Source organism: Stenotrophomonas maltophilia (assembly GCF_004920835.1).
In the GTDB taxonomy this organism is placed as follows: Bacteria; Pseudomonadota; Gammaproteobacteria; order Xanthomonadales; family Xanthomonadaceae; genus Stenotrophomonas; species Stenotrophomonas maltophilia_AQ.
In genome coordinates, this window is record NZ_QFHO01000002.1 from 226,626 (window position 1) to 330,664 (window position 104,039).

At 66.2% G+C, this 104,039-nt stretch carries 80 protein-coding genes (1 of these 80 only partly in view); 46 read left to right on the top strand and 34 right to left on the bottom strand.

The features are described from left to right. The 8 genes from DI041_RS02520 to cueR all read left to right on the top strand — a co-directional run. On the top strand, positions 1–314 hold the 3' portion of the coding sequence (locus tag DI041_RS02520) for a calcineurin-like phosphoesterase C-terminal domain-containing protein (protein ID WP_136639907.1). The gene continues 1,276 nt to the left of window position 1, outside the view; only the last 314 of its 1,590 coding nucleotides appear in the window; its start codon lies beyond the left edge, outside the window; it ends in the stop codon at positions 312–314. Between the two features lie 36 nt (positions 315–350). Continuing rightward, on the top strand, positions 351–635 hold the full coding sequence (locus DI041_RS02525) for a hypothetical protein (protein ID WP_005409434.1): 285 nt from the start codon (positions 351–353) through the stop codon (positions 633–635). Between the two features lie 84 nt (positions 636–719). Beyond that, positions 720–1,742, top strand: a complete 1,023-nt coding sequence (locus DI041_RS02530) for a glucokinase (RefSeq protein ID WP_136639908.1) — start codon at positions 720–722, stop codon at positions 1,740–1,742. Between the two features lie 51 nt (positions 1,743–1,793). Then, positions 1,794–2,792 carry a glycosylasparaginase gene (locus DI041_RS02535; RefSeq protein ID WP_136639909.1) on the top strand — a complete coding sequence of 333 codons (999 nt, stop codon included), beginning with the start codon at positions 1,794–1,796 and terminating at the stop codon, positions 2,790–2,792. Beyond that, positions 2,789–3,526, top strand: coding sequence for a copper homeostasis protein CutC (locus DI041_RS02540; RefSeq protein ID WP_136639910.1), 738 nt, complete (start codon positions 2,789–2,791; stop codon positions 3,524–3,526). Before DI041_RS02535 ends, DI041_RS02540 begins: the two co-directional genes overlap by 4 nt. Positions 3,527–3,921: 395 nt before the next feature. Then, positions 3,922–6,879, top strand: a complete 2,958-nt coding sequence (locus tag DI041_RS02545) for a TonB-dependent receptor plug domain-containing protein (protein ID WP_046985967.1) — start codon at positions 3,922–3,924, stop codon at positions 6,877–6,879. A gap of 173 nt (positions 6,880–7,052) precedes the next feature. Beyond that, positions 7,053–9,554: a heavy metal translocating P-type ATPase gene (locus tag DI041_RS02550; RefSeq protein WP_136639911.1), complete on the top strand. Its 2,502-nt coding sequence runs from the start codon at positions 7,053–7,055 to the stop codon at positions 9,552–9,554. Between the two features lie 11 nt (positions 9,555–9,565). Continuing rightward, positions 9,566–10,021, top strand: coding sequence for a Cu(I)-responsive transcriptional regulator (gene cueR / locus DI041_RS02555; RefSeq protein WP_046985969.1), 456 nt, complete (start codon positions 9,566–9,568; stop codon positions 10,019–10,021). 80 nt (positions 10,022–10,101) lie between these two features. On the opposite strand, the gene DI041_RS02560 is transcribed toward cueR, so the two are convergent. Together DI041_RS02560 and DI041_RS02565 are read right to left on the bottom strand one after the other, a co-directional pair. Next, positions 10,102–10,296 carry a heavy-metal-associated domain-containing protein gene (locus tag DI041_RS02560; protein ID WP_012510895.1) on the bottom strand — a complete coding sequence of 65 codons (195 nt, stop codon included), beginning with the start codon at positions 10,294–10,296 and terminating at the stop codon, positions 10,102–10,104. Between the two features lie 199 nt (positions 10,297–10,495). Further along, entirely contained in the window at positions 10,496–13,573 is a 3,078-nt protein-coding gene (locus DI041_RS02565) for a TonB-dependent receptor (protein WP_136639912.1), read from the bottom strand. 1,035 nt (positions 13,574–14,608) lie between these two features. Here DI041_RS02565 and DI041_RS02580 point away from each other — a divergent pair. The 6 genes from DI041_RS02580 (at position 14,609) to DI041_RS02605 (ending at position 24,515) form a co-directional block, all read left to right on the top strand. Further along, on the top strand, positions 14,609–17,074 hold the full coding sequence (locus DI041_RS02580) for a GH92 family glycosyl hydrolase (RefSeq protein ID WP_136640007.1): 2,466 nt from the start codon (positions 14,609–14,611) through the stop codon (positions 17,072–17,074). Between the two features lie 96 nt (positions 17,075–17,170). Next, positions 17,171–18,220, top strand: coding sequence for a LacI family DNA-binding transcriptional regulator (locus DI041_RS02585; protein ID WP_014037023.1), 1,050 nt, complete (start codon positions 17,171–17,173; stop codon positions 18,218–18,220). A gap of 60 nt (positions 18,221–18,280) precedes the next feature. Further along, entirely contained in the window at positions 18,281–19,594 is a 1,314-nt protein-coding gene (gene fucP, locus DI041_RS02590; RefSeq protein ID WP_100468323.1) for an L-fucose:H+ symporter permease, read from the top strand. Between the two features lie 7 nt (positions 19,595–19,601). Beyond that, positions 19,602–20,597 carry a carbohydrate kinase family protein gene (locus tag DI041_RS02595; protein ID WP_136640006.1) on the top strand — a complete coding sequence of 332 codons (996 nt, stop codon included), beginning with the start codon at positions 19,602–19,604 and terminating at the stop codon, positions 20,595–20,597. Then, a complete protein-coding gene (locus tag DI041_RS02600) occupies positions 20,594–21,820 on the top strand; it encodes an AGE family epimerase/isomerase (protein WP_136640005.1) in 1,227 nt (408 codons plus the stop codon). The genes DI041_RS02595 and DI041_RS02600 overlap by 4 nt, the downstream gene beginning before the upstream one ends. 76 nt (positions 21,821–21,896) lie before the next feature. Beyond that, positions 21,897–24,515 carry a beta-mannosidase gene (locus tag DI041_RS02605; protein WP_136640004.1) on the top strand — a complete coding sequence of 873 codons (2,619 nt, stop codon included), beginning with the start codon at positions 21,897–21,899 and terminating at the stop codon, positions 24,513–24,515. 123 nt (positions 24,516–24,638) lie between these two features. On the opposite strand, the gene mtnC is transcribed toward DI041_RS02605, so the two are convergent. The 5 genes from mtnC to DI041_RS02630 form a co-directional block, all read right to left on the bottom strand. After that, positions 24,639–25,334 carry an acireductone synthase gene (gene mtnC / locus DI041_RS02610; RefSeq protein WP_136640003.1) on the bottom strand — a complete coding sequence of 232 codons (696 nt, stop codon included), beginning with the start codon at positions 25,332–25,334 and terminating at the stop codon, positions 24,639–24,641. A gap of 3 nt (positions 25,335–25,337) precedes the next feature. Continuing rightward, complete coding sequence (locus tag DI041_RS02615) at positions 25,338–25,895, bottom strand: 1,2-dihydroxy-3-keto-5-methylthiopentene dioxygenase (protein WP_049467060.1); 558 nt, start codon at positions 25,893–25,895, stop codon at positions 25,338–25,340. A 92-nt stretch (positions 25,896–25,987) separates the two neighbouring features. Further along, on the bottom strand, positions 25,988–26,629 hold the full coding sequence (locus DI041_RS02620; RefSeq protein WP_136640002.1) for a methylthioribulose 1-phosphate dehydratase: 642 nt from the start codon (positions 26,627–26,629) through the stop codon (positions 25,988–25,990). Between the two features lie 545 nt (positions 26,630–27,174). Next, on the bottom strand, positions 27,175–28,602 hold the full coding sequence (locus DI041_RS02625; protein ID WP_032128776.1) for an amino acid permease: 1,428 nt from the start codon (positions 28,600–28,602) through the stop codon (positions 27,175–27,177). Between the two features lie 82 nt (positions 28,603–28,684). Then, on the bottom strand, positions 28,685–30,160 hold the full coding sequence (locus DI041_RS02630) for an amino acid permease (RefSeq protein WP_006363814.1): 1,476 nt from the start codon (positions 30,158–30,160) through the stop codon (positions 28,685–28,687). A gap of 133 nt (positions 30,161–30,293) precedes the next feature. Between DI041_RS02630 and DI041_RS02635 the strand changes: the two genes are divergently transcribed. Further along, a complete protein-coding gene (locus tag DI041_RS02635; RefSeq protein WP_136639674.1) occupies positions 30,294–30,908 on the top strand; it encodes an NUDIX hydrolase in 615 nt (204 codons plus the stop codon). Between the two features lie 94 nt (positions 30,909–31,002). On the opposite strand, the gene serA is transcribed toward DI041_RS02635, so the two are convergent. Beyond that, complete coding sequence (gene serA, locus DI041_RS02640) at positions 31,003–32,244, bottom strand: phosphoglycerate dehydrogenase (protein WP_046983718.1); 1,242 nt, start codon at positions 32,242–32,244, stop codon at positions 31,003–31,005. Between the two features lie 169 nt (positions 32,245–32,413). Between serA and DI041_RS02645 the strand changes: the two genes are divergently transcribed. The 3 genes from DI041_RS02645 to DI041_RS02655 all read left to right on the top strand — a co-directional run bounded on the left by DI041_RS02645 (position 32,414) and on the right by DI041_RS02655 (position 36,001). Then, entirely contained in the window at positions 32,414–33,802 is a 1,389-nt protein-coding gene (locus tag DI041_RS02645) for an FAD-binding oxidoreductase (RefSeq protein WP_136639673.1), read from the top strand. A 62-nt stretch (positions 33,803–33,864) separates the two neighbouring features. Beyond that, a complete protein-coding gene (locus DI041_RS02650) occupies positions 33,865–34,164 on the top strand; it encodes a DUF2388 domain-containing protein (RefSeq protein WP_046983720.1) in 300 nt (99 codons plus the stop codon). A gap of 10 nt (positions 34,165–34,174) precedes the next feature. Next, a complete protein-coding gene (locus DI041_RS02655) occupies positions 34,175–36,001 on the top strand; it encodes a DUF7844 domain-containing protein (RefSeq protein ID WP_136639672.1) in 1,827 nt (608 codons plus the stop codon). Here DI041_RS02655 and DI041_RS02660 read toward each other — a convergent pair. Further along, positions 35,979–37,055, bottom strand: coding sequence for an ATP-binding protein (locus DI041_RS02660; protein ID WP_046983722.1), 1,077 nt, complete (start codon positions 37,053–37,055; stop codon positions 35,979–35,981). The two genes, DI041_RS02655 and DI041_RS02660, sit on opposite strands and share 23 nt — an antisense overlap. After that, positions 37,055–37,771 carry a response regulator gene (locus DI041_RS02665; RefSeq protein ID WP_136639671.1) on the bottom strand — a complete coding sequence of 239 codons (717 nt, stop codon included), beginning with the start codon at positions 37,769–37,771 and terminating at the stop codon, positions 37,055–37,057. The genes DI041_RS02660 and DI041_RS02665 overlap by 1 nt, the downstream gene beginning before the upstream one ends. A gap of 130 nt (positions 37,772–37,901) precedes the next feature. On the opposite strand from DI041_RS02665, the gene DI041_RS02670 reads away from it, so the two are divergent. The 4 genes from DI041_RS02670 (at position 37,902) to DI041_RS02685 (ending at position 43,391) form a co-directional block, all read left to right on the top strand. After that, complete coding sequence (locus DI041_RS02670; RefSeq protein WP_136639670.1) at positions 37,902–39,050, top strand: efflux RND transporter periplasmic adaptor subunit; 1,149 nt, start codon at positions 37,902–37,904, stop codon at positions 39,048–39,050. A 36-nt stretch (positions 39,051–39,086) separates the two neighbouring features. Beyond that, the gene (locus DI041_RS02675; protein ID WP_136639669.1) at positions 39,087–42,236 is read left to right on the top strand and encodes a multidrug efflux RND transporter permease subunit; all 3,150 of its coding nucleotides are present in this window, start codon (positions 39,087–39,089) and stop codon (positions 42,234–42,236) included. After that, positions 42,217–42,609: a nuclear transport factor 2 family protein gene (locus DI041_RS02680; protein WP_046985646.1), complete on the top strand. Its 393-nt coding sequence runs from the start codon at positions 42,217–42,219 to the stop codon at positions 42,607–42,609. Before DI041_RS02675 ends, DI041_RS02680 begins: the two co-directional genes overlap by 20 nt. An 83-nt stretch (positions 42,610–42,692) precedes the next feature. Beyond that, positions 42,693–43,391: a COG3650 family protein gene (locus tag DI041_RS02685; RefSeq protein WP_136639668.1), complete on the top strand. Its 699-nt coding sequence runs from the start codon at positions 42,693–42,695 to the stop codon at positions 43,389–43,391. Between the two features lie 36 nt (positions 43,392–43,427). Here the strand turns inward: DI041_RS02685 and DI041_RS02690 are convergent, their stop codons facing one another. From DI041_RS02690 to DI041_RS02715, 6 genes are all read right to left on the bottom strand, one after another. Beyond that, positions 43,428–44,000: a hypothetical protein gene (locus tag DI041_RS02690; protein WP_136639667.1), complete on the bottom strand. Its 573-nt coding sequence runs from the start codon at positions 43,998–44,000 to the stop codon at positions 43,428–43,430. After that, the gene (yeiP, locus tag DI041_RS02695) at positions 43,990–44,556 is read right to left on the bottom strand and encodes an elongation factor P-like protein YeiP (RefSeq protein WP_005409468.1); all 567 of its coding nucleotides are present in this window, start codon (positions 44,554–44,556) and stop codon (positions 43,990–43,992) included. Before yeiP ends, DI041_RS02690 begins: the two co-directional genes overlap by 11 nt. Positions 44,557–44,605: 49 nt before the next feature. Next, the gene (locus DI041_RS02700) at positions 44,606–45,376 is read right to left on the bottom strand and encodes an SDR family oxidoreductase (protein WP_136639666.1); all 771 of its coding nucleotides are present in this window, start codon (positions 45,374–45,376) and stop codon (positions 44,606–44,608) included. Positions 45,377–45,476: 100 nt separating this feature from the next. Next, positions 45,477–46,373: a hydroxymethylglutaryl-CoA lyase gene (locus DI041_RS02705; RefSeq protein ID WP_136639665.1), complete on the bottom strand. Its 897-nt coding sequence runs from the start codon at positions 46,371–46,373 to the stop codon at positions 45,477–45,479. Then, entirely contained in the window at positions 46,370–46,771 is a 402-nt protein-coding gene (locus tag DI041_RS02710) for a VOC family protein (protein WP_046985651.1), read from the bottom strand. The genes DI041_RS02705 and DI041_RS02710 overlap by 4 nt, the downstream gene beginning before the upstream one ends. Positions 46,772–46,773: 2 nt before the next feature. Continuing rightward, on the bottom strand, positions 46,774–47,562 hold the full coding sequence (locus DI041_RS02715) for an enoyl-CoA hydratase/isomerase family protein (protein ID WP_046985652.1): 789 nt from the start codon (positions 47,560–47,562) through the stop codon (positions 46,774–46,776). Positions 47,563–47,681: 119 nt separating this feature from the next. Here DI041_RS02715 and DI041_RS02720 point away from each other — a divergent pair, with 119 nt between their 5' ends. The 3 genes from DI041_RS02720 to DI041_RS02730 are packed head-to-tail and all read left to right on the top strand — an operon-like array spanning position 47,682 to position 50,052. Further along, positions 47,682–47,936: a FeoA family protein gene (locus DI041_RS02720; protein WP_046985653.1), complete on the top strand. Its 255-nt coding sequence runs from the start codon at positions 47,682–47,684 to the stop codon at positions 47,934–47,936. Continuing rightward, a complete protein-coding gene (gene feoB, locus DI041_RS02725; protein WP_136639664.1) occupies positions 47,933–49,798 on the top strand; it encodes a ferrous iron transporter B in 1,866 nt (621 codons plus the stop codon). Before DI041_RS02720 ends, feoB begins: the two co-directional genes overlap by 4 nt. After that, on the top strand, positions 49,798–50,052 hold the full coding sequence (locus tag DI041_RS02730) for a DUF6587 family protein (protein ID WP_136639663.1): 255 nt from the start codon (positions 49,798–49,800) through the stop codon (positions 50,050–50,052). The genes feoB and DI041_RS02730 overlap by 1 nt, the downstream gene beginning before the upstream one ends. A 128-nt stretch (positions 50,053–50,180) precedes the next feature. Here DI041_RS02730 and DI041_RS02735 read toward each other — a convergent pair whose 3' ends face one another. From DI041_RS02735 to DI041_RS02750, 4 genes are all read right to left on the bottom strand, one after another. Then, positions 50,181–50,642 (bottom strand): DUF4304 domain-containing protein, encoded by a 462-nt coding sequence (locus tag DI041_RS02735; protein WP_046985656.1) that lies wholly within the window; start codon positions 50,640–50,642, stop codon positions 50,181–50,183. A gap of 181 nt (positions 50,643–50,823) precedes the next feature. Further along, complete coding sequence (locus DI041_RS02740; RefSeq protein ID WP_136639662.1) at positions 50,824–51,405, bottom strand: NAD(P)H-dependent oxidoreductase; 582 nt, start codon at positions 51,403–51,405, stop codon at positions 50,824–50,826. A 55-nt stretch (positions 51,406–51,460) separates the two neighbouring features. Continuing rightward, complete coding sequence (locus tag DI041_RS02745) at positions 51,461–51,856, bottom strand: MerR family transcriptional regulator (protein WP_046985657.1); 396 nt, start codon at positions 51,854–51,856, stop codon at positions 51,461–51,463. Positions 51,857–51,860: 4 nt separating this feature from the next. Beyond that, positions 51,861–52,622 (bottom strand): 3-oxoacyl-ACP reductase, encoded by a 762-nt coding sequence (locus DI041_RS02750; RefSeq protein ID WP_429000995.1) that lies wholly within the window; start codon positions 52,620–52,622, stop codon positions 51,861–51,863. A 90-nt stretch (positions 52,623–52,712) separates the two neighbouring features. On the opposite strand from DI041_RS02750, the gene dapB reads away from it, so the two are divergent. The 5 genes from dapB to DI041_RS02775 all read left to right on the top strand — a co-directional run bounded on the left by dapB (position 52,713) and on the right by DI041_RS02775 (position 59,685). Beyond that, positions 52,713–53,432, top strand: a complete 720-nt coding sequence (dapB, locus tag DI041_RS02755) for a 4-hydroxy-tetrahydrodipicolinate reductase (RefSeq protein ID WP_136639661.1) — start codon at positions 52,713–52,715, stop codon at positions 53,430–53,432. Positions 53,433–53,767: 335 nt separating this feature from the next. Continuing rightward, on the top strand, positions 53,768–54,895 hold the full coding sequence (gene carA, locus DI041_RS02760; RefSeq protein ID WP_046985659.1) for a glutamine-hydrolyzing carbamoyl-phosphate synthase small subunit: 1,128 nt from the start codon (positions 53,768–53,770) through the stop codon (positions 54,893–54,895). Between the two features lie 149 nt (positions 54,896–55,044). Next, positions 55,045–58,287 carry a carbamoyl-phosphate synthase large subunit gene (carB, locus tag DI041_RS02765; RefSeq protein WP_046985660.1) on the top strand — a complete coding sequence of 1,081 codons (3,243 nt, stop codon included), beginning with the start codon at positions 55,045–55,047 and terminating at the stop codon, positions 58,285–58,287. A gap of 8 nt (positions 58,288–58,295) precedes the next feature. After that, on the top strand, positions 58,296–58,760 hold the full coding sequence (greA, locus tag DI041_RS02770; RefSeq protein WP_174238326.1) for a transcription elongation factor GreA: 465 nt from the start codon (positions 58,296–58,298) through the stop codon (positions 58,758–58,760). A gap of 4 nt (positions 58,761–58,764) precedes the next feature. Then, complete coding sequence (locus DI041_RS02775) at positions 58,765–59,685, top strand: phosphoglycerate mutase (protein WP_136639660.1); 921 nt, start codon at positions 58,765–58,767, stop codon at positions 59,683–59,685. A 228-nt stretch (positions 59,686–59,913) separates the two neighbouring features. Here DI041_RS02775 and DI041_RS02785 read toward each other — a convergent pair whose 3' ends face one another. Continuing rightward, on the bottom strand, positions 59,914–60,957 hold the full coding sequence (locus DI041_RS02785; RefSeq protein ID WP_136639658.1) for a DUF1176 domain-containing protein: 1,044 nt from the start codon (positions 60,955–60,957) through the stop codon (positions 59,914–59,916). A 122-nt stretch (positions 60,958–61,079) separates the two neighbouring features. Here DI041_RS02785 and recJ point away from each other — a divergent pair, with 122 nt between their 5' ends. Then, positions 61,080–62,837, top strand: a complete 1,758-nt coding sequence (gene recJ, locus DI041_RS02790; protein ID WP_136639657.1) for a single-stranded-DNA-specific exonuclease RecJ — start codon at positions 61,080–61,082, stop codon at positions 62,835–62,837. 85 nt (positions 62,838–62,922) lie between these two features. On the opposite strand, the gene DI041_RS02795 is transcribed toward recJ, so the two are convergent. Then, on the bottom strand, positions 62,923–63,972 hold the full coding sequence (locus DI041_RS02795; RefSeq protein WP_136639656.1) for a DUF1176 domain-containing protein: 1,050 nt from the start codon (positions 63,970–63,972) through the stop codon (positions 62,923–62,925). Between the two features lie 131 nt (positions 63,973–64,103). Between DI041_RS02795 and DI041_RS02800 the strand changes: the two genes are divergently transcribed. Then, positions 64,104–67,013, top strand: coding sequence for a DUF2135 domain-containing protein (locus tag DI041_RS02800; RefSeq protein ID WP_136639654.1), 2,910 nt, complete (start codon positions 64,104–64,106; stop codon positions 67,011–67,013). 100 nt (positions 67,014–67,113) lie between these two features. Here DI041_RS02800 and DI041_RS02805 read toward each other — a convergent pair whose 3' ends face one another. Further along, positions 67,114–67,359: a hypothetical protein gene (locus tag DI041_RS02805; RefSeq protein WP_248298502.1), complete on the bottom strand. Its 246-nt coding sequence runs from the start codon at positions 67,357–67,359 to the stop codon at positions 67,114–67,116. A gap of 1,338 nt (positions 67,360–68,697) precedes the next feature. Between DI041_RS02805 and prfB the strand changes: the two genes are divergently transcribed. The 7 genes from prfB (at position 68,698) to DI041_RS02845 (ending at position 80,206) form a co-directional block, all read left to right on the top strand. Continuing rightward, a protein-coding gene (gene prfB, locus DI041_RS02810) for a peptide chain release factor 2 (protein ID WP_097048047.1) occupies positions 68,698–69,823 on the top strand; the annotation gives its coding sequence in 2 pieces (ribosomal slippage) (positions 68,698–68,772 and positions 68,774–69,823; 1,125 coding nt in all). Between the two features lie 45 nt (positions 69,824–69,868). Beyond that, a complete protein-coding gene (locus tag DI041_RS02815) occupies positions 69,869–70,651 on the top strand; it encodes a helix-turn-helix transcriptional regulator (protein ID WP_046985666.1) in 783 nt (260 codons plus the stop codon). A gap of 678 nt (positions 70,652–71,329) precedes the next feature. Then, complete coding sequence (locus DI041_RS02825) at positions 71,330–72,721, top strand: NAD-dependent succinate-semialdehyde dehydrogenase (RefSeq protein ID WP_136639731.1); 1,392 nt, start codon at positions 71,330–71,332, stop codon at positions 72,719–72,721. 63 nt (positions 72,722–72,784) lie between these two features. After that, positions 72,785–74,425: an acetolactate synthase large subunit gene (locus DI041_RS02830; RefSeq protein WP_136639730.1), complete on the top strand. Its 1,641-nt coding sequence runs from the start codon at positions 72,785–72,787 to the stop codon at positions 74,423–74,425. A gap of 199 nt (positions 74,426–74,624) precedes the next feature. After that, entirely contained in the window at positions 74,625–76,136 is a 1,512-nt protein-coding gene (gene lysS / locus DI041_RS02835; RefSeq protein ID WP_136639729.1) for a lysine--tRNA ligase, read from the top strand. A gap of 205 nt (positions 76,137–76,341) precedes the next feature. Then, positions 76,342–77,481, top strand: a complete 1,140-nt coding sequence (locus DI041_RS02840; RefSeq protein WP_006364528.1) for a cyclic di-GMP phosphodiesterase response regulator RpfG — start codon at positions 76,342–76,344, stop codon at positions 77,479–77,481. Position 77,482: 1 nt separating this feature from the next. After that, entirely contained in the window at positions 77,483–80,206 is a 2,724-nt protein-coding gene (locus tag DI041_RS02845) for a response regulator (protein WP_136639728.1), read from the top strand. Positions 80,207–80,218: 12 nt separating this feature from the next. Here DI041_RS02845 and DI041_RS02850 read toward each other — a convergent pair whose 3' ends face one another. From DI041_RS02850 to betI, 5 genes are all read right to left on the bottom strand, one after another. Further along, on the bottom strand, positions 80,219–81,088 hold the full coding sequence (locus DI041_RS02850) for a diffusible signal factor synthase RpfF (RefSeq protein ID WP_106467930.1): 870 nt from the start codon (positions 81,086–81,088) through the stop codon (positions 80,219–80,221). A gap of 201 nt (positions 81,089–81,289) precedes the next feature. Further along, positions 81,290–82,966, bottom strand: coding sequence for a long-chain fatty acid--CoA ligase (locus DI041_RS02855; protein WP_136639727.1), 1,677 nt, complete (start codon positions 82,964–82,966; stop codon positions 81,290–81,292). 190 nt (positions 82,967–83,156) lie between these two features. Beyond that, a complete protein-coding gene (gene betA, locus DI041_RS02860; RefSeq protein WP_136639726.1) occupies positions 83,157–84,839 on the bottom strand; it encodes a choline dehydrogenase in 1,683 nt (560 codons plus the stop codon). 99 nt (positions 84,840–84,938) lie between these two features. Next, positions 84,939–86,411: a betaine-aldehyde dehydrogenase gene (betB, locus tag DI041_RS02865; protein ID WP_136639725.1), complete on the bottom strand. Its 1,473-nt coding sequence runs from the start codon at positions 86,409–86,411 to the stop codon at positions 84,939–84,941. A gap of 38 nt (positions 86,412–86,449) precedes the next feature. After that, entirely contained in the window at positions 86,450–87,040 is a 591-nt protein-coding gene (gene betI, locus DI041_RS02870) for a transcriptional regulator BetI (RefSeq protein ID WP_136639724.1), read from the bottom strand. A 170-nt stretch (positions 87,041–87,210) separates the two neighbouring features. On the opposite strand from betI, the gene DI041_RS02875 reads away from it, so the two are divergent. Beyond that, positions 87,211–88,761 carry a BCCT family transporter gene (locus DI041_RS02875; protein ID WP_136639723.1) on the top strand — a complete coding sequence of 517 codons (1,551 nt, stop codon included), beginning with the start codon at positions 87,211–87,213 and terminating at the stop codon, positions 88,759–88,761. Between the two features lie 117 nt (positions 88,762–88,878). Here DI041_RS02875 and acnA read toward each other — a convergent pair whose 3' ends face one another. Further along, positions 88,879–91,632, bottom strand: a complete 2,754-nt coding sequence (gene acnA / locus DI041_RS02880; RefSeq protein WP_136639722.1) for an aconitate hydratase AcnA — start codon at positions 91,630–91,632, stop codon at positions 88,879–88,881. 302 nt (positions 91,633–91,934) lie between these two features. On the opposite strand from acnA, the gene DI041_RS02885 reads away from it, so the two are divergent. From DI041_RS02885 to DI041_RS02910, 6 genes are all read left to right on the top strand, one after another. Beyond that, positions 91,935–92,159, top strand: coding sequence for an AbrB/MazE/SpoVT family DNA-binding domain-containing protein (locus tag DI041_RS02885; RefSeq protein ID WP_005409505.1), 225 nt, complete (start codon positions 91,935–91,937; stop codon positions 92,157–92,159). 6 nt (positions 92,160–92,165) lie between these two features. Continuing rightward, positions 92,166–92,564 (top strand): type II toxin-antitoxin system VapC family toxin, encoded by a 399-nt coding sequence (locus tag DI041_RS02890; protein ID WP_008267153.1) that lies wholly within the window; start codon positions 92,166–92,168, stop codon positions 92,562–92,564. Positions 92,565–92,604: 40 nt separating this feature from the next. Then, on the top strand, positions 92,605–95,196 hold the full coding sequence (acnB, locus tag DI041_RS02895; protein ID WP_136639721.1) for a bifunctional aconitate hydratase 2/2-methylisocitrate dehydratase: 2,592 nt from the start codon (positions 92,605–92,607) through the stop codon (positions 95,194–95,196). 158 nt (positions 95,197–95,354) lie between these two features. Continuing rightward, the gene (locus DI041_RS02900) at positions 95,355–97,094 is read left to right on the top strand and encodes a WG repeat-containing protein (RefSeq protein WP_248298506.1); all 1,740 of its coding nucleotides are present in this window, start codon (positions 95,355–95,357) and stop codon (positions 97,092–97,094) included. 199 nt (positions 97,095–97,293) lie between these two features. Beyond that, on the top strand, positions 97,294–97,710 hold the full coding sequence (locus DI041_RS02905; protein ID WP_136639719.1) for an energy transducer TonB: 417 nt from the start codon (positions 97,294–97,296) through the stop codon (positions 97,708–97,710). 128 nt (positions 97,711–97,838) lie between these two features. Next, a complete protein-coding gene (locus DI041_RS02910; protein ID WP_136639718.1) occupies positions 97,839–98,216 on the top strand; it encodes an energy transducer TonB in 378 nt (125 codons plus the stop codon). On the opposite strand, the gene DI041_RS21535 is transcribed toward DI041_RS02910, so the two are convergent. The 5 genes from DI041_RS21535 to DI041_RS02935 form a co-directional block, all read right to left on the bottom strand. Then, entirely contained in the window at positions 98,141–98,452 is a 312-nt protein-coding gene (locus tag DI041_RS21535) for an alpha/beta fold hydrolase (RefSeq protein ID WP_345775777.1), read from the bottom strand. The genes DI041_RS02910 and DI041_RS21535 overlap by 76 nt on opposite strands. Positions 98,453–98,836: 384 nt before the next feature. Then, positions 98,837–99,910 (bottom strand): protein-glutamate methylesterase/protein-glutamine glutaminase, encoded by a 1,074-nt coding sequence (locus DI041_RS02920; protein WP_136639717.1) that lies wholly within the window; start codon positions 99,908–99,910, stop codon positions 98,837–98,839. Continuing rightward, complete coding sequence (gene cheD, locus DI041_RS02925) at positions 99,907–100,503, bottom strand: chemoreceptor glutamine deamidase CheD (protein ID WP_008264676.1); 597 nt, start codon at positions 100,501–100,503, stop codon at positions 99,907–99,909. The genes DI041_RS02920 and cheD overlap by 4 nt, the downstream gene beginning before the upstream one ends. Then, positions 100,500–101,369, bottom strand: a complete 870-nt coding sequence (locus tag DI041_RS02930) for a CheR family methyltransferase (protein WP_136639716.1) — start codon at positions 101,367–101,369, stop codon at positions 100,500–100,502. Before DI041_RS02930 ends, cheD begins: the two co-directional genes overlap by 4 nt. 37 nt (positions 101,370–101,406) lie before the next feature. Next, positions 101,407–103,674, bottom strand: a complete 2,268-nt coding sequence (locus DI041_RS02935; RefSeq protein WP_136639715.1) for a methyl-accepting chemotaxis protein — start codon at positions 103,672–103,674, stop codon at positions 101,407–101,409. Between the last annotated feature and the right edge of the window lie 365 nt (positions 103,675–104,039).

Genomic DNA, 104,039 nt, shown 5'->3' on the forward strand with positions numbered 1-104,039 from the left:
ACGCCAATGTCTACATGGGTGAGGATGCCAGCGTGGTCGAGTACCGCGTGGATGGCGGCGCCTGGCAGCCGATGAAGCAGGTCAGCCAGCCCGATCCGCGCCTGATGGTGGAGAACGTGGCCGACGATCTTGCAAACAACCTGCGTGGCTACGATCGCTCGCCGGAGGCCACCGCATCGCCGCACCTGTGGCGCGGCGCGTTGCCGACCGATCTGGCGGTGGGCAGCCACAAGGTTGAAGTGCGTTCGACCCAGCCCGATGGCGCGGTTTTCACCGCCACCACCAGCTACAGCCTGCAGACTGCCCAGCCCTGATCCAGGGCGCCGCTGCCCAACGCGAAAGGACCCCGCATGGATATCCGCTTCATGGCCGGCACCACGCCGGTGACGCTGAGCCGCCACTGGTTCACCGGTGCGATGCTGCTGCAGAGCGCTACCGAAAAGGTCTGGGTGCAGCATCCGCTGCACCCGGGCACCCACTTCTCGTTCTCGCTGGTACAGTCGTGGTTGCGCCACATCGCCGGCCACGAAGTGCTGGTCGAGCGCACCCGGCCATTGTTGTTTGCCGGCTTCCGCCCGCAGCGCCTGCGCGTGCTGGTGGACGGCGTGCAGGTGGCCGAACAGGAAGGCATGTAGGCCAACCTGAACCATCGGCGTGCTAGGCAAAGCCGCCCCGATGCCTGAGAATCGGGGCGATTCAATCGATCCAAGCAGGCCAGCGTGACCATCGCAGCAGCGTCTCCGGTTTCTACCGACTCCGCCCGCGGCGGCCTTCCGCGCAGTCTCGTTGTCGCCGATGTCGGCGGCACTTTCGCCCGTCTGGCCTTGGCTGCGACCCAACCCGGCCAGGCGCCGCTACTGGGCAGCCATCGCACCTATGCCTGCGCCGAGCACCCCAGCCTGGCTGCGATCCTGGCCGATTTCACCGCTGGTCTCGGCCAGCCGGTGCAGACCGCAGTGGTGGCCATCGCCGGTCTGCTCGATGGCGATGTGCTGATCAATGCCAACCTGCCGTGGACGGTCTCGCTGTCGACCACGCGCGAACAGTCTGGCCTGCGCGAACTGCAGCTCATCAATGATTTCGAAGCGGTGGCGCTGGCGATCCCGTACCTGCAGCCGGAAACCCTGGTGCCTCTGAACGGCGACGCCGATCCGGCGCAGGCCTTCCCGGCGCTGGTGCTGGGCGCGGGTACCGGCCTGGGCGCGGCACTGCGTTTTGCCGATGGCGAGCGCCCGGTGCTGGCCAGCGAGATCGGCCATGCCGCGCTCGGTGCCGGCAACACACTGGAGCTGCAGGTGCTGGGCAAGCTGCTGCAGCGCTGGCCGCACGTGGACAACGAACGCGTGCTGTCCGGCAGCGGCCTGATGAACCTGTATCCGTGCCTGTGCGAACTGCGCGGCGTCACCCCTGTGTGGACCAGTACCGAGGCGCTGATCGGTGCCGCGCGCAGCGGCGAGGATGCACTGGCGGTGGAAACGCTGCAGGTGTTCTGTGCCTGGCTGGGCAGCCTGGCGGGCGACGCGGCGATCGCCGTCGGCGCGCGCTCGGTGTACCTGGCCGGGGGCATTTCCGCGCATGTGCAGGATTTCCTGGCCGATGGCCGCTTCCGTCAGCGCTTCCTCAACAAGGGCGTGCTGACCGAGGTGCTGCGCCAGGTACCGGTTTGGCGGGTGGAGCACGGCCAGCTGGGTGTGCTCGGTGCAGCGGTCTGGCACGCCGCGCGGCAGCCCATGCACGACTGATCAGCAGGGCCGGCATCGGGCCGGCCGTGCATTGCAGACTGGGAGGGGAAGATGGTGGATCGCAGGCAGTTCCTGCAGGCCGGTGCACTGGCCGCAGGCATGGCGGCATTGCCGGGCGTGCAGGCGCGCACGCAGGGTGGGGCCCGGGTGGTCTCCACCTGGGACTTCGGCGTACCGGCCAACCAGGCCGCATGGAAGGTGCTGGCGCAGGGTGGCAGCGCGCTGGATGCGGTGGAAGCAGGCGCACGCTGGGCCGAGAGCGAGCTGTGCAACCCCACTGTTGGCCATTGCGGCAATCCGGATCGCGACGGCGTGCTGAGCCTGGACGCGAGCATCATGGACGGCGATGGTCGCTGTGGTGCGGTGGCAGCGCTGGTCGACATCCTGCATCCGGTGTCGGTCGCCCGCAAAGTGATGGAAAACAGCCCGCATGTGTTGCTGGTGGGCGAGGGCGCGCAGCAGTTCGCGATGCAGCAGGGCTTCGAACGCAAGCGCCTGCTGACGCCGCAGGCCGAAGCCGCCTGGCGCGAGTGGTTGAAAACCGAGAAGTACCAGCCGCAGATCAACGCCGAGCGCCGCGGCATTCCCGGCAGCAGCGACAACCACGACACCATCGGCATGCTGGCACTGGATGCCAAGGGCCACCTGGCCGGTGCGTGCACCACCAGCGGCATGGCCTGGAAACTGCACGGCCGCGTCGGCGACAGCCCGATCATCGGTGCCGGCCTGTACGTCGACAACGACGTGGGTGCGGCCACCGCCTCGGGCGTGGGTGAGGAGATGATCCGCAATGCCGCTTCGTTCCTGGTGGTCGAGCTGATGCGCCAGGGACGTTCTCCCGCGCAGGCCTGCCGCGAAGCGATCGACCGCGTGGTGCGCAAGCGCCCGGAAGCGAGCAAGACACTGCAGGTGTGCTTCCTGGCCATGAACAAGCAGGGTGAGGTGGGCGCTTACGCGCTGCATCGTGGTTTCGTCTATGCAGTGTGCGATGCGCAGCGCCAGGACGATCTGCGTGATTCGCCGTCGATCTACACGAGCACCCAGGCGTGAGCACGCGGCTGACCCTGGAGATCGCCAGCAATTCGCTGGCATCGGCGCTGGCCGCGCAGGCCGGCGGCGCCGACCGCATCGAGCTGTTCGACAACCTGGCCGAGGGCGGTACCACGCCGTCGTTCGCCAGTATCGCGATCGCCCGCGAACGCCTGTCGATTCCGTTCTTCGTGCTGGTGCGGCCACGCCCGGGCGACTTCCACTACGACGGGTTGGAAACCGAGCTGATGCTGCGTGACATCGCGCAGTGCCGCGCGCTGGGCTGCGATGGCGTGGTGATCGGTGCGCTGGATGCGCAGGGCGGCATCGACGTGCCGTTGTGCCGTGAACTGGTGCAGGCTGCCGGGCCGCTGCAGGTGACCTTCCACCGCGCCTTTGATGCTGCCCGGGACCTGCCCGCCGCGCTGGAGCAGGTGATCGGGTTGGGTTGCCAGCGCGTGCTGACCTCGGGCGGTCAGGTCAGTGCCGAGGCCGGTGCCGATGTGCTGGCAGGCCTCGTTACCCAGGCAGCGGGCCGCATCACGGTGATGGCCGGCGCCGGACTGGCCCCGGGCAACATCGCAGCCGTTGCACGGCAGACCGGTTGTACCGAACTGCACGCCTCGGCCAAGGGCCTGCGGCGCTCGGCCATGCAGTTCCAGAACCCGGCTTTGCGAGGGTTGGATCCGGACTGGAGCCAGACCGCCACTGCCACTGTGGCCGCGCTGCGGCAGGCGCTGGACGGCGCGCAGTAACCCGCTTCTTGTGTAGAGCCGAGCCTACGCTCGGCTGCTCTTCGCGACGAACAACAGCAGCCGAGCGCAGGCTCGGCTCTACAACGACCCGCTGCCGTACGCGGACAAATCCGTTCCGCGCACGATTGTCGCGATCGTGTCATTGACGTGTGCGCCGTTTTCTCAGCGATGTTTCGCAACCCTTTGATTGTCTTGGATACGTGCAGCCGATAACGGCATTGCGCCGCGTCTTGCTGCGTCGCCGCATGCCCGGCGTGGTTCAGCTGTGCTTTAGTTTGGATCGATCCACAGGGGAGGGCGCCGTATCGGTCTTGAACCGATCCAGGTGCCCGGATCAGCCGTAGAGCCGCGCCACCAACCGTCCGTGCGTCCACACTTTCGAAGAGCAACCACCCATGGCTCAGTCCGTTCGCAAGCGTCGTCACCTGCTGTCCCAGGCGTTGATCCTGGCCCTGTTGCCCCTGGCGGCCAGCGCGCAGGAGGCCGCCAGTTCGTCCACCAAGGATCTCGACGCGGTCACCGTCACCGGTTCGCGCATCAAGCGCGCCAGCGTTGAGGGCCCGGCACCGGTCAACGTGATCACCGCCGCACAGATCCAGAAGGAAGGCTTCGTCAGCGTGTACGACGCGCTGAAGACGCTCACTGAAGCCACCGGCACCGTTGAAGCCGCCTCGCAGTGGGGATCGCATACGCCCAATGCCAGCGGCCTGAACCTGCGCGGGATGGGCCCGAACCGCTCGCTGCTGCTGGTCAACGGTCGCCGCGTGGCCGACTACCCGTTGCCCTACGGTGGCGAAACCAACTTCTCCAACTACGGCAACATTCCCGCTGCTGCGGTGGAGCGCATTGAAGTGCTGACCGGTGGTGCCTCGGCCATCTACGGTTCGGATGCGATCGCCGGTGTGGTCAACGTCATCCTGAAGACCAACTACGACGGCGACGAAGTGCGCGTGCGCGGTGGTACCTCCACCGAAGGCGGCCGCGATACCTGGGACCTGTCCTGGGCCGGTGGCAGGACCGGCGACAACTGGAGCGTGACCTACGCACTGCAGTACACCAAGCGCGATCCGCTGTTCGGGCGTGACCGCCCGCAGATGGACGATGCCGACGATGCGCCGTATCCGTCCTGGAACATGGAACAGCGCAAGGTCGGCTTCCGTCCCACCGCAGGGCTGGCGCTGATCGATCCCACGACCGGCCAGCGCCTGGCGCCGCCCACCGGCACCTGCGAGAAATTCGACGGCGAGTACTACACCGCCGATCGATTGGTCTACAACTACGCCGCCAACACCATCACCAACACCGGCCGCCTGTGCGGCATGAGCGCCGACTACGCCAACTGGCTGCTCACCGGTGGTGCCGAGAACGTGTCCGGCAACCTGTATGCCACCTTCGATTTCAGCAACGACCTGCAGGCCTGGACCAACCTGGCGGTATACCGCTCCGAAGCGATATGGGGCACCAATCCGCCCAGCGTGTCGCTGATCGACGATGACAACGGCTACTACTGGGATGCCAACCGCAACCGCCCGATCCTCGGCGTGCGCCAGTTCACTCCGAACGAGGTGGGCGGCCTGGACACGCTGCGTAACACCAACCGCGAACTGTCCTGGGACTGGAGTGCGGGCCTGCGTGGTCGCCTGGCCGATCGCTTCGACTGGAGCGCCACGGTGGGCCGTTCCTACTACCGCGTTGAAGAGCGGCAGAACGTGGTCGACAAGCAGAAGTCGTACGACTATTTCCTCGGCCCGAAGCTGGGCACCACCGCCGACGGCGAGGCGATCTACGCACTGAACGAATCGCGCTGGTGGAACCCGCTGACGCCGGAGCAGTACTGGCAGATGGGCACGGTCGCGAAGAACCGTGCGTCCTCATGGGTCAACCAGGCTTCGGCGGATATCACCGGCGAACTGTTCCAGGGCTGGGCCGGCCCGATCTCGTTCGCGGCGGTGGCCGAAGTCGCGCAGCAGGGCTACCACCTCAGTCCGGACCCGCGCGCCGGCATCGACTTCGACCTGCAGAACGTCGATCGCGGTGGCGGCGAGCGCACCCGCTATTCGGCCGGCGTCGAGTTCAAGATTCCGCTGCTGGAAAGCGTGACCGCCACTGCGGCCGCGCGCTATGACCGCTATGGCAGCTACAAGGCTGACAACAGCGGTGAAGCGCTGGACATCGGCAGCCAGAAGGAGACCACCTGGAATGTCGGCCTGGAATGGCGCCCGGTGGAGTCGTTGCTGGTGCGTGGCTCCTATGCCACCAGCTTCCATGCGCCGGACATGCACTACCTGCTCGGCCAGCCGAGCAGCTCCGAGGTGCAGACCTATGACCGCCTGCGCTGCATCCAGAGTGGCGCGTACCTGGTCAACAACTGTGGCGTGGGCAATACCGATGTCTGGTACACGTTCGACGTGAACCGGCGTGGCACGCCGCTGCTGCGTTCGGAGACCGGTGATTCGTGGACGGTCGGTTTCGTCTGGGATGTGCTGCCGAATCTGTCGGTCAGTGCCGATTACTGGGCAATCAAGCTGGAAGACATGATCGTCGACGTGGGCGCCGACGAGGTGCTGGCCAGCGAGGCGGGCTGCCTGACCGGCAAGAACATGGACGGTACGCCGTGGGCCAATCCGGCCGGTGGTGAATACTGCGCCGGCATCCTGGCCCGGGTGAACCGTGACAGCAATGGTCGCCTGGTATCGATTGAACGTGGCCCGTTCAACCTGGCCAGCCGCGAAGTGCGGGGCATCGACCTGACCGCGCGCTATCGCCTGGAAACCGCGCAGTGGGGCAGCTTCCAGCTCGGCCTGAACTACACCAACCAGATCTCAACCAAGGAACAGCGTTACGCCAACGATCCGAACCCGGAGCGTCGTGACCGTGACCTGCGCAGCAAGCTGCGCGCGAGCCTGGCCTGGCAGCGTGGCAACTGGAATGCCAACGTCTATGCCGATCGCATCGGTTCGGTGCCGGGCGTTCGCTATCACTGGGGCACCGATCGCCTGAACAATCCTGGTGGTTGCCTGCCGTTCGCCGACGGTTACGTGCCCAGCGACAGCCCGTCGTTGAACTGCCTGGAGCCGGCGACGCGTCCGGATGGCTCGCCCAATCCGAACCCGAACGCCGGCCAGCAGACCACGCGCTACTACGGGCGGGTCGGCCCGTTCATCACCTGGAACTTCAACATGGGCTACCAGGTGACCGAACGCGCCAAGGTCAATGTCTACGTCAACAACGTGTTCAATTCGGCCAGCTGGAACCATAAGGATCCGTACAAGCTGGACTATGACTTCGCCCCGACCCGCCTGCTCGGCGCGGTTGGCCGCGAGTTCGCGCTGGAGTACGTGTTCACCTTCTGAGGTGGACAGCGGGGGCGTCGGGCCTTGATCCGCAAGGCGTCCCCGTCCGCTCGGTAGATCCACGCCATGCGTGGATGGACCCCTTCATGAACCCCGGGGTGGCTGGATTTGACCTTCCCACGATGGCAAGGTTTAGCCTGTCCGCATCCAGAAGGAACCCCGGGAATCCGATCATGACCACGCCCCGCGCCACTGCAGTCCCCGCCAGCTCGGCCACCATCAGCCTGCCCATCGAGGGCATGACCTGCGCCAGCTGCGTCGGCCGTGTCGAAGCGGCACTGTCCAAGGTTGAAGGCGTGGGCAGTGTCTCGGTGAACCTGGCCACCGAGCGGGCGGATATCCGCGCGTCCGGACCGGTCGATCGTGCCGCGCTGATCCAGGCGGTGGAGCGGGTGGGCTACGACGTGCCGGCCGCCACCGTCGAGCTGGCGGTGGAGGGCATGACATGTGCCTCCTGCGTCGGCCGCGTCGAGCGCGCGCTGCTGGCGGTACCGGGCGTCAACCAGGCCAGCGTCAACCTGGCCACTGAACGCGCCACGGTGCGCGGCGTGGCAGCCGCGGACGCGCTGGTGGCGGCCATCGACAAGGTCGGCTACGTCGCACGCCTGATCGAGGCCGGCGTGCAGTCCGATGATGAGGCCGCCGAAAAGAAGGATGCCGAGCGCGCCGAACTGAAGCGCGACCTGATCGTGGCGAGCGCGCTTGCGTTGCCGGTGTTCGTGCTGGAAATGGGCTCGCACCTGATTCCCGGCATGCACGAATGGGTGATGGCCACCATCGGCATGCAGACCAGCTGGTACCTGCAGTTCGTACTGACCCTGCTGGTGCTGGCCATTCCCGGCCGCCGCTTCTACCAGAAGGGTTTCCCGGCACTGCTGCGGCTGGCACCGGACATGAACTCGCTGGTGGCGGTGGGTACCGCCGCAGCGTTCGGTTACTCGGTGGTGGCGACCTTTGCACCGCGGTTGTTGCCGCCGGGCACGGTGAACGTCTACTACGAAGCAGCGGCGGTGATCGTCGCGCTGATCCTGCTCGGCCGCTTCCTTGAGGCGCGCGCGAAGGGCCGTACCTCCGAGGCGATCAAGCGCCTGGTCAACCTGCAGGCCAAGGTCGCACATGTGATCCGTGACGGCCGCACGATCGAGATTCCGGTCAACGAGGTTCTGAGCGGCGATGTGGTGGAAGTGCGCCCGGGCGAGCGCGTGCCGGTCGATGGCGAGGTGATCGAGGGCCGTAGCTACATCGACGAGTCGATGATCAGTGGCGAACCGATTCCGGTCGAGAAGCAGCCGGGCAGCAGCGTGGTGGGCGGCACGGTCAACCAGAAAGGTGCACTGACCGTGCGTGCCACGGCGGTGGGCGCGCAGACCATGCTGGCGCAGATCATCCGCATGGTCGAACAGGCACAGGGCTCGAAGCTGCCGATCCAGGCGGTGGTCGACAAGGTCACCCTGTGGTTCGTGCCGGCGGTGATGCTGGCCGCACTGGCGACCTTCGCGGTCTGGTTGATCTTCGGCCCATCGCCGGCGCTGAGCTTCGCGCTGGTCAATGCGGTGGCGGTATTGATCATTGCCTGCCCGTGTGCAATGGGCCTGGCCACGCCGACGTCGATCATGGTCGGTACCGGCCGCGGCGCCGAGATGGGCGTGCTGTTCCGCAAGGGTGAAGCACTGCAGTTGCTGAAGGACGCGCAGGTAGTGGCGGTGGACAAGACCGGTACGCTGACCGAAGGCCGGCCGCGCCTGACCGACCTGGAGATCGCCGACGGCTTTGATCGCGCCACAGTGCTGGCCGCGGTCGCCACCGTGGAATCACGTTCGGAGCATCCGATCGCCCGCGCCATTGTCGATGCAGCCACCGAGCAGGGCCTCGCGCTGCCATCGATGGTCGATTTCGATTCGGTCACCGGCATGGGCGTGCGCGCCAGCGTAGAGGGCGCACGGGTAGAGGTCGGCGCCGATCGCTTCATGCGCGATCTTGGCGTGGATATCACCGCGTTTGCGGCGCTGGCGGCCGAACTCGGCGCGCAGGGCAAGTCGCCGTTGTACGCGGCCATCGATGGACGCCTGGCAGCGATCATCGCAGTATCCGATCCGATCAAGCCGAGCACGCCGGCCGCGATCGCGGCGCTGCATCAGCTTGGCCTGAAGGTGGCGATGATCACCGGTGACAACACCGGTACCGCGCAGGCGATCGCGCGCCAGCTGGGTATCGATGAAGTGGTGGCCGAAGTGCTGCCGGAAGGCAAGGTCGAGGCGGTGCGCCGCTTGAAGGCCACTCATGGCCATGTTGCCTTTGTTGGTGACGGCATCAACGATGCGCCGGCGCTGGCCGAGGCCGATGTCGGCCTGGCCATCGGGACCGGCACCGATATCGCGGTGGAGTCGGCCGATGTGGTGCTGATGTCGGGCAACCTGCAGGGCGTGCCGAATGCCATCGCGCTTTCGAAGGCAACGCTGGGCAACATCCGACAGAACCTGTTCTGGGCCTTTGCCTACAACACCGCATTGATTCCGGTGGCGGCCGGCGTGCTGTACCCGGTCTGGGGTGTGCTGCTGTCGCCGGTGTTCGCCGCCGGTGCGATGGCCTTGTCCAGCGTGTTCGTGCTGGGCAATGCGCTGCGCCTGCGCCGCTTCCAGCCGCCGATGGCGGATGCCCCCGCTGCGAGCCACTGAAGGAGAACCGCATGAACATCGGTGAAGCCGCCAAGGCCTCCAGCGTATCGGCGAAGATGATCCGCTACTACGAACAGATCGGCCTGATTCCCGCGGCAGATCGCACCGAGTCCGGCTACCGGGCGTATTCGCAGGCGGACATCCACCGCCTGCGTTTCATTCGCCGCGCGCGCGATCTCGGCTTCCAGGTCGCCGAGATCACCGACCTTCTGGGCCTGTGGAACGACACCTCGCGGCACAGTGCCGACGTCAAGCATCTTGCCGAACAGCACATCGCCGACCTGGAACAGCGTATCGAAAGCATGCGGCAGATGGCCGACACGCTGAAGTCGTTGATCAGCTGCTGTGCGGGCGATGAGCGCCCGGAATGCCCGATCCTGCAGCGGCTGGGCGAGGACGAAGAGACCCTGACACCGCCGGAGGCCGCGAAGACCGGTGCAGTACGGCGCCGCACGCACAAGCACTGACCTGGCGTTGCATGCATGAAAAAACCCGCCCGGTGCAGCTGCACCGGGCGGGGTTTTCGTTGCAGCCGCAGGGTAGGGAATCAGGCCGTGCGCGGCGGGAAGCCTGCATCGGTCAGTGCCGCCACGATCTGTGATTCGCTGGCCGAGGTCTGCACCTGCACGCGACGGCTGGCCGGATCTGCCTGCACGCTGGCCTGCGGATCGACCAGCTCGATCGCCTTGGTCACGCTGCGTGCGCAGCCGCCGCAGGTCATGCCTTCAACGTGGAATTCCATCTGTAGCTCCTTCGGTGCTCTTGGGGTGGAGCCAGTGTGCACCTTCCAACATTGGCAGGGTCAAGCGCAGGGCTGAACCGAAGAAAAGCGCCAACAAAAACAGCAGCCACCTGTACCAGCGCGGCTGCCGTGGAGGACCGTCCCCGCCAGGGCGGGACGTGGGTTGCACCGGGGCGGGCCCGGGCAACCCGGTGTTGCCTTAGAACTTCCAGGTGGCGCCGAAGTACAGCTGGCGGCCTGCGTAGGTATTGGAGATCAGGCGTGCCTTGGTGTCGCTTCCCAGGTGCACGCGCTGTTCGGACTTGGTGGCATTGATCACCGAGGCGGTCAGGGTCCAGTCCGGGGTCAGGTTGTAGGCCACGTTCAGATCCAGCTGGTCATACGGCTCGGTGTAAACGGTGAGGCCGTTGTTGAGCCCGCCGACCACCTGGCCGCGACGGTTGAACGAGGCGCGCGCGAGGAACTTCTCGTTCTCGTAGAAGACCGTCACGTTGGCCTGGTTCTTGGCGCTGCCGACCAGCGGCGAGGAGCCGATTTCCTGCCCGTCCAACACAATGGAAGCCAGGTTGGTGTCGTTGTAGGTGTAGTTGGCCTGCACGCCGAAGCCGAAATCGAAGGTGTACTGGCCATACAGCTCGACGCCCTGCGAGACACCATCGCGGCCATTGGCCTGGGTTTCATAGCGCTGCACGTTCACCGCTTCACCGCCGATGACCATCGGCGTGTCGCGCACCACCGGCAGGGTGAAGTTGTCCACGTTCTTGCGGAACAGGCCGACGCCGGCGACCGCGCCCGGCTGGAAGTACCACTCCAGGCCCAGGTCGAACTGGGTGGCCTTGAACGGTTCCAGCTGCTTGTTGCTGCCCTTGCCGACCCAGCCTGCGGTCGATGCGCCACCGGCAACGCGGCGATCATTGACATACTCTTCGCTGTAATAGCTCAGTGCGCCCGGAGCTGCGATGTCGGTGTAGCCGGGGCGGGCGATCACCTTCGACGCGGCACCACGCAGCACCAGCGTGTCGGTGATGTCCCAGGCGATATTGAAGCTCGGCAGTACGTCGGTGTAGGTACGGTCCACGCCGATCAGGTCGTACGTCTTGCTCTGCGCGAGGTCGTGCGGCAGGCGCACGAAGCCGCTCTCGCAGCTGTAGGTCGGGTAGGCCGCAGCGGCCGGATCGGTGCACGCCATCGGTGCGCCGGATGCGTTGTCCAGGAAGTAGTCGTTGAACTTCTCGATCGAGTCGGAGGACTGCGCGAACTGCTTGGTGCGCACCACGCGCACGCCGACATTGCCGCGCAGGCGTTCGGTACGGAAGTTGGCCTGGAAGTAGCCCGAGTAGATCTTCTCGTTGACGTTGTAGACGAAGTCTTCCTCGGTACGGTTGTGCGAACCGCCGTAGGTCTTGTTCAAGTAGTCGATGTAGGCCGGGTAGTTGATGCCCGGGAACACGTTGGCATTGAAGCCGCCGGCAATGTTGCTGATCGGATTGGACAGGAAGAAGCCGGGCTGCGCGTCGCCGGCAGTCGGATCGCAGCCACTCTGGTAGCGGCTGTTGTCATAGTCGGCCGGGTCGCGGCCGGGGCACACCCAGTAGGTGTTGCCGGTATTGCGATGGACCTTGCCGTCACGGTATTTGGCACCGAACTGGATCGAGTCCAGCCAGCCCGACTCGAACAGCTTGGTCACGTCAGCCTGGAAGTAGTTCTGCTTGACCTCGGTGCGCTTCCACGACGAATCGGTCGAGCCGGTGTCGACTTCGGCGATGCCGTTCATCAGCTGCTGCTGCAGGTCGGGCGAGAAGGTGGCCGACGGCGTGCCGGTCAGGTCCCATGCGCTGTACAGGTTGCCCGACAGGTAATCGTTGCCGACCTTGCGCCGCGGCTTGGCCGACATGCGGAAGTTCATCGACGGACCACCTTCGGACCAGGTACGGCCGCCGGTGAACGAGGCCTTCCACAGCGGGCTGATATCCCAGTCGATGGTCAGGTCAGCGGTCTGCGACAGCGCCTTTTCCTTGCTGTAGCCACCGGTCAGCTGCGGCGTCGGAACCGTGCAGTCGTCCGGGCCCCAGCCGCCGGGCTTCAGGCCAGCGGCCTTGGCCTGGTCTTCGCTGCAGTAGTAGGTCTTTCCAGCCAGCTTTTCGAACTGGGCGCCGGTGACGGTGTTTCCGCTGGGATCGAAATCCAGGCCGTTGAGCAGGCGGCCGCCGGCCCAGTTTCCATCACCGTTGAAGCGGGCCATGCTCCATTCCGGGATCTTCAGCATGTTCTGGGTGTAATCACCCTGCAGCTCGAAGCGGAAGTAGTTGGCCGTCATCGTGACGTTGTCCACCGGCTTGAACTGGAAGGTCAGCTGGCCGCCCTTGCGCTCGCGCTTTTCTTCCTTCACGGCGAAGTTGACCGAGGTCGGCATGAAGAAGTCGCTGTAGTTGCCGCCGGTCTGGTTGTTGAAACCGGACTTGCCCCACCAGTAGTGGATGCCATCCTGCGCCTGCACGTTGCCATAGGCATCGCGCGCCTTGCCGGCGCCATACCACTGGTAGTCCTCGGTGCTGGCTTCCATGGTGCGGGTGGTGCGCTTCTGCTGCGTCACGCCGATCAGCACGCCGAAACGCTCGTCCTTGCTGTGCCACGAATACAGGGCTGAGGCCTGCGGGTCGATATCGTGGTGGGTATCGGAGGAGGTGCCCTCGAGCGTGACGAAGCCCGAGTTGGATTCCATGTCCAGCGGACGCCGCGTGTGCAGGATGACTGTGCCGCCGATGCCGCCTTCGTCGATGCGGGCTTCCGGCGACTTGAACAGTTCTGCACTGGACAGCATGTTCGACGGCAGCAGGGTGTAGTTGAACGAACGGGTGGCTTCGTCGTTGGTTTCCGACGTGGCCACGTAGTTGCCGTTCAACTGGGTCAGGGTCAGGTCCGGCGCAAGGCCGCGCACGCTGACGCTCTTGCCTTCGCCACCGCTGCGGGTGATGACTACGCCGGGCACGCGCTGCAACGCGTCGGCGACGTTCTTGTCGGGGAACTTGCCGACATCTTCTGCGGTGATCACTTCGACCACGGCGTTGGCGTCGCGCTTCTGTGACAGGCTCTTCTCGATGGCGTAGCGGTAGCCGGTGACCTGGACGCTGTCCAGGTTGGTGGCCTCCTGCGAGCCGGTGGAGGTGGCCTGCTGCGCGGCGGCGCCAGCCGGAATGACGGCGGCGGCCAAGGCCAGCGCGATGGCCAACGCCAGTGCGTCCTGACCATGCGTACGTGTTGAATGCTTCATTCCCATCTCTCCCTCTCTCCTGGATTGATCCGGTGACGTGGCACGGACAACTTGAATCGATCTAATTTGAAGTGACATTGTCGCTATTGCCATGCAGTGGCAGTAGCACCGTGCGCGTGGCCTGGTACGTCCTGTTGCTGCTCCCCCAACTCCCGGCCATCGCAGTGTCGTTCTTGGATCGATCTAAGCGATGGGCGGGCGATTTTTAGCATGGGTCGCCCGCGGGCGCATGCTGCTCCGCAATATGGTACTGGCGTGGCGAAGGGATGACGGTTTGCTGAAAACAGTGAAATCGTTTTCGTGCGCAGGGGAGGGTGGGTCGGCAGGGCTGCGCCTTGCACCTGCTGTGAGCCAGGGCAACAGCCAAAGCCAAAGCCAAAGCGGCTCTGGGTTGTCTGTGTGTTGGGCGGGGCGGTGTCGGATTGCGGGGACGCCGTAAACCCGTCCATGGGGGCTTGGCCGCGGCATCCATGCCGCGGACACCCCGCAATCCGACACGGCCCCGCCTTCGACCGTTTCACGGTGGCGGTTGGATTGATCCTGGAACGACATGGGGTCGTGGGGTCAGATCCGTTTTCCTTTGGAAAACGGATCTGACCCCGATTGATTTCGTTATCTGTCAGAGATTGATCGACGCATGGCGTGGATCTACCGCAGATCGCGGAGATCTGTCGAAGGCGGGGTGGGTCCGGTTGCGGGGGCGTCAGCCGCATGGATGCGGCGACCGAGCCTACATGGACGTACTTACGGCGCCCCCTGCAACCGGACCCACCCCGCCATCCCACGGACAGCCGGCTTTTGCTGTTGCTTCGGCTTCGGCAGGTGCAGGGCGCAGCCCTGCCGAACACCCTCTCTCATGCTGCGCCGCAGAATGCATTCGGCTGAACCTGCATGCTCTACTTGAATCGATCTAAATTCACGGTCTGGTGGGTCGGGCGTCATTCCAGGGGGAGCTCTCTGCAGGTCAGGGCAGGGCTCAGCGGAACGGTGTCGGACGGCCCCGGCCGTCTGCCTCCGCGTCATCGACTACAGGAACCCGACATGCGTCCAGTGCCGTCCGCTCCCGCCGTCCCATTGTCCACGCGCCCGCTGGTGCGCCTGGCCTGCCTGCTCGCACTGTCGGCGGCGCCGATGCTGCTGCAGGCGGCGCCGGCTGCGCTGGAGCGCGAGGTCAACACCTTCATCGGCAGCAAGGACGATGGCAACACGTTCCCGGGCGCATCGGCGCCGTTCGGCCTGATCCAGGTCAGCCCGATCGGCAGCCACTATTCGGGCTGGCGCTACGACGACGAGAAGATCCGCGGTTTCGGCCACTCCTTCATCTCCGGCGCCGGCTGCTGGGAGCAGGGCGGCCAGGTGTCGGTTCTGCCGGTCACGGGCTCGATCGGTCCGGGCGGCGATTTCGATACTGGCAATGCGAAGAAGTTTGACCATAAAGCCTACGCCGCGTCGTACACCCATGACGGCGAGATCGGCCAAGCGGGCTATTACAAGGTGCGGCTGACCAGCTACGGCGGCATTGATGCGGAGGCGACTGCACGTACGCGTGCTGCGGCCGAGCGCTACACCTTCAGCCAGCGCAGTGGCGATGGCCACGTGCTGGTCAACGTCGGCCAGGCCAACGAGCGCCATTCGGTGATCGGCAGCGTGGTCGACGTGGTCGGCGACCGCGTGGTCGAAGGCAAGCTGGTCACCAAGAGCTTCTGTGGCGGCCACCAGTACACCACCTGGTTCCGCATCGAGTTCGACCGTCCGTTCAAGGCGCATGGCACCTGGGGCGAGGGCGGTGGCCTGCCCGGCGCGCGCCACAGCATGGAAGGCGAGCAGAAGCCGAACGGTGCCTGGCTCAGCTTCGATCTCGGCAAGGGCCAGTCGGTGACGGCGGTCAGCGCGATCTCGCACGTGGATGCCGAAGGCGCGCGCACCAACCTGCGCGCGGAGGGCATGCAGGGTGGGGCGCTGCTCGGCTTCGACCGCATGCGCGCGCTGTCCCAGCAGTCCTGGCGCGAGCAGCTGGGCCGCGTGCGCGTGCAGGGCGGCACCGCCGACGATCGCACCGTGTTCTACAGCGCGGTCTACCACGCGCTGCTGCAGCCGATGACCGGCAACGATGCCGACGGCCGCTACCGCGGCTATGACGATGGCATCCATCGCGCCGATGGCTGGACGTACTACGAGTATTTCTCGCTGTGGGATACCTACCGCGCGCAGAACCAGTGGCTGGCGCTGACCCGCCCGGACGTGGCGCGGGACATCGGCCGCACCCTGCTGGCGATCGACGAGCAGGGTGGCTGGCTGCCGCGCTGGGGCTATGCCAACTTCGAGACCAACATCATGACCGGCGATCCGGTCACGCCGTTCATGGTCGATCTTTGGCGCTTCGGTGCGCTCAAGGGCCGTGAATCGCAGGCGTGGGATGCGCTGCGTCGCAATGCGTTCGGTACGCCGCCGCTGAACTCGCGCATGGCCGGTCGCTCCGGCAACCCGACCTACCTGGACAAGGGCTACGTGGTCTACGACCGCGCGTTCCCGTCCAAGGGCATGGACGTTGATCCGCACCACGGCGGCTCGGCCACGTTGGAATATGCGCTGGCCGACTGCGCGCTTTCGCAGATGGCCGATGGGCTTGGCCATGCGCAGGACGCGGCGACGTTGCGTGAGCGCGGCCGCAACTGGCGCAAGGTGTGGGATCCGCAGGTGCGTGACGCCGAGACCGGCTTCACCGGTTTCCCGCGCCCGCGTACCGAAGATGGCCAGTGGTATACGCCGGCCGATGGCCACTACAGCCCGCGCTCGCACCACGGTTTCCATGAAGGCACGGCATGGCAGTACCAGTGGCTGGCGCAGCAGGACGTGCCGGGCCTGGTCGAAGCGATGGACGGCCGCGAACAGGCCGGCCGCCGCCTCGATGCATTCTTCGCGATGGACGCGCTGCAGGCCGATCCGCTCAATGCCGCGCGCAAGGAGTGGGTGGTCGGGCCGTACAGCTATTACAACCAGTTCCGCTACAACCCGAACAACGAGCCCGACCTCCACTCGCCTTGGCTGTACACGCTGATCGGCCAGCCGTGGAAGACCGCCGCCGTGGTGCGCGCTGCCCAGCAGCTGTTCACCAATGCACCGAATGGCGTGACCGGCAACGATGACCTCGGCACGATGTCGGCCTGGTACCTGTTCAGTGCCATCGGCGTGTACCCGGCGGTGCCGGGCAGTGGCCAGTTCCTGCTGCACACGCCGCGCTTCAGCAAGGTGGAGGTGGACATGGGCAATGGCCGCACCCTGCGCATCGATGCGCCGGGCGCCGATGGCCGCCGCCTGCAGTACGTGCAGGGCGTGCAGGTCGATGGCCAGGCGCATGCACCGGTGTGGCTGGACTGGAACCGCCTGCAGCAGGGCCCGCGCCTGCAGTTCGCGCTCGATGCGAAGGCGCCGGAGCAGGGCTGGGGCACGGCGGTGAAGGACCTGCCGGTATCCTGGTGCGCGGCACCGGGCAGCCAGCTGCGCTGAGACGGACTGTGCCGTTCGCGGTCACCCAGCGAACGGCACGGCACGACAGGGCCCTGATCCATTAGGCTTGAGCATCCAGCGGAGTCCGGGAAGACGATGAACGACAACGGCAGCAGTCCCAGCAAGCGCGCCGGCAAGGCGGTGACGGTGACCGACATCGCGCGTGCCATCGGCGTGTCACGGGCAACCGTGTCGCTGGTGCTGCGCGGCAGCCCGCTGGTCAACGTTGATACCCGCGCCAAGGTCGAGGCCGAACTGCGCCGCCAGCGCTATGTCTACAACCGCGCCGCTGCCAACCTGCGCCGGCGGACCTCGTCGAGCATCGCGCTGGTGATCAACGATCTGTCCAACCCGTTCTTCGCCGAATTCGCTTCGGGCGTGGACGAGGCGCTGGGCGGGCGCGGCTACGTGACCCTGCTGGGCAGCACGGGTGAATCGCCGGAGCGCCAGCAGGCGGTGCTTTCGACACTGATGGAACACACCCCGGCCGGCCTGATCCTGTCGCCGGCCGAAGGCAGTGACACCGCGCTGCTGCGCCAGGCGCTGGGTGCCAATGCCAACGTGCTGCTGTTCAACCGCGAACTGGAGGGGGCCGACTGGGACTTCCTGACCCTGGACAACCAGCACGGCGCCTACCTGGCCACGCGCCACTTGATCGAGCGCGGCCATCGCCAGATCGCCTTCTTCGGTGGCCACGCGGCATCCAGTTCGTGCCATCAGCGCCGCGCCGGTTTCCAGCAGGCGCTGGCCGAGGCTGGGCTGTCGTTGCCGCCGGGTTGGATGATCGAGTCGGCGCCGAACCGCCTGGAAGCTGCGGCGCGCACCGATGAGCTGTTTGCCGACGGCCATCGGCCGAGTGCAGCGGTCTGCTACAACGACACCGTCGCGCTGGGCTTGATGCTGGGCTTGAATTCGCGTGGCATCCGTCCGGGCGGTGACTTTGCCGTTACCGGTTTCGATGATATTTCCGAAGCGTCGGTGGCGGTGCCGCCGTTGACCACGCTCACCGCTGACCCGCGCGAGCGGGGCCGGCAGGCTGCCGCGCTGCTGCTGCAACGACTGGACGAACCGGACGCGCCGCCACGGCGCACGGTCGCGCCGGTGCAGCTGCGCATCCGCGAAAGCAGTGCCGCACGACCGAACTGATTCCTTCCATACACCCCTTCCACGCAACAACGACCTTCCGCGCATCGAGGCGCGTACCGCATGCCGATCTCCGCAACGCCCCGTCCATCGGGTTCTTCGGGCAACGCACCCGCCGTCACCAACGGCAAGGCGCTGGCCGTGGTCACCACGATCTTCTTCATGTGGGGCTTCCTGACCTGCCTCAATGACATCCTGATCCCGCACCTGAAGGCGGTGTTCGAGCTGAACTATGCCAAGGCGATGCTGGTGCAGTTCACCTTCTTCGGCACCTATTTCCTGATGTCGCTGCCGGCAGGTCGCCTGGTGGCGGCGCTGGGCTACAAGAAGGGCATCGTGGCCGGCCTGGTGATTGCTGGTATCGGCGCGCTGGGCTTCTGGCCAGCGGCCGAGCTGCGCGTGTACGGCGCCTTCCTGGGCGCGCTGTTCGTGCTGGCCACCGGCATTACCGTGCTGCAGGTCGCTGCCAATCCCTACGTCGCACTGTTGGGCCCGGAGCAGACCAGCTCCAGCCGCCTGACCCTGGCGCAGGCGCTGAACTCGCTGGGCACGGCCATTGCGCCGATCTTCGGCGGCATGCTGATCCTGTCCAACACAGTCAAGAGCGCCGATGAACTGAGCGCGCTGCCGGCCGCCGAGCAGCTGGCCTACCGCGCCGCCGAGGCGCAGGCTGTGCAGGGCCCGTACGTGGGTCTGGCAGTGGCGCTGGTGCTGCTGGCGTTGTTCGTGTTCCTGTTCCGCCTGCCGGCGCTGAGCGACGCCACCGAGCAGGCCGACCAGGGCCACCACCACAGCTATCTGGATGCGCTGCGCAAGCGCCACCTGTTGCTGGGTGTGCTGGGCATCTTCTTCTACGTCGGCGCCGAAGTGTCGATCGGCAGCTTCCTGGTCAACTACTTGTCGATGCCGAGCATCGGCGGCTTCAGCGAGCAGGAAGCCACCCACTACGTGTCGGCCTACTGGACGATGGCGATGATCGGCCGCTTTGCGGGCTCGGCGCTGCTGGCGCGCTTCTCGCCGAGCCGCCTGCTGGCGATCTTCGCGCTGGTCAACGTGGCGCTGCTGGCCACGACCATGCTGACCTCCGGCAGCGTTGCGCTGTACTCGGTGGTGGCGATCGGCCTGTTCAACTCGATCATGTTCCCGACCATCTTCGCGCTGAGCATCGAGCGCCTGGGCCCGCTGACCAACAAGGGTTCCAGCCTGCTGATCATGGCCATCGTCGGCGGCGCCGTGGTGCCGTACCTGCAGGGCGTGCTGGCCGACCACATCGGCGTGCAGGCCAGCTTCATCCTGCCGCTGCTGTGCTACGGCTACATCATTTTCTACGGACTGGTCGGCGCGCGTACGCCGGCTTCCGCAACGCAGGGAGGCTGAGTCCGGAATGGGTGCCATTGTCTGCTTCGGCGAAATTTTGATCGATCTACTAGCGCAGCCGCCGGCCTCGGCCGACACGCCGCGCGCGTTCCTGCAGTACGCCGGCGGTGCGCCGGCCAACGTCGCGGTAGCGGCTGCGCGGCTGGGCGCGAAGACCCAGTTCGTCGGCATGCTGGGCCGTGACATGTTCGGCGACTTCCTCGCCGACAGCCTGGTCGAGCACGGCGTGGGCACGGATTACATCGTGCGCACCGACGCGGCCAAGACCGCGCTGGCCTTCGTCGCGCTGGATGCCAGCGGCGAGCGCAGCTTCAGCTTCTACCGCCCGCCGGCGGCCGACCTGCTGTTCCGTGACAGCGACTTCCAGGCCGCGTGCTTCGACGGCACACAGTGCTTCCACGTGTGCTCCAACAGCCTGACCGAGCCGGCCATCGCCGAAGCGACCTTCGCCGGGATGGACCGCGCCCGCGCCGCCGGTGCGGTGGTCAGCCTGGACCTCAACCTGCGTCCGGCCCTGTGGCCGGCGAACGAGGATCCGACGCCACGCCTGTGGCAGGCGCTGGAACGTGCCGACCTGGTCAAGCTGTCGCGCGAGGAACTGGACTACCTGGCAGCACCGCTCGGCGATGACGGCGAGGCGCTGGTGCTGCGTCGCCTGCTGGCCGCGCAGGCGCGCTGGGTGATCGTCACCGATGGTGCGGCCACTCTGCACTGGTACACCCGTGACAACCACGGCATGGTCACCAGCTTCCGCGTAGCTACGGTCGACACCACGGCGGCCGGTGATGCCTTCGTCGGCGGCTTGCTGGTCGGCCTGCTGCAGCGCGGTGGGGCGGGCGCGGGTTTCGCCGCGTTCTGCCAGGACCCGGACGCGATCGCCGCCACGCTGCGCTTCGGCGCCGCCGTGGGTGCGCTGGCGGTTACCCGCAAGGGCGCGTTCGCCGCGATGCCCTCGCTCGATGAAGTGCAGCAGCTGCTGCAGGCACAGGACATTACTGCATGAACATCCCGCCCGATTTCCGTTCGCCCGCGTTCCTGCGCGCGCATATCGCCGACACGATGGCGTTCTACCATCCGCGCTGCATCGATCCGAACGGTGGCTTCTTCCACTACTTCCGCGATGACGGCAGCATCTACGATGCCAGCCACCGCCACCTGGTGAGCAGTACCCGTTTCGTCTTCAACTACGCGATGGCCTACCGTGAGTTCGGCAATGCCGAGTACAGGGAGGCCGTCGAGCATGGCGTGCGCTACCTGCGCGAGGTGCACCGCAACCCGGCCACCGGCGGCTATGCCTGGACCCTGCGCGACGGCAAGGTCGAGGACTACATGAACCACTGCTACGGCGTGGCCTTCGTGCTGCTGGCCTACAGCTGCGCACTGAAGGCCGGTGTCGAGCAGGCCCGCGAGTGGATGGACGAGACCTGGCAGCTGCTGGAAGCGCGCTTCTGGGAGCCGCAGCACGGCCTGTACAAGGACGAGGCTGACGGCCAGTGGAACTTCACCGGCTACCGCGGCCAGAATGCCAACATGCACATGTGCGAGGCGATGCTGGCGGCGTTCGAGGCCAGTGGCGAGCAGCGCTATGTCGAGCGCGCGCTGCAGCTGGCCGACAACATGACCCGCCGCCAGGCCGCCAAGGCCGGTGGCCTGGTCTGGGAACATTACGATGTGAACTGGGAAATCGACTGGGACTACAACCTGGACGACCCCAAGCACCTGTTCCGCCCGTGGGGCTTCCAGCCCGGCCATCAGACCGAGTGGGCCAAGCTGCTGCTGATCCTCGATCGTCACGTGCAGGCCGACTGGCTGGTGCCGACCGCGCAGCACCTGTTCGACGTCGCCGTCGCACGCAGCTGGGACGACGCCCGGGGCGGCCTGTACTACGGCTTCGCTCCCGAATCGCGCCGCCAGCCCGGCATGGATGGCGCGCCGATCGGCGGCGACAGCTTCGTCTGCGACGACGACAAGTACTTCTGGGTGCAGGCCGAGACGCTGGCGACCGCCGCGCTGATGGCCAAGCGTACCGGTGATGATCGCTACTGGCAGTGGTACGAGCGCATCTGGGCGTACTCCTGGGAGCACTTCGTCGATCACCAGTACGGCGCCTGGTTCCGCATCCTCGATGCCGACAACCGCAAGTACAGCGACGAGAAGAGTCCGGCCGGCAAGGTGGATTACCACACCATGGGTGCGTGCTACGAAGTGTTGAACGTCGTGCGTTGAGGCGCGTAGCGCCGTACGCATGATGAATCGGAATCGGTAGCGCCGGGCCGCGCCCGGCGGAAAACAGGAGCATCACGTGCATCGCATTTCCCTCGTTGTCCGTCTGCTCCTGCTGCTGATTGCAGCCATTTCCTTCCCGTTGGCTGCAGCCCCGCTGCAGGCGCAGTGGGAATTCCGCATGCTGCCCGGCGACGCCCAGGGTGCAGCCCACCCGGGCCTGCAGCAATGGCGGGCCGCGAAGGTGCCGGGCAGCGTGCACACCGACCTGCTGGCGCATGGGCTGATCCGCGATCCGTACGTCGGTGCACCCGAGGCCGAGCTGCAATGGATCGGCCTGGCCGATTGGGAATACCGCGCCCGCTTCGACGTGGACGCGGCGACGCTGGCCAAGCCCAATGCCGAGCTGCGCTTCGATGGGCTGGACACCTATGCCGAAGTCAGGCTCAACGGCAAGCCGCTGCTGCGCGCGGACAATGCGCACCGTACCTGGCGAGCGCGCGTGGAGGGACGCCTGCGCGCCAAGGACAATGAACTGCAGATCGTGTTCCGTTCACCGATCCGCACCCTGCTGCCGGGTGTGCAGGCGCTGCCGCACAAGATTGCTGGTAACTATCCTTCACCCTATGGTGATGAGCCCAAAGACGCGATGGTCGGCAACTTCGCGCGCAAGCCGGCCTATCACTTCGGCTGGGACTGGGGCCCGCGCTATGTCACCGCCGGCGTCTGGCGCGGGGTCGAACTGCAGGCCTGGGACGCGCACCGCCTGACCGATCTTGCCGTGCGTACCGATGCATTGAGCGCGGAGCAGGCGAAGCTGGCGGTGCTGCTGCAGGTGGAGCAGGGCAGCGCTGCCGGTTCTGCGGTGGTCAATGTCGATGTGCGCGATCCGCACGGACGCAGCGTGGCCCAGGTGCAACGCACGGTGCTGCTGAAGCCCGGCCAGAACACGGTTGAGCTGCCGGTTGAGCTGGCCACGCCGCGCCGCTGGTGGCCGGTGGGCCATGGTGCGCAGGACCGCTATACCGTGCAGGCTCGCCTGGACGGTGGCGCCGATGCAACACTGCCGCGCGAGCAGCGCATCGGCCTGCGCACGGTTGAACTGCGCCGCGAGGAAGACGGCAAGGGCGGGCAGGGCTTCGCTTTCGTCATCAATGGCGTGCCCATCTTCGCCAAGGGCGCCAACGTGATTCCGTTCGATGCCTTCCCCGCACGTGTCGATGCCGCACGACTGCGCCAGGTGCTGACCGCCGCGCGCGACGCCAACATGAACATGCTGCGCAACTGGGGCGGCGGCTACTACGAGGAAGATGCATTCTTCGACATCGCCGATGAGCTGGGCCTGCTGGTCTGGCAGGACTTCATGTTCGGCGGCGGCATGCAGCCGGGCTACGATCCGGCCTTCCGTGCCAGCGTGGTGGCCGAGGCGCGCGACAACGTGCGCCGGCTGCGCCATCACCCCAGCATCGTGCTGTGGTGTGGCAACAACGAGGAAGAAACCGCCTGGAAGGACTGGGGCCACGGCCGCGACCTGAAGGCGGCCGACCCGGCATTTGCGGCGAAGGTCTGGCAGGGCTATCTCGACCTGTTCGGCAATGATCTGCGCCAGGTAGTGGGTGAGGAAGGGCTGGGCGTGCCGTATTGGTCCAGCTCGCCCAGTAACGACCTGGATGAAAAGGCGAACGATTCCACCCGAGGCGACAAGCACTACTGGCAGGTCTGGGGCAATCCGGCACTGCCGGTGCAGGCCTACCTGCGTGAGACCCCGCGCTTCATGTCCGAATATGGACTGCAGGCATGGCCGTCGGTGGCGACGGTGGACCAGATCGCCACCCGCGCCGAGCAGCGCATCGACAGCCCGGTGATCCGCGCGCACCAGAAGTTCATGGCGGGCGAGGGCAACAGCCGCTTGCTGCACTACATTGAATTGGGCTATGGCACGCCGAAAGACTTCGAGGACTTCGTCTACCTGAGCCAGGTGATGCAGGCCGATGGCATCGCGCTGGCGGCGCTGCACCATCGCGCCTCGCGGCCGTACACGATGGGCTCGCTGTACTGGCAGCTCAACGACGTCTGGCCAGGTGCTTCATGGTCCAGCGTGGACTACTTCGGTCGCTGGAAGGCGCTGCACTTCGCCGCGCGGCGCTTCTTCGCGCCGGTCACGCTGGCGGCATTGCGTGATGAGGGCAGTACGCGGGTGCGCCTGCTCAATGACGAGGCCGCGCTGGATGCGCGCTGGCGGTTGCGGGTGATGGATGTTGACGGTCAGGTGCTGCGTCGTCGCGGGGAAGCGGTGACGCTGGCCGCTGCCGGTGTCACCTCGATCGGTGATTTCCGCGATGCCGAATTGTTGGCCGGTGCCGACCCCAAGCGCACCGTGGCGGTGTTCGAGCTGCTGCAGAACGGGGCGGTGAGTGCCCGCCAGGTGGTCGGATTCGTCGAAGCCAAGGACCAGATCCTGCCGCGGCAGAAGCTCAAGGCCAGCCTGTCCATTGAAGGCGACCACTATCGTCTGCGATTGGAAAGCTCGGCCTACGTGCGTTCGGCGTGGATCGACTTTGGTGCATTGGACGTGCAGGTGGAAGACAACCTGCTCGACCTGCTGCCCGGCGAAACCCGCGACATTGCGGTTCGCGGCCCGGTGGACCTGGCTGCCCTGCGCGAAGCGCTGAAGGTGAAGACCCTCAACGACCGTTGAGGGGTATTCCGCTTTGGTAGGTGCCAACCTTGGTTGGCACACCAGGAGCATGCCAACGAAGGTTGGCATCTACCAGAAGCGGAGTCGGGTAGGTGCGGACCGTTGGTCCGCACACCTTCCTGCTTACAGCTGTATCTGCTGGAAATTCTCGACGCGCTCGTGGCCGTTGGCGGCCTGGCCGGTGCGCGGCAGCGGGTAGTCATCCAGGCGATCGATCAGGCGGGTCTGCAGGCCGGCGTCTCGGGCGGCGTCCAGTTCCTCGACCACATCTGACAGGAACAGGATCTCGCCGGCCGGCACGCCAATGGCCTGCACGATGCGGCGGTAGCTGTCGGCCTCACGCTTGCCGCCGATTTCGGTGTCGAACCAGCCCGACACCAGCGGGCTGAGGTCACCGGCGTCGCTGAAGCCGAAGAACAGCTTCTGCGCCGGCACCGAGCCGGAGGAATACACGTACAGCGGCAGGCCGGAGGCGTGCCAGCCCTTCAGCACCGGCGCCACTTCCGGGTAGAAGTGCGCGGTGTATTCGCCGCGGCGGTAGCCTTCGTTCCAGATCAGGCCCTGCAGCGCCTTCAGTGCGGTGTGCTTGCGGTCCTGGTCGATCCAGCCCTGCAGCGTCTCGGCTACCAGACTGTCCTGGCAGGCACCGCCGATCTCGGTAGCCACCGCATCCAGCCAGCGGCGCACCTCCGGCTGCTGGCCGTGTTCGGCGACGAACGCGGGCAAGGCCTTGCGGGCATAGGGGAACAGCACGTTCTTGACGAACGAGATGCTGCTGGTGGTGCCTTCGATATCGGTCAGGATGACGCGGGGCTGCATGGATCAGGACGCCTGGGTCGGAATGTAACGGGGGAATTTCTGCGCGATGTCGGTTCCGGTGAAGTGACCGACCCAGCCATCCGGCTCGGTGAAGAAGCGGATCGCCACGAAGCTCGGCTCATCGCCCATGTCGAACCAGTGGGTGGTGCCATCGGGTACGGCGATCAGGTCGTCCTTCACGCACTCGATCTCGTAGACCTTGTCGCCCACGTGCAGGGTGAACAGGCCGGAGCCTGCGACGAAGAAGCGCACCTCGTCTTCCTTGTGGAAGTGTTCGTCGAGGAACTTCTTGCGCAGCTCGGCGCGGTTCGGGTTGTCCGGGGCGATCGAGGCCACGTCCACGCTCTTGAAGCCACGCTCGGCGACCAGTCGATCGATGTCGGCGCGGTAAGCGGCGAACACCTCATCCTGGCTGGCGCCCGGCGCGACCGGCGCGGTGGCCTGCCAGCGTTCGAAGGTGACGCCGATCTTCTGCAGTTCGGCAGCGATGACCGCGCCGTCCTGGGTGTCCAGCAGCGGCGATTCGGGGCGGGTGTCGTCGTAGATGCGCAGTCGGCTCATGGCGGCAGCTTGAACGTCTCGGGGGGAAGACAGGGTAGCAGGGTGGGCACGAGGTGCAGATTCCGGATCGGCATCTGCACCTGCGCGCGGGTTCAGCCGCGCAGCTTGCGCAGCTCCAGCTCGCAATGCAGCAGGAACTCGAAGGCTTCCATGTGCCGGCGCGCTTCGGCCATGTCGCGGCCCCAGGCATACAGGCCGTGGCCGTCGATCAGGTACCCCCACAGGTTCTGCCGGTCGAGCAGGTCATCGACCTGCTTCGAAAGCACGTTCATGTCCTGGGTGTTGGCGAACACCGGAATATCGATGGCCATCTCATGGGTGCTGTTGCCGGCGAAGGCCTTCAGCAGCTCGTAGCCTTCGACCCGGATGTGGCCCTGCGGCGCGTACAGGCGCGAGGCGATGGTCTGCACCGGCGAGTGGGTGTGCAGTACGCAGCCGATCTCGGGAAAGCGACGATACAGCTGGGTGTGCAGCAGCGTTTCGGCAGACGGGCGCAGCGGACGGCCGACGGCCTGGCCGTCGAAGTCCACTACCATGATGTCGTCCTCGATCAGGCGACCCTTGTCCTTGCCGGAGACGGTGATCGCGGCGTGGCGGTCGTCCAGGCGGTGGGAGAAGTTGCTGCTGGTGGCCGGGGTCCAGCCGGCGTGGGCCAGTTCGCGGACGTTGTCGATCAGCAGCTGGGCCAGTTCGCTCAGGCGCGCGGTGTCGTACGGGAAGGTGGGGGCGTTCATGCCGGCGATTTTACTGGATTCGGCCAACGGCTGAGCCCCTCGTGGCTGGGTGCCAGAAGCAGATTCCATGGATTGGCCGGTCGGGTGGGCTGTGCAGGGGACGCCGTGAACCCATCCCTGGGGGCTTGGCCGCGGCATCCATGCCGCGGACACCCCTGCACAGCCCACCCGACCGGCCACGGACAGATTCCGTGCGGCCAGCCACGGATTGAAGAAAGAAAGGCAGAAGCGGGTCGCTTCGCCCCGCTTGCTCGGAGCGGAGCTTGGCTCCGCTCTACAGCAGATTCGTCCCCGAACATTCATTTCCCGGAACGCTTCATCCACGCATGGCGTGGATCTACTGGACGCGCCAGGACGCTGTCGTGGGCGGGGAGGGGTGAGATTGCGGGGGCGTGAGCCGCATGGATGCGGCGATCGAGCTTACAGGGACGTACTTGCAGCGTCCCCCGCAATCTCACCCCTCCCCGCCAAACCTTCAGACCCGCTGTTGCTGTTGCTGTTGCCCCAGCGGGTGCAGGGCCGCAGGCCCTGCAATGCAGAAAACCTTACTTCCCGCGCAGGCGGCTGTGCCTGAAGCCGTAGCAGAAGTAGATCACGAAGCCGACGAACGTCCACACGCCCATCAGCATCCAGTTGTGCATCGTCATCGCCGACAGCAGGGCAAGACAACTCAGCACGCCCAGGCTGCAGATCAGCCACGCCATCGGCATGCGGAATGGACGCGGCAGGTCCGGCTGGGTGCGGCGCAGGATCAGCACGCCCGCGCAGACCGCCGCGAACGCGATCAGCGTGCCCATCGAGGTCAGTTCACCGAGGATGTCCAGCGGGAACAGCGCCGCCAGCAGGGCGATGCCGATGCCGGTGATCACGGTGTTGATGTGCGGGGTGCGGTACTTCGGGTGGATCTTGGTGAACACCGGCGGCAGCAGGCCGTCGCGGCCCATGATCATGAAGATGCGCGGCTGGCCGATGATCATCACCAGCACCACCGAGGACAGGCCGACCAGTGCGCCTACCTCGACCACCCAGCGCAACCAGCCCAGCTGCGGATGCGCGGCCACCGCGGTCACCACCGGCTCGTCGGTGCCCAGCAGCTGGAACGGCACCAGGCCGGTCATCACTGCGGCCATCGCGATGTACAGCACGGTGCAGATCACCAGCGACAGCATCATGCCGAACGGCATGTCGCGCTGCGGGTTCTTCGACTCCTGCGCCGCCACCGATACCGCCTCGAAACCGATGTAGGCGAAGAACACCATCGCCGCACCACGCAGCACGCCTTCCATGCCGTACTTGCCGGGGCCTTCGTTGGCGGGGATGAACGGGGTCCAGTTGCTGGTGTCCACGTACTTCCAGCCCACCACGATGACCAGCACGATCAGGCCGGTCTTGAGCACGACCATCGCCATGTTCATCGCCGAGGACTTGCTGATGCCGACGTAGCACAGCCAGGTCAGCAGCAGCACCAGTGCGGCGGCGGGCAGGTTGGCGATCGCGCCGGTCGGGCGCAGCTGCGCGTCGAGTGGCGCGCTGACCAGCGCCGCCGGTAGATGGATGTCGAACTGGCTGAGCAGGCTGAGGAAATAGCCCGTCCAGCTGACCGCCACCGCCGAGGCGGAGACGCCGTACTCGAGCACCAGCATCCAGCCGATGAACCAGGCAGAGAGCTCGCCGAAGGTGGCGTAGGTATAGGTGTAGGCGCTGCCGGAGACGGGCACCATCGAGGCGAATTCGGCATAGGCCAGCGCGCAGAAGGCGCAGCAGATCGCCGCCAGTACGAAGGACAGCATGATGGCCGGGCCGGCGTGATTGGCGGCGGCCTGGCCGGTGATGACGAAAATGCCGCCGCCGATCACCGCGCCGATGCCGAGGGCGGTCAGGCCCCACGGGCCGAGGTGGCGGCGCAGGCTCAGGCCGTTGGCGTCTTCATGGGCGGCATGCGGGTGCTTGGTGGCCCACAGTTGCTTGAACATGTGTGGTGGTCTTGTCGAAGCGCGCCGCAACGGGCGCGCGGGGAAAACGGACGGGCCGGCGCAGGGCCGGCCCGTAGGCGGATCAGGAGGACTTGGCCAGCTTGCTGTTGCGGATGCCGTAGCCCAGGTAGATCAGCAGGCCGAGCAGGGTCCAGCCAACGAACAGGTGCCAATGCACCACGAACGCCTGCCAGAACAGGAACAGGCAGGTGGCCGCGCCGAGCGGGCAGATGATCCACACCGCCGGCACGCGGAACGGGCGGTGCAGGTCCGGCTTGGAATAGCGCAGTACCAGCACGCCGATGCAGACCGTGGCGAAGGCCAGCAGGGTACCCATCGACACCAGTTCGCCCAGCACGTTCAGCGGCACCAGGCCGGCCAGTGCGGCGGCGATCACGCCGACCACGATGGTGGCGACGTACGGGGTGCGGAAGCGGGCATGTACCTTGCCGAAGAACTTCGGCAGCAGGCCGTCGCGGGAGATGGTGTAGGCGATGCGGGTCTGGCCCATCATCATCACCAGCACCACCGAGGACAGGCCGGCGATGGCACCGATCTCGACCAGCGTCTTCAGCCAGGCCAGGGTCGGGTAGGGCTCCAGCGCGGTGGCTACCGGCTTGTCGGTGCCCAGCAGGTGGTACGGCATCATGCCGGTCAGTACCGCGCAGACGATGATGTAGACAATGGTGCATACCGCCAGCGAGCCGAGCAGGCCGATCGGCATGTTGCGCTGCGGGTCCTTGGTTTCGCCGGCGGCGGTGGAGACCGCATCGAAGCCGATGTAGGCGAAGAACACGATCGTTGCCGCACGGAACACGCCGCTCCAGCCGAACTCACCCGCCACGCCGGTGTTTTCCGGGATGAACGGTTGCCAGTTGGCCGGATCGATGTGGGCCGCGCCGATGCCGATGAACAGGCAGATGACGGTGACCTTGATCGCCACGATGATCGCGTTGACGAAGGCCGACTGGGTCACGCCCACGTACAGCAGGCCGGACACCGCCGCGACGATCAGCACCGCCGGCAGGTTGAACAGCTTGCCCGAGGCGATGAACTCGCTGCCGGTCCAGGCAATGGGAGCTGCGCTGAGCGCATCCGGGAACGGCATGTGCAACGTGGTGGTGATGAAGCTGATCAGGTACGCCGACCAGCCCACCGCGACCGAGGCCGAGGCGAACAGGTACTCCAGCACAAGGCACCAGCCGATGAACCAGGCCATGCCTTCGCCGAGGGTGGCATAGGAATAGGAGTAGGCACTGCCGGAGACCGGCATCATCGCTGCGAACTCGGCGTAGCACAGGCCCGCCAGGGCGCACGCGAAACCGGCGATGACGAACGACAGCATCACTGCCGGGCCGGCGTGGTTGGCCGCAGCCTGGCCGGTCAGCACGAAGATGCCTGCGCCGATCACCGCACCCACGCCAAGCAGGATGAGGTGTTTAGCCGTGAGGGTCCGTTTCAACGTGGCTTCGCCGTCCAGGCTGCCTTCGATGGGTTCGCCAGCATCGACGTGCCCGGCCGGTTCAACCGGCTTGACCCTCAACAGAGCTTTCAGCATGCAGTACTTCCTAGTGATCGGATTGGGTGGGCCGCCGATACGTTGCCGGCAACCCTGGAATGGTGAAGGCCGCGCGAACGGCCCGCTGTACCTTAGCCAAAGCTGAAGCCAACGCACAAGCGCAATCGCAACAATGAACGGCGATAATGAGCAGTATTTTTCCAAACGCCGCCCATTCATGAGCCAGACCGCCGAAACCCTTGCCGTGCTTGACGATCGCCTGCGTGGCCTGCTGCGGGACTATGCCCGCCGCGAGCCCGCCCACGACGCACTGGCTGCCGAATTCGGCACATTGTTGGACGATCCGGAAGATCCGTTCCGTCGTGAACGGCTGGCTGGCCACTTCACCGCCAGCTGCTGGCTGGTCAGTGCCGATGGCCAGCGCCTGCTGCTGACCCACCACCGCAAGCTGCAGCGCTGGCTGCAGTTGGGCGGCCACGCCGACGGCGACCGCGACCTGGCTCAGGTGGCGCTGAAGGAAGCCGAGGAGGAGTCGGGCCTGAGCGGCCTGGTGCTGGAAGACCCGGCCATCTTCGATATCGACAAGCATTGGATTCCGGAGCGCAAGGACGTGCCGGGGCACTGGCACTACGACGTGCGTTTCGTGATCCGGGCGCTGGGTGGCGAGGTCTTCGTGCTCAGCGAGGAGTCACTCGACCTGGCCTGGCGGTCGGTCGATGAGGTCGCGGTCGATCCGCAATCGGATGAATCCATGCAGCGCATGGCGCGCCGCTGGTTGGCGCGCTAGCAACCTGTAGAGCCGAGCCGATGCTCGGCTCAATGCGGGCCGGAACCGCAGCCGAGCATGGGCTCGGCTCTACAAGTGCACGGCGGGATCCGCGTCAATACAGGATGCGCGTGCGCAGCGTACCCGGAATCGCGGCCAGCTCGTCGCGCACCGCAGCAGCCTGTTCCTCGCTGGCGGTGATATCGATCACCACGTAGCCCACCTTCGGGTCGGTGCGCAGGAACTGGCCGTCGATGTTGACGTTGTGGCGCGAGAAGATCTCGTTGACCTTGGACAGCACGCCCGGCACGTTCTGGTGGATGTGCAGCAGGCGCAGGCTATCGGCGTGCTCGGGCAGGGTCACTTCCGGGAAGTTGACCGCCGACAGGGTGCTGCCGTTGTCGCTGTAGCGCACCAGCTTGGCCGCTACTTCAATGCCGATGTTGTCCTGTGCTTCCAGCGTGCTGCCACCCACGTGCGGAGTCAGGATCACGTTGTCGTGGCGGGTCAGTGGCGATTCGAAGATATCGCCATTGCCCTTCGGCTCGACCGGGAACACGTCCAGCGCTGCGCCGCCGAGGTGGCCGCTGGCCAGGGCTGCATCCAGCGCATCGATGTCGACCACGGTACCGCGCGCGGCGTTGATCAGGTGTGCGCCCTTGCGCATCTTCGCCAGCTCGGTGCTGCCGATCATCCACTGCGTGGACGGGGTCTCCGGCACGTGCAGGGTGACGATGTCGGCGCGCGCCAGCAGGTCGTCGAGGCTGGCCGCGGCCCGGGCATTGCCCAGTGACAGCTTGGTTTCCACATCGTGGAAGATCACCTGCATGCCCAGCGATTCGGCCAGCACACCCACCTGGGTGCCGATGTGGCCATAGCCGATGATGCCCAGGGTCTTGCCGCGCACTTCGTGGCTGCCGCTGGCCGACTTCGACCAGCCGCCGCGGTGGCATTCGGCGTTCTTCTGCGGGATGCCGCGGGTCAGCATGATCGCCTCGGCGATCACCAGTTCGGCCACGCTGCGGGTATTGGAGTAGGGCGCGTTGAACACCGGGATGCCGGCCAGTTCGGCCGCGTCCAGGTCGACCTGGTTGGTGCCGATGCAGAAGCAGCCCACCGCGATCAGACGCTTGGCCTCGGCCAGCACTTCGGCGCTGAGCTGGGTGCGCGAGCGGATGCCGACGATGTGTGCCTCGGCGATGCGCGCCTTCAGTTCGTCTTCGGGCAGCGCCTTGGTGTGCGCTTCGATCTGGCTGTAGCCGGCGGCGCTGAACACCTCCACGGCGGTCTGGCTGACCCCCTCCAGCAACAGCACGCGGATATCCTGCTTCGGGAACGAGGTCTTCTTCGGCGACATGGGGCGACACGGCCAGTGGGACAGGGGCTGACCACTATGCCAGATCGTGTCGCCCATGGTGCAGTGCGCAATTGGTTGCATCCGTAGCTATCTGGGCCGCTGCAGGGCTGGACGCTGGCGCGCGCCGCTGGCACGCTTGCCCGTTCTTCACGCACCGCGCTGGACCGTCATGACCGATTCCCGCATTGCCTCGCTGCAGCAGGCCTGTCCCGGCCTGAAGCTGAAGACCGACCCGGCCGACCTGGAACATTACGGGCGCGACTGGACACGGCGCTGGACGCCGGCGCCGCTGGCTATCGCGCTGCCGGCCACGGTCGAGGAAGTGCGGGCGGTGATGCGTTGGAGTGCAGCCGAAGACGTGGCGGTGGTGCCGTCGGGTGGCCGCACCGGCCTGTCGGGCGGCGCGGTGGCTGCCAACGGCGAGCTGGTGCTCAGCCTGGAACGTATGAACAAGGCGCTGGCCTACCACGCGGTCGATCGCACCCTGGTGGTGCAGGCCGGCATGCCGCTGGAAGCCGTGCACAACGCTGCGCTGGACCACGGACTGATCTACCCGGTGGATTTTGCCGCGCGCGGGTCCTGCACGATCGGCGGCAACATCGCCACCAATGCCGGCGGCATCCGCGTGATCCGCTACGGCAACACCCGCGAATGGATCGCCGGGCTGAAGGTGGTCACGGCTGATGGCGAGTTGCTGGAGCTCAACAAGGGCCTGATCAAGAACTCCAGCGGCTATGACTTCCGCCAGCTGCTGATCGGCTCGGAAGGCACGCTGGGCGTGATCGTCGAGGCGACGGTGAAGCTGACCGACCCTCCGCCGGCCAGCAACGTGATGCTGTTGGCACTGCCCAGCTTCGACGTGCTGATGCAGGTATTTGCCGCGTTCCGCGCGCGCCTGCAGCTGCAGGCCTTCGAGTTCTTCACCGACCGGGCACTGGAGCACGTGCTGGCACATGGCGCACAGGCGCCGTTCGACGAAGTGCACCCGTATTACGTGGTGACCGAGTTCGCGGCCGGCGACGAGGCTCAGGAAGCGGCGGCGATGGCGGCCTTCGAGGACTGCATGGGCAATGGCTGGGTCAGCGACGGCGTGATCAGTGCCAGCGACGCCCAGGCCGCGCAGCTGTGGCGCCTGCGCGAGGGCATCACCGAATCGCTGGCGCGCTACAAACCCTACAAGAACGACGTTTCAGTGCGGATCTCGGCGATGCCGGCGTTCCTGGCCGAGACCCAGGCGCTGATCGGGCAGGCCTATCCGCATTTCGACGTGGTCTGGTTCGGCCATATCGGTGACGGCAATCTGCACATCAATGTGCTCAAACCCGACGACACCAGTGACGCTGATTTCGTGGCGCAATGCGAGCACGTAACCAAGCTGCTGGCACAGGTGCTGGCCCGCTTCGATGGCAGCATCTCGGCCGAGCACGGTATCGGTCTGGTCAAGAAGGGCTACCTGGACAGCACCCGCGGGCCGGCTGAGATCGCGCTGATGAAGGCGGTCAAACGCGCGTTCGATCCCCAAGCGCGGCTGAATCCCGGCAAGCTGTTCGACCTCTGAGTCGGGCAAATCCTTCACGTACCCGTTACGCTCCACGCATTCTCACAACCGGCTTCGAACCGATGACCCGTCCGCTTCTGCTGCTTGCCCTGCTGTCCCTGCCGCTGGCCGGCTTCGCTTCCAGCTTCGCTGGCACTTCGGCCGGCTCGGCCACCGGTGCGTCCTCCGGTTCGTCGGGCAGCAGCTCGGGCGATGACAAGGTGGTACTGGCTGCGCGCGACGATGCGGCTGCGTTCGTCGCCAGCGACGGCCAGATCCGTGGCGCCCGCCTGCAGGCGGCGCTGGTCCACCTGCGCGAGCAGAGCACCGCCGCACAGCAGCAGAGCGACCTGGAACTGGCCCGCACCCTGCTGGCGCGTTGATCCGGGCCGCATGACACCCGTGTTGAATGCCGCCGGGCATCGCCCGGCGCCACCGAAACGCGGGTGGCTTGTCGCATTGGCGTGGCTGGGCATTCCCGCGGCATATGCCGCTGACCGCCTGCAGCTGGACCCTGCCGGTCTCGACCCGGCGCAGCAGCAGCTCGCCCGCCAGACCCTGGCCGACGTGCAGTCGCTGTTGCCGCAAGGCCTGCTGCACGCCTTGCCTGCGCAGGTACGGGTGGCCTGGCGCGATGACCTGCCGGATAACGTGCACGGCCGAACCTTCGCCGGTCAGATCGCGCTGCGCCGCGAGTTGCTGGATGACGGCATGCCCGGCGCCCGCCGTGCGCGCCGCAGTGCGCTGGTACACGAGCTGACCCATGTTGCCGACCGCAGTGGCGCGAACTGGTCGCGCAGTGCGCGTTGGCGGGACCTGGCGGGGTGGCAGCGCAAGCCGTGGCACCTCGGCCGTGGCGACAACGACTTCCGTGACCGTAGTCCGGATGCCTATGAACTGAAAAGTCCGGCCGAGTATCTGGCGGTGAACGCCGAGCATTTCGTGCTCGACAGTGAGTTCGCCTGCCGGCGACCGGCGCTGGCGCAGTGGTACCAGGCGCATTTTGGAGCGCCGCCTTCGCTGCCTCAGCCGCACTGCTCTACGACAATGCCGTTGCTGCAGGCCGAACCGGAAGAGGGCGCTGCATCGCTGCTGCAACTTGACCCGGCGCGCGTCTACGCGGTGGATTACCTGTTTGCCGAAGGCAGTGCCCAGCCGATGAGCCGCTGGGGCCACAGCATGCTTCGGTTGGTGATCTGCCGGCCTGACCGTGCGCCGGGGCCGGACTGTCGCCTGGACCTGGAGTACCACCGGGTACTGTCGTTCCGTGCGTTCGTCGGTGACGTGCAGATTTCCAACTGGCGTGGGCTGACCGGCGGTTATCCCTCGCGGCTGTTCGTGCTTCCGCTGCAGCAGGTTGTGGACGAGTACACCAAGGTAGAGCTGCGCGGGTTGCAATCGCTGCCGTTGCAGTTGGAGCGCAGCGAGATCGCCAGCCTGCTTGAGCGCACAGCACAGGTGCACTGGAGCTACGACGGGCGCTACTACTTCGTCAGCAACAACTGCGCGGTGGAAACCGCAAAGCTGTTGCAGGCCGGCGTGCCGAGGTTGGGCGAGGCAGGCCTGGCCCAGCTCAGCCCGCGTGGGTTGAAGCGGCGGCTGTCGCGGCTGCAGGTACTGGATGAGCAGGTGCTGGCTGATCGCGATTCAGCACAGGCGCAGGGTTACTACTTCGCCTCGGCACGCGACCACTACCAGCAGTTGTTCGGCGTGGCGGCAGCCCGGCTGGCATTGCCCGCACGTGATGTACGCGGCTGGTTGAAGCTGCCTGCACAGCAACGGGCACCGTGGTTGCTGAGGGGCGACCTGCGCGCCAGCGCCGGCCTGCTGCTGCTGGAACAGGCCGCACAGCGGCGTGCCGAGCTGCGCGCACGTGACGTGCTCAAGCGCCGGTTGCTGGCCGCGCCCGACAGCGCAGAAACCCGCAGCCTGCGTGGGCTGCTTGAGCAGAGCGGGCAATGGCTGCGGCCGGGCACCCTGCTGCGGGACGCTGGCTACGGGCTGCCGTTGGCTGACGAACAGGCGGTGCTGACCGAGGCCGTGTCCACCGCCAGCGCACAGGCAGTACCGGCGTGGCAGGCGCTGCGCGTGCAGCTGCGTCAGCAGCTGCCGGTGAAGCAACGCGATGAGATGGATGCGATCGATGCCAACCTGGCCAGGCTCGGCGCGCATCTGCGCGAACAGGCCGCTGCACCGGCTACTGGCGCGGCAGTTCGATGACGAAACGGCTGCCGCCGGCACTGCCCGGCGAGCAGTAGACGCGGCCGCCGTGCGCGTCTGCGATGGCCTTGACCACCGCCAGACCCAGCCCGCTGCCGCCGCCCTGGCGTGAGCGCGAGCCATCGGCGCGCATGAACGGGGTGAAGATATCGGCATGCAAGGCCGGGTCGATGCCCGGGCCCTCGTCCTCGATCGCCACCTGCACATGGCCGGGCGTGTCGTGCACGGCAATCCGCACCTTGCCCGGGCTGGCGTAGCGGCGCGCGTTCTCCAGCAGTGCCAGCAATGCCTGGCGCAGCCGGGTCGGATCGCAATGGGCGGTGTGCTCCTCGCGGCTGGTTTCCAGTTCCAGCACGAAGCCGGCGGCGCGGAACTGGGGGTCGACCAGGGTCATCACCGAATGCACCTCGGCCACTACGTCGGTGCGCGCGCGGCGTACATCCAGCCGTGCATTGTCGGACAGGCTCAGCACGCGCAGATCTTCGATCAGGCGCGAAAGGCCTTCGACCTGGGCAAGCAGGCTGCGGAACTGGGATTCGTCTGGCTGGAAGACTCCTTCGGCCAACCCTTGCAGGCGGCCGCGCAGGATCGTCACCGGTGTCCGCAGCTCATGGGCGATGGCCGCATGCCACATCGAACGTTCGCTCTCCATGTGCTGCAGGCGGCGCGCCATCGCATTGAAATCCTCGACCAGGGTGGCCACTTCGCCCGGCGAGTTTTCCTCGACGCTGGCGCGCGCGCCGAGGTCGCCGCCCGCGAGCGCGCGCACGCTGTCGACCAGTGAATTCAACGGTGACAGGATGCGGTGGGCAAGACGGAACGAGGCGGCGATGGCCAGTGCAAGGCCAGTCAGGATCACGCCGACCATCCATGCCAGTTCGGGGCCGGTCGGCAGCCAGCTTTCCGGCTCATCGGTAGTGCCGGGGAAGAATTCGACCAGCACTGCATACAGCAGCCAAGACGACAGGATCATCATCACGATGACGCCGATCACCATCAGCGACATCGAAACGATGATGTGGCGGCTGAGCCCGGAGCGGCGCAGTCGGGCCATCAGCGGTCGGCCATCAACCGGTAGCCGACACCGCGCACGCTGGCAGGAACGTTGACCATGCCAACTTCATCCAGCTTGCGGCGCAGCTTGCTGACATGGCTGTCGACCGTGCGCTCCAGCGCCTCGCTTTCCGGCAGGCATTCGTGCATCAATTCGCTGCGGCTGAAGATGCGGGTCGGCGCCAGCGCCATGCAGTGCAGCAGCTTGAACTCGGTGAGCGTGAGCAGCACCTCGTGGCTGTAGCCTTCGCCCTCGACGTGCACGGCATGGGTGGCCGAATCGATCAGCAGCGGGCCCACGCGCAGTGCGGTGGGCGCGTCCACGCGCGAGGTGCGCAGCGTACGCCGCAGCACGGCACGCACGCGCGCCGCCACTTCGGCGGGATTGAACGGCTTGACCACATAGTCGTCGGCGCCCATGCGCAGCGCGGTCAGCTTGTCCAGGTCCTGGTCCAGTGCAGTCAGCATTATCACTGGCGTCTCGCCGCGCTGGCGCAGCTGGGTCAACACGCTCCATCCATCCAGGCGCGGCAGCTGCACATCGAGCAGGACCAGGTCGGGGCGGGCGCTGCGATGCAGGTCCAGCGCACTGTGGCCATCGGCGGCACGGAGCGTGCGCAGTCCTTCGCGTTCGAGGTAGGCGGTGAGAATGTCGGCGATCTCGCCCTCATCCTCAACGATCAGGACGAGGGCGGCGAGGGCAGGGGAGGCTTGCATGCGGGGGGCGGGGCCTTAAGGTGCTTGCCTCCATCGTATCTCCACAGTTCCTCCATCGAAACCCCATCATCGCCACGCAGACTGCACGCTTCAGAACCTATCAGCCGCCTGCGCGGCATTGTGCACAACAATGAGAACCTTCAGGACTCCGGTCGCGTTGATCGCGGCCCTCGCCCTGGCCATGACGGCCTGTTCCTCTCCCGACGCCACGCCCGAAGCCGCACCGCGCGTCAGCGTGGTCACTGTCGGCCCGCAGGTGGTGCAGCGTGACGACGAGCTGCCCGGCCGCGTGGCCGCGGTACGTACCGCGCAGATCCGCGCCCAGGTGGGCGGCATCGTGCAACGCCGGCTGTTCGACCAGGGCGCGGAAGTCAGCGCCGGCGAGGCGCTGTTCCAGATCGATCCGGCCGCGTTCAAGGCCGACGTCGATTCGGCATTGGCCGCGCTGCAGCGCAGCGAGGCGGCACTGGGCCGCAGCCGCGTGCAGTCGCAGCGCCTGCAGGCACTGGCCGCCGCACAGGCCGTCAGCCAGCAGCACCGCGACGATGCCAGTGCCGAGTACGAACAGGCCCGTGCCGCCGTCAACGAAGCGCGCGCGATCCTCTCCCGCCGGCAGCTGGACCTGCGCTATGCGACGGTCAGCGCGCCGATTGCCGGCCGCATCGACCAGGCGCTGGTGACCGAAGGTGCGCTGGTCGGCGTGGCCGATACCGAGCCGATGGCGGTGGTGCAGCAGATCGACCAGGTCTACGTCGACGTGCGCCAGCCCGCCGCGCAGCTGGAGTCGCTGCAGCGCAGCGCCGCCGGTGGCGGCGAGTTGCCGGTAACCATCATCGGCGCCGCCGGCAAGCCGATGCCTGAGCGCGGACAGCTGCTGTTCTCCGGCATAAACGTCGACGCGCGCACCGGTGACGTGATCCTCCGCATCCTGGTCGACAACCCGGATCGTCAGTTGCTGCCCGGGATGTATGTGCGTGCCCGGGTGCCGCGTGGCGCGCCGGCCAGTGCATTGACCGTGCCGCAGCAGGCGGTGCTGCGCAGTGCTGGCGGCCAGGCGTACGCCTGGGTGATCGGTGGCGATGGCAAGGCAGTGATCCGCACGCTGGAGGTCGACGGCAGCGTTGATCGCCAGTGGCTGGTGCGCACGGGCCTGAAAGCGGGCGAGAAGGTGGTGGTCGAGGGCCAGGAGCGCCTGCAGGAAGGCGTGGTGGTCGATGCGCGCGACTGGCGGATGCCGGTCGCTGGCGCCGGTGCGGTGCAGGCCGGCAGCAAGGGCTGAGCCCGCTCCGGGCCAGCCTTCCAGGAAAAATCCAACATGGCACGTTTCTTCATCGATCGCCCGGTGTTCGCCTGGGTGCTGGCGATCTTCATCATCCTGGCCGGCGTGCTGGCGATTCCGCGCCTTGCGGTGGAGCGCTATCCGGCGGTTGCGCCGCCCAGCGTCAGCATCTACGCCAGCTACCCGGGCGCCAGCCCACAGACATTGAACGATGCGGTGGTCGGCCTGATCGAGCGCGAGCTGTCCAGCGTCAAGCACCTGCTGTACTTCGAATCGTCGGTGGATACCTCCGGTGAGGCCTCGATCACCGCCACGTTCAAGCCTGGCACCAATCCGGAGCTGGCGCAGGTGGACGTGCAGAACCGGATCAAGGCGATCGAGCCGCGCCTGCCGCGCAGCGTGCGCCAGAACGGCCTGTTCGTGGAGGCTGCCGATTCCGGCTTCCTGATGCTGGTCGGCCTGCGTTCGCCGGATGCCAGCGTGAGTGAGGCAGCGCTGGGTGACTTCATGGCGCGCAACATCATCGAAGAGCTGCGGCGCATCGATGGCGTCGGCCGTGTGCAGCTGTTCGGTGCCGAGCAGGCGATGCGGGTGTGGCTGGACCCGACCCGGTTGACCGGCTACGGGCTGACCATGGGTGATGTGGCCAGCGCCATCGAGCAGCAGAACCTGGAGATCTCGCCAGGGCGCATCGGTGATTCGCCGGGCGTGCCAGGCCAGCGCATCACCGTGCCGCTCAGCGCCGACGGCCAGCTGTCCACGCCGGAACAGTTCGCGGCGATCGTGCTGCGTGCCGGCGCCGATGGTTCGCGCGTGCTGCTGGGTGACGTCGCCCGCATCGAGCTGGGTGCGCAGAGCTACGCCTGGGGCACCCGCGAGGACGGCCATCCGGCGACGGCGGCCGGCGTGCAGCTGCGCCCCGGAGCCAACGCAGTACGGACCGCCTCGGCGGTGCGCGAGCGCATGGCCGAGCTGGCGCCGCTGCTGCCGCGTGGCGTGCAGTCGAGCATTCCGTTCGACACCGCGCCGTTCGTCAAGATCTCGATCCAGAAGGTGGTGCAGACGCTGCTGGAAGCGATGCTGCTGGTGTTCGCGGTGATGTACCTGTTCCTGCAGAACTGGCGCTACACGCTGATCCCGGCGCTGGTCGCGCCGATCGCGCTGCTCGGCACCTTCGCGGTGATGCTGGCGCTGGGCTTCTCGATCAACGTGCTGACCATGTTCGGCATGGTGCTGGCGATCGGCATCATCGTCGACGACGCGATCGTGGTGGTCGAGGGCGTGGAGCGGATCATGGCCGAGGAAGGCCTGCCGCCGCGCGAGGCGACCATCAAGGCGATGCGCGAGCTGACCGGTGCGGTGATCGGCATCACCCTGGTGCTGACCGCCGTGTTCATCCCGATGGCCTTGGCCAGTGGCTCGGTGGGCGCGATCTACCGTCAGTTCACCGTGGCGATGGCGGTGTCGATCCTGTTCTCGGCGCTGCTCGCGTTGAGCCTGACGCCGGCGTTGTGCGCGACGCTGCTGCGCCCGAACACCCATGGCCACCATGGTCGTGGCGGGCTGTTTGGTGCCTTCAATCGTGGCTTCGAGAGAATGACCGGGCGCTACCAGCGTGGCGTGGCTTCGGTGCTGCAGCGCAGTGGGCGGGTGATGGGCGTGTTCGCCGCACTGGTGGTGGCACTGCTGCTGGGCCTGCACTGGTTGCCGGGTGCGTTCCTGCCAGAAGAAGACCAGGGCTATTTCATGACCTCGATCCAGTTGCCGGCCGAAGCCACCGCCGAGCGCACGCTGGCCGTGGTCGAAGCCTACGAACAGCATGTGGCGTCACGCCCGGGCATCGGCTCCAACCAGTCGATCCTCGGCTACAGCTTCTCCGGTTCCGGCCCGAGCGCGGCACTGACCTATACCATGCTGAAGGACTGGGGCGAGCGTGCAGGGGCCACTGCAGCCGGCGAAGTGGAGGCCGCGCAGAAGGCGATGGCGACGATTGCCGAGGGCGAGGTGATGAGCGTGATGCCGCCGGCCATCGACAGCCTGGGGCGTTCGTCCGGCTTCTCGCTGGCGCTGCAGGCGCGCACCGGGCAGGGCCAGGCAGAGCTGCGCGCGGCCCTGCAGCGGCTGCTGAAACTGGCCGAGGCCAGCCCGCTGCTGTCGGAGGTGCATGCCGATGGCCTGCCGGCCGGCACCAGCGTGCGGCTGGACATCGATCGGGCCAAGGCCGAGGCGATGGGCGTGGGTTTCGCCGATATCAGCAGCACGCTGTCGGCAGCGATTGGCTCGCAGTACGTCAACGACTTCCCCAACAAGGGACGGCTGCAGCAGGTGATCCTGCAGGCCGACGCCTCGCACCGGATGGAACTGGAGGACGTGCTGAAGCTCTATGTGCGCAACAGCGAAGGCGGCATGGTGGCGTTGTCCGAGCTGGTGACCCCGCACTGGACCGAGGCGCCGCTGCAGCTGCAGCGCTATCTCGGTTTCCCGGCGCTGAACCTGTCCGGTGCACCGGCATCCGGTGTTTCCACCGGCCAGGCGATGGCGGAAATGGAGCGCCTGGCCACGCAGCTGCCGTCCGGCTTCGCCCTGCAATGGACCAGCCAGTCGCTGCAGGAACGCGAATCCGGCGCACAGGCGCCGTGGCTGTTGCTGCTGTCGATGCTGGTGGTGTTCCTGGTGCTGGCGGCGCTGTACGAGAGCTGGTCGATTCCGCTGGCGGTGATGCTGGTGGTACCGCTGGGCCTGCTCGGTGCGGTCGTGGCGGTGTTGCTGCGCGGCATGCCCAACGACGTGTTCTTCAAGGTCGGCATGATCACCGTGATCGGGCTGTCGGCGAAGAACGCGATCCTCATCGTCGAGTTCGCACGCCAGCTGCAGCAGCAGGGCCGGGGCCTGGTGGAAGCGGCGCTGGAGGCGGCACGGCTGCGCCTGCGGCCGATCGTGATGACCTCGCTGGCGTTCGCGCTGGGCGTGGTGCCGCTGATGCTGGCGCAGGGCGCATCGAAGGAAACCCAGCAGGCGATCGGGACCGGCGTGTTCGGCGGCATGGTCAGCGCGACCGTGCTGGCGGTGTTCTTCGTGCCGGTCTTCTATGTAGTGGTGCAGGGCGCGCGGCAGTGGATCGCGCAGCGCCTGCACAGACGCCGGCCGACGCCGGAAGGATCCGTGGATGGAACGGAACATCGTTGACGATCTGCATGAACTGCAATTGAGGGCGCTGGAGCAGCGCCTGTGCGAAGCGCTGTTGGGCGATGATCACGATGCGCTGACCGCGCTGGTATCGCCGGCCTTGTTCATGATGGACGGGCAGGGTGGGCGCATGCTCGACCTGCCGTGGTTGCGCGAGTGGCTGGGCGGCCGCCTGCAGGTGCATGGCCTGCAGTCCTGCGCGACGGAAACGCTGCTGTGTGGCCGCTTGGCGCTGCTGTCCAGCGACGTGCGCTTGTCGGTGCGCGAGCAGGGCCAGGAGCGCGAGCTGAAACTGCGCCTGCTGCGGGTCTGGACCTGCAGTTCCGGCGGCAGCGGCGCACAGTTGCTGTCGATGGCGGTGCTGGCCGCATGAACGCGGTCAGGCCGCTTTCAGACCCCGCTCACCGCCAGATGGTAGGGTCGAGCATCTCTGTAGTGTCGACAAGGAGTCGAGCCATGCGTGTAGTTCCCAGTCTGTTGGCAGCCTCCCTCGGGTTGGTGCTGGCCGCGTGCCAGCCGGCCCAGCCGCCCGTCGCGGGCAGCAGCAACCCCGAACCGGCTGCCCCTCAGTCAGGCGCCAGTACCGGCGCCAGTGTCGGTAGCGAGACCACCTATCGCTGTGGCGATCTGGACGTGCGCGCGACCTTCAATGGCGAGGATGCGGCCACGGTGGTGATCGGCGACCGTACCTTCGCCATGACCTCCGAGCGTGCGGCGTCGGGCGCCAAGTACGGTGATGGCCAGGGCAACACCTTCTGGACCAAGGGCAGCGATGACGGCCTGCTGAGCCTGAAGGGTGAGGCCGACCGCGAGTGCCATGCGGTGGAAGCCACCGAGGGCGATGGCAGCGCCGGCAATGCCGCGTTCCGTGCCACCGGCAACGAGCCGGGCTGGCTGGCCATCGTTGACGGCGACACGCCCGGCCTGCAGGTGGAAGTCGACTACGGCGAGCGTCGCTTCGACGTCGCCAAGCCCACCGAAGGTGCTGACGGCTGGAGCGGCAAGGCGTCCGATGGCACCGACGTCAAGCTCAGCTTCCAGCGTACTACCTGCCAGGACGACATGAGTGGCGAGGCGTTCGATGCCAAGGTGAACCTGACCATCGGCACCCGCCAGTATCACGGCTGCGGCAATTTCGGCGCGAAGCAGCTGTAAGGCATCTGTAGAGCCGAGCCCACGCTCGGCTCTACATCACGAGGGGTCAGCCCCGCAGGGCTTCAGGTCGAGATCGAAGTCCAGGTCATAGCGGCTGTTGATCCCGATCAGCGCTTTGCGGATCGCACAGTCACCGCGATGACGCGCGACCAGGCCGGTGAAGATCTTCTCGCGGCCCTCGCAGTACTTGGCGCTGGCCTCTTCCAGTTCGCGGCGGCGCTCGTCGTCGTAGGGTTCCTCACCCGCAAAGTGCTGGCAGGTGTTTTCGCGCGCGAGGAAGGCCTGCACGTCGGTCGGCATCGCGCAGTAGATGCGCACGTCGTCGACGTCATACACATCCTCCGGAACCGGGCAGCCAGCGGCTGCGCGTGCCTTGTCCAGTTCCTCATCGCCCGAGGTCAGGTCGGTAGAGGGCTCCGCTTCGGCGGTGGCCTCCGCTTCGGCGGTGGCCTCCACGGCGGCCGGTGCCTCCACCGCCGGTGCTGCCGTCACGGCCGGTTCGACAGGCGCTGCGTTCGGCGCAGCATCGGCCGTGCTGTCCGTTGCCTGCGGCGAACACGCCGCAAGCAGGGACAGGCAACCGATCAGCGCAAGGCGCTTAGTCGGCACGGCCAGCGAATTCGCCGGTGGCGGTGTTCACCAGCACGCGCTCGCCGTTGACGATGTACTCCGGCACCATGATTTCGATGCCGGTGTTGAGCTTGGCCGGCTTCGGGCGCTTGGTGGCGGTGCCACCCTTCAGTTCCGGCGGCGTCTCGATCACTTCCAGCACCACCGAGGCCGGCAGCTGGATCGCCACCGGCTGCTCGTCGATCACCTGCACGTAGATGCCGGTCAGGCCGTCGGTGATGTAGCCGGCGTCGTCGCCGATCACGTCCGCGTCCAGGGTGTAGGGGGTGTAGTCCTCGTCATCGAGGAACACGAACGCATCGCCGTCCTTGTACGAATAGGTGGACTGGCGGCGCAGCAGTTCGACCTCGACCAGGTTGTCGTCGGCATCGAAGCTGGCGTCGAGCTTGTTGCCGCCCGGCACGCTGTACATGATGAAGCGGAAGCGGACGTTGCCGCCGCGACCCTGCGGCGAGCTGCGCTCGATGTCGCGGATCTGGTACACGCCGTTGTTGTACTCGACGACGTTGCCCTTCTTGATGTCGTTGGCTTTCATGATGATGTTGGTCGTTGGGGGAGGGCGCCGTCCCGGCGCCCGGGGGGAATCACTTCGGAGCGAGGCGGGTAGCGCCGTCCAGGCGGATGGTCTCGCCGTTGAGGTAGGTGTTGCCGAGGATGAAGCCGACCAGGCCGGCGAAGTCTTCCGGCTTGCCCAGGCGCGACGGGAACGGGATCGAGGCGGCCAGCGATTGCTGCACGGCTTCGGGCATGCCGTCGACCATCGGTGTCCAGAACACGCCCGGGGCGATAGTATTGACGCGGATGCCGAAGCGCGACAGTTCGCGCGCCATCGGCAGCGTCATCGACACCACGCCGCCCTTGCTGGCGGCATACGCGGCCTGGCCGATCTGGCCTTCGTAGGCAGCGATGCTGGCGGTGTTGATGATCACGCCGCGCTCGCCGTCCACGCCGGCTTCGTTGTGCTGCATGCGGTTGGCCGCAGCCTTGGCGATGTTGAAGCTGCCGACCAGGTTCACCATCACTGTGCCCTGGAAGCCGGCAAGCGGCATCGGGCCCTCCTTGCCGAGTACGCGGCCGGCACCGAGGATGCCGGCGCAGTTCATCGCGACGTTCAGGCCACCCAGGAAGTCGTGGGCCTGGTCGATGGCCGCAGCCACGGCTGCCTCATCGCTGACGTTGACGTTGAAATAGCGGGCCTTGTCGGCACCCAGCCCGGCAACGGCGGCAGCACCCTTGTCGTCGTTGAGGTCGAACAGGGCCACCTTGCCGCCCTGGGCGACGAGGTGCTGGGCCACGGCCAGGCCGAGGCCGGAGACGCCGCCAGTGATCACGGCACGTACGGAAGACAGCTGCATTGAACGGTCCTGCAGGTTCGAGAACCGCCGATTCTAACGGAAGCCGCGACCGCCGCTGTTGTGCACTGCGCCGCCTTTGCGGGGCGGCGCAGTGCGGTGGTCAACCGGCCGTTGCCAGCGCCTGCCCGGTGCGGCTGGCAGTGGCGCGGCCGAGCAGGCCGGCCAGCCAGCGGCCGGTCTCGGCCAGTGCCGGCAGGTCCACGCCGCTGTCCAGGCCCAGGCCCTGCAGCAGGTAGACCACGTCTTCGCTGGCGACATTGCCGCTGGCGCCCTTCGCATACGGGCAGCCACCGGCGCCGGACACGGCGCTGTCGACCACGCGCACGCCTTCTTCCAGGCAGGTGGCGATGTTGGCGATGGCCTGGCCGTAGGTGTCGTGGAAATGCACGGCCAGCGCCTCCATCGGGATCTCGGCAGCGACCGCCTGCAGCATCGCCCGTGCCTTGCGCGGGGTGCCGACGCCGATGGTGTCGCCCAGCGAGATTTCGTAACAGCCCATCTGGTGCAGGGCGCGTGCCACGCGCACCACGTCGGCCAGCGGTACCTCGCCCTGATAAGGGCAGCCGAGCACGGTGGAGACGTAGCCACGTACGCGCACGCCATCGGCGGCGGCGCGGCGCAGGATCGGCTCGAAGCGGGCCAGCGACTCGTCGATGCCGGCATTGGTGTTGGTGCGGTTGAAGGCTTCGGACGCGGCGGTGAACACCGCCACTTCCTCCACGCCCACCGCGCGGGCGCGGTCGTAACCCTGTTCGTTCGGGACCAGCACCGGGTAGTGGATGCCCGGCCGGCGCTGGATGCCGGCATAGACCTCGGCGGCGTCGGCCAGCTGCGGGACCCACTTTGGGCTGACGAAGCTGGTCGCCTCGATGCTGCGCAGGCCAGTGGCCGACAGGCGGTTGATCAGTTCGATCTTGTCGGCGGTGGAGACCGACTGCTTTTCGTTCTGCAGGCCGTCACGCGGGCCGACCTCGACGATGCGGACGTAGTCGCTCATGCGGCCACCTCGCTGACGGGGCGATGGCAGACCGCTTCGATGTTGTTGCCATCAGGGTCGAGCACGAAGGCGCCGTAGTAATCCGGGTGGTACCACGGGCGCAGGCCCGGGGCACCGTTATCGCGGCCACCGGCGGCGAGCGCGGCGGCATGGAAGGCGTCCACCTGCGCGCGGCTGGCGCAGGCGAAGGCCACGTGCACGCCGTGGCTGGCGGTGCCGCCATTGCCAAGCCAGAAGAACGGCTTGCCGTCGCTGCCGAAGCCGATGTGGTCGTGGGCGCCGGTCTGTTCGGCGGTGACTTCCATCACCACGCCGATCTGCAGCGGTGCCAGTGCCTGCAGGAAGAAGGTCTTGCTGCGCGCCAGGTCGGCGCTGGTCAAACCAAGATGATCGAGCATGTTCAGGCTTCCGTGACCCAATGGGGGGCGCGCTTGTCGAGGAAGGCGCCCAGGCCCTCCTGGCCCTCGGCGGACACCCGCAGGCGCGCGATCAGGGCGGCATTATCGCGATCCAGGGCATCGCGGTCATGGCTGTCGCGGACCTGCCGCACCAGCTGTTTCGCTGACGACGAGGCGATCGGGCCGGCCTTGTCGAGCAGGGCCAGCTGGCGCTGCACAGCCTCGTCCAGGCGTTCCGGCTCGACCAGCTGGTGGACCAGGCCGATGCGCAGCGCGGTCTCGGCGTCGAAATGCTCGCCGGTGGCGAACCAGCGACGGGCCTGGCGCGGGCCGATGGCCTCGATCACATAGGGCGAGATCACCGCCGGCAGCAGGCCGAGACGGCTTTCAGTCAGGCCGAAGCGGGCCGAGCTGCTGGCGATGGCGATGTCGCAGCAGGCGACCAGGCCGACGCCACCGCCAAAGGCCGCGCCGTGGACCCGGGCCAGGGTCGGCTTGGGCAGTTCGTCCAGGGTACGCATCAGCCGTGCCAGCGCCAGCGAGTCCTCGCGGTTGTCGGCCTCGCTGGCGGCAGCCATACCGCGCATCCACTGCATGTCGGCACCGGCCGAGAATGAAGCACCGTGCCCGGCCACCACCACCGCGCGTACCGTGCTGTCGCGTCCGGCGGCTTCGAGTGCGGCGGTCAGCCGCGCTATCAGGCCGGCGTCAAAGGCGTTGTGCAGCTCCGGCCGGTTCAGCCAGAGGGTGAGGACGGCGCCACTGCGCTCGATCTGCAAAGCATCGTTCATGGGATTCCAGGGTCACTCCATACCTGTATGGATCATAGCGGGCCATTGGTCATGGGCCATGACGCGACGCGGGAATGTTAGAATCGAGAACCATTTACATCCAGCAGAGAATACGCTAGATGACGCTGTCCGAACTGCCGCTGCACACCTCGGCCGTGGTCGAGTCCGTGCAGGACCTCCATGCCAACGATGCCATCGCCCGTCGCCTGCGCGAGCTGGGTTTCGTGAAGGGCGAGGAAGTGCGCCTGGTGGCCAAGGGCCCGGTCGGTGGCGAGCCGCTGCTGGTGCAGGTCGGGTTCACTCGCTTCGCGCTGCGGATCAGTGAAGCCAAGCGCGTCGTGGTCGACGCCAACCGCCAGGAGCGTCGCGCATGACCGCTGCAGCCTCTACCGCACCGCTGCGCATTGCGCTGGTCGGTAACCCCAACAGCGGCAAGACCGCGCTGTTCAACCAGCTGACCGGCAGCCGCCAGAAGGTCGCCAACTACACCGGTGTCACCGTCGAGCGCAAGGAAGGCCGCCTGCGCGCGCCGTCTGGCCGTGAATTCGCAGTACTTGATCTGCCGGGCGCCTACAGCCTGCATCCGGCCAGCCTGGACGAGGCGATCACCCGTGATCTGTGCCGGGGCTTCTACCCGGGCGAAGCCGCACCGGACGTGCTGCTGTGCGTGATCGATGCCACCAACCTTCGCCTGCACCTGCGTTTCGCGCTGGAACTGCGCGAGCTGGGCAAGCCGATGGTGGTGGCGCTGAACATGGTCGATGCGGCCCAGCGCCGCGGCATCCAGGTGGATGTGGCCGCGCTGGAGCGCGAGTTGGGCGTGCCGGTGGTGGAGACCGTGGCGGTACGCAGGCAGGGTGCCAAGGCCCTGGTCGAGCGCCTCGACGCGATGGTGCCGCACCTGGACGCACCGGTGCCCGGCCCGGAGGGCGGCATCGACTACCACGCCAAGGTGCGCGAGATCCTGTCGGTGGCCGTGCGCATGCCGGCGCGCACTGCGAAGATCGACGACGCGCTGGACCGCTGGCTGCTGCACCCGGTGTTCGGCCTGATCAGCCTGGCGGTGGTGATGTTCCTGATCTTCCAGGCGGTGTACGCCTGGGCAACACCGTTGATGGACGGTATCGAGGCCGGTTTCGCCTGGCTTGGTGCCTTTGTCGGCAGCGTGCTGCCCGAAGGTCCGCTGGCCAGCCTGCTGACCGATGGCATCATCGCCGGCGTCGGTGGCGTGGTGGTGTTCCTTCCGCAGATCCTGATCCTGTTCTTCTTCATCCTGGTGCTGGAGGAATCCGGCTACCTGCCGCGTGCGGCGTTCCTGCTCGACCGCATGATGGCGGCCGCAGGCCTGTCCGGTCGCTCGTTCATCCCGCTGCTGTCCAGTTTCGCCTGCGCGGTGCCGGGCATCATGTCCACGCGCAGCATCCAGGACCCGCGTGACCGCCTGGCCACGATCCTGGTCGCGCCGCTGATGACCTGCTCGGCGCGCCTGCCGGTGTATGCGCTGCTGATTGGCGCGTTCATTCCGCAGAAGACGGTGTGGGGCGTGTTCAACCAGCAGGGCCTGGTGCTGTTCGGCCTGTATGCGGCCGGCATCCTCAGTGCGCTGGCGATGTCGTGGATCATGAAGAAGTGGCGCCGCGACAAGAGCGAGCACCCGCTGATGCTGGAGCTGCCGTCGTACCGCCTGCCGCATGTGCGCGATCTGGCGGTGGGCCTGTACGAGCGCGGCATGATCTTCCTCAAGCGCGTCGGCGGCATCATCCTGGCGCTGACCATCCTGCTGTGGGTGCTGCTGTCGTTCCCGGCGGCCCCGGTCGGCGCCACCATGCCGGCCATCGATTACAGCTACGCCGGCCAGATAGGCCATGCGATGGCGGTGTTCTTTGCGCCGCTGGGCTTCAACTGGCAGATCTGCATCGCGCTGATTCCGGGCCTGGCCGCGCGCGAAGTGGCGGTGTCCTCGCTGGCCACCGTGTACGCGCTGTCGGCGGCCGATGACGATGCCGCCAGCCAGGCACTGACCCCGCTGATCAGCGACGGCTGGTCGCTGGCCACCGCGCTGTCGCTGCTGGTCTGGTACATCTACGCCCCGATGTGCATCTCGACGCTGGCCACCATCAAGCGCGAGACCAATTCGTGGAAGACGATGGCCTTCTCGGCGTTCTACCTGTTTGCTGCGGCCTACGTGGCGGCGCTGATCACCTACCAGGTGACCAAGGCGCTGGGGGGCGGCTGATGGACGGCGGACTGCTGCTGCAGTACCTGATCATTGCGGTGGCCGTGCTGGTCAGTGGCTGGGTGGTGTTGAAGAAGCAGTTCCCCGGCACCGTGCGCAAGCTGCGTGGTGCGCTGGCGCTGGCCCTGCTGAAGCCGGGCCGCGCCGCCTGGATGCAGGCGCTGGGACGGAGAATCGCGCCGCCGGCCACCGGCGGCGGTGGTGCCTGTGGCGGTTGCGACAGCTGCGGACCGCCGCCGCCCAAACAGCACTGACTCTGCCTTGGTAGGTGCGAGCCTTCGGCCGGTAGGTGCGGGCCTTCGCCCTGTGGGTGCTGACTTCGCCCGGTGGGTGCGGACTTCGCCCGGTGGGTGCGAACCTTGGTTCGCACGCTTTCCGGGGTTCAGACCTCCCTGCGGATGATTGCCCGGAAGCTTCCATCCTGATTCAATCGCCGCACCGACTCCCGGTCTCCATGGGTTGTCGCGAAGCTCGCCACGTCGGCAAGGGCGCCGAGCAGCAGGCCTTTCATCGCATCGCGATTGCCGGCCTCCAGCAGATCATCAAGATCCTGCTGGATGAAGGCCCGGCGCAGGCCTGGCGTCGCTTCGATCCGCCAGTCGACATGGGGCGTAGGAATGCTGGAGCGGTACCTGAAAGCCGTTTCAAGATCGTCAGGCGCGAGGGGATACGCGAGCAGCTCTGGAAAGTAGAGCCCGGCATTCACATAGAAGCCCCGGCTTTCACTGGCGCGTTGGTGATTCACGACAAGCAGGGCGTCATCCAGCAAGCGGTAGCGGGTCGTCGACGTGCCGGCAAAGCCGGTCTTCCTGGCGCACTTGCTGAAGACAGTCGAGGATTTCATGGGCTTTGCCTGGGCCGGAAGAGGGGCTCTCAGCCTTTAGGTGCAGCGCCTTGGGGTCAATTGGCAAACGCGACACGCGCAACGAGCGCCGCAGGTAGGTGCAAACCTTCCAGGTGGGTGCAAATCCTCGCCCCAGGTGGGTGCGAACCTTGGTTCGCACGCTTTACCCATGGCTGCGGATCTACCCGGCCCGCGCTCCCAGCTCCGCTGCCAGTGCCAGCCATTTGTTGCGTTGCGCCGGGCTGCTGCTGCGCACCGCCCCCAGCCGGCTGGCCCGCACCGGGCGGATGCCGCAGAACTCCAGGATGGTGGCGCGGATCTGGGTGATGCCCGGGTCGCGGTAGATCCAGCGGTAGTACCAGGGCGGCGTGTCCAGCGTGGTGATCACGCGCGCGCTGCGCCCGGCCAGCAATCGGTCCCACCACACCGAATCGCGCCGGTAGCGGAAGGCGTACCCCGGCAACAGCACACGATCGAAAAAGCCCTTCAGCAGCGCCGGCATCGCACCCCACCAGGTGGGATAGACCAGCACCAGGTGATCGCAGGCCTCGATCGCATCGGCGGCGTCCTGCAGATCGGCTTCCAGTGGCTGGATCTGGCGATAGCCATGGCGCAGCACGGGATCGAACTCAAGGTCACCCAGTGCGATCAGTCGCACCCGATGGCCGGCGTTCTCGGCGGCGGTGGCGTAGCGCTGGGCGAGGGCGCCGCACAGGCTGTCGCGGTCGGGATGGCCCAGCAGGATCAGGATGGAGCGGGACACGGCAACCTCGGGCAATGGAAAGTGCGCGAGGGTGCGGTCTGCCCCAGGGGCAGAGTCAAACGCCGGTGGGGCAGCCGCTGGGTTGCAGGACGCAATCAGTGCCGCCGGAGTGCAGCCATCGCTGCAGTTCATCGCGGACCTGCCGCAGGGCAAGGTCGACCTGTTCCAGCCGCGCCCGCTCACTGGCAATGCGGGTGCGCTGCTGTTCCAGCAAGGCCAGTACCGCAGGCCAGTCGAGCCGTCCATCGCGACCCTGCAGGCCGGATATCGCGGCCAGGGTGATGCCCAGCCCCAACGCCTGGCGGATCAGTTGCACCCAGGCCACGTCCTGTTCGCTGTAGTCGCGATAGCGGTTCAGTCGTGGCACCGGCGGCAGCAGTCCGCGTGCCTCGTACAGGCGGATGGCCTTGGCGCTGGCCCCGGTCAGGCGGCTTACCTCGGAGATGCGCATCGGCTCAGTCCCGCACCAGCCCGCCGTCCACCACCAGGTTCTGGCCGGTCACCGCGCGCGACCAGGGGCTGGCGAAGAACAGCGCCGCATCGGCGAACTCGGCCGGGGTCGTGACGCTGCGCAGTGGTGTATTGGCGGCGATGTAGTCGAATACCGCTTCGGGCGTGGCGGCGCTGGCATCGGTGGTGCGCAGCAGGCCGCCGGACATCATGTTGACGGTGATGCCGTGCGGGCCCAGGTCGCCTGCCAGGGTGCGGGTCAGCGACAGCAGCGCGGCTTTGGCGGCAGTGTAGTCGTGATAGGGCACCACCGGATTCTGGAACAGGTTGGTGCCGATGTTGATGACGCGACCGAAACGGCGCGCCTGCATCCCGGGCAGGGCGGCCTGCACGGTGTTCAGCGCACCGCGCACACTGCCTTCGAACTGTGCCTGGAAGGCCGGCCAGCCGATGTCGGCAGCGCTGTCGCGGGCGTCGCCATTGAACGAGAAGGCGGCCAGCGCGTTGTTGACCACGGTGGTGACGCCCTGGCCGAAATGTGCCAGCGCGTGCTGCAGCATTGCATCGACCTGGGTGCGGTCGGTGACATCGGCCGGCAGCGCGATCGCCTGGCCACCCAGCTCGCTGGCCAGCGCACGTGCGACGGCCTCGCTGCGGTGATAGTTGATGATGACGCGGGCGCCCTGTGCGGCGAAGGCGCGGGCGATGTGCTGGCCAAGGCCGCGGCCGGCGCCGGTGACCAGCACCAGCTGTTCGCTGATCTGCATGGTGGAACTGCCATCCATTGCATGAAAGGGCATGCAGCGTAGCAGCGATGGCGCTTGCCGGAGCAGGCGTGCTGCCGCTAGCCTGCAGGCATGAACCAGACTCCCCTGCGATTGCTCATTCACGGCGCCTCCGGGCGCATGGGCCAGGCCCTGCTGCGACTGGCCGCCGAACATCCCGAAACCCTGCAGATCGTGGCCGCGGTGACCGGCCGTGCACCGGCCCAGCGCGTGGTCGACGGCGTCCCGTTCTTTGCTGCCAGCGAGCTGCCCGGTGCGCCGGCGTTCGACGTAGCGATCGACTTCAGCCTGCCGGAGGGCTTCGACCAGCTGCTGGCGCTGTGCGTGGAGCGGGGTGCGGGCCTGGTTTCAGGCACCACCGGCATCTCCAGCAGCCAGCGCCAGGCGCTGGAAGCCGCGGCAACGACCATCCCGCTGGTCTGGGCCTCCAACTTCAGCCTGGGCGTGGCGGTGCTGGACGAGCTGGTCGAGCGCGCCGCGCAGGCGCTGGCTGGCTGGGACTGCGATGTGGTCGAATCGCACCACACCCAGAAGAAGGACGCGCCGTCGGGCACCGCGCTGACCCTGGGGGCGGCCGCGCAGCGGGGTGGGGCGGAGCCGCATTACGCCAGCCTGCGTGCCGGCGACATCGTGGGCGAGCATCTGGTGCAGTTCACCGGGCTGGGCGAGCGCATCGAGCTGGTGCACCGGGCCACCAACCGCGACATCTTTGCCCGCGGCGCGCTGTTCGCCGCCCGCCAGCTGCAGGGACGGGCCCCGGGCAGCTATCGGGTGCGGGACCTGCTGCAGTAAGGCGGGCTGATTCCGGGGGTCGGATCCCTTTCCAGTGGAAAGGGCTCTGCCCCCACCCGAGGGCGCCTGGGGTCAGAGCCTTTCCCATCCGGGAAAGGATCCGACCCCGCCTCCGGCCCGCATACGCCGCCGGATTGAAATGAATACGCAATCGCCTGTTCATGAAGCGCGATAACCGCTGGCGCGCGGGCCCCGGCACCGCTACAATTCGCACTCGCCGAATCACGAAAGCCGGACCGGTCCCAGACCGTACGTCCGCGCTTTTTTGCAACCGGATTTCCGTGAAGCGCAGGCGTGACTTCGGCAGCCCCCTCGGTAGCCAAAGTGAGATTCCCGTGACCCAAGCCGCAATCCTCGTCCTCGAAGACGGCACCGTATTCGAGGGCGAATCCGTAGGCGCGCCCGGCCTGTCCGTCGGTGAGGTGGTGTTCAACACCGCCATGACCGGCTACCAGGAAGTGTTGACCGACCCGTCCTACGCCCGGCAGATGGTCACGCTGACCTATCCGCACATCGGTAACACCGGCATGACCGACCAGGACGATGAAGCGTCCAAGGTGTGGTCGGCCGGCCTGATCGTGCGCGATGTACCGCGCCGCCCCAGCAACTGGCGCAGCCAGGTGTCGCTGCAGGACTGGCTGATCCAGCGTGGCGTGGTCGCCATCGCCGGCATCGACACCCGCAAGCTGACCCGCATCCTGCGCGAGAAGGGCGCGCAGAACGGTGCGCTGATGGCCGGTGACATCGACGTGGAAAAGGCACTGGAAGCCGCCCGCAAGTTCCCGGGGCTGAAGGGTATGGATCTGGCCAAGGTCGTCACTACCGAGAAGACCTACGTCTGGACCGAGGGCCAGCTGGACCTGGATGCCAACGCCTTTGTCAGCGTGCCGGCCAAGCACAAGGTGGTGGCCTACGACTTCGGCGTGAAGACCAATATCCTGCGCATGCTGGCCGAGCGCGGCTGCGAGGTCACCGTGGTGCCGGCGCAGACCCCGGCCGCCGAAGTGCTGGCGCTGAAGCCGGACGGCGTGTTCCTGTCCAACGGCCCGGGTGACCCGGAACCGTGCGACTACGCCATCGAAGCGATCAAGACCTTCATCGAGCAGAAGATCCCGACCTTCGGCATCTGCCTGGGCCATCAGCTGCTGGGCCTGGCCTCGGGCGCGAAGACCATCAAGATGGGCCACGGCCACCATGGCGCCAACCACCCGGTGCAGGACCTGGACAGCGGCCGCGTGATGATCACCTCGCAGAACCACGGCTTTGCGGTCGACGAAGCGACCCTGCCGGCGACCCTGCGCGTGACCCACCGTTCGCTGTTCGATGGCACCAACCAGGGCATCGCCCGCACCGACGTGCCGGCGTTCTCGTTCCAGGGCCACCCGGAAGCGTCGCCGGGCCCGCACGATGTCGGCCCGTTGTTCGACCGTTTCGTGGTGCTGATGGAGCAGGCCAAGGCGTGATCAGTACGCCGCCGGCCCCCCGGTGGCGTCGCGATGGACCGTAAGCCCCCGCATCGCTGCTGCCCCTGGCGCGGCGCTGCGGATCAAGATTCCTGATCGACAGCGTGCGATCACCCCCCTTGTCACGCTGTACTGACTTAGAGAAGAAAATGCCCAAGCGCACTGACCTCAAGACCATCCTCATCATCGGTGCTGGCCCGATCGTCATCGGCCAGGCCTGCGAGTTCGACTACTCCGGCGCGCAGGCCTGCAAGGCCCTGCGTGACGAGGGTTACCGCGTGGTGCTGGTCAACAGCAACCCGGCCACGATCATGACCGACCCGGAGATGGCCGACGCCGTCTACATCGAGCCGATCAACTGGCAGACGGTCGAGAAGATCATCGCCAAGGAAAAGCCCGATGCGCTGCTGCCGACCATGGGTGGGCAGACCGCGCTGAACTGCGCGCTGGACCTGGCCGACAACGGCGTACTGGAGAAGTACAACGTTGAACTGATCGGCGCCAAGCGCGAAGCGATCCGCATGGCCGAAGACCGCGAGCTGTTCCGCGTGGCCATGGGTGAGATCGGCCTGGAATGCCCGACCGCCGCTGTCGCCCACACCCTGGACGAAGCGCTGGAGATCCAGACCCGCGTCGGCTACCCGACCATCATCCGCCCCAGCTTCACCCTGGGCGGCAGCGGTGGCGGCATCGCCTACAACCGCGAAGAACTGGTCGACATCGTCAGCCGTGGCCTGGAGCTGTCGCCGACCACCGAAGTGCTGGTGGAAGAGTCGGTGCTGGGCTGGAAGGAATTCGAGATGGAAGTGGTCCGCGATACGGCGGACAACTGCATCATCGTCTGCTCGATCGAGAACCTGGACCCGATGGGCGTGCACACCGGTGACTCGATCACCGTGGCCCCGGCGCAGACCTTGACCGACAAGGAATACCAGCGCCTGCGCGATGCCTCCATTGCCGTGCTGCGCAAGATCGGCGTGGATACCGGTGGCTCGAACGTGCAGTTCGGCATCAACCCGGACACCGGCCGCGTCGTGGTGATCGAGATGAACCCGCGCGTGTCGCGTTCCTCGGCGCTGGCTTCGAAGGCCACCGGCTTCCCGATTGCCAAGGTCGCCGCCAAGCTGGCCGTCGGCTACACCCTGGACGAACTGAAGAACGAGATCACCGGCGGCCTGACCCCGGCCTCCTTCGAACCGTCCATCGACTACGTCGTCACCAAGATCCCGCGCTTCGCCTTCGAGAAGTTCCCCGCCGCCGATGCGCGCCTGACCACCCAGATGAAGTCGGTGGGTGAGGTGATGGCGATGGGCCGCACCTTCCAGGAATCGATGCAGAAGGCACTGCGCGGCCTGGAAACCGGCAAGGTCGGCTTCGACCCGACCGGCCTGGACCTGACCAATGAGGACGATCTGCAGACCCTGCGCCGCGAGCTGAAGGCACCGGGCCCGGAGCGCCTGTTCTTCGTCGCCGACGCATTCCGTGCCGGCATGAGCGTGGAGGACATCTTCAAGCTGTCCTACATCGATCCGTGGTTCCTGGACCAGATCGAAGAAATCATCGCCGCCGAGACCCAGGTCGCAGCCGATGGCATCGACGCACTGGATGCGGCGCGCCTGCGCAAGCTCAAGCGCGCCGGCTTCTCCGATGCGCGCCTGGCCCAGCTGACCGGCACCAACGAAGCGGCCATCCGCGCGCTGCGCCGTGCGCACAAGGTGCGCCCGGTCTACAAGCGCGTTGACTCCTGCGCCGGTGAGTTCTCCACCGGTACCGCCTACCTGTACTCGACCTACGAGGACGAGTGCGAGGCTGCGCCGAGCAACCGCGACAAGATCATGATCCTGGGCGGTGGCCCGAACCGCATCGGCCAGGGCATCGAGTTCGACTACTGCTGCGTGCACGCGGCACTGGCGCTGCGCGAGGATGGTTATGAAACCATCATGGTCAACTGCAACCCGGAAACCGTGTCGACCGACTACGACACCTCCGACCGCCTGTACTTCGAACCGCTGACCCTGGAAGACGTGCTGGAAATCGTCGAACTGGAACAGCCCAAGGGCGTGATCGTGCAGTACGGCGGCCAGACCCCGCTGAAGCTGGCGCGCGCGCTGGAAGCCAATGGCGTGCCAGTGATCGGCACCAGCCCGGACTCCATCGACCTGGCCGAAGACCGCGAGCGCTTCCAGCAGCTGGTCGACACCCTGGGCCTGAAGCAGCCGCCGAACCGCATCGCACGCAACGACCAGGAAGCCCTGCTGCTGGCCCGCGAGATCGGCTACCCGCTGGTGGTGCGTCCGAGCTACGTGCTGGGCGGCCGCGCCATGGAAATCGTCTACGGCGAATCCGACCTGGCCCGCTACGTGCGCGACGCGGTGAAGGTGTCCAACGATTCGCCGGTGCTGCTGGACCGCTTCCTCGACAACGCCGTCGAGTGCGACGTGGACATCATTGCTGACAAGGATGGCAACGTCCTGATCGGTGGCGTGATGGAGCACATCGAAGAGGCTGGCGTGCATTCGGGCGATTCCTCGTGCTCGCTGCCGCCGTACTCGCTGTCGGCTGGTACCCAGGCTGAACTGCGCCGCCAGGTGGTGGAGCTGGCCAAGGCCCTGAACGTGGTCGGCCTGATGAACACCCAGTTTGCGATCCAGACCAGCGATGAGGGTGATGACACCATCTACCTGCTGGAAGTGAATCCGCGTGCCTCGCGCACCGTGCCGTTCGTGTCCAAGGCCACCGGCATGCCGCTGGCCAAGATCGCCGCCCGCTGCATGGCCGGCAAGACCCTGGAAGAGCAGGGCGCAACCAAGGAAATCGTGCCGGACTACTACTCGGTGAAGGAAGCGATCTTCCCGTTCGCCAAGTTCCAGGGCGTCGACCCGATCCTCGGGCCGGAGATGCGTTCCACCGGTGAGGTGATGGGCGTGGGCCGCACCTTCAACGCCGCCTTCGCGCGTGCCCAGGAGGCGGGCGGCATCAAGGCCCCGCCGATCGGCAAGGCCTTCGTTTCGGTTCGCGACCCGGACAAGAAGCGCGTGCTGCCGGTGGCCAAGGCACTGCTGGCGCGTGGCTACAGCCTGGTCGCTACCCGTGGCACCGCCGCGTGGCTGCAGCAGCATGGCATGGACTGCGAGATCATCAACAAGGTGGTCGAAGGCCGTCCGCACATCGTCGACTCGATCAAGAACGGCGAGATCGTCTACATCGTCAACACGACCGAAGGTCGCTCGGCGATCAACGATTCGTTCTCGATCCGTCGCGAGGCGCTGCAGCATCGCGTCACCTACTCGACCACCATTGCCGGCGCCAAGGCGCTGGTGGATTCACTGGAATTCCGCGGCACCGGCCCTGTCTGGTCGCTGCAGGAGCTGCACAAGGAGTTGAATGCATGAGAGCCCCCATCACCATGAAGGGCGCGCAGAAGCTGCGCGACGAACTGGATCACCTGAAGTCGGTCAAGCGCCCGAAGGTGATCGCCGCGATCGCCGAAGCCCGTGAGCATGGCGACCTGAAGGAGAACGCCGAGTACCACGCCGCGCGCGAGGAACAGGGCTTCATCGAAGGCCGCATCAAGCAGCTGGAAGGCGAGCTGTCGCATGCCGAGATCATCGACGTGAGCAAGCTCAATGCCGGCTCCAAGGTGGTGTTCGGCGCCAGCGTGACGCTGGCTGACGTGGAAACCGACGAAGAACGGAAGTACCAGATCGTTGGCGACCTCGAGGCGGACATCAAGCAGGGCCTGATCGCGATTTCCTCGCCGGTGGCGCGCGCGATGATCGGCAAGCTGGAAGGCGATTCGATCGTGATCGACGCCCCGGCAGGCCAGCGCGAGTACGAGATCGTCAGCGTCAGCTACCTGGACTGACCAGGTGGCGACGGCGACCCTGCTGTTGCCCGCGCGCAGCCGCTTTGCGGCGGCTGCGCTGCCCGATGACGTGGCCCGTGCCCTGGGTCGCGCCAACGCCTCGCAGCATGAGGCGGGCGAGCGCGCGCAGCTGACGCGCCATTTCATGGTCGCCGCGTCGCATTGGCCGGTGGCCGCATTGACCCGCCAGCGTGACGTCGGTGATGCCGCTGGCGCCAGCTGGCTGCGTGCCGATCCGGCCTGCATGGTGCCGGACATGCACGGTGCGCGGATGATGGCATATGGCGAAACGCTGCGGCCGACGCTGGCAGACTGCCTGGCACTGCTGCCGGTACTGCAGCCGTTGTTCGCCGACGCCGGGTTCGCGCTGGATGCACCGGACCCTTCGCGCTGGTACCTGCGGCTTCCGATCGACAGCGAGCTGCCGGACTTCGACAGTCCGGACGAGGTGCTCGGCGATGACCTGTTCGCGCACCTGCCCGAAGGCGAGGTCGGCCGCCGCTGGCGTGCATTGATGACCGAGGCGCAGGTGCTGCTGCACAACCATTCCTGGAACCAGCAACGTGCGGCCCAGGGGCAACAGCCGATCAATTCACTGTGGTTCTGGGGCGGCGGCGTGATGCCGGTGTCGGTCAACACACCGCACGCGCAGGTGCGCAGCCGCGATGCATTGCTGCAGGGTCTTGCGCTGGCAGCGGGTGTGGCGGTGGATGGCGATCAGTCCGTGGATGCGCTGGTCGATCTGCGCCAGCTGCGATCACTGCAGCAACTGGGCAACGACGCGATCCGGCCACTGCTGGCCGCGTTGAAGCGCGGCGAGCTGCAGCGGCTGGTACTGGATTTCGAGGATGGCATGCAGTTCCAGCTGGACCGCGGGCAACGCTGGCAGTTCTGGAAGAAGCCGCGCCAGCTTCACGACGCCTGAGGCAATCTGCGCACGCAGGCCATGCCTGGCGGAATCCGGTGATTGTGGTAGCGCCGGGCCATAGCCGGGGTGAGCTTTGCATGCTCCGTGGCTGACTCAAGTGCCCCGATGCTGCCCACGCGTTTTCCGTCCAGATGCGCCAACCGGAACCGTGGCCCAGGCAGGCGAAGACATCGCCAGCAATCCCAGCAGGAACATCGGCAATTGCGGCAGAGCTGGGCAGCGCATTCAACGAACCTCGCTGACCAGGGTCGGCAGCATCCAGTGTCCGCCCGGCATGCCACGGCACAGCCCGGTGCTGAAAGCACTGCTTGGCTGGAATCGGCGGCCATCCCATGTCCAGTCCGAGCCGGAGACGCAGTCGCCGATGCCTCTGCCTTTGGAGCGTGCGTACAGCGTGCGCTCGAAGTGCGAAAAGCCCTCCGCTTCGAGCGTGACCGTCTGCGGGGCGAACGGAGGGCGATCACGCGCGATCCAGAAACCATTGCTGTAGTTGTATGCACCCATCTGGCACAGCGCCTGCACCAGTACATGGCTGTCGTCCAGCCGCTCGATCACCATTTCCGGGGTGCCCTTGTACTCGATCAGACGCGGACAGTCGTCACCGTCGTCGAGCGTGGCAATCAGCGCGTCGCGCAGCGCTTCGCTGCTACCCAGTTTGCTGTCTCCGGGGCGAGTGGCCACCAGCGTGGCGCGCATGATCACGGGCCTGGTCTGCGCAGCCGGCACACTCGCTTCAGCACGCGTGCCACGCCGTATCAGGGCGCCGGGCGTACCAAGGCGCCCTTGTACTTCGTCCATCTTCAACAGCACGGCGGCGGCACCACGATCGGAAATCGGCCAGCGCGTGGCCCTGCTGTCGATCACCTCGATGCGCGCCTTGCCGGGCAGAGCGGCGAGCAGCGCATCAACCTGCGCCGGCCGCAGCGTCACGGATTCGTCGGCACCGGTGTCCTGCACGGACCCCAGATCACGGCCGTTCACCTGCAGGCGCATCACGCCTTCGGGCATGGCACTTTCGCCATCCTCGCCCACGCGCAGCCGCGCCTTCACGGTTGTGCCGGGGCCGCCGGCTCGTTCCAGCATCAGGCCCAGCGAGCTGTCTGCGCTCTCCGGGCCATAACCGGCGGCGCGGCAGGTGCCGGTGTTGTCGCAGGCCAGGAACCAGTCGTGATGCACGAACTCGATGCCGGGTTCCAGTGGCGTATTTCCGGCATGGCCGGCGAGCGGAAGCAACAGGCCGACAATCAGTGCGGACAGCAGGCGGTACATGGCGAATTCCATTTCAGAAGCGGACAAGCATGGGTGATCACCGCGCCTGCGCCAAGCCCGGGAAGAGCCTGGCAAGCCGGGCGGGGTATCATGCGCGGGTCTTCCGTAACCCGGCGATGCCGATGTCCCTTGCCGCCGATGCCGTGCAGCCCTCCTCTGATACGCCGACGATCCGCCGCCGCGATGCGGTCGCGCCCGCCAACTGGCCGGAGGGCACGCTGCCACTGCTGGCGCGGCTCTACGCCAGTCGCGGTGCCGGTACCCCGGAGCTGGCGCTGCCGAAGCTGGGCAGCCTGCATGCGCCCGAGCTGCTGACCGGCATCGAGGCTGCGGTGGGCCTGCTGGTCGAGGCCATCGCCAACGACAAGCGCATCCTGGTGGTCGGCGATTTCGACTGCGATGGCGCCACCGCCTGTGCGGTCGGCGTGCGTGGCCTGCGCATGCTCGGCGCACAGCACGTCTTGCACGCGGTGCCGAACCGCATGGTGCACGGCTACGGCCTGTCGCCGTCGCTGGTGGAGGAGCTGGCCGAGCTGCAACCGGACCTGCTGGTCACGGTTGACCATGGCATTGCCTGCCACGCGGGTGTGACTGCAGCCAAGGCGCGTGGTTGGCAGGTGCTGGTCACCGACCACCATCTGCCCGGCCCGCAGCTGCCACCGGCCGACGTGATCGTTGATCCGAATCTGGATGGCGATGCGTTCCCCAGCAAATCGCTGGCCGGCGTCGGGGTAATTTTCTACGTGCTGATGGCGCTGCGCCGGCAGATGCGCGAGGCCGGGGTCTTCGCCGATGGCAAGGGCCCGGACCTGACCACACTGCTGGACCTGGTGGCAGTCGGTACCGTCGCCGACCTGGTTGCGCTGGATTCGAACAACCGTGCGCTGGTCAGCGCGGGCCTGCGCCGCCTGCGCGCAGGGCAGGGCTGTGTCGGTCTGCGTGCGCTGATCGAAGCCAGCGGCCGTGACGCCGCGCGACTGACCGCCACCGATATCGGCTTCGCGCTCGGCCCGCGCCTGAACGCCGCGGGCCGGCTGGAAGACATGGCGCTGGGCATCGCGCTGCTGCTGACCGAAGACCCGCGCCAGGCGCGCGAGATCGCGCAGACGCTGGAGCAGATCAATTCGGAACGGCGCGCCGTGCAGCAGTCGATGACTGACGACGCCGAGCAGGCGTTGACCCGCGTGGTGCTGGACATGGCCGGCCAGCGTCCGGTGGCCGCCTGCCTGTTCGATGCCGATTGGCATCCGGGCGTGGTCGGCCTGGTCGCGTCGAAGATGAAGGATCGCCTGCATCGCCCGGTGATCGCCTTCGCGCCTGCAGAACCCGGCGCCGACACCCTGCGTGGCTCCGCCCGCTCAATTCCCGGCCTGCACATCCGTGACGCACTGGCATTGGTCGATGCGCGGCATCCGGGCCTGATCGAACGCTTCGGTGGGCATGCCATGGCGGCTGGCCTGAGCATGCGGCTGGATCACGTCGATGAATTCAAGACCGCCTTTGTTTCGGTGGTGCTGGAAATGCTCGACCCGGCGGCACTGCAGCAGCAGGTCCTCAGCGACGGCGAACTGGCCGCGGACGAGCTGGACCATCGCCACGCCGATGCGTTGCGCCTTGCCGGACCGTGGGGCCAGGGTTTCCCCGAGCCGCTGTTCGACGGCCACTTCGAAGTGGCCAACTGGCGCGTACTGAAGGAGCGCCACCTCAAGCTGGAACTCCGCCTGCCGGGCGTACCCGGCACGATCAACGCGATCCACTTCGGTGGCTGGCACGGCAATGCACCCGGCCGTCATGTGCATCTGGCCTATCGACTGGCCTGCGATGACTATCGTGGCGGCAGCGCCATCCAGCTGATCGTGGAGCACTGCCTCCCTGCATGAAAAAAGGGGACGGAGGGGATTAAGTCGCTTGTGCCTTGTTTGCCACTTGCGACTTAATCCCCTCCGTCCCCTTTTTTCTGTGAGGTCAGCGGACCTCGGTTACGAGTGTTGGCAGATCCCAGGTGCCACCGGGCACGCCCCGGCATAGACCAGGTGCCACCTCGGACGTCGCGATGAAGTTCGTCCCGTCCCACGTCCAGGCTGCGTGCGACATGCAGTCAGCGAGGCCGCGGCCCTTCTGCGCGGCAATGATCTGGCCGTCGGCGTAGTCGATCGCATCGCTGGTCACCCATTGCGCCTGGAACGGCGCCTGCGGGCGCGCGACCCAATAGCCATCGCCGATGTTGTAGGCCCCGCGCCAACACGGGACCGTGACCAGCACATGCTGCGCGTCCAGGCGCTGGACCTGCAGTGGGGAGTTGCTGAGCGGAACGTCGGCGTCGGTTTCCTGCAGGCCTTCGCAGCTGTCGTCCTCCAGCGTGGCACGCAGTGCCGCGCGCAGGGCGGGTGAGGCGGCCAGCCGAGCAAACGCGGGATCATCCGGAGTCGAGTCCAGGGTAGCGGCCTTGCGTACAACCGGCACCGGAAGTGCGGCGGGAACGCCGGACTCAGGCGTGCTGCCCTTGCGCATCACAGCGCCGGGCGTGCCGAGGCGGCCCTGGTACTCATCGATCTTCAGCAGTACCGCTGCGGCACCCTTGTCCGACAGCGGCCAGCGATGGCCAGCGCCATCGGTCACGCTGATCCCTCCATCGCGTACAAGTGCGGATAACAACGCGCTGGTCTGCGCGGCATTCAAGCTGTGCGTGCCTTCGCCCTTTGCCGGGGGCAGCACGCCCAGGTCCTGTTGCTGGATGCGCAGATGCAGCGCGCCCTTGGGCTGGGTTTGGCCTTCTTCCGGCTGCAGCGACAGGCGCCCCTGAATGACCTGGCCGGGGCCGCCCTTGCGGGTGAGCAGCACGCTAAGGGTGCTGTCATCGTCGGCGGCGTAGCCGGCGGCGCGGCAGGTCAAGGTGTTATCACAGGCTACGACCCAGTCGTGGTGCTGGAAATACAGGCTCTTGGCCGGAGCTGTCGCAAGGGCGGTCAGGGGGCAGGGAAGGGCCAACAGAGTGGCCAGCAGGGGCAATCGCATCGGCATCCTTGCGCGTGTGGGAGAGTGGGGCATGGTGCCTGTGGGTGGGGCCAAAGAAAAGCCGCGCACGGTCCAACCCCATTCCGGCTGTCCGTGCGTTCAGACGTCCACGATCCCACTGGAGCCCTGTCATGGTCTTCGTCCGTTGCTGCGCTGTGTTGTTGCTGGCCCTCGCGGCCGGGCCTGTCGGCGCTCAGTCGCCACGTATTGCCAGGCCGCAAGCCACCACCCCGCTGTTGATTGCGCCCGCCGCCGAACAGCCGGTGCAACTGCAGCGTGCCCGCATCGAAGGCGAGGTCCAGGCCGGCATCGCCCAGACCCGGATCACCCTGGAGTTCCACAACCCGAACCGGCGCGTGCTGGAGGGCGAGCTGCAGTTCCCGCTGGCCGATGGCCAGCAGATCACGGGCTTCGCACTGGATATCAACGGTGAACTGCGTGACGCGGTGCCGGTGCCCAAGGACCGTGGCCGCCAGGTATTCGAGGAGATCGCCCGCCGTGGTGTGGACCCGGGCCTGCTGGAACAGACCGCCGGCAACCAGTTCCGCCTGCGCGTCTACCCGCTGCCGGCCGGTGGCAGTCGGCGCGTGCAGCTGGTGATTCGTGAGCCGTTGGCCTTCGCCGGACAGGGCTGGCAATGGACGCTACCGCTACAGTTCGCTGCCGGTGCTTCATCGGTTGAGCTGAAGCTGGAGGCGTCGGGCGCGGCCACCGCAGGTACGGCTCCGTTCCGCATCAATGCGGGCCAACTGCAGTGGCAGGGCAACGGCGCACAGTTGCCGAAGCAGCTGCAGTGGAGCCTGCCGGCAGCCCGCCAGGCACAGGTGCAGGTGGCGCCCTGGGAGGATGGCCATTACCTGCTGGCGCAGCTGCCGGTGGCGGCCAGCAGCACGCCCCGCACGTTGCCCAGCGAAGTCGGCCTGCTGTGGGACGGCTCCGGTTCGGCGGGCCAGCGCGATCGCACACGTGAGTTCGCGCTGTTGGATCGCTACTTCGCCGCGATGGGTGACGGTACGGTGGCATTGACCGTGCTGCGCGACCGTGCCGAACCGGTGCGTCGCTTCCGTATCCGAGCCGGCAACTGGAACGAGCTGCGCGCAGCGCTGCAGGCCGTACGCCCGGACGGTGCCAGCGCGCTGGCGCAGTGGCAGCCGCAGCCGGGAGTGAAGGAATACCTGCTGGTCAGCGATGGCCTGCTGACCTATGGACCGGAAGCATTGCCAGCACTGGCACCGCAGCAGCGCCTGTTCGCGATCAGCAGCGCCGGTGCGCGTACCGATGCCGTGCGACTGCGTGGTTGGAGCGAAGCGCATGGTGGCCGCTTCGTCGCGCTGGGCAAGGATGTCGAATTGGCCGCCCATGAGCTGCTGTCGTCGCCGTTGGATGTGCAGGTCGATGCAGGGCGCGGCGTGCAGGACGTGGTGATCGATCGACGCAGTGAAGTCCAGGGCTGGTTGTGGCTGCACGCACGACTGGCGGCCGACGGTGTGCCGATGCGGGTGCGCGTGGGCGGCGGTGAATGGCAGGCACTGCCGGCAACGCAGAAGAGTGACGATGGTGAACTGCTGGCCGGCTTGTGGGCGCAGGCCCGTCTGCAGCAACTCGGTGCCGACCGTAGAGGCAACCGCGAGGCAATGCAACTGCTGTCGCAGCAGTTCGGCCTGGTCGGTCCGGACACCTCGCTGATCGTGCTGGAAACGCTGGAGGACTACCTGCGCTATGCGATCCGCCCGTCCGGCAAACTGCGCTCCGAGCACGATGCCCGCTTCGCACGGCAGGTGAGCGATCGCGCCGCTGCCGATCGCCAGCGCCTGGACCAGGTTGCCGCACGTTGGAAGGAGCGCCAGCAGTGGTGGAACCGAAGCTGGCCGAAGGGAGCGCCTCCGCAGTTGAAGGGCGGGGCGCTGGAAGTTGCATCCGCGGACTACGCGATGGACTCGGCGCCGGTGGCGATGCTCGCTGCGCCGGCCCCCGCGGCACCGCCCGCGCCGGCACCGATGGCCGCCGCCGTCGAGCAGCGCATGGAAGCCAGCAGTGCGCGTGCACGTCGCTCAGCGTCCGCATCGAACAAAGCGCTGGATGTGGTCGCGCTCACCGGCAGCGTTGTCGCTGCATCCGCCGCCAACAATGGGGAGCTAGGCATCCAGCTGGCGGCCTGGCAGCCGGATTCGGCCATCGCCCGTCGCCTGCGCCAAGGTCCGCCGTCGCAGCTCTATGACCGCTACCTGGCCGAGCGCGATGCGCATGCCGACAGCAGCGCGTTCTTCCTCGACGTGGCCGATCTGCTGCTGGAGCAGGGCCAGCGCGAACTGGCACTGCGTGTGCTGTCCAACCTGGCCGAGATGGACCTGGACAACAGGCACCTGCTGCGCGTGCTCGGCTACCGCCTGATGCAGGCGGATGCCCCGGCGCTGGCGGTGCCGGTGTTCGAGCAGGTGCTGGCGATGGGCCAGGAAGAACCGCAGAGCTTCCGCGACCTGGGCCTGGCACTGGCGGCGGCCGGCAAGCCGCAGCAGGCTCTGGCGCCGCTGTACCAGGTGGTGGTGCGGCCATGGGACAACCGCTTCGATGGCATCGCCCTGATCGCACTGGATGAGTTGACCAACCTGGTGGCCCGCAGCACGCCCCGGCTGGATACCACCAGCATCGACCCGCGCCTGCTGCAGGCGATGCCGCTGGACCTGCGCGTGGTGCTGTCGTGGGATGCCGACAACAGCGACATGGACCTGTGGGTGACCGACCCGAACGGCGAGCGCGCGTACTACGGCAACCGCCTGACCTACCAGGGCGGGCAGATGTCGCAGGATTTCACCGGCGGCTATGGCCCCGAGCAGTTCTCGCTGCGTGACGCCAAGCCGGGCAAGTACAAGGTGGAGGCCAATTACTTCGGCAGCCGCCAGCAGCTGGTGACTGGTGCGACGACCCTGATGCTGCGGCTGACCACGCACTGGGGCACGCCGAAGCAGAAAGACCAGATGGTCACGATGCGGCTGAAGGATCGTGCCGAGACCGTGCTGGTGGGCGAGTTCGAGGTGCGGTAGCGCCGGGCCATGCCCGGTGCCGCTGGAAGGTTGAAGTAGAGCCACGCCATGCGTGGCTGTTGGTTGGGGTCGGGATGGCCTATCCACGCATGGCGTGGATCTACCGCACGTCTTCGACTGCCGGCAGGCGCTGGCGCGGAATCCACAGCGCCAGCGCTACGCCGCCGCCAAGGATCAACAGCGTGCCGACGGTTTGCCACAGCAGCTCGGTCGCCGGTACCTCCGGCAGTGCCGCAGTTCCGGCCAGTCGATCAACGGTCGCGCCAGCAGGTAGATCAGCACCATGCCCAACACGCGTAATATCCGCTGCACGATACCCTGCGGGTCCTTCGGCCAGCCACGCCATTGCAGCCACGCCACCAGCAGACCCAGTGCGAGCAGTCGACCGGCTTCACCGACCGGAACGTTGTTGTGGCTTTTATAGAATCTGGCCCGATTCGAGCGGGAATCTGCCTTTCATGCTCTTGCGCGGTGGTGATCTATAAAACGGTATCGAAGCCTGCACTCGTTTGATGAGGTACTTGATCCAAGGCATGTAGAAATCGATAGGTGAGCGCCGCCAATCGTCCTGATTCGCGTATGAATCACTGGCATCGAAGTGCTTCCACGCCATCAATAACGTGCTTGTCCAGCGACTCAAAGGACGTAGGTAGTTCTTTTCCAGAAAAGAACGAATACGTGATGCCATAGTCCTTCCCGTGAATCACACGACTGCAGGTTATGGCGCCCTTCTCATCGCAGGTTGCCATCAGCTCACTACCAGCGAGTGGGGTTGTCGCCACCGGTTCGCTGGCACCCCATAGGTAAACCGTTGTCGGGTCCAGACGGTCAGGAATAGCCAGAACTCCGCGCCCGAGATGTCGAGCTTGGCCCCATCCCTCTGTAGCTGCTTGAAGTAGCGGTGAGGTTGGGTGGAGATCCTCAAGCCGCCGACCAGGGAAGTAAGGCTTAGCGACCACCGCCACCGAAATGAGATTCTTTGGCCCAATGCACGTGCTTCCGGCCGGGGAGTAGCAGCCATCGAGTGTGAATCCACCGGTGATAGTTTTCCCCTTTTGAAAGCGGGAGGGGGTCACATCGATATCATTCGGCACACAGAAGTTAGTCTCTGCTCCGTCCGGATGATACGTAGTCGCCTTGCTCCCGCATCCACAGAGAAGCAGGGCGCAGACAAGTCCAAGTACCTTAATTTCCACAGCTAGGGGCTGGGCAGTAGTCATAAATGTCTCGAGTCGTTCCACCAAAAAGGTTAGCTGCGCGCTCTGCGGCGTCCGTTTTGTAGCCGCCAAAGGCTTTCGGGTCGGCACCGTTATTCTCAAAAACTCTTTCGTGGAAATCGCCGATTACACCTCTATCCAGCATGACAGGGTTGTCAGGCCTAGCGCCTGCATCTTCCAGGGCTTGCCGGCGGTCTCCATAGGAGAATGTGAACGGAGGGCGACGTTGGGGGGGGGCATGGCCGGGCATGGGCTGGGTGCACCCCGGTCGTTGCGGCTTGGTTTGTTCCGCTAGGATGGGCTTTGCTGGATGTGGCTCCGATGGTGGGATAGGGAGCCGCCTTGCAGCGGGCACTCCCTGTGGGGGCCGTTGTGGGGGAAATGCTTGACGCGGCCAGGTAACGCTTGCTGGATCAAGGGCTTGGCGCTATCCTGAACAGTCATCTTTTGAATGCATAACCGCCGACATGATCGAACTGAATCCTGTCCGCCAGCGCATCACCGATCTGACCGATCGCGTGCTGTCGCTTCGGGGGTATCTTTGACTACGACGCCAAGAAAGAGCGTCTTGAAGAAGTAACGCGGGAGCTGGAAAGCCCCGACGTCTGGAACAACGCCGAATACGCCCAGAACCTGGGCCGCGAGCGCTCCAGCCTGGAAAAGACCGTGGGCGGCATCGCCTCGGTGCTCGACGGCCTGGCTGATGCCACCGAACTGCTTGAGCTGGCCGAATCCGAGCAGGATGAGGACACCGCGCTGGCCGTGGTCGCCGACCTGGACAAGCACCAGTCGCACGTCGAGAAGCTGGAATTCCAGCGCATGTTCTCCGGCGAGATGGACAATGCTGCCGCATTCGTCGACATCCAGGCCGGTGCCGGCGGCACCGAAGCCCAGGACTGGGCCGAGATCCTGCTGCGCATGTACCTGCGCTGGTGTGAATCGCGCGGCTGGAAGACCGAGCTGATGGAAGTCTCCGGTGGCGACGTCGCCGGCATCAAGTCGGCCACGCTGCGCGTGGAAGGCGACTACGCCTACGGCTGGCTGAAGACCGAGACCGGCGTGCACCGCCTGGTGCGCAAGTCGCCGTTCGATTCGGACAACCGCCGCCACACCAGCTTCACCTCGGTGTTCGTGTCGCCGGAAATCGATGACAACATCGACATCACCATCAACCCGGCCGACCTGCGGACCGACGTGTACCGTTCGTCCGGTGCCGGTGGCCAGCACGTGAACAAGACCGAGTCGGCGGTGCGTATCACCCACATCCCGACCAACATCGTCGTGGCCTGCCAGACCGGCCGCAGCCAGCACCAGAACCGCGACAACGCGATGAAGATGCTGGCCGCCAAGCTGTACGAGCTGGAGATCCAGAAGCGCAACGCCGAGAAGGACGCCGTGGAAGCCACCAAGTCCGACATTGGCTGGGGCAGCCAGATCCGCAATTACGTGCTCGACCAGAGCCGTATCAAGGACCTGCGTACCGGCATCGAACGCTCGGATACGCAGAAGGTGCTCGACGGCGACCTGGACGAGTTCGTCGAGGCCAGCCTGAAGGCCGGCCTGGCCGTGGGCTCCAAGCGCGTCGATGCCTGATCGACGCGCCTGCGCGGATATCATCGCCCTCCGTGATGGAGGGAGATGATGCGCAGCGAAAGTGAACGCAAGGAACTCGGCGGCTTCCTCAAAGCCTGCCGCGCCCGTGTCGACCCCGCCACGCTCGGCCTGCCGGCCGGGCGCCGGCGTACCCCGGGCCTGAAGCGCGAGGAAGTGGCACTGGCGATCGGGGTCAGTGTCAGCTGGTACACCTGGATCGAGCAGGGCCGCGAAGTGCGCGCCTCGCCGGAGGTGCTTGAACGCTTGGCGCAGGTGCTGCGCATGAGCGACGACGAGCGCGCCTATGCGTTCGCGCTGTCCGGCTACGGCGTGCCGCTGGAATCGCCGGACGAGACGGTCACCGATGGCCTGCGGCAGCTGGTGGAAGCCATGCAGCCAATCCCAGCCTACGTGCGCAATACCCGCTACGACATCCTGGCCTGGAACCCGGCCATCGCCGACCTGTTCGTGGATTACAGCCAGCTGGCGCCGCACGAGCGCAACACGCTGCGGCTGATGTTCCTGTATCCGCCGTACCGCACGCTGATCCTCAACTGGGAAGAAATGACCCGCGGGCTGCTGGCGGGCTTCCGCGCGGCGATGGCGCAGGCGCCGGACAAGGCCCCGTTCCTGGCGCTGGCCGAGGACATCGCCGCGCACAGCGAGGAGTTCCGCCAGTGGTGGCCGGAGCACGATGTGCGGCGGTTCGATGAAGGTGCGAAGAAATTGAACCATCCCACGCGCGGGTTGCTGGACCTGCAGTACGTGGCGCTGGTGCCGGAGAGCCGGCATGACCTGTCACTGGTGACCTACCTGCCGCGAAGGTAGGTTGGTCGGCAGGGCTTGCAGCCCTGCACCTGCTGTAGTGCCGGCCGCTGGCCGGCAACAGCAACAGCAACAGCAACAGCGGGCTTTCCGTGAGTTGGTGGGGCGGTGTCGGAGTGCGGGGACGCCGCAAGTACGTCCGTGTAGGCTTGGCCGCGGCATCCATGCCGCGGACACCCCGCACTCCGACACCGCCCCACCTCTGACAGATCTCCGCTGCTGTTGGTAGGTGTCGACCTTGGTCGACACGTTGATCCACGCCATGCGTGGATGAAATCTGTCAGATATCGAAATACATCTGGGGTCAGATCCGTTTCCTTCGGAAAGCGGATCTGACCCCAAGAGCCGTTCCAACAGACCGCGGGAATCTGTCGAAGGCGGGGTGGGTCCGGTTGCGGGGGCGTGAGCCGCATGGATGCGGCGACCGAGCTTACAAGGACGTACTTGCAGCGTCCCCCGCCACCGGACCCGCCCCGCCATCTCACGGAATGCCGCTGTTGCTGCTTCTGCCGTTGCTGTTGCCTCTGCGGGTGCAGGGCGCAGCCCTGCCGATCAACCCCATTCAGGCAGGTAAGTACAGGTCACAGGATACGCAGACGCCTTGTTGCTGCCATCGATCGGGTCCACATTCGTTGTCAGGAAACGGGCAGCCGCCCGTTGTCGAGACAACAGGAGACCTGCATGTCCGCTTCCCCCGCAGCCCCCGCTGCCATTTCCCGCGATCCGGCCACCGGCCAGCAGATTGCCAGCCACCCCTTCGCCACCGACGTTGAGCTGGAAGCCATCCTTGACCGCGGCCAGACCGGTTTTGCAGCCTGGAGCGCGCAGTCACTGGAACAACGCGCCAGCGTGCTGCGTGCGATGGCTGCCGTGCTGCGTCGCGACCGCGAACCCCTCGCTGCGCTGGCCACCGCCGAGATGGGCAAGGTCCACGCCGAGTCGCTGGCCGAGATCGAGAAGTGCGCGGTGCTGTGTGACTGGTACGCCGACAACGGTGCGGCGTTCCTGCACGACGAGCCGACCGCGGTGGCCGACAACAAGGCCTATGTCTCCTACCTGCCGCTGGGCGTTGTGCTCGGCATCATGCCGTGGAATTTCCCGTACTGGCAGGTGATGCGCGCGGCCGTGCCGATCCTCATGGGCGGCAACGGCTTCCTGCTGAAGCCGGCCGAAAACATCGTCGGCACCGCCGGGCTGCTCGCCGCTGCGTGGCGCGACGCGGGCCTGCCCGACGGCACCTTCATCGCCGCCAACATCAGCCGCGACGGCACCAGCCGTGCGATTGCCGATGACCGCATCGCGGCGGTGACCCTGACTGGCAGTGTGGCCGCTGGCCGCAGCATCGCCGCCCAGGCCGGGCAGGCGCTGAAGAAGGTGGTGCTGGAACTGGGTGGATCGGACCCGTTCATCGTGCTGGCCGACGCCGATCTGGACGCTGCCGTCGAAGCGGCGGTGGCTTCACGCTTCCAGAACACCGGGCAGGTCTGCATCGCCGGCAAGCGCATCATCGTTGAAGACGCGGTCTACGACCGTTTCGTGGCGCAATTCTGCCAGAAGGTGCAGGCGCTGACCGTCGGCGATGGCCGCGAGGCCGGCAACCGCATCGGCCCGATGGCCCGGCAGGACCTGCTGGAACAGCTCGACGCGCAAGTCCGTGCCTCGGTGGACGCGGGCGCGAAGCTGCTGGTCGGCGGCCATCAGCTGGATCGCCCGGGCGCGTTCTACGCCCCCACCGTGCTGGCCGACGTGGAGCCGGGCATGCAGGCCTTCGATACCGAGACCTTCGGTCCGGTGGCCTCGATCAGCCGCGCCCGTGATGCCGACCATGCAGTGGAGCTGGCCAACCAGAGCGAGTTCGGCCTCAGCGGCAACCTGTGGAGCGGCGACCGCGCCCGTGCGATGCAGCTGGCGCGCCGGCTTCAGACCGGCGGTGTGTTCGTCAACGGCTTCTCCGCTTCGGACCCGCGCGTGCCGATCGGCGGCGTGAAGAAGAGCGGCTTCGGCCGTGAGCTCTCGCACTTCGGCATCCGCGAATTCGTCAACGCGCAAACGGTGTGGTTCGACAAGCGTTGACGCGCAGCTTCCATCCTTCCTGCAACGATCCATCATCAGTCCAGCGAAAAGGACGGCATTCCAATGTCCAAGGGTTCAGATCTGCTTGTCGCCGCGCTTGAGAACGAAGGCGTCGAGCGTATTTTCGGCATCCCCGGCGAGGAGAACCTCGACGTGGTCGAATCACTCCGCCATTCCAGCATCGAGCTGGTCATCACCCGCCACGAACAGGCAGCCGTGTTCATGGCAGCCACCTATGGCCGCCTGACCGGCAAGCCGGGTGTGTGCCTGGCCACGCTCGGCCCGGGCGCGCTCAACTTCACCACCGGCGCCGCCTACGCGCTGCTGGGTGCGTGGCCGGTGATCATGATTACCGGCCAGAAGGGCATCGTCGCCAGCAAGCAGGCTCGTTTTCAGATCGTCGACATCGTCAGCACCATGAAGCCGCTGACCAAGCAGGCGCGGCAGATCGTCTCCGCGCGCACCATCCCGACGATCGTCCGCGAGGCATTCCGTACCGCGCTGGAAGAGCGCCCGGGCCCGGTGCTGCTGGAGCTGCCCGAAGACATCGCGGCCGATGAGGTCGGGGACGTAGCGCTGATTCCGCCGCACGCGGTGGATCGTCCGATTGCCAGTCCGGAAGCACTGGACCGCGCGGCGGACATCATCCGCAACGCCAGGCGCCCGCTGCTGATGATAGCCTCGGCGGCGTCGCGGCCGCAGTCCAGCGAAGCGTTGTCGGCCTTCGTGCTGCGCGCTGGTATTCCGTTCTTCACCACGCAGATGGGTAAAGGGGCGGTGGCCGGTGGTTCGGGGCTGTACATGGGCACCGCCGCGCTGACCGAGCGCGACTACGTGCACATGGCGATCGACCAGGCTGACGTGATCGTGACCATCGGTCATGAGGTCACCGAGAAGCCGCCGTTCGTGATGCGCCCGGGCGGACCGACTGTGATCCATATCGGCTACTCGCAGGCGGCGGTTGAGCAGGTGTACTTCCCGCAGGTGGAAGTGATCGGCGATATCGGTCGCTCGCTGACCCAGCTGGCCGACCGCATCGAAGGCGCGGTGCCGAACGCCGACGCGCTGCTGCCACTGCGCGCAACCATCCTCGAACATCTGGCCGACCGTGCCGAAGAAGCCGGGTTCACCCCGCAGCGACTGGTGCACGACGTGCGCCAGGTGATGCCGCCGGACGGCATCGTGGCGCTGGACAACGGCATGTACAAGATCTGGTTTGCGCGCAACTACCGCACCCAGGTGGCCAATACGCTGCTGCTGGACAACGCGCTGGCGACGATGGGCGCGGGCCTGCCGTCGGCGATCATGGCCTCGATCCTGTACCCGCAGCGGCGGGTGCTGGCGGTGTGTGGCGATGGCGGTTTCATGATGAACAGCCAGGAGCTGGAGACCGCGCGACGGCTGGGCCTGAACCTGGTGGTGCTGATCCTCAACGATGGCGCCTACGGGATGATCCGCTGGAAGCAGGCGGTGGATGGCTTCACCGACTACGGCATGACCTTCAGTAACCCGGATTTCGTGAAGTATGCGGAAGCCTATGGCTGCAAGGGCCATGAAGTGACGGCCATCGAGCAGCTCATCCCGACGCTGGAAGCGGCGTTCAACGAGGGTGGGGTGCACCTGGTGTCGGTGCCGGTGGACTATTCGGAGAACCAGCGGGTGCTGGTGGATGAGCTGCGGCAGGCATTCCCCGGGAACGGGTGAATCCGGGGCATGGCCCGGTAGGTGTCGACCTTGGTCGACACGGTGGGCGCCAACCAAGGTTGGCGGCTACCGGAGCAGGGGCGGCCCGAGGCCGGGGCTGGGCGCGTGCGGAGGCCGGGGCTGGGCGGTTTTGGTATGCTGGGCAACCGGCTGTGCCGGGCGCAACATCCCCCCCTCACTACACGATTCCCGCAGATCCATGAGCGAAGCTACCGATACCCCACCCGTTGACGAAAACAAGTTGATCGCCGAGCGCCGCGAGAAACTCAAAACGCTGCGTGGGCAGGGCATCGCGTACCCGAACGACTTCCGTCGCGAGGACTTCGCCGGCCGCCTGCAGGAAGAATTCGCCGACGCCGAACAGTGGACCGCCGAGGCCCTGGAAGGCAACGGCCGCCAGGTGAAGATGGCCGGCCGCCTGATGGCCAAGCGCATCATGGGCAAGGCCAGTTTCGCGCAGATCCAGGACGAGTCCGGCCGCATCCAGCTTTTCCTGCAGGGCACGGTGCTGGGCGATGCCTATACCGCCTTCAAGGGCTGGGACGTGGGCGACATCATCGCTGTCGAAGGCGGCCTGACCCGTACCAAGACCGGCGAGCTGTCGGTCAAGGCCGAATCGATCCGCCTGCTGACCAAGTCGCTGCGCCCGCTGCCGGACAAGTGGCATGGCCTGGCCGACGTCGAGCAGCGCTACCGCCAGCGCTATGTCGACCTGATCGTGACCCCGGAGTCGCGCGCGGTGTTCATCAAGCGCTCGAAGATCATCCGCGCCATGCGCGCGTGGCTGGACAACCGCGACTTCCTGGAAGTCGAGACGCCGATGATGCATTACATCCCCGGCGGCGCGGCGGCCAAGCCGTTCACCACCCACCACAACGCGCTGGACCTGGACCTTTACCTGCGCGTGGCGCCGGAGCTGTACCTCAAGCGCCTGACCGTGGGCGGCCTGGAGCGCGTCTACGAGATCAACCGCAACTTCCGCAACGAAGGCGTCAGCACCCGCCACAACCCGGAATTCACCATGATGGAGCTGTACGAGGCCTATGCCACGTACAACGAGATCATGGACCTGACCGAAGGCGTGATCCGTGACGTGGCTACGACCGTCAACGGTGGCACCGAGGTCGAGTGGGACGGCGCGAAGATCGACCTGGGCCCGGCGTTCCGCCGTTGGCGCATGGACGAGGCGGTGCGCCACCACAATCCGGAAATCTCGGCCGCCGATTGCACCGACCGCGATGCCCTGCTGCGCCATTGCGAGCGTTTGAAGATCCGCGTCAAGCCGTCCTACGGCTGGGGCAAGCTGCTGCTGGAGATCTTCGAAGCCACTGTCGAGCACACCCTGATCCAGCCGACCTTCATCACCGACCACCCGGTGGAGGTCTCGCCACTGGCCCGTGCCAACGACAACGATCCGGGCTACACCGACCGCTTCGAGCTGTTCGTCAACGGCAAGGAGCTGGCCAACGGCTTCTCCGAGCTGAACGACCCGGAAGACCAGGCCCAGCGCTTCCAGGCCCAGGTGGCGGCGAAGGAAGGCGGCGACGACGAGGCCATGCACTACGACGCCGACTACATCCGTGCGTTGGAGTACGGCATGGCCCCGACCGGCGGCCTCGGCATCGGTGTCGATCGCCTGGTGATGCTGCTGACCGGCAGCAGCTCGATCCGTGACGTGCTGCTGTTCCCGTACATGCGTCCGGAGCAGTAAGTCGTCTTTTTGACTCCTGTTTGTGCGCGCCGTCGCGAAATGAGACGGCGCGATTGACGCCTCCCGCACTCGGCGTATCGTTAATGCACTACCTTGACGTCTGTTGTGGCTTGATCGGCGCCAGGGGGAGTGCGCACTGTGGAGAGTCCGCTTCACAATGTGATGACGATCATGAACCGGGACGCATGACACGGGAGTCAGGCCGATGCAGGGTGCGAGCGTTCGCAGCGGCAGGGTATCCTCGCCTGCTGATGATCCAGCATGGTCGAGAAACCAGGCAGAGTACGCGTTGAACATCGTCATTGTTGACGACCAGACGTCCGCGCGGACGATGCTGCGTCACGTCATCGAAGATATCGCGCCGGAACTGAGCGTGTATGACTTCGGTGATCCGTTGACCGCATTGGCCTGGTGCGAGGCGCATCCGGTCGACCTGCTGCTGCTCGATTACCGCATGCCGGAGATGGACGGGCTGGAATTCGCCCGTCGTTTCCGCCGCCTGCCCAAGCACCGCGACATTCCGGTGATCCTGATTACCGTGGTCGGCGACGAGCCGATCCGGCAGGCCGCGCTGGAAGCGGGCGTCATCGACTTCCTGGTCAAGCCGATCCGCCCGCGCGAACTGCGTGCGCGCTGCTACAACCTGCTGCAGCTGCGCCAGCAGACCGAGAACGTGAAGCAACGCGCCTTGTCGCTGGAGCAGCGGTTGCTGGCCAGCATGCACGAGGTCGAAGAGCGTGAGCGCGAGACCCTGTCGCGATTGGCTCGCGCGATCGAGTTCCGTGATGCCGGCACCAGTGCCTACCTGGAGCGCATGGCGCGCGTGGCCGGGCTGATTGCCGAGCAGCTGGGCCTGCCCGAAGACGACGTGCGCCTGATCGAGATGGCCGCGCCCCTGCATGACATGGGCAAGATCGCTATTCCCGATGCGGTGCTGCTCAAGCAGGGCAAGCTCAACGACGAAGAACTGGCGATCATGCGGCGGCACCCGCGCATCGGCCATGAGCTGCTCAGCGGCAGCCAGAACCGCTTCATCCAGGTTGGTGCGCTGATCGCGCTGCGTCACCACGAGCGGTATGACGGCAGTGGCTATCCTGATGGCCTGGTCGGCGAGGCGATTCCGCTGGAAGCGCGCATCGTCGCCGTGGCCGACGTTTTTGATGCCCTGATTTCGCCCCGTCCGTACAAGGAAGCATGGACCATGGAAGCCACACTGGCCTATCTGTACGCCCAGCGTGGCCGACTGTTCGACCCGCGCTGCGTGGATGCGCTGATGCGCGGTCACCAGCAGTTGATGGATATCTGCGCCCAGCACTCGACGGCATCGACGCGACCGGGTGGGTGACATGCAGGACCTGTTCGCACGCGTGAAGCGCCGGTTGGCGCAGCGTCCGGATTCGGAGCATGGCCAGGCGATCGTGCGGGTGGCGCTGATCTCGCTGATCCTGGTCTATGTGCTGCTGTCCGGTGCGCGCCTGCACCGTCTGGAGCAGTACCAGGGCGTGCTGGCGACGGTACTGACCGGGTTGGGGCTTTCGCTGCTGCTGTTCGGTTGGCTGCTGTGGAAGCCTGAGCGCTCCGATCCGCGCCGGGTTGCCGGGATGCTGGCCGATTACGGCTTGATCGCCATCGGCATGATCCAGATGGGCGAACCGCTGGCCTGGGTGTACGCGGTGGTGATGTGGGTCACGGTGGGCAACGGCCTGCGCTTCGGGCCGCGTTACCTGGCCGCTGCCATCGTGCTGGCGATGGTCAGTTTCGGCACCACCGTGCTGTTGACCCCTTACTGGCAGGCCAACCTGGGCCTGGCCATTTCCCTGTGGTTGGGGTTGCTGGCAGTACCGTTGTGCTGCTCCTCCCTGCTGCGCAGAAGGATGCGACATCCGACCATGGATACGACCCCCGCCGCTGCCTCTCCCAACCGTTCGTTGCTGGCCCGCTTCAAGCAGCGCCTGTCCGGGCGCGAGGACAGCGAGCACGCGCAGAACCTGATCCGCATCATCATCACGGCGCTGTTCATCAGCTACCTCGGCTGGCGCTCGCTGAGCGGCGGCGGTGAGGCGCTGACCGCGACCTGGTTGATCCTCGCCTTCGAGCTGACCATCTCCGCCGGCCTGCTGACCGCGATCCTGGTCAATCCGGGTGTGTCGCATGTGCGCCGGGTGATCGGCATGCTGACCGACTACACCTGCATGGCCTGGATCATGACCATCCAGGGCGAGCCGGCCGCGCCGCTGTATGCGGTGATGCTGTGGGTGACCATCGGCAACGGCATGCGCTACGGCAGCACCTATCTGCGCGTGGCCACCGCCATGGGCTGCCTGGCGTTCCTGTGTACGGTGATGCTGTCGCCCTACTGGCGTGGGCACGACTATCTGGGCTGGGGCCTGCTGCTGGGCCTGGGCGCGATCCCGCTGTACTTCGATTCGCTGCTGCATGCGCTCACTCGAGCAGTGGCCGAGGCGCGCCAGGCCAACGAAGCCAAGAGCCGCTTCCTGGCCAACATGAGCCATGAGTTCCGCACGCCGCTGAACGGGCTGGCCGGCATGACCGAAGTGCTGGCCACCACCCGCCTGGACGATGAGCAGCGCGAGTGCCTGAACACCATCCAGGCCTCCACCCGCAGCCTGCTGGCGCTGGTGGAGGAGGTGCTGGACATCTCCGCGATCGAGGCGGGCAAGGTGCGGGTGGAGTGGCACGAGTTCGCGCTGGCCGATGTGCTGCAGGCGATCAACCTGATCCTGACCCCGCAGACCCGCTCCAAGTCGCTGGACTACCGCGTGCATGTGGACGACAACGTGCCGCCGCGCCTGCTTGGCGATGCCGGTCATCTGCAGCAGATCCTGCTCAATCTGATGGGCAATGCGGTCAAGTTCACCGACAGCGGCTACGTGCATCTGCGTGTTTCCAGCCTGGACGCAGCGGGCAGCGAGCGGGCGCGCCTGCGTTTCGAGATTGTCGACAGCGGCATCGGCGTGCCGGTGGCGCTGCGCGGCCGGCTGTTCAATGCCTTCGAGCAGGGCGATGTCGGCCTGGCCCGTCGCCATGAGGGAACCGGACTGGGCACCGCCATTGCCAAGGGCCTGGTCGAATCGATGGGCGGGCAGGTCGGTTATGCGCCGAACAGCCCGCGTGGCAGCGTGTTCTGGGTGGAGATCACGCTGGACGTGGCAGAGACCTCATCAGCCCCGGCGGTTCCGTCCGAGGTGGCTGAAGCCGGCAATGTCATCGCATTTTCCAATCCCTTCCTGCGTCATCGTGCACGGGTGCGCAGCCTGCGGGTGCTGGTGGCCGACGACCATGAAGCCAACCGCATGGTGCTGCAGCGGTTGCTGGAGAAGGCCGGCCACAAGGTCACCTGCGTCAATGGCGGCGCCGAAGTACTCGATGCACTGGAGCAGGCCAGTTACGACGCAGCAATCGTCGATCTGCACATGCCCGGCATGAGTGGACTGGACCTGCTCAAGCAGCTGCGGGTGATGCAGGCCAGCGGCATGCCCTATGTGCCGGTGATGGTCCTCAGTGCCGATGTCACCCCCGATTCGATCCTGCGCTGTGAACAGGCCGGCGCACGCGCCTTCCTGGCCAAGCCGGTAGTGGCAACCCGGTTGCTGGAAGTATTGGCCGATGTTGCTGCCAACACCCGCCCGGAATCCGGCATCCAGTCGGTTCCCGCGCTGCCGGTGGGCGATGGCGTGCTTGATACGGCAGTGCTGGATGAACTGGCGTCGCTGGGCATGGGCGACGGCTTCGAGCGCAAATTCATCGACCAGTGCCTGGTGGATGTCGATGCGAGCATGGGCCAGCTGCAGGCCTGCGGTGAAGGCCAGGCCTGGGAGGACTTCCGCGAGCACGCCCACGCCCTGCGCGGGGTGGCGAGCAACCTGGGGCTGGTCCAGGTTGCCGCCTCCAGTGGCGAGATCATGCGCATGGCGGACTGGCAGTTGAAGGGCGAGTGGGTGACCCGCCTCGGTAGTCTTGCCACCGCCCTGCGCCTCGGCAGGAATGCACTGGCCGCCCGCAGCGCGGACATCGCGCGCCGTGACGACAGCGAGCGCAGCCCGTCCTGAACCGCCGCGCTGTCAGGCCGGGTCGCCATTGCGCCGGGCCTGTGCCCGCACCAGCCGGTCCATGGTACGCAGGGACTTCTCGCCGAGCTGCATGGCGGTATCCACCCAGATCTCGGTGATCCGCATCATTTCGTGCAGTGGCACCATGCTGGCGATTTCGTTCACCTCGCGCATCGCGGCCCAGGCATGTGGAATCCGCTTGCTGTCCTTGATCACCTGTTCAACGGCGGCAACGCCTTCGCCGACCGGCACCACGATGTCGACCAGCCCCATTTCCTTGAGCTGGCTGGCGGTGTAGAGGTTGCCCTCCAGCATGATCTTCTCGGCCAGGCGCGGGCTGATGCGCTGGCACAGGAAGGAGTAGGCGCCCATGCCGGGGAACAGGTCGAACAGCACCTCCGGCAGGCCCATCAGCACGCCTTCCTCGGCGACGATGGTGTGGCAGCTCAGCGCGGCTTCGAAGCCGCCGCCCAGTGCATTGCCCTGGACCAGGGCGATGCTGTGCGCACGTGCACCGAGCCCGGCATGGAAGGCGTGCACGCCGCGTACGCAGCGCTGGGCATAGTCGAGCAGGCGGGCGCGGTCGCCTTCGCGGATCAGCCGGCAGAACAGCTCGAGGTCGCCACCCAGGTTGAACACGTCACTGTCTGAGGCCAGAACGACATGGGGTGACAGGACGTGCGAGGCGCTGAGGCGGTCGCCCAGTTCGCGCTGGTAGTCGACGATGTCATCGACCAGGCGCGAGGCGAAGCAGGGCCGGCCCGGCTGGTTGACCAGGTTGGCATGCATGTGGATCCAGTAGACATCCCGCTCGGGCTCTTCGGTAATGCGCAGGGTAGGGTGCAGCGAGGGGCGGGTGATGATGGGGCGTACTGCGGACATGGGAGTTCTCCGTGTGACCGTCCGGCCAACCGCAGAGCGGACGGAGAGGAGTGAGGGGAGGCGAGCTGAACGTGCGGCGGCGACTGATTCTATGCACCCGTCGTGAACCGCCCGCAAGCGCTGTGCCGGCCATGTTCCGGTAATAAAAAGACCCCGCCGTTGCCGGCGGGGTCCCTGTTCTGCTCGCTTGCCCGGAAACCCTTACGGGGCGGGCGTATCACGCAGCTCGCGACGGAGAATCTTGCCGACGTTGGTCTTCGGCAGCTCTTTTCGGAATTCTACGATTCTGGGGTGCTTGTAACCGGTCAGGTTTGCCCGCGCATGTTCCTTGACCATTTCCGCAGTCAGGTTCGGGTCCTTCTTCACGATCACCACCTTCACCACCTCGCCGGATTTTTCATCCGGGACACCGACTGCGGCCACTTCCAGCACGCCCGGCATCATCGCGATGACGTCCTCGACCTCGTTCGGGTACACGTTGAAGCCGGACACCAGGATCATGTCCTTCTTGCGGTCGACGATGTAGAAGAAGCCCTGTTCGTCCATCCTGGCCATGTCGCCGGTGTGCAGCCAGCCGTCGGTATCGATGGCAGTGGCGGTTTCTTCCGGGCGCTGCCAGTAACCCTTCATCACCTGCGGGCCCTTGATGCACAGTTCGCCCACTTCACCCAGCGGCAGGATGTTGCCGTTGTCGTCCTTGATGCAGGCATCGGTGGACGGGATCGGCAGGCCGATAGAGCCATTGTATTCGGGCAGGGTGAGCGGGTTGATGCAGGCCGCCGGCGAGGTTTCGGTCAGGCCATAGGCCTCGACCAGGGTCACCCCGGTGGTCTTCTTCCAGCGTTCGGCCACGGCGCGCTGCACCGCCATGCCGCCACCCAGGGTGAACTTGACCGAGGAGAAGTCGATCTCGTCGAAGCCCGGGGTGTTGAGCAGGCCGTTGAACAGCGTGTTGACGCCGGTGATGGCGGTGAAGCGGGTGCCCTTGAGCTCCTTGACGAAGCCCTTCATGTCGCGCGGGTTGGTGATCAGGTGGTTGCAGCCACCGAACTTCATGAAGACCAGGCCGTTCGCGGTCAACGCAAAGATGTGGTACAGCGGCAGGGCGGTGATGATCACTTCCTTGCCCGGCTCGATGCCCGAGGTGGACAGCCACGCCGATGCCTGCTGCATGTTGGCGATCAGGTTGCGGTTGGTCAGCATCGCGCCCTTGGCAACACCGGTGGTGCCGCCGGTGTACTGCAGGAAGGCGATATCGTCGTGGTCGATCTCGACCGCCGGAAGCGTGTGCCGGCTGCCCAGCTTGAGCGCCTGCCTGAAGCGGATCGCGCCCTTGATGTGGTAGTTGGGCACCATCTTCTTGACGTACTTCAGCACGAAGTTGACGATCGCGCCCTTGGCGCCGAGCAGGTCGCCCAGGCCGGTGGTGATCACGTGCTTGACCGGTGTGTCGGCGATGACCTGCTCGACGGTGTCGCCGAAGTTGTCGACCACCACCAGCGCGCTGACGCCGGCGTCCACCAGCTGGTGCCTGAGTTCACGCGCGGTGTACAGCGGATTGACGTTGACCACGGTCAGGCCGGCGCGCAGCACGCCGAAGGTGGCCACCGGGTACTGCAGGCAGTTGGGCATCATCAGGGCGACGCGGTCACCCTTCTTGAGCTTGAGCTCACCCAGCAGGTAGGCCGCGAACTGGTTGACCAGCGTATCGGTCTCGCCGTAGGTGATGACCTTGCCGAAGCTGGAGTAGGCGGGGCGGTCGCGGAATTTCGCGACGGAGGCGTCGAAGACCGAGGCTACCGAATGGAATTCGTTGACGTCGATTTCGGCGGGAACGCCTTTCGGATAGCTCTGCAGCCAGGGACGATCCAGACTCATATTCCCCCTCCAGGAATCGTGATGATGGGTGCGGCGCGGACAGTATCCGCCAGAACCGCTCACCGCAGCATACCGTTCCGTAGGGAAAACGCGAAGGGGGCGCGAAGAACGCGCCCCCGGGGCTGCATGAGCGCCCACCAGGGTGGGCATCTACCGGAGATAGGTGTCCGCCGTTTGCGGGCGATTCGCGTCAGCCCTTGCTGCGTACCGGTGCACCATTGGCCTTGTAGTACGGCGCGGTGCTGCGGGCCAGCGGGGTGCGGCCGCGGATCACGTCGGCCAGCTTCTCGGCGATCATGATGGTCGGTGCGTTGAGGTTGCCGGTCACCACCTGCGGCATGATCGAAGCATCGACAATGCGCAGGCCTTCCAGGCCGTGCACGCGGCCCTGGCCGTCGACCACCGCCATCGGATCATCGGCGTGGCCCATCTTGTTCGAGCACGACGGGTGGTAGGCGGTCTCGGCATGTTCGCGCACGAATGCGTCGATCTGCGCATCGGTCTGCAGCGCACTGCCCGGGGAGATCTCGCGGCCGCTGTACGGCGCCAGCGCCGGCTGCGCGAAGATCTCGCGGGTGATCCGGATCGCGGCACGGAACTCGCGCCAGTCCTGGTCGTGCGACATGTAGTTGAACAGGATGCTGGGATGTTCGCGCGGATCCTTCGAGCGCACGTGGATGCGGCCGCGGCTGGGCGAACGCATCGAGCCGACGTGCATCTGGAAGCTGTGCGCCTTGATCGGGTTGGAGCCGTTGTAATTGATCGCCACCGGCAGGAAGTGGTACTGCAGGTTCGGCCAATCGAACTCGGCGTCGCTGCGGATGAAGCCACCGGCCTCGAACTGGTTGCTGGCGCCGATGCCGGTGCCAAGGAACAGCCACTCGGCGCCGATGGCCGGCTGGTTGTAGAGCTTCAGTGCCGGGGCCAGCGAGACCGGCTTCTTGCACTCGTACTGCAGGTACATCTCAAGATGGTCCTGCAGGTTGGCGCCGACGCCCGGCAGGTGGTGCACCAGGTCGATGTCCAGGCTGCGCAGCAGATCGGCCGGGCCGACGCCCGAGCGCTGCAGGATCTGCGGCGAAGCGATGGCGCCGCCGCACAGCAGCACTTCGCGGCGCGCAGTGGCACGCTGCGGCTGGTCGTTGTGCAACCACTGCACGCCCACCGCACGCTTGCCCGAGAACAGGATGCGGTCGGTCAGCGCGTGGGTGACGATGGTCAGGTTCGGGCGCGGCTTGGCCAGGTCCAGGTAGCCGCGGGCGGTGCTGGAGCGACGGCCCTTCGGGGTCACCGTGCGGTCCATCGGGCCGAAGCCTTCCTGCTGGTAGCCGTTGAGATCGTCGGTGCGCGGGTAGCCGGCCTGCACGCCGGCCTCGACCATCGCAGCGAACAGCTCGTTGTTGCCGGCCTTGGGCGTGGTCACACGCAGCGGGCCTTCGCCACCGTGGTAATCATTGGGGCCGATGTCGCGGGTTTCGGCCTTGCGGAAGTACGGCAGGCAGTCCAGGTAGGTCCAGTCGTCCAGACCCGGCATGCTGGCCCAGTTGTCGTAGTCCATGGCGTTGCCGCGGATGTAGCACATGCCGTTGATCAGCGACGAACCGCCCAGGCCCTTGCCGCGGCCACAGTCCATGCGGCGGTTGTTCATGAAGGGCTCGGGATCGGTCTTGTACGCCCAGTTGTAGCGCTTGCCCTGCAGCGGGAAGGCCAGCGCCGCCGGCATCTGGGTACGGAAGTCGAGCCGGTAGTCCGGGCCACCGGCTTCCAGCAGCAGCACGCTGACATCGGCATCTTCGGTGAGGCGGGTGGCCAGCACGTTGCCGGCCGAACCGGCGCCGATGATGATGTAGTCGTACTCGTTATGGGTGCTCATGGGTGTCTCCTGCAGGCCGGGGCGCTGCATGCAGCCGTCCCGGCGGAATGTCGGATCGGCACGATGGCCGGACGTGGGGCGCGCCCGGGGGCGCGCCGGTCAGAACACGCTGGCGTAGTCGCCCAGCTCGACCTGCACCGACTTGATGCGGGTGTAGTGGCCGAGGGTCGAGAGGCCGTTCTCGCGGCCGACGCCGGATTCCTTGTAGCCACCGACCGGCATTTCGGCCGGCGATTCGCCCCAGGTATTGATCCAGCAGATGCCAGCTTCCAGGCGGTGGATGATGCGGTGGGCGCGGCTGACGTCCTTGCTGACCACGCCGGCGGCGAGGCCGAAAGTGGTGTCGTTGGCTCGACGCACCACTTCGTCTTCGTCGTCGTAGGCAAGGATGCTCATCACCGGCCCGAAGATCTCTTCCTTGACGATGGTCATGTCATCGCGGCAGTCGGAGAACACGGTCGGCAGCACGTAGGCGCCATTGGCCAGCGCGCCTTCGGTAGCACGGCCGCCGCCGGTCAGCAGGCGGGCGCCTTCGGTCTTGCCACTCTCGATGTAGCGCAGCACGTTTTCCATGTGCGGGAAGCTGGTGAGCGGGCCGAAGTTGGTCTCTGCGGCCGTCGGGTCGCCGATGCGGATGCGCTTGACGCGCTCGACCACGGCGGCTTCGAACGCGGCCAGCATGCTGCGTGGCACGAACACGCGGGTGCCGTTGGTGCAGACCTGGCCGGAGCTGAAGAAGTTGGCCATCACCGCGATGTCGGCAGCGCGGTCGAGGTCGGCGTCATCGCAGATCACCAGCGGCGACTTGCCGCCCAGTTCCATGGTCACTTCCTTCAGCGACGAGGACGCGGCGCTGGCCATGACCTTCTTGCCGGTGGCGACGCCGCCGGTGAAGGAGATCTTCTCGATCACCGGGTGCTCGGTCAGCCACTGGCCGATCTCGCGGCCAGGGCCCTGTACGACGTTGAACACGCCGGCCGGCACGCCGGCTTCGGTGTAGATTTCGGCCAGTCGGATCGCGGTCAGCGGCGTCACTTCGGACGGCTTGAACACCATCGCGTTGCCGGCGGCCAGCGCCGGTGCCGACTTCCACATGGCGATCTGGATCGGGTAGTTCCAGGCGCCGATGCCGGCGACCACGCCCAGCGGCTCGCGGCGGGTGTAGAAGAAGCTCGATTCGCGCAGCGGCAGCTGGATGCCTTCGATGGCGGTGGCCAGGCCGGCGTAGTACTCGACCACGTCGGCACCGGTGACGATGTCCACGGTGGTGGTTTCGGCCAGCGCCTTGCCGGTGTCAAGGGTTTCCAGATGGGCCAGCTCGTCGTTGCGCTCGCGCAGGATCTCGACGGCGCGGCGCAGGATGCGCGAACGCTCCATGGCGGTCATCGCCGCCCACACCTTCTGGCCTTCGGCCGCGCTCTGCACGGCGCGCTCGACGTCAGCCTGGCTGGCGACCTGCACTTCAGCGATCACTTCACCGGTGGCCGGGTTGACGGTCCTGAAGGTCTTGCCGCTGGTGGCATCGACGCGCTGGCCGTGGATGTAGAGCTGTTGGACGGGCAGGGTGGTCATGGGGCGTACTCCTTGGAAGGGGGCGGGTGCTGCAACGCTTATAGCGCGGCAGCCTGCAACTGGAAGTCGATGTAGCCGTAAGCGATGCGCCGGGACTTCTCGGCATTGAACTGGCCGCCGACCAGGCTGCCGCGCAGCCACAGACCGTCGATCATCGCGGCCAGGCCACGGGCGGCCAGGCGGGCCTGCGGGTGGGGCAGCAGGCGGTTGAACTGGTGGCACAGGTTGGAGAACAGGCGCTGATCGTTGGCGCGCTGCAGCCGGGCCAGTTCCGGCTGGTGCATGCTGGCGGCCCAGAAGGTCAGCCAGACGCGCATCGCGGTGCCGTTGATCTGGCTGTCGTCGAAGTTGCCGTCGACGATGGCGCGCAGCTGGTCGCGCGGGTCGTCGCCGACGTCGGCGCGGTAGCGGGCGACCGCCTCCTTCAGTTCGCGCAGGATCTGCCGCATTGCAGCATTGAGCAGGCCGTCCTTGTCGCCGAAGTAATGGGCGACGATGCCGCTGGACAGCCCGGCCTTCTTCGCGATGGTGGCGACGGTCGCATCGGCCATGCCGATCTCGTCGATGGTCTGGAAAGTGGCCCGGATCAGCTGCTCGCGCCGAACCGGTTCCACGCCTTTCTTCGGCATTGTCTCTCCACGGATTGCGACCCGAAGGATCGGGCTGCCGACCATTATGCTTTTTATTGATTGAACGTTCAATCAATAAACCCTAGGATGCGCTCGCGCCCCACGCCATGGGCCCGGTTTACCGGTCCGGCCCCGCCCATGTGCTCCCTCGGACTTGATGAGACGACCCCATGTCTTCCCTGGCTCATCCCAAGCGTTCGCCCCTGCGCTTGAACCGTTTTGTCTTCTTCAGTTCCTCGGTGTCGATCGGCATCCTCGGGCTGCTCACCGTTCTCTATCCCGAAGGCAGCGAGCACTGGCTGCAATGGGCGCAGGCCGAGGTCTCGGCGGCGTTCGGCTGGTGGTACATGCTGCTGATCGTGCTGTGCCTGGGCTTCGTGCTGTGGCTGGCGTTCTCGCCGTATGGCCGCATCCGCCTCGGCCACAACGAGGAATCGCCGGCCTTCGGCTACGTGGCCTGGGTGTCGATGTTGTTCTCGGCCGGCATCGGCATCGCGCTGCTGTACTACGGCGCCTACGAGCCGCTGGACCATTTCCTCAATCCGCCCGGGCAGCCCGGCGGAACGGTGGCAGCGGGCCGCGAGGCGATGGTGCTGACCTTCCTGCACTGGGGCCTGCACGGCTGGGCGCTGTACGCGCTGGTCGGCGTGGCACTGGGCTATTTCGCCTACCGCCGCGACCTGCCGCTGGCGCTGCGCTCGGCGCTGTACCCGATCTTCGGCGAGCGCATCCATGGCCGCATCGGCGACATGGTCGATGGCTTCGGCATCCTTGCCACGCTGATCTCGATGGTGACCAATCTTGGCATCGGCGCGCTGGTGGTGCAGTCCGGCCTGGTCTACCTGTTCCACATTCCGGATACGCCGCAGGTGCTGGTGGCGATCGTGCTGGTGATGATGGCCGTTGCCACCATCGGCGTGGTAGCGGGCGTGGAGAAGGGCATTGCCTGGCTCTCCAACCTCAACGTGCGCCTGCTGTGCGGCCTGCTGCTGTTCGTGCTGGTCACCGGCCCGACCCTGCACCTGTTCGACGGCCTGATCCAGAACACCGGCGATTACCTCGGCGCGTTCGTGCGCAAGAGCTTCGACATGTACCTCAACGACCCCAAGGGCCGTGAGTGGATGGGCTCGTGGACGCTGTTCTACTGGGCCTGGTGGATCGCCTGGGCGCCGTTCGTGGGCCTTTTCGTGGCGCGCATCTCGCGTGGCCGCACCATCCGTGAAGTGATCATGGGCGTGCTGCTGATCCCGCTCGGCTTCACCCTGGCCTGGCTGTCGATCTTCGGCAACACGGCTATCGATCTGGTGCTCAATCACGGCCAGGCGGTTCTTGGCGAGGTAGCCCAGCACGATGCGGCGATGACGCTGTTCAAGCTGCTTGAGTACCTGCCTGGTGCACCGTACGTGGCCGGTGCCGCGGTGGTGATCGGCTTCGTGCTGTTCCTGACCCCGGTCGATTCGGGCACGCTGATGATCGCCAACCTGTGCACCCGCCGTGTCGATGACGGCGTGGAGGACGGCCACGACGCGCCGATCTGGCTGCGGGTGTTCTGGGCGGTGGGCATCACCGTGGCCAGCGTCGGCCTGCTGCTGGCCGGCAACTTCAGCGCGATGCAGACGGCGGTGGTGCTGTGTGGCCTGCCGTTCTCGTTCATCCTGGCGTTCTACATGTGGGGCCTGCTGAAGGCGCTGCGTACCGACCCGGACGCGCCGCGCCGGTAGGTAGCGCCGGGCGCTGCCCGGCGAACGCCAAAGCAAAGGGCCGGATCTGTGAGGATCCGGCCCTTTTGTCTTGTCGCAGCCAGGCATGGCCTGGCTCTACCTACGCAGTACGCTCGATCAACGTGCAGCCAGCTGGCGCAGCACGTATTGCAGCAGGCCACCGTGGCGGAAGTACTCCACTTCCTTCGGGGTCAGCAGCATCACCGAGACTTCGAAGGTCTTCTTGGTGCCGTCGGCCTTGGTCGCGGTGACCGTGGCACGCTTGCTGGCACCGTCCTGCAGGCCGGTGATGTCGATCACTTCCGAACCGTCCAGGCCCAGGCTCTGTGCGTTTTCACCGTTGCGGAACTGCAGCGGCAGCACGCCCATGCCGACCAGGTTGGAGCGGTGGATGCGCTCGAAGCTCTCGGCGATGACCGCCTTCACTCCCAGCAGCAGGGTGCCCTTGGCCGCCCAGTCACGCGACGAGCCGGTGCCGTATTCCTTGCCGGCCAGCACCACCAGCGGCACCTTGTCGGCCTTGTACTTCATGGCCGCATCGTAGATCGCCAGCTTCTCCGGCTGGCCACCGCCGGCGGGGTAGTACAGGGTGTTGCCGCCTTCTTCGCCGCCGAACATCAGGTTCTTGATCCGGATGTTGGCGAAGGTGCCGCGCACCATCACATCATCGTTGCCGCGGCGGCTGCCGTAGCTGTTGAAGTCGGCCGGCTGCACGCCACGCTCCTGCAGGAAGCGTCCGGCGGGGGAATCCTTCTTGATGTTGCCGGCCGGGGAGATGTGGTCGGTGGTGATCGAATCGCCGAACAGGCCCATCACCCGTGCGCCGTGCACATCATCGATGCTGCCGACCTGCATGGTCATGCCGTCGAAGTAGGGCGGATTCTTGATGTAGGTAGATGCATCGCTCCATTCGTACAGATCACCGTCCGGCGAGGCGATGGTGTTCCAGCGGGTATCGCCCTTGAACACGTCGGCGTAGTTCTGCTTGAACATCTCCGGGCCGACGGTGGCGGCGATGACGTCGCCGATCTCCTTGTTGCTCGGCCAGATGTCGCGCAGGTACACCGGCTGGCCATCGCTGCCGGTGCCCAGCGGTTCGGTGGTCAGGTCGATGTCGGTGGTGCCTGCGATGGCATAGGCCACCACCAGCGGCGGGCTGGCCAGGTAGTTCATCTTCACTTCGGGGTGCACGCGGCCCTCGAAGTTGCGGTTGCCCGACAGCACCGAGGTCACCACCAGATCACCACTGGCGATGCCGGCGCTGACTTCGGTCGGCAGCGGGCCGGAGTTGCCGATGCAGGTGGTGCAGCCATAGCCCACCACGTAGAAGCCGATCTTCTCCAGCTCGGTGAGAACGCCGGCCTTTTCAAGATAGTCGGTGACCACGCGCGAGCCTGGGCCGAGCGAGGTCTTGACCCACGGCTTGCGGTCCAGCCCCTTGGCGGCCGCGTTGCGGGCCAGCAGGCCGGCACCGATCATCACCGCCGGGTTGGAGGTGTTGGTGCACGAGGTGATGGCGGCGATGACCACCGCGCCATCCTTCAGCCGCACTTTCCTGCCATCCATCTCGATGTCGGCGTAGCCCTTGGCCAGCTGCTCGTTGCCCACTGCCGCGCCGCCGCCTTCATTGACGAAGGTGGAGACATCCTCGCTGCGCTTGTCGCGGTTGGCGGTCATGCCGACCAGCGCGTCGCGGTAGTTCTTCTGCACGTCTTCCAGCAGCACGCGGTCCTGCGGACGCTTGGGACCGGCCAGCGACGGCTTCACCGTGCCCATGTCCAGTTCCAGCGTGGTGCTGTACTGCGCATGCGGGCTGTTGGCGTCGTGCCACAGGCCCTGCGCCTTGGCATAGGCTTCGACCAGGGCGATCTGCTCTTCACCGCGGCCGGACAGGCGCAGGTAGGTCAGCGATTCGTTGTCGATCGGGAAGATGCCGCAGGTGGCGCCGTATTCGGGGGCCATGTTGCCGATGGTCGCGCGGTCGGCCAGTGGCAGATGCTGCAGGCCATCACCGTAGAACTCGACGAACTTGCCGACCACGCCGAGCTTGCGCAGCATCTGGGTGACGGTCAGCACCAGATCGGTGGCGGTGGCGCCCTCGGGCAGCTTGCCGGTCAGCTTGAAGCCGACCACCTGCGGGATCAGCATCGACGAAGGCTGGCCGAGCATTGCGGCCTCGGCTTCGATGCCGCCCACGCCCCAGCCGAGCACGCCGATGCCGTTGATCATGGTGGTGTGGCTGTCGGTGCCGAACACGGTATCCGGGTAGGCGATCGCCGTGCCGTCCTTGTCCGCGGTCATCACCACGCGGGCCAGGTTCTCCAGGTTCACCTGGTGGACGATGCCAGTGTTGGGCGGCACCACCTTGAAGTTGTCGAAGGCCTTCTGTCCCCAGCGCAGGAAGCCGTAGCGTTCCTGGTTGCGCTGGAATTCGATCTTGCCGTTGAGGTCCAGCGCGTCCGGCTTGCCGAACACATCGACCTGCACCGAGTGGTCGATGACCAGTTCGGAGGGAATCAGCGGATTGATCTGCTCAGGCGAGCCGCCGAGCTTGACCACCGCATCGCGCATCGCGGCCAGGTCGACCACGCAGGGCACGCCGGTGAAGTCCTGCAGGACCACGCGCGCCGGCATGAAGGCGATCTCGGTGTCTGGCTCGGCCGCCGGGTTCCAGCGGGCCACGGCTTCGATGTGGTCCTTGCCGACGGTGATGCCGCCGTCCTCGTGCCGGAGCAGGTTCTCCAGCAGGATCTTCATCGAGTAGGGCAGGTGGGAGATATCGAAGCGCTGGCCCAGCGTGGGCAGGCTGAAGTAGTCGTAGGTCTTGCCGCCGACGTTCAGCTGGCTGCGGGTGGAGAACGAATCGCTCATGCGGGGTAACTCCTTCTTGCGGATGGCTTGCAGTGGCCCGCGCATGGGCGGACCTGCTTGCGGTCGCCGTGGGCCTGACGGCCCCGGTGGTCCCAGTATGAACCCCAGACTGAATGGATTCATCCGGGCCGGGTTCCGGCCTGCGGCATCGGTTCCAGACTACAGGGGAAGGTGTATGGCGTATGTCACGTTTGTGGCCGATCCTTTGCGAGGCAAGGGCTGGCGGGGTGCCGGTCCTGTTCAGGGTGGAAGTATGCCCGGGGAAGTATGTATAATTTGTGCATACTCTGGAGGGCCTACCGATGGAAGCCACTGTTGCAGAACGCGGACAGATCACCCTTCCCAAGGCGGTGCGTGATGCCCTCGGCCTGACCAAGGGCACGCTGCTGAAGGTCGAACTGGACGGCAGCCGCATCATCCTGCGCAAGAGTGTTGACGATGCCATTTCACGGGCGCGCGGCAAGTTCGCGCTGGACGGCTTCGAATCGTCCGACGCGGCCGTACGCGCGGTGCGTGACGAGGAATAAGTCGTGATGATCGCCGTCGATTCACCGGTGCTGGTCGAGCTGCTCAGCAATGGTCCGCAGGCCGATGCCGTGGAAGCCATCCTCAGGCAGAGCCTGGTCGGCGGCCGTGTGGTGGTCTGCGGCGCGACCCTGGCCGAGGTCTGCGCATCGCTGCGTGGCGGCGCCGAGGTGCTCGAAGCGCTGGAAGAAATGGGCGTGCACTTCAACCCGATGGAAGCCAAGTCGGCGCTGCGCGCCGGCGAGATGCACCGTCGCCACCGCCAGCGCAGCGGCAGCCGCCGCAGCCTGGATGAATTCATGGTCGGCGCCCACGCACTGTTGCAGTGCGACGGCCTGATCACCTGGAACGATACGTTTTACCGCGACTACTTCAAGGGCCTGAAGCTGATCGTGCCGCAAGCCTGAGCCCACTTTTTTTCAACCTACGCATTACCCGGGAGTTGTCATGTTGGAAGCCTACCGCCACCACGTCGCCGAGCGCGCTGCGCTTGGCATCCCGCCGCTGCCGCTGAGCGCGCAGCAGACGGCCGATGTCATCGAACTGCTGAAGAACCCGCCGCAGGGCGAGGCCGAGTTCCTGCTCGACCTGCTGACCCACCGCGTGCCGGCCGGCGTCGATGACGCGGCCAAGGTCAAGGCCTCGTACCTGGCGGCGATCGCCCTGGGCAGCGAGCAGAACCCGCTGATCAGCCGTGAGCGCGCCACCGAACTGCTGGGCACCATGCTCGGCGGCTACAACGTCGCGCCGCTGGTGCAGCTGTTGGACGACGCCAGCGTCGGCACCATCGCCGCCAACGGCCTGAAGAAGACCCTGCTGGTGTTCGATGCGTTCCATGACGTGCAGGAAAAGGCCAAGGCCGGCAATGCCAACGCCCAGTCCGTGCTGCAGAGCTGGGCCGATGCCGAGTGGTTCACCAGCAACCCGGAAGTGCCGCAGAGCCTGACCGTCACCGTGTTCAAGGTGCCGGGCGAGACCAACACCGACGACCTGTCGCCGGCACCGGACGCGACCACCCGCCCGGACATTCCGATGCACGCCCTGGCGATGCTGAAGAACAAGCGCGACGACGCGCCGTTCACCCCGGAAGAAGACGGCAAGCGCGGCCCGATCCAGCAGATCCTGTCGCTGAAGGACAAGGGCCACCTGGTTGCCTACGTCGGCGACGTGGTCGGCACCGGTTCCTCGCGCAAGTCGGCTACCAACAGCGTGCTGTGGTGGACCGGCGATGACATTCCGTTCATCCCGAACAAGCGCGCCGGTGGCGTCTGCCTGGGTTCGAAGATCGCTCCGATCTTCTACAACACCATGGAAGATGCCGGCGCACTGCCGATCGAGCTGGACGTGTCGAAGATGGAGCACGGCGATGTGGTCGAGCTGCGTCCGTACGAAGGCAAGGCGCTGAAGAACGGTGAAGTGATCGCCGAGTTCCAGGTCAAGTCCGAAGTGCTGTTCGACGAAGTGCGTGCCGGTGGCCGCATTCCGCTGATCATCGGTCGCGGCCTGACCGGTAAGGCGCGCGAGGCGCTGGGCCTGGCCCCGACCGACCTGTTCCGTCTGCCGGTGCAGCCGGTCGACACCGGCAAGGGCTTCTCGCTGGCGCAGAAGATGGTCGGCCGCGCCTGTGGCCTGCCGGAAGGCCAGGGCATGCGCCCGGGCACCTACTGCGAACCGAAGATGACCTCGGTCGGTTCGCAGGACACCACCGGCCCGATGACCCGCGACGAGCTGAAGGACCTGGCCTGCCTGGGCTTCTCGGCCGACCTGGTGATGCAGTCGTTCTGCCACACCGCTGCGTACCCGAAGCCGGTGGACGTGAAGACCCACCACACCCTGCCGGAGTTCATCTCCACCCGTGGCGGCGTCTCGCTGCGTCCGGGCGACGGCGTGATCCACAGCTGGCTCAACCGCATGCTGCTGCCAGATACCGTCGGTACCGGTGGTGACTCGCACACCCGTTTCCCGGTGGGCATTTCGTTCCCGGCCGGTTCGGGCCTGGTGGCCTTCGCCGCTGCCACCGGCGTGATGCCGCTGGACATGCCGGAATCGGTGCTGGTGCGCTTCAAGGGCAAGATGCAGCCGGGCGTGACCCTGCGTGATTTGGTCAACGCGATCCCGCTGTACGCGATCAAGTCGGGCCTGCTGACTGTGGCCAAGGCTGGCAAGAAGAACATCTTCTCCGGCCGCATCCTGGAAATCGAAGGCCTGCCGGAACTGAAGGTCGAGCAGGCGTTCGAGCTGTCCGACGCTTCGGCCGAGCGTTCGGCTGCCGGTTGCTCGGTGCGCCTGAACAAGGAACCGATCATCGAGTACCTGACCAGCAACATCACCCTGCTGAAGTGGATGATTGCCGAGGGTTACCAGGATCCGCGCTCGCTGCAGCGCCGTATCGAGAAGATGGAAGCGTGGCTGGCCAACCCGGAGCTGCTGGAGCCGGATGCGGACGCCGAATACGCCGCCGTCATCGAGATCGACCTGGCCGATATCCACGAGCCGATCGTGGCCTGCCCGAACGACCCGGACGACGTGAAGACCCTGTCCGAAGTGGCCGGCGCCAAGATCGACGAAGTGTTCATCGGTTCGTGCATGACCAACATCGGTCACTTCCGTGCCGCTGCGAAGCTGCTGGAAGGCAAGCGTGACCTGCCGACCCGCCTGTGGGTGGCCCCGCCGACCAAGATGGATGCGTCCGAGCTGACCAAGGAAGGCGTGTACGGCACCTTCGGCGCCACCGGCGCACGCATGGAAATGCCGGGCTGCTCGCTGTGCATGGGCAACCAGGCGCAGATCCGCGAAGGCTCCACCGCGATGTCGACCTCGACCCGCAACTTCCCGAACCGCCTGGGCCGCAACACCAACGTGTACCTGGGTTCGGCCGAACTGGCCGCGATCTGCTCGCGTCTGGGCCGCATCCCGACCAAGGAAGAGTACATGGCCGATGTGGGCGTGATCGCCGCCAGCGGCGCGGAGATATACCGCTACATGAACTTCGACCAGATCGAGGAATACCAGGACGTGGCCAAGACGGTCGCTGCCTGATGCGGTAGTGCCGGCCACTGGCCGGCATCCCGTTGAAACGAAGAACCCCCGGTGAAAGCCGGGGGTTTTTTGTGGACGGAGCACTTTCGTAGAAGTTGTATTTCAGTAGAGATGCATGGCGCCTACCGTGGATGCCCACAATTTCGGTCTTGCGTGAGATGCGCCGCTCATTCCTGCTGCCTCCCAGTCCTACCCATCGCCGCACCGTCACCACCCAGGCCTTGGGCATTCTGCTGGCCTCTGTACTTCTGACCATTGCGTCATCGGCAGGGGCAACGTCGGCGCCTGCAATGCTACAGCCCACCGAGCCGCCGCCACGTTTCGACAGGACTACACGCCACGGCATCTGTCATGAGGGCCGCTGCGTGGTGCTGGATGGCACGGGCCGGCGACTGGTCGAGCATCGGGGAATGGAGTACATCCGTGGGTTCGAGAATGGGGCAGCGGTCTTCAAAAGTGGCACGAACTGGGGAGTCATCAATTCAGCAGGACGCGTCGTCGTGAAAGGACACTACGATCATGTACAGACGCATGGCAACGGGCTGATTGAGGCTGAGGTGTTGCTGCAGAACGAGCCCGATGTACGTAAACGCATAGATTTCTTTGATGGACGGGGCCGCTTGGTTCGGCGCTTTACGGTAGTGGTAGAAAAGGATCTTCTGCGCTCGACGTCCTGGGCTGGAAGTCCGGCTGTCGAAATCTGCAGCGAGGAAAGGCGACGTTGCAGGACCAGTTTCCTTGATGCGAAGGGCAAGTCCGGTCCAGTCTTCAATGACTTTATTGCCATTGATGATGATGCGGAAGTTGCCATCGCTTCACGGGATGGTGTGCACTTCGGCCTGGTCGATCGATCACTGGCAGGCGTAGGCCGCCAGGACTACGACCGGATGACCTTCAACAGGTCGGGTTTCGCGCTCGCCACCCAAGCCGGGAACGACACCGTGTTGGATCCCCACGGGGTGCAAGTGGCGCCGATGGGGCGATATCGGTTCAAGTTTGGAATAGGTGGGTACCTGCTTTCGGCGGTCACCGAGGACGGCGAGTGCCTGCACTTCACGCGCGCGGGTTCGATATTTCCGACGCCTGCAGGCAACTGTATGAAGACCGATGAGTTCGCTGAACGAGTGGGCTATGTAATCTTCAGTTCGGAAGATGATGAATACGTTGTAGGCCTGGATGGATCGCTGCGCTCTGCGCAACACACTGCAGGCCTGTATCCGTTGAATCGCAGGATGGTCCAGTATCAAAAGCCCGGCGAAGCGGGGGTGCGTTTCATGATGCTGGATGATGGCAGCATCTCGTCTTCCCTGTACTACCGACTTGCGCCTTTTCAAACCGCGGCAGGACTGGATGACCAACTGCTGTTGGCCCAAGCCGATGGAGGATGGGGTGTAATAGATGCCAGGGGCGCTTGGCTGATTCCTCCTCGCTACCCACGGATCGAGCCGCTGGGTGCGAATCTGATCGCGGCATTCGAACAGCCGGGGTATGACCCGGGGTATCACATACTCGACCTGCGCGGTAATGCGCTGGCTGATTTCACGCCGAATGATCCCTCACCGGCGCTCTTGGCGGATGGAACGAGGGTCTACGCCCTCTCACTGCGTGGTCGCTGGGGGCTTCTGGATGAGTCGGGGCGGTGGAGGCTGGCGCCACGCTACGGCTACGTGAGTGTTTCGAATGGCTTGGTTTTCGTGCGTGAGCGAAACAGTGCCGGTGATGTTACGGTTAATCTTCTTGATCCAGACACAGGAACGACGCTGTTCGAACAGGGATTTTTATCGATTCATCATCGAGCGGATGGTCTGTTTGAGGCATTGAAGACAGACCAGACCTTGGAGCTGATCAAACCTGACGGAACCATTCTGGAAAGCTTGTATGCACGTTCCAACCGATAGCCGGAGCATTGACTGATGGGGTCGCTGGAGCCAGGCGCGATTCAACGCGCTCACAGGACGCCCGCGGACGGTCGCTGCCTGATGCGGTAGTGCCGGCCACTGGCCGGCATCCCGTTGAAACGAAGAACCCCCGGTGAGAGCCGGGGGTTTTTTGCTTGCGCCGCGCTAGACTTGCTGCTGGGCTTGTTGGAGTACACGGATGTTGCAGAATCGATTGAAGGACAGTCGCACGCGCTGCTGGCGCTGGTTCGGGCGTGCGGTCGTGTTGGCCACATTGATGCTGGCGCACGGCGTGATGGCGCAGAAGTCGGTTGTCGAAAGGGTTCGCCCCGCGCACGTACCGGCTTCGATCGTGATGGAGAGCAAGCAGAACAATCCGCCGCGCTATCCATCCCAGGCCTTCCGCGATGAGAAGCAGGGTGAAACGATCCTGATGGTGCAGGTCACTGCCGACGGGCAATGGGTCGACGCGACCGTGCTGCAGAGCAGCGGTTGGCCGGAGCTGGACGAGGCCGCGCAGGCGGCGACACGCAAGTGGCGGTACCTGCCGGCCAGCGAAGACGGTGTGCCGGTGCCCGGACAGATCCGCGTGCCGGTGTCGTTCAAGCTGTGGTGAGGCTGCGGGCAAGCGTTGGCCTGGGCAGCGTGGTGATGCTGCTGCTGGCAGCTTCGCTGCCGGCTTGGGCCGGTGAACCCGCGCCGCCGGCAACCCAGGCGAGAGACGAGGGCGACACGAATACCAGGATGAGTGCCGCCGAACGCCGCGTATATCTGCTGCAGGAGCAGGCCCACGCCATTGCCCTTGCCACGGAGGGACAGTCTCCCGACGCCCGCCTGGCGGAGACCTATGCGTCGGTCGATGCGGCGTCGCAGCACCTGTATCCGGTTCAGCTGGATGATCGGCGCAGGCCGGAGCGCGGCGATGGCACGGCCATCATCTTCGTACGCGTGGACGAACACGGAAACCATGACGGCGCGGAGCTGGTGCGTGGCAGCGGCTCGGCCGCGCTGGACGAGGCTGCGGTGCAGGCAACGACGCGATGGCGTTACACCGCGGCCAGCCGCGACGGCGTGCCGGTCCCTGGCATTGTGAGGATCATGGTGTCGCTGGACGAGCTGTAGTGCCGGGGACATCCGCCAGGCAGCGCCAGTTCCGCTGCCCACATGCCGCCCGCCGAGAGCCCGGCCACCGCGTACTGCCCGATGCCCAGCACATCGAGCAGGTGGCCCACTTCATGTGCGAGGCACGCCGGCGTGGTGAAGGCCGCTGAGAGTGGCAGATCGTTGTCGTGCCCGGGCAGCTCTGGAATGATCAGGCGGTAGCGCCGCGACAGCAGGTGAATCTGCGGCGCCCACATATCGCGGCCTCAGAGATAGCTGCCGCCGAGGACAAGCGGAAAGCCGGTGCCGATATCGTGATGGGTGAGAAGAGGCAATGAGAGGCTCCGTGGAAGGGAGCCTCACGCTGCAGGGGCAGGGGAAGTACGTCCAATGTGTAGGATCGACAAGGATCCGTCCCGGGGCGCAATCGAGGTGATTACGTCACACATGTGCGTAAGCCGCACTAGTGAAATGCCAGTGTCCGACGGTATCGCCAGATTGAACGGGTTGAAGGCGACGTCTGGCCGGATGCGGAACCGAGCGTGGGCTATGCCGGGCGTCCTTGCCCGGCCCCCTGCGGGCCGTCGCAAGCGACGTTGGCAACGGCTCCTGCCGTTGCCTTCGGCTCTACAGCCATTCCATCAGCCACGGGCGAGCGAGAGCAGCCGCTCGGCAATCCGTTCCAGCGGCACCTGTTCCTCGGCGGCGCCCAGCTTGAACGCTGCACCGGGCATGCCCCAGACCACACTGGTGGCCTCGTCCTGCACCAGCGTCGGTGCGCCGGCCTGGCGCATTTCCAGCAGGCCGCGTGCACCGTCATCGCCCATGCCGGTGAGAATGGCACCGATGGCGTTGCCGCCGGCGTTCTGCGCGACCGAGCGGAACAGCACGTCCACCGCTGGCTTGTGCCGGTTCACCGCAGGGCCGTCGTCGACGCGGCAGCGCCAGCGCGCACCGTCGCGGATGATCCGCAGGTGCTTGCCGCCGGGTGGAAGGTAGGCGTGGCCGGGCAGCACCGCTTCGCCGTCGCTGGCCTCGCGCACGGCCATTGCCGAGTGGCGGTCCAGGCGTTCGGCGAAGGCGCTGCTGAAGCTGGCCGGCAGGTGCTGGGTCATCACCACGGCCGGGCCATCGGCGGGCATTCCTTCCAACACCACGCGCAGGGCTTCGGTGCCACCGGCTGACGAGCCGATCGCGATCAGGCGGTCGGTGGTACGGAACTGCGGTGAGGCAGGGCGCATGGCGGGGGCTGCGTCCAGCGTGAGTTTCGGTGCGGCCAAGCGTACCAGCGGTCGAACGCGCGAGCGCGCCGCCATCTTCACCTTGGCGATGATTTCGTCGGCGTAGGCCTGCAGGCCGCGCGCCACGTCCAGCTTCGGCTTGGAGACGAAATCCACCGCACCCAAGGCCAGTGCCTGCAGCGTGGTGTCGGCGCCACGTTCGGTCAGCGAGGAGATCATCACCACCGGCAGCGGGTGCAGGCGCATCAGGTTCTCCAGGAACGCCAGGCCGTCCATGCGCGGCATTTCCACGTCCAGGGTGATCACGTCCGGGGCCAGGCGCTTGATCTTCTCGCGTGCCAGCAGCGGGTCGGCGGCGGTGCCGACCACGTCGATGGACGGATCGCTGGACAGGATTTCCGTGAGCATCTGGCGCACGACGGCGGAGTCGTCGACGATCAGGACCCGACAGGGGGCGTTGCCGGTCAGGGTCATTCGAACAGCTCCACGCCGCCGGTGACCGGGGCCTTGGACAGGCGTGCACGCACTGCCGATTCAGTGGCGGCTACTTCGGCTTCGTGTGCGTGTGGCAGGCGCTGCACCACCACGCGGCCGGTATCGGCGAAGAACCAGATCTTGCGCGGATGGATGCCGCACAGGTCCTCGGCGATGATCGGAATGTGCTCGGCCTGCAGGTACTGGCGCACGAACTCGGCGTTGCGGGTGCCGACCGGATTGCTGGTGAAACCCTTGAGCACGTTGGCGCCGCCGAACACCTTGGCCTCGATGCGCTTGCGGTGCGCGCCGCGCTTTAGCATGTCGTTGATCAGCAGTTCCATCGCGTAACTGCCGTAGCGCGCGGGCGCGCCGTCGCCGGCGTTGCCTTCGGGCAGCAGGAAGTGGTTCATGCCGCCGATCTTCAGCACCGGGTCGCGCAGGCAGGCCGCCACGCAGGAGCCGAGCGTAGTGGTCAGCGCGGTGGTGTCGTCGACCACCAGATACTGGGTCGGCAGCAGCTTGGCTGCAATGGTCTTGAAGCGCGCGTCCTGGTAACGCATCACATCGTCGGTACGCAGCGATGCGTTCATGCGCCTGCCTTTGCCGCACGGCGGTACAGGGTGCGTCCGCAGGGCTGGATCAGGTCGGCGGCGTGCAGGTAGTTCTCCGAGTGGCCGGTGTAGAGCAGGCCATCGTCGGACAGGTGCTGCACCAGCCGGCCCAGGATCGCGCGCTGGGTCGGCTTGTCGAAGTAGATCATCACGTTGCGGCAGAACAGCGCATCGAACGGGCCGCCGACGTCGTAGCGCGGGGCGAGCAGATTCAATGGGCGGAACTCGATCAGCTCGCGCAGCGCTGGCAGCACGCGGCACTGGCCCTCGTTGGGGCCGCTGCCGCGCTGGAAGTAGCGGCGGCGCAGGTCCGGATCGAGGCTGGTGACGCGATCGATGTTGTAGACGCCACGGCCGGCGGTGGCCAGCACCTGGGTATCGACGTCGGTGGCGATGATGCGTACCGGTGGCTTCAGGGTGCCGAAGGCCTCGCAGGCGGTGATCGCCATCGAGTAGGGCTCTTCGCCGGTGGACGCCGCGCAGGACCACAGCAGCAGCGGCGTGCGGCTGGCGCGCTGCTGCAGCTCCTCGCGCAGCTTGTCGAAGTGGTGCGGTTCGCGGAAGAACGAGGTCAGGTTGGTGGTCAGGGCGTTGGTGAACGCCTGCCATTCGTCACCGTCTTCGTGCTCCAGATGGTCCAGATACTGCTGGAAGCTGCGCATGCCCAGCGTGCGCAGGCGGCGCGACAGACGGCCATAGACCATGTCGCGCTTGGCCGGGGCGAGGGCGATGCCCACGCGCTGGTAGATCAGGTCGCAGACGCGGCGGAAATCACGGTCGGCGAACTCGAATTCGCGCGGGCCGGTGACGATGGGAGTAGGACTTTGCACGGGGGACGTGTCCATCGGCAGAGGCGGCGGCCGAAGCCGCCGCGGGTGGGTCTCAGAATTCCTGCCAGTCGCTGTCGCTGGCGACGAAGGTGCTGGCGTTGCTGCTGCGACGCAATGGTGCCGGTGCGGGCTGCGGACGCGGCGCGACCGCTGCAGTGGTGGCTGGCTCGATACGGGCGGCCACGGCCTTCACTGCGGCCGAGACCTGGTTGTCGAGGCGGAAGATCGCAACTGCATCGGCCAGCTGCGCGGCCTGGTCTTCCATCGCGCGCGCGGCAGCGGTGGCTTCTTCCACCAGCGCAGCGTTCTGCTGGGTGGTTTCGTCCATCTGCACCACGGTCTGGTTGACCTGCTCGATGCCGGCCGACTGCTCCTGCGACGCTGCGGAGATCTCGGCCATGATGTCGGTCACGCGCTGCACCGAAGCGACGATCTCGCCCATGGTGCTGCCGGCCTGGTGCACCAGGCTGGAGCCTTCGGCGACCTTGCCGACAGAATCATCGATCAGGCCCTTGATCTCCTTGGCGGCAGCGGCCGAGCGCTGGGCGAGGGTGCGCACTTCGCTGGCGACCACGGCGAAGCCGCGGCCCTGTTCACCGGCACGCGCAGCCTCAACCGCGGCGTTCAAGGCCAGGATGTTGGTCTGGAAGGCAATGCCGTCGATGACGCTGATGATCTCGGCGATCTTCTTCGAGGAGGCTTCAATGGCCGACATGGTGTTGACCACCTGGCCGACCACGCTGCCACCCTGCGAGGCCACACCCTGCGCGCCGATGGCGAGCTGGTTGGCCTGGCGGGCATGCTCGGCGTTCTGGCGCACGGTGGAGGTCAGCTCTTCCATCGAGGCCGCGGTTTCTTCCAGGTTGGCGGCCTGCTGCTCGGTACGGCGCGACAGGTCGCTGTTGCCCGACGCGATCTCGCCAGCGGCGAGGGTGATGCTGGACGTGCTGGCCTGGATCTGGCCGACGATCTGGGTCAGCTGGGTGACGGTGGTGTTGGCGTCGTCACGCATGCGCGCGAACACGCCCTGGTAATCACCATGCATACGCGCGGTCAGGTCGCCTTCGGCGATGGCCGACAGCAGCTGCGAGAGCTTGCCGAGGTTGTCATCGCTGACCGCCATCATCGCGTTGAGGTTTTCCAGCATCAGGCGGAAATCGTGATCGAAGCGCTGCGCGTCGCCACGACGGCTGAAGTCGCCTGCGGCGGCGGCACTGGCCAGTTGCTTGATCTCGGCGTTGATGCGGCCGAGGTTGGCCTTGACCGTGTCGACGGTGGTGGTCATCGCGGCCTTCTCGCCGGGGTAGCGCGCGATGTCGCGGCTCAGATCGCCCACAGCGTACTGCTGCACCACCTCCAGTACATCGTGCAGGGTCTGCACATGGCCGCCGACCAGGGCGTTGGTTTCCTGCACCATCAGCCCGTACTCGCCGGGGAAGGCGCTGGCATCGATGCGGTAGCTCAGCTCGCCACCATCGTGGCGCCGGGCCATTTCGCGCTGGCCGCCGATCACCGCGTGCAGCTGCTGCTGCATGCCGGCCATCGCTTCCAGCAGGCGGCCGGTTTCATCATGCGGCTGCGGGCCGATATGGCTGTCGAGCTTGCCGGCGGCGATGCCTTCGGCGACGGCGGTGGCCTGCTTCAACGGCACGGCGATGCGGTTGCCGATGACCCAGCTCAGGGCCAGTACGATCAGCACCAGCACGCCGCCGGAGAGCGCCATGATGGCGGTGAACACCAGCGCCTGCTTCTGAACGTCATCCATGTAGACGCCGCTGCTGATCACCCAGTTCCAAGGTGCGAACAGGCTGGCGTAGGCCACCTTCTCGACGTCACCCTTGCTGCCCGGCTTGGCCCAGCGGTAGTTGACGAAGCCGCCGCCGGCCTTGGCCGCCTCGACCTGGTCGTAGTAGATGCGCACGCCGTCGTCAGTGCGGAAGTCCTTCATTTCCTTGCCGACCAGGTCCTTGCGGAACGGGTGCATCAGCAGGCGATAGCCGGTGTCGTAGACGTTGTAGTAATAGGTGTCGTTCTCGGCGCGCATCACTTCCAGCGCCTGCAGGGCGGCGGCCTTGGCAGCTTCCTCGCTGAGCTCGCCGGTACCGGCCAGGCGATGGTAGTGCTGGAGGATGCCGTCGCTCAGTTCGACCTGGGTCTTCAGCGCAGTCTTGCGGGTCTCGGTCAGGTCCAGGTACTGCATGCGGGCGGCGATCACCGACAGCGCGATCACGCCGAGCGCGATGAGCAGCGTCAGCAGGTTGAGCTTGCGCCGGACGGAGAGGTTGCTGAAGTAGTGTTGCCAGCGATGCAGGAGATTCATCGAGCAGGACCAGGTTGAAGCAGGCGGGCGGCGCCGAGCCGGTCGCGACGTGATACGCCGTGACAACCCCGTTATCGGCCGCGGGGGCGGGGGATTGAGGTGCAGTGTCCGAACGTATTCAGGTTTCCTTGCAGCGGCGGCTGCGGCGCTGCCTGCGGCAGGCTGGTTTTGAAGCAACAGCAACAGCAACGGCAACGGCAGGTCATGGCGAGGGGTTGCTACGGGTTGGCCGGGTCGGGGTGGGCAGGCAGGACATGCCGTGAACCCATCCATGGGGGCTCGATGGCGCCATCCATGGCGCCAACGGTCCTGCCTGCCCACCCCGACCCGGCCCGCCAGGGCTTCACTTCGGCGGACGGCAAGAG

What these genes read in the sequence shown, in the direction of transcription:
- DI041_RS02525 (WP_005409434.1), top strand. Translation starts at nt 351, where the DNA reads ATGGATATCCGCTTCATGGCCGGCACCACGCCGGTGACGCTGAGCCGC.
- DI041_RS02535 (WP_136639909.1), top strand. Translation starts at nt 1,794, where the DNA reads ATGGTGGATCGCAGGCAGTTCCTGCAGGCCGGTGCACTGGCCGCAGGC.
- DI041_RS02545 (WP_046985967.1), top strand. Translation starts at nt 3,922, where the DNA reads ATGGCTCAGTCCGTTCGCAAGCGTCGTCACCTGCTGTCCCAGGCGTTG.
- DI041_RS02550 (WP_136639911.1), top strand. Translation starts at nt 7,053, where the DNA reads ATGACCACGCCCCGCGCCACTGCAGTCCCCGCCAGCTCGGCCACCATC.
- cueR (WP_046985969.1), top strand. Translation starts at nt 9,566, where the DNA reads ATGAACATCGGTGAAGCCGCCAAGGCCTCCAGCGTATCGGCGAAGATG.
- DI041_RS02560 (WP_012510895.1), bottom strand. Translation starts at nt 10,296, where the DNA reads ATGGAATTCCACGTTGAAGGCATGACCTGCGGCGGCTGCGCACGCAGC.
- DI041_RS02565 (WP_136639912.1), bottom strand. Translation starts at nt 13,573, where the DNA reads ATGGGAATGAAGCATTCAACACGTACGCATGGTCAGGACGCACTGGCG.
- DI041_RS02580 (WP_136640007.1), top strand. Translation starts at nt 14,609, where the DNA reads ATGCGTCCAGTGCCGTCCGCTCCCGCCGTCCCATTGTCCACGCGCCCG.
- DI041_RS02585 (WP_014037023.1), top strand. Translation starts at nt 17,171, where the DNA reads ATGAACGACAACGGCAGCAGTCCCAGCAAGCGCGCCGGCAAGGCGGTG.
- fucP (WP_100468323.1), top strand. Translation starts at nt 18,281, where the DNA reads ATGCCGATCTCCGCAACGCCCCGTCCATCGGGTTCTTCGGGCAACGCA.
- DI041_RS02595 (WP_136640006.1), top strand. Translation starts at nt 19,602, where the DNA reads ATGGGTGCCATTGTCTGCTTCGGCGAAATTTTGATCGATCTACTAGCG.
- DI041_RS02600 (WP_136640005.1), top strand. Translation starts at nt 20,594, where the DNA reads ATGAACATCCCGCCCGATTTCCGTTCGCCCGCGTTCCTGCGCGCGCAT.
- mtnC (WP_136640003.1), bottom strand. Translation starts at nt 25,334, where the DNA reads ATGCAGCCCCGCGTCATCCTGACCGATATCGAAGGCACCACCAGCAGC.
- DI041_RS02615 (WP_049467060.1), bottom strand. Translation starts at nt 25,895, where the DNA reads ATGAGCCGACTGCGCATCTACGACGACACCCGCCCCGAATCGCCGCTG.
- DI041_RS02620 (WP_136640002.1), bottom strand. Translation starts at nt 26,629, where the DNA reads ATGAACGCCCCCACCTTCCCGTACGACACCGCGCGCCTGAGCGAACTG.
- DI041_RS02625 (WP_032128776.1), bottom strand. Translation starts at nt 28,602, where the DNA reads ATGTTCAAGCAACTGTGGGCCACCAAGCACCCGCATGCCGCCCATGAA.
- DI041_RS02630 (WP_006363814.1), bottom strand. Translation starts at nt 30,160, where the DNA reads ATGCTGAAAGCTCTGTTGAGGGTCAAGCCGGTTGAACCGGCCGGGCAC.
- DI041_RS02635 (WP_136639674.1), top strand. Translation starts at nt 30,294, where the DNA reads ATGAACGGCGATAATGAGCAGTATTTTTCCAAACGCCGCCCATTCATG.
- serA (WP_046983718.1), bottom strand. Translation starts at nt 32,244, where the DNA reads ATGTCGCCGAAGAAGACCTCGTTCCCGAAGCAGGATATCCGCGTGCTG.
- DI041_RS02645 (WP_136639673.1), top strand. Translation starts at nt 32,414, where the DNA reads ATGACCGATTCCCGCATTGCCTCGCTGCAGCAGGCCTGTCCCGGCCTG.
- DI041_RS02650 (WP_046983720.1), top strand. Translation starts at nt 33,865, where the DNA reads ATGACCCGTCCGCTTCTGCTGCTTGCCCTGCTGTCCCTGCCGCTGGCC.
- DI041_RS02655 (WP_136639672.1), top strand. Translation starts at nt 34,175, where the DNA reads ATGACACCCGTGTTGAATGCCGCCGGGCATCGCCCGGCGCCACCGAAA.
- DI041_RS02660 (WP_046983722.1), bottom strand. Translation starts at nt 37,055, where the DNA reads ATGGCCCGACTGCGCCGCTCCGGGCTCAGCCGCCACATCATCGTTTCG.
- DI041_RS02665 (WP_136639671.1), bottom strand. Translation starts at nt 37,771, where the DNA reads ATGCAAGCCTCCCCTGCCCTCGCCGCCCTCGTCCTGATCGTTGAGGAT.
- DI041_RS02670 (WP_136639670.1), top strand. Translation starts at nt 37,902, where the DNA reads ATGAGAACCTTCAGGACTCCGGTCGCGTTGATCGCGGCCCTCGCCCTG.
- DI041_RS02675 (WP_136639669.1), top strand. Translation starts at nt 39,087, where the DNA reads ATGGCACGTTTCTTCATCGATCGCCCGGTGTTCGCCTGGGTGCTGGCG.
- DI041_RS02680 (WP_046985646.1), top strand. Translation starts at nt 42,217, where the DNA reads ATGGAACGGAACATCGTTGACGATCTGCATGAACTGCAATTGAGGGCG.
- DI041_RS02685 (WP_136639668.1), top strand. Translation starts at nt 42,693, where the DNA reads ATGCGTGTAGTTCCCAGTCTGTTGGCAGCCTCCCTCGGGTTGGTGCTG.
- yeiP (WP_005409468.1), bottom strand. Translation starts at nt 44,556, where the DNA reads ATGAAAGCCAACGACATCAAGAAGGGCAACGTCGTCGAGTACAACAAC.
- DI041_RS02700 (WP_136639666.1), bottom strand. Translation starts at nt 45,376, where the DNA reads ATGCAGCTGTCTTCCGTACGTGCCGTGATCACTGGCGGCGTCTCCGGC.
- DI041_RS02705 (WP_136639665.1), bottom strand. Translation starts at nt 46,373, where the DNA reads ATGAGCGACTACGTCCGCATCGTCGAGGTCGGCCCGCGTGACGGCCTG.
- DI041_RS02710 (WP_046985651.1), bottom strand. Translation starts at nt 46,771, where the DNA reads ATGCTCGATCATCTTGGTTTGACCAGCGCCGACCTGGCGCGCAGCAAG.
- DI041_RS02715 (WP_046985652.1), bottom strand. Translation starts at nt 47,562, where the DNA reads ATGAACGATGCTTTGCAGATCGAGCGCAGTGGCGCCGTCCTCACCCTC.
- DI041_RS02720 (WP_046985653.1), top strand. Translation starts at nt 47,682, where the DNA reads ATGACGCTGTCCGAACTGCCGCTGCACACCTCGGCCGTGGTCGAGTCC.
- feoB (WP_136639664.1), top strand. Translation starts at nt 47,933, where the DNA reads ATGACCGCTGCAGCCTCTACCGCACCGCTGCGCATTGCGCTGGTCGGT.
- DI041_RS02730 (WP_136639663.1), top strand. Translation starts at nt 49,798, where the DNA reads ATGGACGGCGGACTGCTGCTGCAGTACCTGATCATTGCGGTGGCCGTG.
- DI041_RS02735 (WP_046985656.1), bottom strand. Translation starts at nt 50,642, where the DNA reads ATGAAATCCTCGACTGTCTTCAGCAAGTGCGCCAGGAAGACCGGCTTT.
- DI041_RS02745 (WP_046985657.1), bottom strand. Translation starts at nt 51,856, where the DNA reads ATGCGCATCTCCGAGGTAAGCCGCCTGACCGGGGCCAGCGCCAAGGCC.
- DI041_RS02750 (WP_429000995.1), bottom strand. Translation starts at nt 52,622, where the DNA reads ATGCAGATCAGCGAACAGCTGGTGCTGGTCACCGGCGCCGGCCGCGGC.
- dapB (WP_136639661.1), top strand. Translation starts at nt 52,713, where the DNA reads ATGAACCAGACTCCCCTGCGATTGCTCATTCACGGCGCCTCCGGGCGC.
- carB (WP_046985660.1), top strand. Translation starts at nt 55,045, where the DNA reads ATGCCCAAGCGCACTGACCTCAAGACCATCCTCATCATCGGTGCTGGC.
- DI041_RS02785 (WP_136639658.1), bottom strand. Translation starts at nt 60,957, where the DNA reads ATGTACCGCCTGCTGTCCGCACTGATTGTCGGCCTGTTGCTTCCGCTC.
- recJ (WP_136639657.1), top strand. Translation starts at nt 61,080, where the DNA reads ATGTCCCTTGCCGCCGATGCCGTGCAGCCCTCCTCTGATACGCCGACG.
- DI041_RS02795 (WP_136639656.1), bottom strand. Translation starts at nt 63,972, where the DNA reads ATGCGATTGCCCCTGCTGGCCACTCTGTTGGCCCTTCCCTGCCCCCTG.
- DI041_RS02800 (WP_136639654.1), top strand. Translation starts at nt 64,104, where the DNA reads ATGGTCTTCGTCCGTTGCTGCGCTGTGTTGTTGCTGGCCCTCGCGGCC.
- DI041_RS02805 (WP_248298502.1), bottom strand. Translation starts at nt 67,359, where the DNA reads ATGGCGTGGCTGGCCGAAGGACCCGCAGGGTATCGTGCAGCGGATATT.
- DI041_RS02815 (WP_046985666.1), top strand. Translation starts at nt 69,869, where the DNA reads ATGATGCGCAGCGAAAGTGAACGCAAGGAACTCGGCGGCTTCCTCAAA.
- DI041_RS02825 (WP_136639731.1), top strand. Translation starts at nt 71,330, where the DNA reads ATGTCCGCTTCCCCCGCAGCCCCCGCTGCCATTTCCCGCGATCCGGCC.
- DI041_RS02830 (WP_136639730.1), top strand. Translation starts at nt 72,785, where the DNA reads ATGTCCAAGGGTTCAGATCTGCTTGTCGCCGCGCTTGAGAACGAAGGC.
- lysS (WP_136639729.1), top strand. Translation starts at nt 74,625, where the DNA reads ATGAGCGAAGCTACCGATACCCCACCCGTTGACGAAAACAAGTTGATC.
- DI041_RS02840 (WP_006364528.1), top strand. Translation starts at nt 76,342, where the DNA reads ATGCAGGGTGCGAGCGTTCGCAGCGGCAGGGTATCCTCGCCTGCTGAT.
- DI041_RS02845 (WP_136639728.1), top strand. Translation starts at nt 77,483, where the DNA reads ATGCAGGACCTGTTCGCACGCGTGAAGCGCCGGTTGGCGCAGCGTCCG.
- DI041_RS02850 (WP_106467930.1), bottom strand. Translation starts at nt 81,088, where the DNA reads ATGTCCGCAGTACGCCCCATCATCACCCGCCCCTCGCTGCACCCTACC.
- DI041_RS02855 (WP_136639727.1), bottom strand. Translation starts at nt 82,966, where the DNA reads ATGAGTCTGGATCGTCCCTGGCTGCAGAGCTATCCGAAAGGCGTTCCC.
- betA (WP_136639726.1), bottom strand. Translation starts at nt 84,839, where the DNA reads ATGAGCACCCATAACGAGTACGACTACATCATCATCGGCGCCGGTTCG.
- betB (WP_136639725.1), bottom strand. Translation starts at nt 86,411, where the DNA reads ATGACCACCCTGCCCGTCCAACAGCTCTACATCCACGGCCAGCGCGTC.
- betI (WP_136639724.1), bottom strand. Translation starts at nt 87,040, where the DNA reads ATGCCGAAGAAAGGCGTGGAACCGGTTCGGCGCGAGCAGCTGATCCGG.
- DI041_RS02875 (WP_136639723.1), top strand. Translation starts at nt 87,211, where the DNA reads ATGTCTTCCCTGGCTCATCCCAAGCGTTCGCCCCTGCGCTTGAACCGT.
- acnA (WP_136639722.1), bottom strand. Translation starts at nt 91,632, where the DNA reads ATGAGCGATTCGTTCTCCACCCGCAGCCAGCTGAACGTCGGCGGCAAG.
- DI041_RS02885 (WP_005409505.1), top strand. Translation starts at nt 91,935, where the DNA reads ATGGAAGCCACTGTTGCAGAACGCGGACAGATCACCCTTCCCAAGGCG.
- DI041_RS02890 (WP_008267153.1), top strand. Translation starts at nt 92,166, where the DNA reads ATGATCGCCGTCGATTCACCGGTGCTGGTCGAGCTGCTCAGCAATGGT.
- acnB (WP_136639721.1), top strand. Translation starts at nt 92,605, where the DNA reads ATGTTGGAAGCCTACCGCCACCACGTCGCCGAGCGCGCTGCGCTTGGC.
- DI041_RS02900 (WP_248298506.1), top strand. Translation starts at nt 95,355, where the DNA reads ATGCGCCGCTCATTCCTGCTGCCTCCCAGTCCTACCCATCGCCGCACC.
- DI041_RS02905 (WP_136639719.1), top strand. Translation starts at nt 97,294, where the DNA reads ATGTTGCAGAATCGATTGAAGGACAGTCGCACGCGCTGCTGGCGCTGG.
- DI041_RS02910 (WP_136639718.1), top strand. Translation starts at nt 97,839, where the DNA reads ATGAGTGCCGCCGAACGCCGCGTATATCTGCTGCAGGAGCAGGCCCAC.
- DI041_RS21535 (WP_345775777.1), bottom strand. Translation starts at nt 98,452, where the DNA reads ATGTGGGCGCCGCAGATTCACCTGCTGTCGCGGCGCTACCGCCTGATC.
- DI041_RS02920 (WP_136639717.1), bottom strand. Translation starts at nt 99,910, where the DNA reads ATGACCCTGACCGGCAACGCCCCCTGTCGGGTCCTGATCGTCGACGAC.
- cheD (WP_008264676.1), bottom strand. Translation starts at nt 100,503, where the DNA reads ATGAACGCATCGCTGCGTACCGACGATGTGATGCGTTACCAGGACGCG.
- DI041_RS02930 (WP_136639716.1), bottom strand. Translation starts at nt 101,369, where the DNA reads ATGGACACGTCCCCCGTGCAAAGTCCTACTCCCATCGTCACCGGCCCG.
- DI041_RS02935 (WP_136639715.1), bottom strand. Translation starts at nt 103,674, where the DNA reads ATGAATCTCCTGCATCGCTGGCAACACTACTTCAGCAACCTCTCCGTC.